The organism is Desulfovibrio sp. TomC (genome assembly GCF_000801335.2).
Classification (GTDB): Bacteria; Desulfobacterota; Desulfovibrionia; order Desulfovibrionales; family Desulfovibrionaceae; genus Solidesulfovibrio.
On sequence record NZ_JSEH01000007.1, the window covers coordinates 111,374 to 226,716 of the forward strand.

The following is a 115,343-nucleotide window of genomic DNA, read 5'->3' on the forward strand; positions in this document are numbered from 1 at the left end:
GGGCATACAGCCCAAGGCCCAGCAAGAGCACAGCCACGACCTGGTAATAGATGAGCGGATTCATTTGGCGCCTCGCTTTTCAAAGGCCAGCAGGACCGCGCCGGCCATGGCGGCCAGGAGCACCACGGAGATGAGCTCGAAGGCCAGGGTGTAGGGTCCAAGCAGCCCGGCCCCGAGCTCGGCCGGACTGACGTTTTTGGGTGTGGGCAGGCCCGCGACGCCGTAGACGCTCAGAAACGGCACGAGGATGCCGGCCGGCACCAGGACAATGGGGATGGCCCGCAGGGCGCCGGCGCCGGACAGGCCGTCAGCCTCGCCGCCGTCCGCCGAAGCGCGAGTGAGCATGATGGCGAAAAAGATGAGGACGGTGACGGCACCGACATAAATAAGGATCTGCATGAGGGCCACGAATTCGGCCAGGAGCAGCAGATAGAGTCCGGCAACGCCGAACAGGGACACAACCAGGCCCAGCATGGCCCTGACCAGACTTGCCGCCGAGACGGCGAGGACGCCGCCGGCAAGGACGATCAGGGTGTAGAATGCGAAGGCGAACTGCCCAAGATACACTTCGTTCATAAGCGCCCCGCTACTCTCCTCATCAGGCTAGAGACTGCTTCAAACTCTCCACACAACCAACGACCACCGCCAAAATATGCTGCAATCAGCAAATCCTGCAAAATAAAAATTGTAAAACTGACAGTTTAAAAAATCAAACACGAAATTTTTTAGCAATAAAAAAAATACTACAAAAAAATTTCTCAAAAAAATAGAATGCTAAAAAAACAACCGAACAAATCTGCTTTAAAAACTTATTTTAGTGAGCAGCAAACAGAATCAAACAACACGCAACCTACAGTGCCATTCATTTTTTTTGCTTTTTCAACCAACTCTAAACTATTTGTATTTCGCTATTGCAGTACAATGCATTGTGCAAATACAAATTATACGGCCAAATACTTGAGTACTTTCAATGCCGGCCTGTATCATTTTGTATCACACCAGTAGTGAGCCATAAAAGACCGAGCAGGTCGTGCTATTGTTTCAAAGATCAGTAACACGCAAGGCGGGTTGCTTATATCGCTTCGGCAGCCGACACGTCAAGGATGAAAAATTAACCTTATTGTATCAGATCCTTCCGACCTGCGCCAGAGCACTGCCCCAAAAAATGGGCGGTCCGTCCCCGAACAGCTCCCGAGCAAAGAATTAACACCCTTAATTTACTGAATAAATAATTAATTCAAACCAGACCGACTCGGACAACTCCCCGAGCGGCTTCAGGATTTGCTTCACAAATCGATGCAAAACACCGACAAAACAACCTGCCTTTCATGATAATTTCTTCACAATCAAACGCACTGTGATGCAAGAGAACACCCCCCGAAACACCCGCACCGGACATCCCGGCCTGGAAAATCCGGGCACAAGGGTCCTCCCGCCCCCCAAAAAACACCGCACTCCCCAGTCCCGACCGGAAAAGTCGCCCCCAAACGAAGGGGCGCCAATTGCCGGCCGCTCAAAACCAGCTGAAAATAAAAGAGAAAAATATGAATCATGACGCGATGTCTGAAAATACGTCAGATGAAAGCCCCGAAAGGTCAAATCCTGGCATTGCCAGAACGGCGTCCATGGCGGTATAGGGGCGTTTCGGCGGCTTTCCGGCCCGGCCGGCCAACCGGGTGATCCAGCAGGCCGTATCGGTATGGACAGGCGTTGTGCCTCGGCGCGGCGCGGGATGCACCACCGAAACGGGCCGTCTTTGTGCGCCCTGGTCGCGGGCAAACCGCTCTGGAGCTAGGAGACGGGCCAAGAGCCCGGCTGGCGCGTGCGGCGCTTGGCAAAACCGTTTTGATGCGATTTGAAAAGATATCGTCAGCCCCAGGCCCTTCCCCCCGGGAGGACAGGCAATTACGCCCCCATCTGCAACATTTCGGAGCCCCTTTGTCGTTTCCTTCCTTAACTATCGGCGACCTCACCATCCCCAAGGCCGTCATCCAGGGCGGCATGGGCGTGGGGATCTCGCTGTCCGGCCTGGCCTCGGCTGTTGCCGCTGCTGGCGGTTTTGGCGTCATCTCGGCTGCCGGCATCGGTATGAACGAACCGGATTTCGCCACCAACTATGTTGAAGCCAACAACCGGGTGCTGGCCCGGGAGATCCGAGCCGCCAAGGAAGCCGCTCCGGTCGGAGCCATTGGCGTCAACATCATGGTGGCCATGGCCAATTTTGCCGAATTGGTCAAAACAGCCATCCGCGAAAACGTGGATGCCATTTTTTCCGGCGCCGGACTGCCCCTCGACCTGCCCGGGCACCTGCCCGAAGGCGCACGTACCAAGCTCGTGCCCATCGTCTCCTCGGCCCGGGCCGCTGTGATCCTGTGCAAGAAATGGTTGTCGCGCTTTGGCCGCACCCCGGACGCCTTTGTGGTGGAAGGGCCGATGGCCGGCGGACACCTGGGCTTCAAGGCCGAGCAGATCGACGATCCGAATTTCGTCCTGGAGCGCCTCGTCACCGAGGTCGTGTCCGGAGTCGCTCCGTATACTGCGCCAAACGGCCGGCCCATCCCGGTCATAGCCGCCGGCGGCGTCTACACCGGGGCGGACATCCACCGTTTCATCCAGCTTGGCGCGGCCGGCGTTCAGATGGGGACCCGGTTTGTGGCCACCCACGAATGCGACGCCGATGACCGCTTCAAGCAAAGCTACATCGACGCCACGGAAAAAGACGTGGTCATCATCAAAAGCCCGGTGGGCATGCCGGGCCGCGCCCTGCACAACGAATTCCTGGATCTGGCCGCCGAAGGCCAAAAGACCCCGGCCCGTTGCCCCTACCGCTGCATCCACACCTGCGACTACACCAAGGCCCCCTACTGCATCACCCTGGCCCTGGCCAACGCCAAGAAGGGTCGGTTGCGCCACGGCTTCGCCTTTGCCGGACAAAATGCCTGGCGGGTGGATCGCATCACCTCGGTGGCGGAACTGTTTGCCGAGCTGGTGGCCGGCTATGAAGCAAGCGAGGCTGCGGCCCTGGCCTAGCCAAACGCACCCACGCGATTCTTTGACCGTTACGGCGCGGCAGCCCGGAGATTCCGGCCTGCCGCGCCTTGCTATTTATGGCCAAGAAAGCTGAACCGTCGCCACAGGCCGCCGTAAGCCGGCGTAATCTTCTGGCGCGCCGGGACAAAGCGATCGGCCAGCTGCGGCAGCAGATGGCCGTCCATGCGCACATGGTTGACCCCCATCCAGGACCGGAACCACGGGACCGACGTGTCGCAGAAGTCGACCACGGCCACCAGCCCCCCAGGGCGCAACTGGAGCCGGGCGGCGTCAAGGGCCGCCTCAAAGCCGGGATTGAACATGGACAGGGCGTAGGAAAAAACGATGAGATCCATGGAACCCCGGGCCAGGCTGTCCGGACCATAGGCGCAGCAGGCCAGTTCCACCCGGTCCGCTGTGCGGCCCACGGCCTTGGCCGCCCGCCGAAGCATCGGCGGACACAGATCGATGCCGGTTAGCCGGGCTGTCGGCAGTTCGCGGGCCAGCAAACGGAGATTGTGTCCGGTGCCGCAGCCCACCTCGGCCACTCGCGCCCCGGTTGCCTTGCCCATCTCGGCCAACGCCTGGGCGCACTGGGCGACAAGCTGGCTGCGCCCGAAAAGGAAACTCCAGCGCGTGGCGTCGTACACCCGGGCGTGAAGACGGTAATACCCGGCGAGCGGCTCGTGGCGGCTTTCCATCAGCCCACCACCGCCAGATGCTGGCTGCCGTAGGTGCCGACCCGGTCGTTGCCGTGCATGGGTTCGGTCAGCTCCGGAAAAAACCGCAGCCGCTGTTTCGCCGCCCCAGGCACAAAGGACACGTCGAGTCCGGCCGAGCGCATGAGGATTTTGGCCCCAGGCGCGGCCGCGGCGAAAATCCGGTCCCACTCCTCGGCCAAGGCCGCCGGGGCATGGTGGGCCAGCCAGTCCTGGTGGTCGAGCAGCACGAAATGGCTGTAGGGACCGGGATTGTCCTGCAAAAAGGCGCTCAGGGACGCGGTATGGCTGGTCAGCCTGGGCAGCCGCTCCCGAATCGTCGCGAAATTGGCTGGTTTCAAATATTCGGGACAGCACTCCCGGGTGTAGCGGCCGGTCATGTAGACGCGCCAGAAATAATTCTCGGCCATGGGCGACTCGGTAAACACCCGCCGCATCTTCTCCCGCACAAACCCCTCAAGCCCGCCCGGATGGCTGTCCTGGATCAGGCGGATCTGGGGACGCGGCACGCCAAGCAGGGCCATAAGCGCCGGCCGCCCCACCAGCCAGCGGCTGACGCGATCCCAGAACACCGGTTCGATAGCGGCATAGATGCGGCGCTGCTCGTCTGTGCTGCTTGCAGCCAGGAGCCGTGGGATGTCCCGACGCAGCCGGGGTTTGGCGAGGTTTAAAAGACGCGAGAAGGCAAAGGCCACCGCCCCGGACGCGCCGTGGTAGTAAAACGAACGCGACAGGCGGCCGGCCTTGAAATAGCTGCTGTTGGCGTCCCAAAATGCGGCGGCATAGGGCGGCAGATGACGACGCACCCGGGCATAGATCCCGGCGCACTCCGGCCCGCCGCCGTCGCCGAAAAAGCTGAAAAGCTCCTCGTGGCTGGCCTGGAGAAAAAGCGCCCGCTTGAGTTCCAGAAGCGCGTTTTGCCGGAAATTGAGATCCACGCAGGCCACGCCGGCCGGATCGTCCAGCAAATAATCCAGGGCGTTGTCGCCGGCCGAGGTGATGACCGCCACCCGGGACTGTGGCGACAGCCCAAGCAGCTGCCGATCCAGACGGGGATCTTCCCAGCAGGTGTTGTAGATAAGGCGGTTGCCGTGGACGAGACCGAAAAAGGCGTCCTGGAGACGCCGGGAGAGCGGATGTGCCTGCTTCATGGGGGCTGAATATAGTCATTCCGGGCGGGCGGACAAAGCGACGTTTCCGTGTCGCTTCGCCGCCCGTCCGTAACGACACGGGGGAAAGGGGAGGAAGGCAGGCCTCCGGCGGCCGGGGGCCTGAGGCCCCCGGACCCCCCAAATGGGTTAAGGGGAGTGGCGTTGCCAGCGACGGTGGGCGGGGAAAACGTGCTGGACGTGAACCACCGCTGCTCCGGCCTGAGGCAGGCGGGCCGCTAGCCGGCCAGTCCGCCCAGGCAGGTATATTTCATGACCGCGTATTCATCGAGGCCGTAGCGCGAACCCTCCCGGCCGACGCCGCTTTCCTTGACCCCGCCAAAGGGCGCTTCGGTGCAGGAAATAAGGCTCTCGTTGACGCCGACCATGCCGTATTCCAGCGCCCCGGACACCCGGAAGGCCCGGCCGATGTCGCGGGTGTAGAGGTAGGCGGCCAGGCCGTATTCGGTGTCGTTGGCCGCAGCAATGGCCTCGGCCTCGGTTTCGAAACGAAAGACCGGAGCCAGGGGGCCGAATATTTCCTCCCGGGCAAAGGCCATGTCCCGGGTGGCCTCGGCAATGACCGTCGGCTCGAAAAAGTTCCCGCCCAGGGCATGGGGCTTGCCGCCGCAAACGATGCGCCCGCCCTTGGCCGTGGCGTCGGCTACTTGCGCCACCATGCGGGCGGTGGCCTTGCCGTCGATCAGCGGTCCCTGGTTGACCCCGGGCGTCAGTCCCTCGCCAACCGACAGTTCGCCGACCGCCTGGGCCAGCCGGGCCACGAAGGCGTCGTAGATGCCGGCCTGGACGTGGAAACGGTTGGCGCAGATGCAGGTCTGGCCGGAGTTTCGGTACTTGCTGGCCATGGCTCCGGCAATGGCGGCGTCGAGATCGGCGTCGTCAAAGACCACAAACGGGGCATTGCCGCCCAGTTCCATGGAGACCTTTTTCACGGTGGCGGCGCACTGGGCCATGAGCGTCTTGCCCACTTCGGTCGAGCCGGTAAAGCTCACCTTGCGCACGATCGGGTTCTCGGTCAGCTCCGCGCCAATGGCCCGGGCGTTGCCGGTGACGATGTTGACCACGCCGGCCGGGATGCCGGCCCGAATGGCCAGTTCGCCCAGAGCCAGGGCGGAAAACGGAGTCTGGGAGGCCGGCTTGACCACTACCGGGCAGCCCATGGCCAGGGCCGGCCCCACCTTGCGCCCGATCATGGCCATGGGGAAATTCCAAGGGGTGACAATGCCGCAGACCCCGACCGGCTCGCGGGTGACCATGATGACGCGGCCCGAGGCATTGGCCGGCACCACGTCGCCGTAAGCCCGGCGGGCCTCCTCGGCAAACCAGCGGATGAAACTGGCCCCGTAGATGATCTCCCCGGCGGATTCGGCCAAGGGTTTGCCCTGTTCAAGCGTCATCAGCCGGGCCAGATCGTCCTTGGCGGCCAAAATCAGATCGTGCCAGCGCAGCAGCATGTCGGCTCGCTGCAAAGCGGTCATGGCCCGAAGGGCCGGCCAGGCTTCCCGGGCCGCCTCGATGGCCCGGCGCGTCTCTTCCCGGCCGCAACGCGGCACCTGGCCAAGAATTGCTCCAGTGGCCGGATTGTCCACCGCAATCGTCTCGCCGCTGTCAGCCCCAACCCATTGTCCGTCAATCAGACACGCCTGTCGAAACAGCGCCATATTGCTCAACATGATGTTCCTCCTCCAGGCCGCAGACCCTTGATCGGCGGCACTTTCCGGCCCTGTAGTCGGCCTGCGAAGCTATGTCAAAACGGGCAGAAGTAGATTTTTTCGGTTTTTGAGACCAGCCCAAGCCCAAAACAACCACTCCCCGGACAGCGAGGCGCAAAAAGGCTCTCCAGAACGAGGCAATCCGTTTTTTTACCCCAAGCCGCGACATTTCCCACCCGGTCCGGGGTCTACTCTACAATTCTGTCGCTGGTCGCCGTACAAATTTGTTGCTGTCCAGAGCACGAAACTATTAATACTAATAAATTCAATATGTTTTATTCTGGCACGCTCCTTGTAGAGTCACGATTGCCCTGACGTTTGGCGACAGGGAAAGGAGCGTTCATGGAACAGGCGATTTTCGAAGAACGGCGGGATCAGATCCACCGTACCGGCGAGGGGCCTTTCGAGCTGGCCTGCAACCGCGACAGCCTGGCTGGAGCCGTGTCCCAGCGGGCCTGCGTGTTCTGCGGCTCGCGCGTGGTGCTCTACCCCATTGCCGACGCCCTGCATCTGGTCCACGGTCCCATCGGCTGCGCCGTCTACACCTGGGACATCCGGGGCGCGTTGTCCTCGGGACCGGAACTGCACCGCCTGAGTTTTTCCACCGACCTCCAGGAAAAAGACGTTATTTTCGGCGGCGAAAAAAAGCTCAAGGCCGCCCTGCTTGAACTGATCGAACGCCACCAGCCCAAGGCCGCCTTTGTCTACGCCACCTGCATCGTCGGCATCATCGGCGACGACGTGGCTGCGGTGTGCCGCGACGTGGCCGCCAAGACCGGCATCCCGGTCATCCCGGTCCAGTCCGAAGGGTTTAAGGGCAACAAGCGTGAAGGCTACGCCGCCGCCTGCAAGGCCATGTTCACCCTGACCGGCACCGGCGACATAAGCGACATCAGCCCCATTTCCATCAATATCCTGGGCGACTTCAACCTGGCCGGGGAGATCTGGATCATCCGGGACTATTTCAAGCGCATGGGCGTCGAGACCGTGGCCAACATCACCGGCGACGGCCGGGTGGACGACATCCGCCGGGCCCACGGCGCAGCCCTCAACGTGGTGCAGTGTTCCGGGGCCACCATGGAACTGGCCAAGATGCTGCAGGAAAAATACGGTACCCCATTTATCCGCGCCTCCTACCTGGGCATCGAGGATATGGCCGATTCCCTCTACGCCGTGGCTGAACATTTCAAGGACCGCGACCCGGGCATTGTCGAGCGCACCCAGCAGGTGGTGCGTGAAGAGTTGGCGGTGCTCCTGCCCCAGCTCAAGCAGTACCGCAAGGACCTCGAAGGCAAGCGGGTGGCCATCTATGTCGGCGGCGCGTTCAAGGCCTTTTCGCTGATTAAGGCCTTCCGCCACCTGGGCATGAAGGTGGTCCTGGTCGGGTCCCAGACCGGCACCTCGGAAGATTACGAGGAGCTGGCCGCCATCTGCGATCCGGGAACGGTGGTCGTTGACGACTCCAATCCGCTGGAACTGTCCAAGTACGTCCGGGAACTCGATGTTGATCTGTTCGTCGGGGGCGTCAAGGAACGTCCCATCGCCCACAAGCTCGGGGTCGGCTTTTGCGACCACAACCATGAGCGCAAGGAAGCCCTGGAAGGCTTTGTCGGCATGCTCAACTTCGCGCGCGAAGTCCACGCCTCGGCCACAAGCCCCATCTGGCAGTTCGTCCCCCGCCGGGAAGCCATGGCCAAGGCTTCAAAGGGAGAAGGGATATGAGCGATTCACCCTACGTTTCCACCACCAACGCCTGCAAGCTGTGCACGCCGCTGGGCGCGGCCCTGGCCTTCCGGGGCGTCGAAGGCGCGATTCCGTTTCTGCACGGCTCCCAGGGCTGCGCCACCTACATGCGCCGCTACATCATAAGCCATTTCCGCGAGCCCATGGACATCGCCTCTTCGGCCCTGGGCGAAAAGCAGGCCGTCTTCGGCGGCGGCCCGAATCTGAAAAAGGGCATCTTAAACGTCATGTCCAAGTACGGTGCCTCGGTGGTCGGCGTGGCCACCACCTGCCTAACCGAGACCATCGGCGACGACGTACCGCGTCTATTGGCTGAATTTCGCAAGGAATTTGCCGACCTGCCCCTGCCCGAAATCGTCCACGTGTCAACACCCAGCTATTCCGGCACCCATATGGAAGGCTGGCACGCCGCCGTGGCCGCCCTGGCTTCCCAGCTCGTTACGGAAAAGGCCCCGGACCACCGGCGCGTGAACCTCATGCCCGGCCTGGTGTCGCCGTCCGATCTGCGCCATTTCAAAGAGATCCTGGCCGACTTCGGCGTGGCCGCCACGGTCCTGCCCGACATCTCCGATTCCATGGATCGTCCGGCTCTGCTCGACTACGAAAAGCTGCCGGCCGGCGGCACCACCCTGGCCGACATCCGGGCCATGTCCGGGGCGCTTGGCTCCATTGAGTGCGGCCGTGCCGTGCATGTGGTGGAAAGCGCCGGGGCCAATCTGGAAAACCGCTTCGGCGTGCCCAATGTGAGCCTTGGCATCCCCATCGGCATCCGCGAGACCGACGCCTTCTTCGCCGCCCTGGAAAAGCTGACCGGCGTGACCACGCCGGCCAAATACATAAACGAGCGCGGCCGGCTGGTGGACGCCTATGTGGACGGCCACAAGTACGTGGCCGGGAAAAGGGCCATTGTCTACGGCGAGGAAGACATGGTCATCGCCATGGTGGCCTTTTTGGCCGAGATCGGGGTCAAACCCATCCTGGCCGCCACCGGCTCGACCTGCAAGAATTTCAAGGCCGCCCTGGCCGAGGTGACGGCCGGGCTGTTGCCCGAACCGCCCGAAGCGCGCCTGGGCGTGGATTTCCACGACATCGCCGAGCAGGCCGCCGATCTGGCCCCGGATCTGCTCGTCGGGCACAGCAAGGGCTACACCTACGCCAAGGCCTGGGACGTGCCGCTTCTGCGGGTGGGCTTCCCCATCCATGACCGCTTCGGCGGCCAGCGCATGCGCCATGTGGCCTACGGCGGTGCCCAGGAACTTTTCGATCGTCTGGTCAACACCATCCTCGAACGCAAGCAGGAAGCCAGCGCCGTCGGCTACGGCTATCTCTAAAGGAGCACGACATGACCACCACCAAGGACCTCTCCAAGCACCCCTGCTTCAATAGGGAATCCGCCGGTTCCTGCGGCCGGGTGCACCTGCCCGTGGCCCCCAAGTGCAATATCATGTGCAACTTCTGCAATCGCAAATACGATTGCGTCAGCGAATCGCGTCCGGGCGTGACCAGCGCTATCCTGACCCCCGAACAGGCCCTGGTCTACATGGACAAGGTGCTGGAAAAAGAACCCCGCATTACGGTCTGCGGCATCGCCGGACCGGGCGACCCCCTGGCCAACCCGGAAACCCTGGAAGCCATCCGCCTGCTGCACGCCAAATATCCCCAGCTTCTTTTTTGTCTGTCCACCAATGGTCTGGCCCTGCCGACCTACGCCGCCGCCCTGGCCGAACTGGGGGTCACCCACGTGACCGTCACGGTCAATGCCGTGGACCCGAAAATCGGGGCGCGCATCTATTCCTGGGCCCGCGACGGCAAGGTCATCCACCGGGGCGAGGCCGCTGCCTCCCTGCTTTTGTCCCGGCAGATCGAAGGCATCAAGATCCTTAAGGAACACGATTTGATCGTCAAATCGAACACCATTGTCATCCCCGGCGTCAACGACCAGCACGTGGTGGAAGTCTCCAAGATGCTCTCGGGGCTTGGCGTGGACATCCAAAACATCATGCCCGTCTTCCCGGTGGCCGACACCCCCTTTGCCGACGTTCCCGCCCCCACCCACGAGTTGATTCACGGACTGCGCGAACAGGCCAAGGACCTTGTCCCCCAGATGACCCATTGCAAGCGTTGCCGGGCTGACGCAGTGGGCCTGCTTGGCAAGGACCTCTCCGGCGAAATGGCCGGCATTCTCGGCGATTGCTCCCGCAGCATTCCCGGCGTCGATCTGTCCAAGCGGCCGTACGTGGCCGTGGCCACCCGGGAAGGGATGCTCGTCAACATGCACCTGGGCGAGGCCCACAAGTTCCAAATCTGGAAGCAGGACGGCGATGCGTTTGCCCTGGTCGAGGAACGCTACGCCCCGGAACCCGGCAACGGCACCAAGCGGTGGATCGATCTGGCCAAGCTGCTCATCGATTGCCGGGCCGTGCTCGTTGCCGCCTGCGGCGAGACGCCGCGCAAGATCCTGGCCGATACCGGCGTCATGCCCTACGAGTGCTCGGGGCTGGTGGAAACGGTCCTGGCCGAAGTCTACGGCACCGGGGATCTCACCCTGCTCAAGAGCCGGCGCAAGGGCCTGGGCAAGGCCTGCTGCGGCGGCGGCGGCGAAGGCTGCTAGGCGACACTGTACGCCAGGGAACACGTTCTTAGGCGACCATCGGTGCACAACGGATGGTCGCCTTTATTTTTGACAAGACACCGGCGGAGGTGTATCAGGTTGATTGTTGAAGTGGGGCCTTGCGGCCCGACCAGGCTGTGGTGCGGCGACATCTCACCTGCACAGGCCTGGACATCACTGACATCGTTTCGAGTGACGCCCGTTTTCGTCAGTTGAAATCGATCTGAACCACTTGGATACCATCGTGGCCAGCATAAGCGCGGCGCAACAGGAAGAAAAAACGGAAGTCGAAGGGCATTCTCTGGGTCAATGCCGCATTCTCGGCGTCTATTCACTGGTCAAAGCAGCAGCCACAGGCCATGGGGCAACAGCCCGGACCTATGAGCAGAAAACCATGTGGTTTGTGCGGCGAAGCGATGACGACGAATATATGGTCCAGGCCCTCAACGCCAATTCCATCCCATCCGGTCCCCTGACCACCATCAGCAAGGGTGACTTCATCCGCAGCTACCAGCCGGAGCCGGGTTATTACGAGAAACGCTGCCTGCCCTTTATTGAATCCCTGAAAAAGAAACTCACCCAGGCCGACAAGCTTTTAGCCGACGAAGACCTGGACGGTGCGGAAAAAGAATTTTGCAAGGCCTTGCTTCTGGACGAAAAAAATCCCAAGGCCAATATTGAGCTGGGTAAAATTCACCTGCAAAAGGGCGACGGCAAAAAACTGGCTGCGGCCATGCGCCGCATATTAAGCACTGACGCCCTGTTCCAGGAACATGAGCGCCACCTGTTTAATGAATTCGGTATCAGCCTGCGCAAGGAAAAACACTTTGCCGAAGCTGTCAGCTTTTACGGCAAGGCCCTTGAGCACAACAATACCGACGAACATCTCCATTTCAACATTGCCCGGGCTCTGGCCGAATCCGGACACATTGACACGGCCCGCAGCCACCTTGAAACCGCCCTGGCCCTGCGCCCCGATTTTGAAACGGCCCGGCGTTTCCTCGACTATCTCGGGAAAAACGGGGGTGCTCCAGCCGATGCAGGCGACAGTGAGGGCCAGGCCCAATGAGCGCCCCGGATCTGGCCCATTTCCATTGCCCCCCCGGCACCCGGCTCATCCTGGAAGTCACGGGATTGGCGGACAAAGTCACGTCGGTCTGCGTGGGTCATGCCCGCAGCCGATTCGTTGTCGCCCAGATGCCGGTGTTGCCCGAGACCAGCCGGGAGTCGTTTTATCAACTCCTCTATCCCGACAATACCGTCATCGTGCGCTATCTGCACGAAGGTACCGTGGTCGGGTTCACAGCTCGGCTCATCAAAAGCATCCAGATTCCTTTTCCCCTTATTTTCCTCACTTTTCCGAAGAGGCTTGAATCCCACGATCTCCGTCGGCATCAACGGGTGTCCTGTTGTCTGCCCGGCCAAGCCGTCATCGGCGGGACGGGCGTCGCCGGCATGGTCCTTGACCTCAGCCATTCGGGCTGCCTCTTTTCCGCCTCTGTCCCGAAGACCCCGCCACCCGTGGCCATTGACGACGCAGTGCTGCTTCGCTGCGACATCTTCGGCCAGACTGAGCCGGCAGGACTGGCCGGGGTGGTCAAGCGCGTGGCCATATCCGGCCGCCGCCTCGAACTTGGCCTCAAGTTTAGCCAGATGCCGCCGCCCACCCAGGAGGCCATCAAGACCTACCTCGATCAGGCTCTGTCCATTCTCGGCTAGAGGGGCTCACTCAGGGGACGCCTTGCGGCTTCCTGATTTGCCCGGCGCCATCCCGCCCGTCTGCTGCGCACCGGACGTCTGGTCATGCCGGGCGGTTACGGCCAGCCGCCAACCGACGGAGCATCCGTCTGAAGCACCCGGCCGGCAGGCCGGTCCGGCCAGCCGGCCGACACCCCCTTCGAGTCGTCCGCGTCCCGGCCCGGTTGCGGCCAGCCGGCCCTGGCCGGTTGCGCCCGGCCGCCGCAGCGGCCGCCCCGCTCCCCTGGTTTCCGGCCGGTTGGACTCCCCGCCTGTCCGACAAATTTGTTCCTCCTCCCGCCATTTTTGGCATTGGTCCTTCACTTTGTCACAATCAATCTTAATTATTCTGTCATTGCAATCCGTTGCAATTGGCATCAGACTTGCTGTGTTCGCTGCGACCAAGGAGGCTGCCATGCTCGTCCCGCTTATTGAAGCCCTGCTGTCTCTGCTCACCCGCCCCCGTGCCGTCCCGGTGCCCTGCCCCGTGGCCACGGACGAGGAGAATAAAGGCCGCCGTCAATCACGGCGCCAAGACTGACACGGTCATTATTATAATCGTGTCAGTTCTGTAGTGCCCCACTCTGAAGCGGACTGGCTCCAGTAACGGAACAGAAGTGACACTCCTTCTCTATTTATCGTGACGCTCTATACAAAACGCGCACCTTTCATTTATGAAGCATTCCTTGTGGCCTGTCGCCAATGGACTTCCTTCATTTCGGTGGCGACACTTCGGCCCGTTGACACGAGAGACGCACCCCCATGTTTGATGCCAGCTCCCTGCCTCCCTTGCTCCTGACCTTCCGGGTCGCCACCCTGGCCACGGCCCTGGCTGCCGTGCCGGCGGTGTTTCTGGCCCGGCTGGCCCAGGTCCGCAGCTTTCCCGGCCGGGATCTGGCCGATGCCGTGCTGACGCTGCCCATGGTGCTGCCGCCGACCGTCTTAGGCTATTATATCATCGTGGTGCTGGGCCGGCGCGGGATCATCGGCAGCTACCTCTGGGACAACTTCGGCATCTCCATCATGTTCACTTGGCAGGGCGCGGTGGTGGCTGCCTCGGTGGTAGCCTTTCCCCTGGTCTACCGCTCGGCGCGGGCCGCCTTCGAGGGCGTGGACGAAAATCTGGAAAATGCGGCCAGGACACTTGGAGCCTCCGAGCTGGCCATCTTTTTCCGGGTGTCTTTCCCGCTGGCCCTTCGCGGCATCGTGGCCGGCGTCATGCTGGCCCTGGCCCGGGCCATGGGGGAATTCGGAGCCACGCTCATGGTCGCCGGCAACCTGCCCGGCAAGACCCAGACCTTGTCGCTGGCCGTGTACAGCGCCACTCAGGCCGGCAACGACACCCTGGCCAACGAACTGGTGCTGCTCATTTCCCTGGCGTGCGTGGTGCTTCTCGTGGTCGTGGCCAAGATCGTCAAACCCAAAGCCTGACGAAAAGGATGGTGCGCATGAAAAAGCTCCTGTTGACCCTTGCCCTGATAATTTCACTGGCCGCCCCGGCCATGGCCGGCGACATCACCATTTCCGCCGCCGCCAGCCTGACCGACGCCTTTGGCGCGATCAAAACCGCTTTTGCCAAGGACCACCCCGGCGTCAATCTGGTGTTTAATTTCGCCGCCTCGGGAGCCCTGCTCTCCCAGATGGCCCAGGGCGCGCCCGTGGACGTGTTCGCCTCGGCCGATCAGAAAACCATGGATCAGGCGGTGGAAAAACAACTCATCGACACCGCTACCCGGGTCAATTTCGTCCAGAACGCCCTGGTGCTGGCCACTCCAGCCGACAATCCGGCCAAAATCAAGGACTTGACCACGCTGACCACTCCGGCCGTCAAGCGCATTGCCATCGGCAACCCCGACTCCGTGCCGGTCGGCCGCTACACCAAGGCTGCCCTGACCAAGGCCGGCCTGTGGGATGCCCTGTCCCCCAAGTGCATCCTGGCTGAATCCGTGCGCCAAGTCCTCGACTACCTGAGTCGCGGCGAAGTGGATGCCGGCTTCGTGTACGGCACCGACGCCAAGCAGGGCGGGGACAAGGTCAAGATCATCGCCGAAGTGCCGGTGGAAACCCCGGTCTCCTACCCCATTGCCGTGTTGTCCGGGTCCAAGGAGAAAAAGGACGCCGCCGCCTTCGTGGCCTTCGTGACCGGTCCCAAGGGCCAGGAAATCCTGGCCAAGTTTGGTTTCAAAAAGCCCTAGGGCCTTGCCTGGGCCGTCCCCGGAGGCACAGCCCCGGGGACGGCCCAAAGACGCCATGCCGGAGTCAACCATGCGCATCTCCGTGGACATCAAAAAAAGCTACTGCTGCGGCGGCCGGGAATTCCATCTTGATGCCGCCTTTGCCGTGTCCGGCAACCGGGTGGTGCTGTTTGGTCCGTCCGGCTCGGGCAAAACACTCACCCTTCGCGCCCTGGCCGGCCTGCTGCGACCCGAGGCCGGCTCCATTGCCGTGGACGGCCGGGAATTTTTCAATGCGGCGACCGGTGTTTTCATACCGCCCAGGGAGCGGCACATCGGTTACGTGTTCCAAGATTACGCCCTGTTTCCCCATCTCACCGTGCGCCAGAACGTCGCCTTTGGCCTGTCCCCGCTGTGGGGCCGGCTTTCCAAGGAAGCGGCCGCCCGCGTCCAGGACATGCTGGTGCTTTTCGGCATCGAAACCCTGGCTGACCAGCGACCGGCCCGCATTTCCGGCGGCCAGCGCCAGCGCGTGGCCCTGGCCCGGGCTTTGGCCGGCGAACCGGCTGCCCTGCTCCTGGATGAACCGTTTTCCGCCCTGGACATTCCGCTTCGACAGAAGGTACGGGCCGAGCTGGCCGGCATCCTGTCGCGTCTGGACATCCCGCTTGTCATGGTCACCCATGACCCGGCCGACGTGGCCTTTTTCGGCGGCGAGGTGGTGCGTTACGGCGACGGTCGCGTCCTGGACATGCACTCGGCCGAGGTTATGCGCCGCTCCATGGTCAAGGTGGCCTGACGGTCCTGCGCTGCGGCGCAAGCGGACTGGGATGCCGACCTGCTCCCCGGCCTTTGCCACTCCCTTTTCCAGCGGCATTGACGCTCCACCCTGGCTGGCGTAGCATTTGGACACGTTTCCAAGTGAGTTGCCAATGTCCCTTGCCGCCGCTTCCGACTGGACCAGCCTGCCGCTGACGTCTGCCAACCTCGACACCACGCTGGCGGTGGTGGCCGAGGCCAGCTATCGCGACAACACCGCACTCATTTCGGGCCTGGAATCAGCCGGATTTGTCCAGCTCGATCTCGAAGGAGACGGCAACGGCACCTTTGTCGCCCAAAATGCCGCCTTCGACGCCTGGATCACCGTGGCCAACGGCGCCCCGGCAGCCATCATCGCCTTTCGCGGCACCGACGACATCAACTACGCCACCGATGGACTCTCCGCTTACCAGGGCAGCGCCGATGCCGCCTTCTGGCTCGACACCACTGGCTATTACAATCTCCTGGATGCCGGCGTCTCCGCCTTCGACGCTGCGGTCAACGCGCTGGGCATCACCCAGGTCTACGTCACCGGCCACAGCCTTGGCGGCGCAGCGGCCCAGGCCTACATGACCGAGCACGCCGACGACGCCGACTCCCGCTATGCCGCGGTGGTCTTCGGGTCCCTTGGCCTTTCCGGCCAGAGCACGGCCATCGCCACTGACGCGCGCGTCACGGCCTTTACCGACCCCTCGGATTTTTCCAACCAACTCGGCGTTCAGACCGCCGGTCTGACCATCAGCTTCAGCCAGGGCGAGACCAGCCTTGACACCGGCCTCGACCTGTCGGCGCTTATCAGCGACCCGGCTTCTTTTCTGACCAGCCATTCCATCAGCCTGTTTGCCGATGCGGCCAACCGCTACGATGCGGCCAAGGCCGGCATCCCGGCCACCGACGTGACGACGTTTTTCACGTCCACGCTGTCTGTCGGCGGCCTGACCCTGACCGTTTCCCCGGTTTGATCCGCTCCCTGCCCCTTCTTCCGACCAACACGTCAACGGCCATTCCAGCCGCAACAGCCCAAGGTACACAGTAGCGAGTGCGCGATCGGAGGGCAGAGGAAGCGGCGCATCCCCCTCCCTCCGTCGCGCAGCCGGACGACCCTCGCGCAGCGTCCCGCAGGGGTAGCGACGCCAGGGCCCGGGTTGTTTCCATGCTTCCTGCCATGCCCGTTGGGGCCAACCCTAAGCGACAACAATCACGAAAACGACGCTCATGCGCTTCGATGTCTCAAATTGCCTGAAACGATTTCTCATTTTGGTTGAGCGCTTAAAGCGAGGCCGCGTGACCAAGTGCCAATGCCGCTGCTAATCAGTGCCAAATCGCGCCCCGCCTTGCCAAACCGCAAAAGGGGCTGAACCTCATCAGTCCAACCCCTTGAAATTATGGTGCTCCCGGCGCGATTCGAACGCACGGCCTATCGCTTAGGAGGCGATTAACAGGGCCCTCACCAGACTTCACAGGAACACACAAAAGCGTTTACTATTCAGTATGTAAGCCCTATTTATCACTCATTGGCTCTCACTCAGATTCACCACGCTTCCTCGTTTTTTGGGGGACAGGTGGGGGACAAAAATTTGGGTCACAAGCCGGGGGACAACGATGGGCTACACCTGGAAGCAGACCAAGCACGAAGGCGTCCGGTATCGTGAACACCCTACCCGCAAGCATGGTGTGAAACCTGACCAGTATTTCGCCATCCGCTACCGCGTAAACGGCCAGCGCAAGGAAGAGGCGTTGGGATGGGCAAGCCAGGGCTGGACCGCCGCCAAGGCAGCACAGACCCTTGCCAAGCTGCAAGAAGCCGCCCGGACGGGCGAGGGGGCCACCAGCCTCGCCGAGAAGCGCAAGCAAGCCGAGGCCAAGCGCCAAGCCGAAGCCGAGGCCCGGGCCATCGAAGAACGCGAGAACATCACCCTCGCCCAAGCCTGGGAAAAGTATCTGCCCGTGGCCCAGGCCAACAAAGCCGCCCATACCGCCTATGCCGAGGAAGCCGCCTATCGTCTCTGGCTCTCTCCTACCCTGGCCGGCAAGCCCTTGCGCGACATCAAGCCGATCCATTTGGAGCGCATCAAGAAGACCATGGCCGAGGCCGGCCGATCCGCCCAAACGATTCGGCACGTCCTGGCCGCCCTGCGACAAGTCTTCAACTTCGCCAAGCGCCATGCCCTCTATGCCGGCGACAACCCGGTTTCCCTGGTCAAGAAACCCTCTGCCGATGCTCGCCGATTGCGCTTCCTGACCCATGACGAAGCCAACCGGCTGCTTGCCTCTCTGGCCGAACGGGAGTCCAACGTCCATGACATGGCCTTGCTCGCCCTGCATTGTGGCCTGCGCGCCGGCGAAATCTTTTCTTTGACCTGGGGCGACGTGGATATGGAGCGCGGCGTCCTCATCCTGCGGGACACCAAAAGCGGCAAGACCCGGGCGGCCTACATGACCGAGGCCGTGGCGGCGATGCTCGGGGCCATGGAACGCCGAGGGCACAACGATCTGGTCTTCCTGTCTGCCAATGGCGGGCGCATCGTCCAGATTACCGAGACGTTCAACCGCGTGGTCGCCGCTCTTGGCTTCAACAACGGCGTCACCGATCCGCGCCAGAAAGTCGTTTTCCACACCTTGAGGCACACCTTCGCATCCTGGTTGGTCGAGCAAAGCGTGGACTTGTATTCGGTCAAGGAACTCATGGGCCATGGCACGCTTGCGATGACCGAAAGATATTCGCACTTGTCCCCGGATAAGCTGCGCCGGGCGGTCAAGACCCTCGAAGCCGGCATGGACGCAGCCAAGGCTCGGGGCAAGGTCGTTAAGATCGGTGAGAAATAGGCAACATGATCCTGCCGGAACGGCGAAAGGAATAGCTCATGCCATTGACCATCGGGCATTTCTGCCCTACCTGTTTGCCATGAAGGGGCGCGAACTGTTGCGGCGGCTGGTCGCCCTCGGCGTGGTGGTCGAACCGGCCAGAGGTAAGGGCGGCCATTGCCTGCTTCGCCATGGCGGCAACAAGGCCCCGCTGCCTGTCCACGGTGACGCGGACATTAGCCCCGTCTTCATCAAGATGCTGTGCAAGCAGTTGGGCATTGACCCCAAGGAGCTTTAATATGCTGCGCTTCCCCGTGGTGCTGACCCCGGATGAGAACGGAACCATCATTGCCGAAGTGCCCGACATCCCCGGGACCATCACTTTCGGGCAGGACGAAGCCGAGGCCCTGGACATGGCGCTTGACGCAGCCCTGACCATGCTTTCCGCCATGATGGACGACGGCGAGGACATCCCCAGCCCGAGCGAACCCACGGCAGGACAAAGCTGGATCGAACTACCGCCCATGGCCGTGGTCAAGCTGGCCGTCTACCAGGGCATGAAAGATCAAGGCGTCTCACAACTCAAGATGGCCGCCCGGCTACACACCGACGCCAAGTCCGTGCGCCGTTTGCTGGACCTCTACCACCGCAGCAAGTGGGACCATCTGGAAATGGCGCTTGAAGCCCTCGGCTACCGCGTCCAGGTGCGCGTCGAGCCATCCCCGACCTACCCCGGCTTCTTTGGCGGCAGGGGCAAGGAACGTGTTTGGGGATGAATGTGGCCCCAAAGCCTTCAACGAGGGCCTTATGGACTCCAAGCTAAAACACGACCTCATGCGGGAAGCCTGTGAAACAGATAGCCCCGACACCCGCAAGGTTCGCCGTGATCGTCATGAAACGGCTTGCAAGGACAAACGGCGAGACAAGGGCTGCTGTGGCATCTGCGGCTCGGAGAATGTCATCCGCCAGAGCGTGGCCGTCTGCCACCAATGCGGCGCGGAAGAGCCGTACCTGATGCTCGAAGCTGAATGGTTCCAAGTTTGGCTTGATGCGGCACAACACAAAGAAAGCTGGCCTCATCCCCCCTGCGGACATGAACCGGATAAGCGACAACGGTTGACCATACCGCAAGATGCCTACGTCCTGAAGTGCCCGGACTGCGGGGCCGTGCATGGACCGCGCTGTCCAGCCTGCGGGAAACCTTCCTGGAAAGCTGGGGACAAGGCGTTTTGCACCCAGTGCGGGTTTCGACGAGAAGGACGATAACGACATTTCCCCGGCCTAGGCCGTGAGTGACCATCGTGCCGCCGGCTCTCAGGAAGACGGTATGCCCGCGTCACCTGCCCAGGGTCTTCAAGGTCGACCCCCAAACGGTTATTGGGAGTGTAGCCTCGCTGGATCAACATGGACCAATCCGACCTTCTGCGCGTCGTCTATGCCCATATCACCAGATGCAAAAACAACGTTAAATTCATTCAGGCGTAGCCGCATGGCCTGCTGCCGAGGCGAAATTATTGCGCAATGCGCTAGCCCCCAATTCAAGGCAGAACATTAATGTCATGCTACCCCTTTGCCACACCCCCCTTCGAACAGAACTTACAAACCAACAACACCATAGAAAGAGTTCATTCATGAATAATATATGGTGGGATGGATATGACTCTCGCACCAGAGCCTATTTTTTCTGGAAATGGGAGTATGATCGCAGAAATCAAAATTATTGCTGTGACTATTACAAGGCAATATTCACAGGCAAACCATCCCCTGAGTACTTTCATAAAACATATAAGCATGGACATCTTGACCCAGAAAAAGGACCAGACATATCGGATATATTAGAGTCAACACTCAAATCGAGCACACAGTTTCCGTTTAAGCCCTACCCCCCAGACAGTCTTTACCTAGACGAAACAGGAGGAGACGGACACCACGACGAGCAAGAGTGCATACACTTTATTACTTCAAGCGATACAATATTGTTTAATATAAACCCAAACATTGACCTAGCAACTCATATTAATATCCTCAAAAACAACTTTGAAGATGTTACAAAAGAATGGAGAGAGCACCCTCCAACAACGACACTACGCACATTCCCATTTGCTGGACTACGAGGACTCTACATACCCAAAGGCTACCGACAGCGAGACAATCACACGGGACGCGCCATTGGACTTGCACTGTATGACCTTGAAGTCAAAGGGATAAACTTACAAGAATCATTAAAACACCTTACAACCAGACATGCATCTTTTGCTATAACAGATAGAGATGAAAACACACTCCGTCGATACCTCCGGGCAACCCGTGACTGCGTAAACCGCCACGAGGTATTACCTTTAACCTAATTTTTGTCTGGTACAGTTTAGGATCATTCTTAACTGTCAAGCCTTTTTTGCTTGCTTGTGCTCCAGTGAGGCCAACACCCCACCGGAGGTCACCATGCAAGTCTCCATCGACTCTGTGGTCGCCGAAATGCAGGCGGCCCTCCCACCAATCTTCGCCGGCAAATCCCTCGACGTCCTAACAGGCGATGCTATCGTTTGGGCCTCGGTACAAAATGCCCGCAGTCGGCGCGAAATACCCTCTGATTGCTTCATCTACTCAGGGCGCAAGGTACTGATTCGACGTGATCCGTTCCTCACTTGGTGGCGAACCACCCTGCGTGAGCGCCCTGGCTACGACAAGCAACGGGCTGACCATGGAGCATAAGCAGATGTCTCCTGACTCCTTCATGCGCGTCAACGCCTCTGCCTTTGGACGGATAACTGAGCTACTCCCCATCTGGCTGCCTGGGGGACGCCAAGAAGGGCAAGAGTACGTCTGTGCCAGCCTTGACGGCGGACAAGGCCGATCATGCAAGGTCAACCTTGCCACCGGTAAGTGGGCCGATTTTGCCACCGACGAAAAGGGGGGCGATCTGGTATCCCTGTTCGCGGCCATCCACGGCCTGCGGCAAAGCGATGCGGCCCAACGAATCGCTGAAAACTTGGGAATCACCCCAAACCAGAGTCCCTACGCCCTTTCGGAGAAGGCGAGCGCGCGAAGGGGAACGTCTTCTAATTCTCCAGGGCAAATCATCATGCCTGTGCCATCGCATGCCCCTGCGCCGCCAGATATACTCAGACGCAAAGTTGCCGGCTCCTGGGTCAAAAGGATCGTCGCTGCTCGCTGGGCCTATCAAAATGAGCAAGGGCAGATATTGGGCTACGTCTGCCGTTTCAATCTACCCGACGGCGGCAAAGAAGTCGTCCCCCAGGTCTACGGCGAGGCAGACGGCAAAGCTTGCTGGCAGTGGAAAGGCTTTCCTGTCCCCCGCCCCCTATATGGCCTTGACCGCTTGGCCGCCTTGACCACGGATGACTTGGTTCTTGTCTGCGAAGGCGAGAAAACAGCGGACGCAGCCCGACGCCTTCTTAAAAATGCCGTAGCTGTCACTTGGCCAGGAGGCTCGAAAGCAGTGAACAAGGCCGACTTCGGGCCACTGGGGGGCAAGACCGTCATTATCTGGCCGGATGCAGACAGGTGCGGCTATGAGGCGGCGATAGACGCGGCAGAGGCCCTTGCATCAATGGGCACGCCCACCGATATTGTCTTGCCTCCAGCGAGTGTTAAATCCGGCTGGGATTTGGCTGATGCTGAGGCTGAGAGCTGGGACAGCACACAGGTCATGCAGCATATTAAACACAACGCCTTATCATTACCCGATTTTAAAGATGTTGTCAGAAATAAATACGGAATTATCAGCAACAATCTATACATAAATCCCACCAAGAAGCAAAATACATTGAACGTCATTCGAATTGAAAAAGGCGCATCCGGCGAGATTGTGGATGATTGTGAGGCAGTTCTAGCCAAACTGGATTTACCAAATGAGTTCAAAATATTTCAACGTGGCAGTCAACTGGTTCGCCTAGGAACGCTGCCGACATCTTCACAAAGTTGCGCTACTGATTGCCCTCAAGATAAAGTTGTTATTATGGAGGCCCAAAAGTCGTTCATTCTGGATGTGCTGGGGCGTTATGGCAGATTCGTAAAGTTGGATCACCGAAGTGGTGAGCTTCGTGCTGCCGATCCACCCAAAGATGTCGCCGAGACCATCACAGGGCGCGCTGGTCTGTGGCCCATGCCGCCTTTGCGAGGCATTTTGACCTGTCCAACTTTACGACCTGACGGCACCCTGCTGCTCACGCCTGGATATGACCCCAAAAGCCAATACTATTTCGCTCACCGCCTCAACGTCAAAATCTCTAGCCAGCCGACACACTCGGAAGCCACAAATAGAATTGAATTTGTCAAAGATTTACTTTCAGGATTCAGTTTTGTGGAACCCGTGGATCGCACTGTCGCCTTGGCTCTGATTCTCAGCACGATGGTACGACCTATCCTCGACCACATGCCTCTTTTCGCAATCACGGCCCCAGTGCGTGGCAGCGGGAAATCATATTTAATGGACATTGCAGCTATAATAGCAACAGGCAGAAGGACTGCAGTCCTTGCAGCGACTACCGACAGAGCAGAACTTGAAAAACGCTTAACAGGAAGCCTTCTGTCCGGAGATCCACTTGTAAGCCTGGACAACTGTAATGGCGCCTTACAATCTGACCTACTCTGTCAAGCCATCACTGCTAGCACAGTCAAAGTCCGCCCTCTTGGCGCGTCCGCCCAGGTTGAAATACCCAGCACGACCCTTTGGTCAGCCAATGGCAACAACCTGGTTCTGGCTGGCGACTTGCCGCGCCGTTCCTTGCTTTGCCGGCTGGACCCAGGTTGCGAACGGCCGGAAGAACGTAAATTCTCCTTTGATCCCCTTGAGCGTGTTCTCCACTGCCGCACCGAGTACGTCAGCGCCGTTTTGACCATCCTGCGCGCCTACATTGTCGCCGGCCGGCCGGATATGGGCGGCAAACCTTTCGGCGGCTTCGGCCAGTGGTCTGCTCTCGTGCGTGGCGCGCTTCGGTGGGTCGGCGAACCTGACCCCTGCGCCAGCCGCGACGCTATCATGGATGATGACCCGGAACTGGCGCAACTTCGCACGCTTCTTCCTCTTTGGTGGCAGGAGTTTGGGAAAAGCGCCATAAAGATCAAGCAGCTCATAGAACGCAGCCATTCAAATGATACTGGGCTTTATGAAGTCCTGGACGACATCGTCGGCGAGGGGAAAGGCCCTGGGATCAATGCTCGCAGCCTTGGCCACTGGCTCAAACTGAAAAAAGACAATGTTGTTTGCGGGTTAAAACTTCTCCAGGTCCCCGGCAAAAATATGGCCAGTTGGCAGGTCGTCCAAGTCAAAGCGGGCGAAGCATAGGTTTCTGAGGTTCTGAAGGTTCTTTTCTGGGGTACCGACAAAAAAATGAACAGGAAAGAAGAGGAGATAGTTTTGAGGGCTGGGACAAAACCTCAAGAACCTGTCAAACCTTCACCTCGGATTGACGGCGTCTCATGCTTAATCCCCGATTATTTACTCTACTGGCTCATATACTTCATTATTATCGGTAAATCTTAACTCATGCTTCACCATTAGATCATCTTATCGGGCAATTTCCATCTCAGTCCATCGGCCTGCGTCTTCGGCCGCAGGCGCTTTCCTGACTTTTCTTTCTGATATAAGCGTCATTTTGTTTTCATTGTTACAAGGACTATTTTCCGAATTTCGACAGAAATACACCAACATGAACTGCGAAGTACGGTCAAGTGGACACCAACTATGCCGCAACTTATACTCCATGACATTGTCAGACCGGGAATATCAGCCCACGTTGTGACCTCCAAGTGTACGGACGAATTGCCGCCACTTCGTCAGGATGAGTAGTTTCAACGCCTCAATTTAACATCTCGTAGCAGCACGTTGGCTGGCTGGATCCTCCGACTTGTAAGAGCCTACGAACCGCTTATCGGCCTGTTTGCCAAGAAACGCATCTCCGGCCCCGTAATAAATGACAAAACTACGGCCCAGGTGTTTGCCTAACCAGACCGGACTAACGCGAAATTCTTCATGTTGGTGGCTGGGGCAGTTCTACGCAGGTTCCGGCTGTGCTGTTTCGCTACCCTCCGGGCCGGCGACGTTGCCGAGGAAATCCTCGGGGACAACCAAGGCCATCTGCAAACCGACGGCTACCAGGGCTTCGAGGCTGTGGGCAAGCGCATGGGTCCCCGCCATCTTGGCTGCATGGCCTATGCCCGACGTAAATTCATGAAGGACGAAAAAGCCGGCGGGAACCAGGCCAAGGCGACGCGGGAGGACAACCAGAAATTGGAACCGAATAGGCTGGGCACTAATGGAGTGTTCATTTCTCTCTTGGCGGCAATCTACACATTTTGGAGTAGGACTGATTGACATGACGCTTATTTTTCGCGCTTCTTTGCCATTTCGTTGCCCGCGCAACACCCAATTCCTGACCGTCCTCGTGTGATAGCAACCAGCATATATCTGCTTTACTTTGAATACCCTTCTCGTTAGCAGTGTAATAAATATTGAACGATCCTGGGGATGCCTGAAAGCTTCTCCGCGGCCACGTCGCCCACTGGATACGCAACGACAAGGAAGGAATGGAATGCTGAAAAGACTGTGCTGCATACTGCTGACCGGGCTACTCATGGCCTGGAGCCACTCAGCCCTGGCTGGGATCGTTGGCGGAGAACTTTCAAAAACAGATGTTTTTCGTCAATACATAAGCACACAGACGAATCTCAACAAAGAGATATCTAGTCTTTATGCGGCTATTGAAGACAACAAATTGATATTATCAAAAAAAGAATCTGACGCATCTCTATACCTTGCTTCAATGTACATCAAGTTCAGTGGACTTTTTTATTTCATAGCTTTTTCCAGCACAATCACAATAGTTCTTTACATTATTTATCTGATAAAGTGGAATCCTCGAAAATGGAAACTTATGACCTCAGGCCGGACAATTCTCGTTTTGCGAGATAAGTTGCTACATCACAACGGGCTGTTAACGCTGTTAATTTTATTATCACTGTGTATTCCGTCTCCTGCAATGGCCAAGACCAATGTTTTGCAGGATCTCAAAATGTATTATACGGGCAATGATTTCGAAAAAGGCTACCTACTGTGCAAATATGCCAAAGGTCCAGTCGAACTGCGCTATGACGCCGTGGGCGGCGTTGCGGTGATCCAGCAACCCAAGCTTGGTTTTGAGCGGTCCTTTGATCTGGTGGCGCACCAGCAGGGCCTGGGTAAGCCTCTGGCTGCCGAAGAATTCGTTTCCCTGTATGAGGCTGCCGGAGACGAGCATCAGCGTCAGGCGGTCTTTGCCCTGCTGGCCCAGGTGGATAAGGATACGGCCCAATCCGCCGGCGAACAAATCCTGACCGCCATGGCCAGCCAGTCCGGTGTCAAACTGGATGCGGCTATCGGCCAAGCCAAGGCTCTGTTGACCTTTTTTGCCAGTAGCAACAACCGATTGTTAGTCGCTGCGCTGGTCAAGACGTTTCTTGAGAAAGCCGTGAGCCGGGTCAGGGATCTGGAAGGGCTTGATGCCCTGGTCGATCTGGCTGTGGCCAACGGGGCATTTGAAGTTATCCGGGAACCGACAACCAAGGCGCTCAAAAGTATTCCGAGCCGGCTTACGTTTTCCGACACGGTCTATGCCGCGCGCGTATATTTCAAAATCGACAAAGATGTTGCAAGAAACTACTTCAACGGTATTCGTTTTGATTTTCGAGAGTTCGTCAAATCGAAACTCCTGAAAGAAAAAATTGTCGGCCTGATGCGTGATCTATCCGGCGTTGCGGCTTTTCTTCCGTTGTACGAAAGCGATTCGCTGTACAAGTCGTTGCAACAGCAGCCAAATGAAATCCGTATTGCCGTGGCAAGCCTTTTTGACGAGATCGATCATGGCCTTGCAGCGGTAGCGTATAATAGCATAGGCACGGGTGACAGTGATCTCGTTTTCCAGAATCCTGAGACGATGGTGACATTTGCCGCCCTTACTGCCAAGTACAACAAAGAAAAAAGTGCTGAAATTCTCAACAGCATGACCAAAACCATTGTTGAGCGCCATGTGCCCTATTCAAAGAATCTGCTGTTTCAGGCCGTGGCGGCCATGGAACAGCAGCCTGCAACCCTTGTCGAGGGAGTCCTGACCCACGACATGAACACCAATTGCCGCTTTGGCCGCAATGCCCCCCTGCTTCTCACCCTCATTGATGAGCTCGCCCCAGGGCAGCTTCCGGCTTTTGAAGGGTATTTCGCCAAAAAAAATGATCTTGCCAAAGGGATTCTCGCCATCCTCTTTAGCAAGGATAAAACCGCATTCTACAAGCTTCTGGCGCATGTTTTTGCCGAAGCCCCCCAGAGCATCGCCGACCTGCGCCTGCCAAACGACATCTTTGACCTCACTGCTGTGGCCCCGGCTTTTTCACCCGACACACTAAAAAAATTCCAGACCGTACCTGCGCCCTTGGTTTTTGCCCAGCACGAACTAGCCAAGTCCAACCCCGACGTCAAACTGATTCGCCGGGCGCTTATCCCGGAACTCGACACCCTGTTCCGCACGTTTCTATCCCAGGACGCCAAGCACCTGTCCGAAGAGGAAGTCCTTGAGGCAATGATTCTGCTTTCCCTTGTGGAATCTCCGAATGCAACCGCTTTTGCGGACGAGGCTTTTGTCCTGAACAAGCTGGTATCGGACTACTTTGGCGCAGTGATCGGCAATGGGAACACTGTCCTTGCCGAGCAACTTGCCGCCCAAAAAAAGGCCCTCGCCGCTGTCGAGGCCGATATGGCCATCGTCAAAACAGCAGCTACTCTTTCCGGATTCCTCAAGGTCTATGCCTCTCTGATCACCCTCTATCTGGTCGGCACCGCCATTCTGTCTTTGATGTATGCGTGCAATATGATTTTGCCTGGAAAAAACTTCAGCTTGCTTAATGGGTTGCTACATTTCAGTGAAGCACAGGCAAAGTTTATTATGTCCACCTTCGTGCTGCTGCCTGTCGGAGTCTTACAGCTTGTGTCTGCCCAATTTTTGCGGGGATTGATTGCCCGGGAAACCGTTACTCCCGGCTTGCAGGAATGTGTCGCCGCACTGGATGCCGAGTACCGGAAGAAATGAGGAGGTATCCTGATGCCGCCGGTCGAACAGGAGCAAACGTCGCCACCGCTACCGGCCAAGGCTCCACTTGACGACTATTCCGAGAGTGCTCCCGGTCGACAGTTTGCATGACACGGAAATGTGCAGAATGTATTTTCGGCAGAGAGACCTTTTTCAATGCGCCATCGCGCTTGTGTGCATAGCGCAGTACACGCTTCGGACCGGGAGTCCGGCCAAGACCAGACTCCCGGTCAAACGACCGGCGAGGAACGCTTCCATGCAAAAAAACCTGTTTCCGACCACCCTGTTGCTGTTGGGACTCGTCCTGGCTCTCGGCCCTGACCGCGCCGTCGCGCAAACAGCCGCCGATGACGTGGGGTATTCAACGGATTCCGCTGGTTCAGCGCCAGTGGCAGCACCCAGACCTTCCCCGCCTCCCCCCGGCCAGACAGCAACCGAGGAGCCGGCAAAGCCGCCCGCCCTAACCATCAACCTTGATGCCTACGCCAGATCAATCCAAGATTCGGATGTGCCTCCCCGGCAGCCATCTGTTCCTTCCGCCAGTGTCCCCCCGGTCCCGCTCCTGGTGCGGCCTGCCCCCGTCACCCCGCCACCGGCAACCGTCAGCCAGCCTTCGTTGGTAATGGCCATGCTGGAGAGCACGTTGCATGGAAACTATGCCGAAACCCTGGCCCTCAAGGCTCGCATGTCAAAAAAGGCCTTCACCCAGCGTTTCGACCGTGCCACGGCAAATAAGTACAGCCAGATGGGCAATGCCCTGCTCAACAAGCAGGATGACCCGTCCGGGGCAGTGCGTGCCTATGAAACGGCCTATGCCAACGACCGGTCCAGTTCGGAGATCAACGGCAGCTATGGCTACGCCCTGTTTCGCACCGGCAGGTTTGCCGAGGCCAGGGACATGGAGATGGAAGCCCTGGAAATCAGTCCGGGCTACGGGGCGGCCTGGTTCGTGCTGGGCCAGATTCTCGGTTATCTCAAGCAGGAGGACCTAGCCTATGCGAGCTTTGTCAATACCTGCCTCTTTACGAAAAACATGACCACGACCCTGGGATTCTTGGATCGTGAAAAGGACAAATACGGCGAAATCTGTGTGCAAAACGCCGCTGCAAAAGCCTTGGCCACCTGCCAACGATTGACCAACGACGAGACGTCGCAGCGCGCGCAGACGCCTGCATCGCCGGTTCTCCCGGCAGCGGTCCCCTTCAGGGACAGGCGCATCGGCAAGATCGACATCAAAGCAATCGTTCTTGGCAGCAAGCAGTTTCAGGGAATGCTGAGCAGTCTGGCAGACCTGCGCGGTCTGTCCGAACAGCAGCGGGAGCAGCGGATACAAACCATGGTGACCCCGCTTATCTCCACGATTCGTGGCCTCACCCTCCGTTTCGCTACCACCAACAACTACCAGCTCATCATCCCGTCTGACGAAGAAGCGACAATGCGCCGAGGAAGCGACCTGCAGCCTAGCGCGTTGGTCTTTTCCAATGTCGACAGCGCGTTTTTGACCTTTCTTAACAGCTTCCCGGGAAAAGACTTTCGAAAAACTGTTCCTATTGACGATCTGACCCAACCGATTCTCAAACAGCTCAACGGTATCTGATTTATTGAACCGGGCTGGCCCATGGCGATAAGCCGCATGCGGCGCACACGCTGGGTCAAGAGTGGGAACGAGTGCTTCGCCCCGGTCAATGCCCTCCCCTGGATCTTCACCCAGCTGACGCTTGCAGGGCTTTTCGTCGCGGCGCTGTCGTCTGTTGCGGTGAGACGGAGTCTTCCCTGATGCGGATGGCCTCGGGGGAAAAACCCTTCTCGACCCGACCGGGCAGAGCAGGAGTGTTTCTGATCTGCCTATACGGCAGTGAACATGGAGGCTGCGCCCTGCCTGCGCTGCGAGCATTTTCTGAGCTGTCTACGCGGTAGTAAACCATCCACACTCAACAACGCCGGTCCCGCACTTTTCTGAGCTGCCTACGCGGCAGTGAACGCTGCCTAGCTGTCCGGGCGGCCTTTTATTTTTTTCTGAGCTGCCTACGCGGCAGTGAACCCGCTGACGAGCTTGGGCCTGACGTCGGGGTATTTCTGAGCTGCCTACGCGGCAGTGAACGCGGCGATGGCGGCTTGCTTGGTCGTCTCATATTTTCTGAGCTGCCTACGCGGCAGTGAACACACGCCGGCCTCTTGCCACTCGATGGTGTCCTTTCTGAGCTGCCTACGCGGCAGTGAACGCTCACCTCTTGCTGCGTCATGCGTTCACTGTTTTCTGAGCTGCCTACGCGGCAGTGAACGTGGTCTGGTGTGGTCTGGTGTGACCACGTCTTTTCTGAGCTGCCTACGCGGCAGTGAACACCAGCTCCACCCACACGGTCTACGTGCGCGATTTCTGAGCTGCCTACGCGGCAGTGAACCATCCAGGAGGATATGAGCCACCTCCGAGCATTTTCTGAGCTGCCTACGCGGCAGTGAACTCCTACACAGGCCCGGACGCTTAGCGTCGTCCTGATAGCCATACACAGACCTGCTCAGACCAAAAACACAGCAGGCTCTCCGAAGACTCAGTCCATGCACAATGTGGACGTATGTGATCAACTCTCGCTTGTCGTCTGGCCTTACAACTTTTTTGCGATCACATCCTTCAGGGCCTGATTCTCCAGGCTCAGCTCGGCAAACATCTGCTTGAGGCGGCTGTGCTCGCTTTCAAGATCCTTGAGACGTCGCACATCGGATGCTTCCATGCCGCCGTATTTGGTCTTCCACTTGTAGAACGTGGTCGCGCTGATGCCGTTTTCACGGCAAATATCCGCGACAGGACGTCCTGCCTCAGCTTCCTTGAGCATCTTGACGATCTGCGTCTCAGAAAATCGAGATTTCCGCATCGCTCCCTCCTGGGGCGGGTTTGCCAGAAATCTCAACTTTTCGCTGGCCCTATTTTAGGGGAGGGTTACAGAGGCACCACGGCAGTGGCCTGCATTGAGACCGAGCGACGGTTTGTTGGTGTGGAGCTATCGAGCGAATACGCCTCGCTGGCAGCCGAGCGGATCGCTGCCGTCGAGCTTGCCCATCTTAAATCGTAGTGGCATCCTTGAACAGTCGCCTATACTCAAAATATACCCAAGAAGGGCGGCTACCGGCGTGAGGTCGCTTCAACCAAAATGAGAAGTCAGAGAGAGACAGAAGTTCTCACTTTGATTGAAACGATTTCTCATTTTGGTTGAGTGCTTACAATTGTCTTCCACGGTAACCTTAAATTTAAAAGTGGGGAGAGAATGGGGAGAAAAACACCCCAAACGCAAAAAGGGTTGGACCTCTTCAGTCCAACCCATTGATTTTTTTGGTGCTCCCGGCGCGATTCGAACGCACGGCCTATCGCTTAGGAGGCGATCGCTCTATCCTACTGAGCTACGGGAGCAAACGGAACGCATGAAACGATGTTCATGCTTCCTTCAGTTAGCATCGATCAATCATCAGGCAAACAAACGTAATACACTCATTTTAAACAATTTTATTTAATAACCAAAACTGGTTTTTCCAGCTTTCTCCGCGAAAACAGGCAATTGACGCGCGCCAAACAAACTTTACTATTTCCCCCGCAGCTTCTTGTCAAGAAAAGGACAAGACCAGGCCGCTTGCCTCGGACATGCGCCGTATCCCGGGCATAGGCGCAAAACCCAGGTCACGGTTTACAACAGGTTCAACCGGCGTATAACGGGACCAAGAGCTCCGGATACACCGCTCCATCGACCCAAACGGATACAGCCCCAGGGACCCTCTGACCAATCGTGCGCAGGGTCCCCGAACACAGGAGTTCCTCATGGCCAAACGCTTCCTCGTCACCCTCGGCAGCGCCTTCCTGTTCCTGGCCTGGACGACCATGGCCCAGGCTCGAATCCCCCTGCCGGACATTACCGAACTCGTGGAGAAGGACGGTCCCGCCGTCGTCAACATCTCCACAACGAAAACCATCAAGGCCCAGGAAGGCGCGCGCGACCTCTTCGAGCAGTTCCGCAACAAGCGCGGCGGCCCCATGGACGACTTCTTCGACCAGTTCGAAAAGCACTTTGGTCCCCAGGGACGCGGCAACGGCAAAGGCCAGAAGCAGCGCTCCATGGGTTCCGGCTTCGTCATCTCTGCCGACGGCTACATCGTCACCAATAACCATGTTGTTGACGGCGCCGACGAGGTCAAGGTCCAGTTCCGGCACAACGAAAAGCCTTTGACTGCCAAGATCATCGGCCGTGACCAGGAAACCGATCTGGCCCTGCTCAAGATCGACGGCAAGTCCAACCTGCCCTACCTGGAGTTCGGCGACTCGGGCAAGATGAAGGTCGGCGAGTGGGTGCTGGCCATCGGCAACCCCTTTGGCCTGGAAAACACCGTGACCCTTGGCATCGTCAGCGCCAAAGGCCGCATCATCGGGGCCGGTCCCTTTGACAACTTCATTCAGACCGACGCCTCGATCAATCCGGGCAACTCCGGCGGACCGCTGATTGATCTTGACGGCAAGGTCGTGGGCATCAACACCGCCATCGTGGCCTCGGGCCAGGGCATCGGGTTTGCCATCCCCTCGAACATGGCCAAGGACGTCATCGCCCAGTTGCGCGACGGCAAGAAGGTCCAGCGCGGCTGGCTTGGTGTGACTATCCAGGATATTGACGAGAACACTGCCAAGGCGCTTGGCCTGGAAAACACCAAGGGTGCGCTGATCAGCTCGGTCATCGAAGGCCAGCCCGCAGCCAAGGGCGGAATCAAGACCGGCGACGTCATCACCGCCGTGGCCGGCCAGAAGATCGAGAATTCCAATGAGCTTCTGCGCCATATCGCTGCTATCCGCCCGGGCGAATCCGTGGAACTCTCGGTCACCCGCAAGGGTTCTCCGGTCACTGTCAGCGTCACCCTCGGCGAGCGCGACGCCAAGAAACTGGCCCAGAATACTCCGGACCAGGGCGACGACAACGGGGCTGAAGGCGATCAGACCGCTTCCGCTCTCGGGCTGTCCGTGCGCAGCCTGTCGGCCAAAGAAGCCAAGGCCCTGGGCATGGACAAGGTCCAGGGGCTGCTGATAACGGAAGTGGCCGACGGTTCCGAAGCCGAGCAGGCCGACGTGCGTCCGGGCGACGTGATCCTGGAAGTCAACCAGCGCCCGGTGGCCTCTCCCGAAGACTTCAAGAAGGTCATTGGCGAGGACGGCAAGAAAAAGGGTGTGGTCATGCTGCTGATCAAGCGCCAGAGCCAGACCGTTTTCCGCACGGTCCCCCTTACGGATTCGAAGTAACCAGTACGACAACACAGCGCACCCCGGTCCCTGAGGATCGGGGTGCGCACAGGCTCATACCCATGGCGTCTTCCCCCATTCCCGCAGAGGAAATCGTTTTCCCGGTCCCCTGCAAGGTCAACATCCGCCTTGCCGTCGGGGCCAGACGGCCAAGCGGCTACCACGACATCGATACGCTTTTTCTGCCCCTGCCCGAGCCGGCCGACACCATACGGGTGCGTCGGTACGACGAGATCGGGGACATTGATTTCACCTGTTCCGATCCGGAGCTGGAAACCGACGACAACCTGGTGGTGCGGGCCTACCGGACCTATGCTGCGGCCACGGGCTTTTCGCCGCGTCTGGAAGTCCACCTGACCAAGCATATCCCCCACGGAGCCGGCCTTGGCGGCGGGTCCTCGGATGCAGCGGCGCTTTTGCGCTACTTAAACGACCGGGCCGGGGAGCCCTCTCTGGCCGCAACCGATCTGGCCGCCTTGGCCTTGACCCTGGGTGCGGATGTGCCTTTTTTCCTGCTGGGCGGCCCGGCCACAGCCACCGGAGTGGGTGAAACCCTCCTCCCGGCCGACCCCGGACTGGCCGGCTGGTGCGCCGTGGTGGTGTGCCCGTCAAGCCGCGTCAAGACGCCCTGGGCCTATGCCGCCCTGGACGCTTCCCGGACTTTGCCGCAAAAACACGGGGCAGACCTCTTGACAACAGTATTTGACGCCTCTAAAAGGGCGTTTTGCGTGACCGGTGCGCCCATGCGAAACGACTTTGAAGCCGTCGTCTTCGCCGCCCATCCCGAACTGGGACGGGTCAAGGAGCGCCTGCTGGCCCTCGGGGCGGCGGGCGCGCTTCTTTCGGGAACGGGTTCGGCCGTTTTCGGGCTTTTCCGCCAACGCCAGACAGCCACTCTGGCTCTGGCTGTCTTGTCGGGAAGCGGGCCACGCGCCTATCTGGCGCCGCTGTAGGGGCACGGACCGGGCAGCTGTTTTTTTTGATGTTTTTGTTGGGGCGTCGCCAAGTTGGTAAGGCACGGGGTTTTGGTCCCCGCATTCGAGGGTTCGAGTCCTTCCGCCCCAGCCATTTTTTTCCGTCACAAACGGTTTGCCGCCACAGGCAGGCCACCATAATACCCGAGGGTTGGCATGGCGCAAGGCGATCTGAAAATCCTGACCGGCACGTCCAATCCCGGACTGGCCGAGGCCATCTGCGACCATCTCGGCTGCACCCTGCTGCCGGCCAAGGTCGGCACGTTTAGCGACGGGGAAATCCGCGTCGAGGTCGGGGCCAATGTGCGCGGATCGGACATCTTCGTGGTCCAGTCCACGTCCTATCCGGTCAATTACAACCTCATGGAACTGTGCCTGATGCTTGACGCGCTCAAACGCGCCAGCGCCCGGCGCGTCACGGCGGTGGTGCCCTACTACGGCTATGCCCGTCAGGACCGCAAGGTGGCTCCGCGGGCACCGATCAGCGCCAAGCTCGTGGCCGACTTCCTGACCGTGGCCGGCATGAACCGCCTGCTCACCATCGACCTGCACGCCGGCCAGATCCAGGGTTTTTTCAACCTGCCCGTGGACAACCTCTTTGCCGCGCCCATCATGGCTGAGTATTTCAAGGAATTTTCCGGTCCCGACCTGTGCGTGGTCTCGCCTGACGCCGGCGGCGTGGAACGGGCCAGGGCCTTTGCCAAACGCCTGGGCGCAAGCCTGGCCATCATCGACAAACGCCGCGACGCGCCCAATCAGGCCCAGGCCATGCACGTTATCGGCGACGTCAAGGGCAAGTTGTGCGTGGTCCTCGACGACATGATGGATACGGCCGGCACCATGTGCCAGGCCGGCGTGGTGCTCCTGGACAACGGAGCCCGCGAGGTCATGGCCACCGCCACCCACCCGGTCCTGTCCGGCCCGGCCATTGAGCGCCTGGAAAGTTCCCCGTTCACCCAGATCGTGACCACCAACACGATTCCGTTAAACGACAAGGCCAAGGCCTGCTCCAAGATCAAAGTCCTGTCCATCGCGGGACTGCTCGCCAAGGCCATCCACAATATCCACACCGAATCGTCGGTGAGCGTGCTGTTTACCTGACCACGGGCGACGCACGGCCAGTTTGAAAAACATGTTTCGCCCCAGGGCGCAAAGGAGATACCCGATATGAGTCAGACCCAGTCCCTCGCCGTCAAGACCCGCGCGGGCCTCGGCAAAGGTGCCTGCCGCAAACTGCGTGCCCAGGACATGGTCCCCGGCGTGTACTATGACACCAAGGGCGTCAACATTCCGGTCATGGTCGAGCACCTTCCCCTGCAAAAACTTTACTCCAAGACGGCTTCCGCCCACGTCTTCGATCTGCGGATCGATTCCGACGCCGGCCAGGAAACCAAGCCCTCCCTGGTCTGGAAGGTGGTGCATCATCCCACCAAGCCCCGGATCACCCACGTTGATTTCTACGGCGTTGACTTGACCAAGGAAATCGAAGTCTTCGTGCCCGTGGAAGTGGTGGGCAAGGCCAAGGGCCAGGTCAAGGGCGGATTGCTTGAGATCTACCGCGAGACCATCGAAATCGTCTGCCTGCCCCTGGCCATTCCCGATAAAGTCGTTATCGATATCACCAATATCGATATCAACGAAAACATCCAGATCGCCGATGTGGCCCTGCCCGAAGGCGTCAAGGCTGTGTACGACAGCAACTACGCCGTGCTCGGCGTCGTCACTGCGGTTGCCGAAGAGGCCCCGGCCGCAGGCGCCTAGCCGGTCCGACGAACCGTTTTCGCGTGTTGTGGGCGGGGTGCGTTTCCGGCGCGCTCCGCCCATTTTCTCCGCGTAAACGCCGCCGCCCCACTTCCATGGCTGTTACTGCTCTCATTGTCGGCCTGGGCAACCCGGGTCCGAGATACGCCGCCACCCGCCACAATTTCGGTTTCATGGCCCTGGACGCGCTGCTTGCGCGCGCCCGGGAGCTTGGAGGCGCGCCCAAGGCCGCCCTGACCGGACGCAAGGACCTGGAGGCCGTGGCCGTGTCCCTGCCGGTGCTGCCTGGCGGGGCTTTTGCCCAATTCGCCTGCCTGCGCCCCCTGACCTTCATGAATTTAAGCGGACGGGCCGTCCGCGCCGCCCTGGATTTTTACAAACTCGCCCCCGAGGACGTGCTGGTCGTCCATGACGAACTCGATTTGCCCCTTGGACGGATGCGGCTCAAACGCGGCGGCGGCAATGCCGGGCATAATGGGCTTAAATCCATCACCCAGGAACTCGGCAGCCCGGAGTTCGTCCGCCTTCGCCTGGGCATCGGGCGGCCCGACCCCGGGCGCGACGTGGCCGGCTATGTGCTGGAATCCTTTCGCAACGACGAAACCCCCACGGTGCGCCGCCTGTTGCCGGCGGCCGTTGACGGCATCCTGACTTTTTTCGAAGACGGCCTGGAAGCGGCAAAGCTCCGGATTGGCGGCTTCGACGCCGCCGCCGGCTAGTTTCCGGCCCTGTTTGACTCCCTCCCGGAGCCTGTCCCGATAGCGACTTGCCGGCCGTTGCCGGAATACATGGACACAATGGGACAAGTGCGCTATTTTGAATTCAAGACGGCAGGCGTGCCTAGATTTCCTGCACGCAGTATCCAGAAAGGAGTCGCCCGGTGTTTTCCGAGGATCAACTAGTCGTTTATCCCGCCCAGGGTGTGGGCAGGGTCGAACGCATCGAGACCCAGGTCATCGGTGGCGCCTCGGCTGACTTTTTCATCGTGCGTATCCTCAGCAATAACGTCACCCTCATGGTGCCGGTGAAAAATGCCGCCAACGTGGGCCTTCGGGCTCTGTGCTCTGCCGATGAAGGCCAAGCCATCATTGAATCCCTCAAGGACCGCTCCGATTTTACCGGATACACCGGCCAGAACTGGAACCGGCGCTATCGGGAGTATTCCGAAAAACTCAAAAGCGGCGATTTGGGCGATGTGGCCTACGTGCTCAAAGAGTTGTTGCTCATTGGCCAGAACAAGGAACTTTCCTTTGGCGAACGGCGGCTGCTCGAACAAGCCACCAGCCTGCTGACCCTGGAGTTGGCCCTGGCGCTTGACAAAGACCAGCAAGACGTCAAAGACATCATCAACGAAATCTTTGCCGACGTTCTCCAACCCAAACCCGAAGAATAGCGCCGCGATCCCGGGCGATTGCTCCAGGAACACGCACGGCGCGCTTGACAGTCCCACGAAAAAGTATATGGATCGTTCCAGGCCGTTGCCGGTCTATCCTCCACTACCCTGGTCCCCGTAATTAGCGAGTTACTCCCCACTCCTTAAGAGTACGGCTGTAACGAACTCACGCAATCGGGCTTTTACACACTTAATCAATATGCGCATTTCTGCGCCGGGCTATTCTTGTGAGCAACGCACCTAAACGCCGTGGGCGTACTCCGCAGCCGTCCCCTGCCCCAGTGCTTTCAGATCCCATCGAAAGCGACGACATCCTACAACCTTCGACCGTCAAGTCCAGCCTCATGGAGGGAAACTCCATGAACCTCTCCGAGCTCAAGCTGAAAAGCATGCCTGAGCTTATGGACCTGGCTGTCCAGTACAATGTCGAAAACCCCAACGGCATGCGTAAGCAGGAGCTTATTTTTGCCCTACTGCAAAGCTGCGCCTCCCAAAATGGGGCCATCTTTGGCGAAGGGGTGCTGGAAATCCTGCCTGACGGCTTTGGATTTTTGCGCTCGCCCATGTACAGTTACATGCCCGGCCCGGACGACATCTACATCTCCCCCTCCCAGATCCGCCGCTTTGGCCTGCGCAAAGGCGACGTGATCTCCGGCCAGATTCGGCCGCCCAAGGAAGGGGAACGCTATTTCGCCCTGCTGCGGGTCGGCGAAATCGGCTTTGCTCCACCCGAGGCTTCGCGCAATCTGGTCCTGTTCGACAACCTGACGCCGCTGTATCCCGACAAGCGTTTCGTCGTCGAAAACGGAGCCGAAAACTTCTCCTCCCGCGTCATCGACCTGCTTGCCCCCATCGGTCACGGCCAGCGCGGCATCATCGTCGCCCCGCCCCGTACCGGCAAGACCATGCTCCTTCAGACCATCGCCAACTCCATCAGCGCCAACCGCCCCGATGTCTTCCTCATCGTTTTGCTCATCGACGAACGCCCCGAGGAAGTCACGGACATGGAACGCACGGTCAATGCCGAGGTGGTTTCCTCCACCTTTGACGAACCGCCCCAGCGCCATGTCCAGGTGGCCGAGATGGTCATCGAAAAGGCCAAGCGGCTGGTCGAACGCAAGATCGACGTGGTCATCCTGCTCGACAGCATCACCCGCCTGGGACGCGCCTACAACGCCGTGACCCCGTCCTCCGGACGCGTGCTCTCCGGTGGTCTCGACGCCAACGCCCTGCAGCGGCCCAAACGCTTTTTCGGCGCGGCCCGCAACATCGAAGGCGGCGGTTCGCTGACCATCATTGCCACGGCGCTTATCGACACCGGCTCCCGCATGGACGAAGTCATCTTCGAAGAGTTCAAGGGAACCGGCAATATGGAAATCTATCTGGACCGCCATCTGGCCGAAAAGCGCGTTTTCCCTGCCATCGACATCAATCGGTCCGGCACCCGCAAGGAAGAGCTGCTGCTTGATACCGACGTGCTCAACCGTGTCTGGATCCTGCGCAAACTGCTCGCCCCCATGAACCCGATTGATTCCATGGAATTCATGCTCGACAAAATGCGCGGCACCAAGAGCAACCGCGAATTCCTCGACCTCATGAACAGGTAGCGCCGCTCGGGCCTGCTCTGTAGCCGTCCCGACAGAAAGCGGACCGCCCAGCCGGCGGTCCGCTTTTTTTTGCCCGCGCCACGCTCCGTTTGTCCAAAGAGGCCAACAAGGCGTTGCACCAACGGATCAGACGCCATGCCCGGCTGATGCCGGCATCCGGCGCGGGGGCGACACCGAGTGCCGTCATCCTTCTTGGGCCGATTGCTTACGACTTGTTCACCTGGCGCGCCGATGCTTTCCTTCCCGCCCGGATCGGCGTATGGGGCATCCATGGACGCTCCAAGCTTGCATGCCTGTCCGGGCACGACCCGACGGCTGGCGGCGACCCTGGTCGTTGTCTGGCTCATCGTCTCCCTGCTCGTCCCTCCCTTGGCCCAGGCCTCTTTTTTTTCCTTCGACCTCAAGGATGAACGGGAGCTTGGCGAAAAATTCAACATCCTGATCCGAGCCCGGATGCCGCTGATTGAGGACACCGAGATCAACGACTACGTCATGGGCGTGGTGGACCGCATCGTCAAAGCCATGCCGCCCCAACCCTTTCCCTTCACCGTCGGCATCGTCAACAACAACGCCGTCAATGCCTTTGCCGGACCGGCCGGCTATGTCTTTGTCTTCACCGGCCTGCTGCTCCAGATGGAGCACGAATCCGAAATGGCCGGCGTTCTGGCCCACGAACTGGCCCACGTCAGCCAGCGCCATATCGCCAAGCGCGTGGGTGAGATGAAACTGCTCTCCCTTGGCCAGCTTGTCGGCGTCCTGGCCGGCGTGGTGCTCGGCCAGACCACCGGCAAACAGGACCTGGGCACGGCTGTGGCCGTGGGTTCCCAAGCCCTCTCGGCCCATGCCTATCTCAAATATTCCCGCGACGACGAACGCGAAGCCGATCAGGTGGGCATGAACTACCTCGTAGCCGCCGGCTACCCGCCGCAAGGATTGGTCGAGGCCTTCGAGACCATGCGCAAACTCAAATGGATGCAGGGCGGCGGCGACATTCCGACCTATTTAAGCACCCACCCCGGCATTGACGAGCGCATGAATTACTTGAAGGACCGCATCAAGCTTCTGCCCCGCGACGTGCAGGACCGCAAAAATCATGACGCCGCCTTCAAGCGCGCCCAGGTGCTGGTGCGCGCCCGCTACACCGACGCCAAAAACGCGGTGGCCTACTTCCGTAAGATCGGCGACAAGATGACTTGCCTGGACAAGCTTGGACTGGCCATCGCCCTGTCCCGGTCCCTTGAGGACATGGGGCAGGCCCGTTCCGCCTTTGACAACGCCCTGGCCTGCGGCGGCAACGACGCCCTGATCCTGCGCGAAACCGGCCGCTACTATCTGCGTATCCGGGATTTCACCCGGGCCAAGAGCCTGCTGGAGGCGGCCCTGGCCCAAAATCCCACCGACATCGACGCCAATTTTGAATACGGTCGGATGCTTGCCCAGGAAGGCAACCCCAAGGCCGCCGTCAGCTATCTGGAGAAGGTCCGGCTGCGGGTACCGGAAAACGCCGAAATCCGGTCGATCTACGGGCAAATCCTCGGTCAGGCCGGCGACGTCTTCCACGCCTATCTCAATCTGACCTACGCCGCCGCCTTCGAAGGCAACCCCGAGCAGGTAAAATTTCAGCTTGAGAAGGCCAAGGGCGCAGCCAAGACCGATGCCGACCGGCGCGAACTGGCCAAACTGGAAGAAACCATCAAGAAACGCTCCGAATTCTGGAAAAAAAGGCTCATGGAATGAACAGCTCGCTGCTCGTGCGTCTGCCCAAAGGCGAAGACCTGCTGGGCGCCCTGGTCTCCTTCTGCCTGGAAAAAAACATCACCAAGGGACATGTGAGCCTCATTGGCTCCCTGAAAAAAGCCGTCCTCGGCTACTATCTCCAGGACACCCGCCAATACGCCAGTCGCAGCCTGGATGTTGACGCACAGATCCTCTCCGGCCTGGGCAACATTTCGCTGATGGAAGGCCAGCCCGTCGTCCACCTGCACCTGACCCTGCTTACAAGTGATTTCACCGTCACCGGCGGCCATGCCCTGCCCGGCTGCATCCTGTTTGCCGGCGAAGCCTGCATCACGCCCATCGAGGGACCATGCCTCCACCGGGGCCTGGACAGCGCCACCGGCCTGCCGCTGTGGGACCAGACCGGCATGTAGTCTCGATTTCCCAGACTCCGCTTCGGGCATCGGCCCTGGCCCGGCTCCAGGTAAGCCTCTCACCCGGTTCCCGGCCCTGCTGCCGCTTTCGCCAGGGCTTTTAAGGCAATGGTTTGCCCCCGTTCCCGGGACAAGACTGGCGCAGGCAGTTGGCCGCAACAGCAAGGGCGCTTGTCCCGTTTGCGGCCCCCGGTCTTCGGGCTGGCCTGCAAACGGGACAAGCGCCCCTGGTGTCGTCCGATCCCTGGCCCAGGGCCGGGCTGGCGCGACGCCCTACGGCCAGCAGGTTTCCTTGCCGGCCGCAGCCGATTTCCCCGTCTTTAATTCCAGGACCATGGGTCGCACGGCCGTCTTGCCCGCCGGGCAGGCCGATTTGCGGCCGGTGTCCGGCAGTTTTTCGCTATACAGGAGCTTCCCCTTCTCCACACGCCCCCCCGGGGTCACTGTGGCGTCAAGTGTCTGCTTCTGCCCGGCCAGATTGACGGCCATAAGCCCATGGATGGCGTCGGGCTGGCCGTTTTGCACAAAGAGCGTGTCCCCGGCCAGTCCGTCAAAAGCGAAGTCCCCGCCGTTTGGAATCTCGAAAAGCGGCGTTCCCTGGGCCATCTCGCACACCGCGTCCGGCGAATCCGCGGCGCTGTGGGCCAAAACACGCAGGGTGTGGCCGTCGGTATAATTCGCCAGCGTCTCCACCACGGCATAGCGGGGGAAGAAATAACACGTCTTATTGTAATAGGCATGGACCTCGGCCACGTCCGTGCCGGGCAGGCCCACCGCCTTGCCGTGCTCGATGGTGGTGGCCCCGTACTCGGCCGTCATGGGCGTGACGTCGTCCACGGCCAAGACCTTGTACGTCGTGCCCTGGCGCACCACGCTCTCGCGCACGACCCCGCGCACCCGCACCTTGATGTCCAGCATGCTTCCCATGATCGCCCCCCGGTCAAAGGGGACATAGACCACGCCGGGTTCCTGCGGGCTGGTCAGCTCGATGCCGCCCTGGGCGTTCTGGCGCAGTACGCCGTAGACGGTCGTTTTTCTGGTTTCGTCCTGGGCCTCAGCCAGTGCCGGAGCCGCCATCAGGCAGCCAAGCAACAGGACAAGGGTGACCAGGGGAGAGAAGACTCGATGCATAGGGCCTCCTTGGCGTAATGCCCCCGGGTATCAGAGCCGTGCGATTTTGCAAACGGGTCATTTCCCATCATCGCAGTTGAAAAAATATGGCACGAGGGTATGAATGGGAGAATTGGAGGCCGGCATGAACGACGTTCCCGAAAGCGGCTCGCGGCAGACTTGGAAAAACTGGCTCATCGCGGTTCTTGTGGTTATCGCAGCCGGTGAATTCTTCCTGTTAAACCGGACACCCGCGCCAATGCCTGCTGCCCCGGCCCCGGCGAAGCAAGCCCCATCGCCCGAGGCCCCCCTGGATGCCGTGCGCGTGGCCGGTCTGGCCATGGACCCCGAGCGCGGCCGCTATCTGCTGGCCGTCTTTGACCGACCCGTGACCGGAGCCAGGGAAGGCACGTCCCCGGCCGCCGATCCCGCCTCCATTGAACCGCCGGTCCCCGGCCGCTGGACCTGGGTCTCGCCCTATATGCTGCGCTTCGAGCCGACCGACGGCTTTGCCCAGGCCACCGTCTACACCGTGAAGTTCACCCCGGCCAGCCTGCTCGCCCCACCGCAAACCCTGGCCGGACAGGATGCGTGGCCGGCCAGTTACGGCAGCTTCGAGGTGGCCCGCCTGACGGCCCATCTCGAACCGGCTCCCGAAGGCGGCGCGCTGGTGGTGGTTCGCGGCGAGGCCGCCTTCAACCGTTCCGTCGATCCCAAGGCCCTGGCCAACCATATCCAACTGATCGACCCTCGTGATCCGTCAAAGCCCGTGGCCGTCTCCCTGACCACCACCTACGGTTCCAAAAAGCTCGGCTTTGTTTCCGATCCCATCGGAAAAACCCCGCAACAGCGCGACGTCAAAGTCGTGGTCACGCCGGGGCTGCGTCCGGAAAAGGGCAACATTGCGCTTGCCCGCGAGGCCGTGGCCGTCATTCCCGTGGCGCTCGATCCCCATCTGCGCCTGCGTGAGGCCAAAGCCGCGGCCGAGGAGGGCGCGGCCACCATCCGCCTCACCCTGTCCACCCCGGTGGAACCAAATGAGGAGACTGCCGGCCATATCAGCATCGAACCGGATATCGAAACCGAATTGGCGGCTGACGGCGCGGAGTTGCTCTTAAGCGGTCCTTTTGAGCCGGGCCGCGAATACACCGTCACCCTGGACAAAGGCCTGACCGCCGCCGATGGGGCCGTGCTCGACGCCGCCGTCAAGCACAGTCTGCGCATCCCGGACCTCGAACCGTCGGTCGATTTCCGCGATCAGGGCCTGTTCCTGTCCCGAAACGGCTACAAGAACCTGGCCATCAAAAGCGTCAATGCCACAGCGGCCGAGGTTTCCATCGACCGGGTCTATTTCAATAATATGTTCCCGCTGTTCACCATGGACTATTCCGCCTTTGACGACGACTACAGCGGCGGCGGGGTGAGTTCCAACCTGGGCGACCGGATTTTTAACGACCGCGTGCCCCTGCGCCACAAAAACAATGCCGCCGAGATCACGCCGGTCAATCTTGAAAAATACATTCAGGGCCACGAACCCGGCCTCTACCGCATGTCCCTGACCGTCCCCGGCAAGTTTCAAGGGTTTCAGCGTTTTATCTGTATCACCGACATCGGCGTCGTGGCCAAGACCGGTCCCGGCGACCTGCTGGTCTGGACGGCCTCGCTCACCAGTCTGGCCCCCATAACCGGCGCTTCGGTCAAGGTCCTGTCCCACCAGAACCAGGAGTTGGCCTCGGGCACGACCGATGCCCAGGGTCTTTTCCGGGCCAGGATCGATGCCAAAGCCGCCTCGGACAAGCGTCCCTATCTCATCGTCGTCCAAAAGGGTGCGGACACGAGCTTTCTGCTCTACGACCGCTTCCGGGTGGACGAAGGCGGCCTCAATGTCGGCGGCAACGTCATGCCGGCCGCCGGTTACACGGCCTTTATTTACGGCGAGCGCGACATCTACCGTCCGGGCGAGACCCTGGAAGGGCTGGCCGTGGTGCGCGACGTGCGCCTGGGCGTGCCGCCCTCCATGCCGGTGCTGATCCGGCTGTCCGACCCACAAGGCCGAAAGATCAGCGAACAGGCCGCCGTCACCGGGGCCGAGGGCGCAGTCAGCCTCAAACAGGCCCTGCCGGCCCAGTCTTTGACCGGGGCCTACAATCTGGAACTGGTGACCGGCGAGACGGTCATCGGCCAGTATCGCTTCCAGGTGGAAGAGTTTGTGCCGGATCGCATCAGTGTGGCCGTCGCCTCCGAGGCGGCCGCGGCAGCCCCGGGCGAACCCGTGCCCTTTGCCGTAGCCGGGCGCTATCTGTTTGGCGCGCCCGGAGCCGATCTGCCGGTGGAAGCCCGGGGCCGGCTGGTCAAGGCGGCCTTTGCCCCCAAGGGCTTTGAGCAGTACGTGTTCGGCGATCCGGAACGCAGCTTCGAAGATACGGAATTTTTCCAGGAAACAGGGACTCTGGACGCCGAGGGCAAACTTGCCTTCTCGGCGAATCTCCCAGGCGACCTGTCGCCGCCGGCCGCCCTGGAAGCGGTCCTGACCGCCCGGGTGCGCGAGGGCGGCGGCCGGGGCGTCACCGGCCTGGTCCGCTTGCCGGTCCATGTCTATGCCGCCTATCCGGGCCTCAAACGCTTGGCCAGCGAGGCTGTCAGCCCGGGCAAGCCCCTGTCGCTCGACTGCGTCTCCGTGGCTTCAAGCGGCAAATTGGCCGCCACGGCCTCGCTGACGGCCACGCTTTTCCGCGACGAGTGGCAAACGGTCCTGCGCAAAGGCCCGGACGGATCGCTTAAATACGAGTCCGTGCGTGATCCCAAGGTCATCGACACCAAGGACGTAACGCTCACCGGCGGCAAGGGCCGGGTGAGTTTTACGCCGCCGTCCTTTGGCAGCTACCGGGTGGCCCTGGCCGACCCGGAGTCCGGCGCATCCACCCAGCTGGAATTCTATGCCGGCGGCTTCGGCTATTCGCCCTGGGCCATGGAGAATCCGGCCCGCATCGAGCTTAAGCCCGACAAGGCCGACTATGCCTCCGGGGAAAGCGCCCGGTTGCAGGTGCGCGCGCCCTTTGCCGGCAAGTTGCTCGTGGCCGTGGAAGGTTCGGCCATCCACGACGTGCAGATCCTTGACCTGCGCGGCAACACCGGCGAGATCGTCGTCCCCATCAAGCCCGAGTACCTGCCCGGGGTGTACGTCACCGCCACGCTCGTGCGCAAAGTGGGCGACGTGACGCCCGGCAGCCCGTCGCGGGCCTACGGCGCGGTTCCCATCGGGGTGGACAAGGCCTCGGGCAAACTTCCGGTGACCATTGCCGCCCCGGCCGAAATACGGCCCGGGACGACGCTTTCCGCCGAAGTAAGCGCCCCCCCCGGCAGCATTGTCACTGTGGCCGCCGTGGACGAAGGCATCCTGCAGCTCATTGCCCAGAAAACGGCCGACCCCTTTGCCGCCTTTTACGCCAAGCGCCAGCTCCAAGTGGAGACCAGCGACACCTTTGCCCTGCTTTTGCCCGAAGTGGCCCCGCTCCTCGGCAAGGCTCTGGCCGGCGGCGGCGACGGCATGGAAGACCTGTCCGGCTTCGTGCGCTCCCAAAGCCCGGCCGCCAGGACCGTGGCCTTCTGGTCCGGTCTGGTGTCAGTCGGTCCCACAGGCAAGGCTGTCGTGCATTTTGACATCCCGGAATTCCAGGGACAGGTGCGGCTTATGGCCGTTGGTGTCTCGGGCCGCCGCTTTGCCTCGGCCGAAGCCAAAACCATTGTCAAAAGCCCGCTGGTCCTGTTGCCGTCCTTCCCCCGCTTCCTGTCCTTTGGCGACACGGCGCAAACGACCATGACCGTGAAAAACGACACCGGAAAAGATGGCACGTTCACGGTGTCGCTGACCGCTTCCGGCCCGGCCACGGTGGCCGACTCCCCGAAAACCGTGCCCATCGCCAAGGGGGCCACGGTGGCGGTGCCCTTCACCCTGACCGCCGGGCACAGCGAAGGCGTGGCCGCCCTGGCCGTCGCCGTTACCGGATCCGGGGAAACCAGCGCCGATTCGGCCACCATCCCGGTGCGCTCGCCGTTGCCGGCCCGGACTTCGGTGCGCTCCGGCAGTCTTGAGACCGCAAGTCTCACCATCCCGGAACTGGCCTCCGGGGAATTCCTGCCCGGCACGGCCCGACGCGACGTCACCGTGGGGGCCTTTCCGCTGATCCGCTTCACCGGCAATTTGAAGGCCCTGCTTGGCTATCCCTACGGCTGTCTGGAACAGACCACGTCCAAGGCCTTCCCGCTCCTCTACTTCTCCGATCTGGCCCGGGCCATGGACCCAGCCGCCTTTGAGAAAGAAAATCCGGCGGCCATGATCCTCTCGGCCATTCGCCGGGTGACCGGGATGCAGCTTTATAACGGCGGCTTTTCCATGTGGCCCGGCGGGGACGAGCCCCAGCCCTGGATGAGTCTGTATGCCGCTCATTTCCTGGTGGAAGCGGCCGGGGCCGGCTATCCTGTGGACAAGGACGTGCTGTCTCAGGCCCTGCGCTATGCCGGCGAAACCGGGCGCGAAGCCAAGCTCGACACCCCGGACGGCCAGAAGCTTGCGGCCTACGCCCTCTACATCCAGGCCAAGGCCGGCCGGGCTGATATCGGGGCCATGGACAATCTGCGCGACGCCCATGGCAAGGGGCTGCCGGCCGATGCCAAGGGCCTCTTGGGCGCAGCCTACGCCGCCGTCGGCAACACCCGGGCGGCCGATATCCTGGTGGCCGGCCCGGTCCCCTCAGGTGAGCCGCACAAGGAAAGCGGCGGCACGCTGGATTCCACCCTGCGCGACAAGGCGCTGTATCTGGCCGCCCTGATCGACGCCGCTCCGGCCGACCCGCGCCTGGGCAGTCTGGCCGTGGAGGTCGGACGGTTGCTCGAAGGCGAACCCTACCCCTCCACCCAGGAGAATGCCTTCGCCTTGCTGGCCCTTGGCAAGTTCTACGCCCGCCAGCAGGCCAAAAAACCCTTTACCGGCCAGCTCTATGCCGGCTCGGGCCTGCTGTCAGACTTCTCCAACCGCAAGGTCTTAAGCCTTCGCGGCATCGGCGACCCCGGTGATCTGCGCCTCGCGCTCGGCCAGGGCTACGAACCGGGCAGCTGCTACTACTCCGTGCGCACCCGCGGCATCCCGGCCCCGTCCGCCTATGCTCCCCAGGCCGCCGGCCTGGAGGTGGCCCGGACCTACCTCAGCCGAAACGGTGAACCGCTGTCCGGCAACATCGTGCCCCAGGGCGCGCTGGTGGTGGTCAAGTTCGCCGTGCGGGCCACGAATGGAGCCGTGTCCAACGTGGTGCTGGAAAACCTGCTGCCGGCCGGACTCGAAGTGGAAAATCCGCGTCTGGAGACCACGGAGCGCCTGCCCTGGATGGGCGAGGCCGACGAGACCAAGGCGGCCTATCTTGATCTGCGCGACGACCGCATCCTCATGTTCACCGACCTGGCCAAAGGCAGTTGGCAGATCCACTACGCCCTGCTGCGGGCCGTGACCCCGGGCGTGTTCAGCCTGCCCCCGGCCCAGGCCGAGGCCATGTACGCTCCGGAACTGCGGGCCAGCGGCGAGGCCGCCACCTTCACCGTAACTAAGAGCGACAAATAACCATCATTTATATATGGAAAAGTTCAACAGGCTCGTCACTTCCTGCATTCGCAACAACGTCTCGGATCTGCACCTGCGGCCCGGGCAGCCTGTCGCTGCCCGGAAAAACGGGCAACTCCACTTCCAGCGCGACATTGTCTTCGCCGCCGAGGAACTCGACGCCCTGTTGCGCCGCCTGACCACGGATCGCCAGCGGCGCATCCTGGCCGAACGCTGGTCGGTTGACTTCTCGGCCCACCTCCCCGACACCCAGATGCGGCTTAATGCCTTCCACACGGCCGACGGCCTGAGTCTGGCCATCCGGTTTCTGCCCTCGGCCATCCCTGACTTCGAGGCCTTAAACCTCCACCCCTCCCTGCGGGAGCTGTGCGCCCAGCCTTTTGGCCTGATCCTCATCTGCGGCCCCACCGGCAACGGCAAATCCACCACCATCGCGGCCATGATCCGGGAAATAAATGAAACCCGGGCCGCCCATATCGTCACCCTGGAAGACCCCATCGAGTACCGGTTCGCCTCCAAGCTCGCCCTGGTTGACCAGCGCGAACTGGGGGCGCATTTCCCGAGTTTCGAGCAGGGGTTGCAGGACGTCCTGCGCGAGGACGCCGACGTCATCGTGGTGGGGGAGTTGCGCGAGCCGGAAACCATGCGCCTGACCATTAACGCGGCCGAGTCCGGCCATCTGGTCATTGCCACGCTCCACGCGGCCACGGCCGAAGAGGCGATGCTGCGCCTGTGCAATGCCTTTACCGCCGATGCCCAGGATTTTGTGCGCTCCCAGCTGGCCTCGTGCTTAAGCGCCGTAGTGGTGCAACATCTGGAATTATCGGTGAAGGCGGGATTTCGCGTCCCGGTGCTGTCCATCGCCCGAAGCGCCCCGGCCCTGCGCAACATCATCCGGGAAAACCGCTTCAATCAGATCGAGAACATCCAGCAGGCCGGCCGGGCCGAGAGCATGTTCACCTTTGCGCGCTACCGCGAGGAGTTCCTCGACGCCAAGGTCCGGCTGACCCCGCCAGCCCTGGTCTTTCGGGCCACCACCAGCCAGGCGCTGCCTCTGGTGCGCCCGACCCAGGCGCCGCCCTCCCCGGCCGCCGCCATCCAGCGGCCCGCGCCCGACCCGACGCCAGGGTCGCCCGAATCGCCGGCCGACGACCTCGACGTCGGAACCACCTATGAGCCGTATCGCATTGATGACGAGGTGTCCCTGGAGGAACTCGTGGCCCAGATGCAGGGGAAGACGCCCACGTAGACGATGCCTGCGACAAGGCAGCGACGCCAAACGCTTCGTGTGGCCGCAACGACGAAATCCGCGCTGCAGGGACTATTCTCCGGCAACGGCCGGGATGTCCAACGCCTCGCTTCCTGACAACAAAAAAATGCGCAGCGGACAGGAACAGTTGCGGTTTCAGGCCGCCCCGTCCCGCTCCTTGTCCCCGATTGGGGGCTGCGCGACCCGGGCCAGAAGCGACGCGACCAGGGCAATGACCCCCCGGTGGTAGAGCATGGCCACATGGGCGACCGGCGGCGTGACCACCACCTGCCAGCCCGGCCGGGCTGGATCAAGGCCGCAGTCGGGCACGACCAGATTGTCCACCGGCGAGACCACGGCCACAAGCGTCGCCCCGGGCGGGTCGGCCAGGGCGGCAATGCGGGCCAGAAGCGGACTGCCCGGGACCAGCGACCGCCCCAGCCGGCCCACGGCCAGACAGGCCAGGGCACTTCCCTGGTGCGGCGTACCCAGGGTAATGACGGCCAGGGTGCGCCGGGCGTAGCCTGGCTCGGCCGCCAGCCGTCTGGCCACAAGCCCGCCCAGGCTGTGGCCGAGAAAACATAGCCGGGCGTCGGCAGGCACGGTCTGGTCCAGTATCGCGGCCACGCGCCGGACCTCGGCCTCGAAATCCGTGCCGTGGCTCCGGTACCCCGGCAACACGACCCGGGAAAATCCAGCCCGCACAAGCGCCGGCCGGATGGCCAGAAAAGCGGATGGGTTGTGATACAGCCCGTGCAGGCACACGACGACCGTCTCGCCCGCAGCGCAGCGTCCGCCCCGGGACCGGACGGACAGCCGCCCGCCCAGAGGATAGGCCGCCATCATGACGCACAGGCCGGCCACGGCCGAACCCAGGCCCTGTGCCAGCTCCGACAGTCCCCGACCGGCCCAAGGCCGAGGGAAAAGCGTCTGCCGTCCCGTTGCCAAGGCCAAAACGAAGGCGGCATAGCTGAGGCCGGTCACGACCAGGACCGCGACAATCGGGAGCAGGAGTAAAAAATACAGGGCTGTCATGCGGGTCAACCTTCCTTGAAAACGACTGCTCTCTCCCGTCCAGCTTGTCCAAATTGCGGGAGAAAGGGAACTGCTTCCAGTTCCCGCAAAATAGGTGTTGACGAGCCAGGCCGACTTGCGTAGATACCGTGTCTCGCCGGGCGGGCGGGTAGCTCAGATGGGAGAGCATCGGCCTTACAAGCCGAGGGTCACAGGTTCGAGCCCTGTTCCGCCTACCACGAATTGTCGAGCGATCTGGGGTCGTAGTTAAGTTGGTTATAACGCCGGCCTGTCACGTCGGAGGGCGAGGGTTCGAGTCCCTTCGGCCCCGCCAGATCAGACCAAGCCCTGTGCTTGGAGGAGCCTTGAAGCCCAATCCCCTTCGAGGTTTCTTGATTTCGAGTTAACGGATTGTCGATCTGGGGTCGTAGTTAAGTTGGTTATAACGCCGGCCTGTCACGTCGGAGGGCGAGGGTTCGAGTCCCTTCGGCCCCGCCAGATCAGAACAAGCCTCCGCGCTTGTCGAGGCCTCGAAGGAAATCCCTTCGAGGCCTCTTGCTTTTTGAGATCAGCCAGTTGCCGACGCGCGCTATGCGCCTGTACCAAAATCATTCGTGGTAGCAGTTTCTTTCCTGTGGTAAGAAAGTCGAATCATGCGAAACGTCCTTCTGGTCAACCCACCGCTGCCCTTGTCGTTTTGGAGCTTCAACCAGACCCTGGCCATGACCGGGAAAAAGGCCCTGCTGCCGCCCTTGGGACTGCTCACCGTGGCCGCCCTGCTGCCGCCGGCCTGGAACTTGAAGCTTGTTGATTTGAACGTGCGCTCCCTGGTCGAAGAAGACTGGCGCGGCATCGATCTGGTCATGGTCACCGGGATGCTCGTGCAGCGCGAGAGCCTGCTCGACCTCATTGCCCAGGCCAAGGCCCGCAAAATTCCCATCGCCGCCGGCGGAGCCTACCCCACAACCGCCTCCCAGGAAGTCCTGGACGCCGGCTGCGACTTTCTCGTCAAAGGCGAAGGGGAAACCACCATTCCCCAGTTGCTCGAAGCCCTCGAAGCCGGCCAGACCCATGGCGTCTTCGAATGCGCCGAGAAACCGGTGCTGGCCGATTCGCCGCTGCCGCGCTTCGATCTGGCCCCTCTGGCCGATTACGAATCCATGTCCCTGCAAACCTCCCGGGGCTGCCCGTTTGCCTGCGAATTTTGCGACATCGTCAGCCTTTTTGGCCGGGCCCAGCGCCACAAGACCCCGGATCAGGTCATTGGCGAACTGGAGGCCATCCGCCGTCTGGGCTTTCGCGGCACGGTCTTCGTGGCCGACGACAACTTCATCGGCAACCGTCCCCGGGCCGTCGCCCTGTTGACCCGGATCATCGAATGGCAGGCGAAGTACGGCGAACCGTTTACCTTCATCACCCAGGCCTCGGTGAACCTCGGCCAGGACGTGCCCCTTATCGATCTGCTGACTGCGGCCAATTTCTCCTACGTCTTCGTCGGCATCGAATCCCCGGATGAGGACGTGCTGACCTCGGCCCACAAACACCAAAACGTGCGCAATCCCCTGCTCCAATCCCTGCAGGCCATCAATGCCAACGGCTTAAGCGTCATCGGCAGCTTCATCCTCGGCATGGACGGCGAAACCCCGGGAGCCGGCAAGCGGATGCAGGCCTTTGCCGAAGCGGCCGCTGTCCCCTGGGTCATGATCAATGTCCTGCGCGCCCTGCCCCAGACGGCCCTGTGGGACCGGCTCAAACAGGAGGGCCGGCTGCACGAGTCCATCGAGGAGAGCGGCTGGGATGCCCTGACCAATTTTACCCCGCTTCGCCCCATTGAAACGATTTTTGCCGAACAGCTCACCGCCCTGGACGGTCTCTACGATCCCGGGGCCTACCTGGCCCGGGTGCTGCGGGCCACCCTGGCCATGCGCCCCACCCGCCGGGCCGCAAACCCGGCCCAAACCACGCCCAAAGCCGATCCGGCCCTGGCCGTGGCCCGTCAAAGCCCTGGTTCGGAAATCATGCCGCTCCTCTACCTCATCTGGCGTCAGGGCCTTGTGCGCAAGACGCGCTGGCAGTTCTGGCGGCAGTTGGTCACGGTGTTCCGCAAAAACCCCAGCCGCCTGCGCCGCTATCTTGTCCTTTGCGGCCTGGGCGAAAACCTCTTTTCGTTTGTGCGGCATATCCGCACCCAGGGCAATGCCGAGCATCTGCTCCAGGCTGCGGCCGTCTCTGCCCAGGCGAACCTTGACGCCAGGCCCTGCGTTCCGTAAAGCCGCCCGGAAAAGCCTTGCAGGAACGCCCGATATGACGCCACGCCAAACAAGCCGCTCCACTCCTGTCTATTCCACAGACCAGGGCCGGCTGTGCCCGGGCTGCGGCCAGGCCCGGGACCATTGCGCCTGCTCCAGGACCGCCCTGGCCAAAACCGGCGACGGCGTCGTGCGCATTGCCCGCCAGACCAAAGGCCGCAAAGGCAAAGGCGTCTGCCTCGTCACCGGCCTCCCCCTGGCCCCGGAGGCCCTGGAAGCTTTGGCCCGGGCACTCAAGCAGCGCTGCGGCTGCGGCGGCACGGTCAAGGACGGGGTCATTGAAATCCAGGGCGATAATCGTGAAGTGCTGGCCGACGAACTCAAAAAACGCGGCTATGCCGTCAAACTGGCCGGCGGTTAGCCGGGGTGCGTGCGTCTCCAAACAATGCAGCAACAGACCAAGCAGGCAGGTGGATGCGATGAAACGGTACACGCTGGCGTCTGACACCGAAAGCACTGGGGACAAGGGGATGCGTGAGGACCAGGAGGGCGCGTGGGTGCGCTATGAGGAGGCCATGGCCGAGATTTCCCGTCTCCGCAAGGCCCTCAATCCAATCCTGCGCCACGCCGGCGGCGACGACAAGCAGCCGCCGCTTCGCCTCAATATCGAGGAAACCCGGTTGATCAGAAAAGAGGTCAACCACTCGCCGCACTAACCGCACCGCCGAACCGCCCGGGCCATCGGGGCGGCTGCGGCGAGGCAACCGCAGGGTGGACAGGGGCGCGCCCCTGCCGCCCACCCTGCGTCGGGTTGGGGTGCGCCTGGACCGCCTGGGGCTTCGACTCGCCGCCTTACAGACTCTTTGGGCCGGCCGCTGCACTTCCCGGCCCTGCCAGCCAGGAAGGCGCCGGAGCGACAGGGTCTGCCCGCCGGAATTCCCGGTAATCCAGCCGATATTTCTTCATGCGAAGGCCCATGGTCCGCCGGGTCAGGCCCAGTTCCCGGGCCGCCTCGGTGGTGTTGCCCTGGTGCAGGCGCAAGGCCTCCACCAGCATCTCGTATTCCACGGCCGCCAGTCTCGCCTCCAGCCCGTCCAGGGCGTCTGGGCCGGAAAAAACCGGCGTTTGCAGCGACAAGGGCAGGTTATAGCCATGAATGGCCTCGTCCTCGGTCAGAATGACCGCCCGGTGGATGACGTTCTCCAGTTCCCGGACATTGCCCGGCCAGTGGTAGTGCATGAGCATATTGATGGCCGGGGTGGTGATCCGCTTGATCACCTTGCCCGTTTCCTCGGCATAGCGGGCGGCAAAGTGCTCGGCCAGGGTGACGATGTCGCTGCCCCGGTCGCGCAGCGGCGGCACCTGGAGCGGGAAGACATTGAGCCGGAAATAGAGGTCCTGGCGAAATTCGCCCCGTTCGGCCATCTCGGCCAGATTCTTGTTGGTGGCGGCGATGATGCGGATGTCCACGGTCACGGTCTTGTTGCCGCCCACCCGCTCAAAGGCCCGTTCCTGGAGCACGCGCAGGAGCTTGGCCTGGACCCCAAGCGACAGTTCGCCCACTTCGTCGAGAAAAATGGTGCCGCCGTCGGCTTCTTCAAAACGGCCCTTGCGCAGCTGGGTGGCCCCGGTAAACGAGCCCTTCTCATGGCCGAACAGCTCGCTCTCCAGGATGCTTTCCGGCAACGCGGCGCAGTTGAACTTGACCATGGGGCCGTCCGGACGCTGACCGTCGGCATGGATGGCGTTGGCGATCATTTCCTTGCCCACGCCGCTCTCCCCCAGGAGCAGCACCGTGGTCCGGGTCTTGGCCACCTTGTGCAGCACGGCGAACACCTCCATCATGGCCTTGGAGGAGCCGATAAAGGCCGAGGGTTTGAAACGCGCCTGGAGCGCGCCGAGCAGTTCCCGGTGGCGCTCTTCCCACTGCACCTTGTCGACGGTTTCCACCAGATAGAGTTCCACGGCCTGGGCCAGCATGTAGGAGACGACCACCAGGGCGTTGACGTGTTTGTCGAGCAGCTCGTCGCTGTCGTAGAGCCGCACGGCGCTGATGCTGCCGAGCACCTTTTTGCCGCGCAGGATCGGCACGCAGACAAAGGCGTTGTCGCTGTCTTCGGGCCGCGACAGACTGCCGGTGCGGTTCAAGATAGCCGGCTCCTGGCCGATGCGCCGCACCACGATGGGCCGGGCCTCTTCCACCACCTGGCCGGTGATCCCCTCCCCCGGGAAATAGACGCCCCGGGCCTGCTCTTCCTCGGTCAGGCCCAGGCTCTTGTGGATGAAGATGTGGCCGGATTGGCGGTGGTGCAGGTTGACCATGGCCCGGGTGACGCCCATGTCCCGGCGCATGTAGTCAAGCAGAGTATCCAGGGCCAGGGCCAGATCGTTGTGCTCGGAAAGCGCCTTCCCCATCTCGTAGAGCAGCGGCACGATTTTGCCCCGGCACACCCCGGCGTGACATTCCTTCACCCGGGGATCGCTGTGTTTGCAAGCCCCGGCGTGACATTCCTTGACCGAGGCGCTTTCCCCATACTTCTCGTCCATGCGGCCTCGCTTGCGCGCTGCTTTTCAGGGTGGTGTGACAGGTCTTGGCGACGTGCGCCCGACGGGCCCGGGTCCCTGTCCCAGGTCCGAAGCCGGGTCAGCAAGCCACATGCCATTCCCGCCATTTGGGCCACGGCAGCGGCGTAAAACGTATGCTATTTTAGACATATCAAAAAGACAAGCTATTCCAAGGCTATTTTCTTTCCCTCCGACACTTGACCCTGCCGATGGCCTCCCCCTCGGCCTGGGGAACCCAGTCCTTTCGTACCGATGGGTACGTTTTCCACCCATTTTGTAGGCTCGGGCGACAGCACCGTTGCGCAGTCCGGGGCGATGGCGCTCTCAGTCGATCGCCGGCGACATCCCCAGGCGCTCCCGATCGGTCGCGCCGGTCACTGTCCCGCCTTGGGGACGTGATTGTGTACACCACTGTACAACCGGCCTGACAAGGTACATTTGGGTACGTCACAAAAGATTTATCGCTTGGAGCAGACATCAATATGAAGATACAATTCTGTACAACACCACAACGAATAGTTCTCTTTCGTACATCTGGCCTGCTGCCGACACTCATGACCTTGACAATAAAAACATATAATATCAGCATATTAATGACAGATTTTAGGCTGAAACCCTGGATTTTCCCTCCGAGTCATATCCCGAGATTCCGGCTGGCACAGTTATGGCTATACGGCCATACAACAGCGCGACGAACCTTTTCTTCGCGCACTACAGCAAAAGGAGTCCTCCCATGACCCGAAAGATCGCAATTTATGGAAAGGGCGGCATCGGCAAGTCCACCACCACCCAGAATACCGCTGCCGCCATGGCCCACTTCCACGACAAAAAGATCTTTATCCACGGTTGCGATCCCAAGGCTGACTCCACCCGACTGATCCTGGGCGGCAAGCCCCAGGAAACGCTCATGGACGTCTTGCGCGACCAGGGCGCGGAAAAGGTCACCAATGACAAGGTCATCAAGCAGGGGTTTATGGGCATCCATTGCGTGGAGTCCGGCGGTCCCGAACCCGGCGTCGGCTGCGCCGGACGCGGCGTCATCACCGCCATCGATCTCATGGAGGCCAACGGGGCCTACACCGAGGACCTCGACTTCGTCTTCTTCGACGTCCTTGGCGACGTTGTCTGCGGCGGCTTTGCCATGCCGATCCGCGACGGCAAGGCCCAGGAAGTCTACATCGTGGCCTCGGGCGAAATGATGGCCATCTACGCCGCCAACAACATCTGCAAGGGCCTGGTCAAGTACGCCAAGCAGTCCGGCGTGCGCCTGGGCGGGGTCATCTGCAACAGTCGCAAGGTCGACGGAGAGCGGGAATTCCTGGAAGAATTCACCGCCGCCATCGGCACCCAGATGATCCACTTCGTGCCCCGCGACAACATCGTGCAGAAGGCTGAATTCAACAAGAAGACCGTGACCGAATACGACGCCACGGAAAACCAGGCCCTGGAATACAGCGAGCTTGGCCGCAAGATCATCGAAAACAAGAACTTCGTCATCCCCAAGCCCATGACCATGGACGAACTGGAAGCCATGGTCGTCAAGTACGGCATCGCCGACTAACCATTGCCCCCAAAGGAGCAGGCGCATGAAAATGATCAAGGCGATTGTGCGGCCGGAAGCGGCCGAGACCGTGACCGAAGGGCTGGCCAAGGCGGGCTTTTTCACCATGACCAAAATAAACGCCTACGGCCGGGGCAAGCAAAAAGGCATCACCATGGGCGATGTCCACTACGACGAGCTGCCCAAGACCATGATCATGATGGTGGTCGAGGACAAAAACGTCGCGGAAGTACTCAAGATCATCAAATACAAGGCCTACACCGGCAATTTCGGCGACGGCAAAGTGTTTGTCATGCCCGTGGACTCGGTCTTTACCGTCCGAACCGGCGTCAGCGGACTGTAGCGGGAGCCGCCATGAAGGAAATCATCGCCATCATCCGCCCCAAAAAGGTGGGCCAGACCAAGGATGCCCTGGAAACACTCGGGTTCCCCAGCTTCATGGCCGTGCGGGTGCTCGGGCGCGGCCACCAGCGCGGCATCGCCGCCGAACTCAACTGCGATCTGCCCCCCGAACTGCAAGGTCAGGGCAAATCCGGCGGCATGAAATACATCCCCAAACGGATGCTCTCCGTCGTCGTGCCCAGCGCTGACGCCGAGGCCGTGGTCGCAGCCATCATCAAGGCCAACCAGACCGCCCAGATCGGCGACGGCAAGATCTTTGTCCTGCCCGTGGACGACGCCCTGCGCCTGCGCACCGACGAAACCGGCGACATGGCTGTGTTGTAGGGAGGAGGAAGAGGAGAAGATGAAGAGGCCTCCGGCGGCCAAAGGGCTGAGCCCTTTGGAATCCCACCTGGGGGAAGTTTGGAGGGGGCGTGGCGTGGGCTGGAAATTCGGCCGGCTGCGGACCGGGACAGCCCATTGGGATTCCATAACGATGACAGGCTTTAGGCCGGGGCGCAGCCCCATATGGCCTGAGGCCGCGAGGAAAGTATGCCGTACCATTTATTTAAATGCAGCGAGTGCATCCCGGAGCGGGAAAAGCACGCCGTCATCAAAGGCCCGGGCGAGACCCTGGCCGATGCCCTGCCCCTAGGCTACTTGAACACCATTCCCGGGTCGATATCCGAACGCGGCTGCGCTTACTGCGGGGCCAAGCACGTCATTGGCACGCCCATGAAGGACGTCATCCACTTAAGCCACGGTCCCGTGGGCTGCACCTACGACACCTGGCAGACCAAGCGCTACATCAGCGACAACGACAACTTCCAGATCAAATACACCTTTGCCTCGGACATGAAGGAGAAGCACATCGTCTTCGGGGCCGAGAAGCTGCTCAAGCAAAATATCGTCGAAGCTTTCAAGGCCTTCCCCGACATCAAGGCCATGACCATCTACCAGACCTGCGCTTCGGCCCTTATTGGCGACGACATCAACGCCATTGCCGCCGAGATCATGGAAGACATGCCCGAGGTCGACATCTTCGTGTGCAACTCCCCCGGTTTTGGCGGTCCCAGCCAGTCCGGCGGCCACCACAAGATCAATATCGCCTGGATCAACCAGAAAGTCGGCACCTTTGAGCCGACGCTGACCAGCGACTACGTCATCAACTACGTCGGCGAGTACAACATCCAGGGCGACCAGGAGGTCATGGACGACTACTTCAAGCGTATGGGCATCCAGGTGCTGGCCACCTTCACCGGCAACGGCTCGTACAACGACCTGCGCGGCATGCACCGGGCCCACTTAAACGTCCTCGAATGCGCCCGCTCGGCTGAATACATCTGCAACGAGTTGCGAAAACGCTATGGCACGCCGCGCCTGGACATCGACGGCTTCGGCTTTGGCGCGCTGGCCGCATCGCTGCGCAAGGTGGCGCTTTTCTTCGGCATCGAGGACCGGGCCAAGGCTGTCATCGACGAAGAGGTGGCCCGCTGGAAGCCGGAACTGGACTGGTACGCAGCCCGTCTTGAAGGCAAGCGCGTCTGCCTGTGGCCCGGCGGCTCGAAGTTGTGGCACTGGGCCCATGTCATCCACGACGAAATGAAAGTGGACGTGGTCTCGGTCTACACCAAGTTCGGCCACCAGGGCGACATGGAAAAGGGCATTTCCCGCTGTGAGTCAGGCACCCTGGCCATTGACGACCCCAACGAACTCGAGGGCCTGGAAGCCATGAAAATGCTCAAGCCCGACATTATCTTCACTGGCAAACGGCCGGGCGAAGTGGCGAAAAAGCTCCGGGTTCCCTACTTAAACGCCCACGCCTACCACAACGGTCCCTGGAAGGGCTTCGAGGGCTGGGTGCGCTTTGCCCGGGACATCTACAACGCCGTCTATTCGCCCGTCCATGAGCTGGCCAAGCTCGACATCAGCGCCGACGAAATCCCTACCGACAAGGGCTTTGTCACCCGCCGGATGCTGTCCGACGCCAACCTGCCCGACGAGGTCAAAAACTCCACCGCAATGCGGCAGTACACCGGCGGCTACGACTGCCTGGCCGGCTACAAGGACAGAACCTATCCGCTTATGGAACAGCCGGCAGCCATGGCCGGATAAGGGGGGTACGCCATGGATGACTTGCGAAACGAACGCGTCGAACTGCTCATCGACTACATCATGAAAAAGTGCCTGTGGCAGTTTCACTCCCGGGCCTGGGACCGAAAAGATCAGAACGAAGGCATTCTGTCCCGGACGCGCCAGATTCTGTGCGGCGAGCACGTTTCTCTGGAAACGCCGGCCGACCGCTGCTTTTGGGTTGACGCCGTGGTGTTGGCCGAAGCCTACCGGGAGCGCTTTGCCTGGCTTGGCGACATGTCCAAGGAGCAAATCACAGACCTGTTGCAGGCGGTCCACGAGCGCCTGGACTTTCTGACCATCACCGGCTCGCTTAACCTTGAACTGACTGACCAGCACTACTAGCGTTGCGTTCGATCCTTCCCTGTACGGGCAATCAGGCCGCAACACATTGAAAGTGGCATGCATACTCACACATACACAGCAATGGCGTTTGTCAACGCGACACGCGAGGGGCGTATCATGTCTTGCGAATTACAGGAAAAAACGCGGGCCGGCGTCATCAATCCGATCATGACCTGTCAGCCGGCCGGGGCCCAGTTCGTCAGCATCGGCGTGACAGACTGCATTGGCATCGTCCACGGCGGTCAGGGCTGCGTCATGTTCGTGCGCCTTTTATTCTCCCAGCACTTCAAGGAGAGCTTTGAACTGGCCTCGTCGTCGGTGCACGAAGACGGCGCGGTGTTCGGGGCCTGCGGCCGGGTGGAGCAGGCTGTCGACGTCCTTCTCATGCGCTACCCCCACGTCAAGGTGGTGCCGATCATTTCCACCTGTTCAACCGAAGTCATCGGCGATGACATCGACGGTGTGGTCACCAAGTTAAACGCCGGTCTGCTCAAGGAAAAATACCCCGACCGCGAGGTCCATCTCATCCCCATCCACACCCCGAGCTTTGTCGGCAGCATGGTCACGGGCTACGATCTGGCCCTGCGCGACTTTGTCATGCACTTTGCAAAAAAGACCGAACCAAACGGCAAGCTCAATCTCATCACCGGCTGGGTCAACCCGGGCGACGTCACGGCGCTCAAACACCTGCTGGCGGCCATGGACATCGAAGCCACGGTCCTTTTTGAGATCGAAAATTTCGATGCCCCGCTCATGCCCCACGGCAACCACGTGGCCCACGGCACCACCACCATCGCCGATTTGGCCGGCACGGCCAATGCCCTGGGCACCCTGGCGCTCAATCGCTACGAAGGCGGCAAGGCCGCAGCCTATCTGGAAAAAGAGTTCGACCTCCCGACCCTTGTCGGCCCAACGCCCATTGGCATCCGAAACACCGACACGTTTCTGGCCAACCTTAAAAAGCTCACCGGCAAACCCATTCCCGAGTCGCTGGTGCGCGAGCGCGGCATCGCCATCGATGCCCTGACCGATCTCACTCACATGTTTTTCGCCGAGAAGCGCGTGGCCATCTACGGCAACCCCGATCTGGTCATCGGGCTGGCGGAATTTTGCATCGATCTCGAAATGAAGCCCATGCTGCTCCTGTTAGGCGACGACAACCCGGCTTACGTCCGGGACCCCAGGATCAAGGCGCTCCAGGAAAACGTCGATTGGAACATGGAGATCATAACCAACGCCGATTTCTGGGAAATGGAAAACCGCATCAAAAACGAGGGACTGGAGCTTGATCTGATCCTTGGCCATTCCAAGGGCCGGTTCATTGCCATCGACCACAACATCCCCATGCTGCGGGTGGGCTTTCCCACCTACGACCGGGCCGGCATGTACCGCCATCCCGTGGTCGGGTACGCCGGGGCCATCTGGCTGGCCGAGCAGATGGCCAATGTCCTTTTCACGGACATGGAGCACAAGCACAACAAGGAATGGATTCTCAACATGTGGTAGGCCGGCGACGCCTGCCTGCGGTCTGGGCCATGGCCGGCCGCGTCTGCCAGGGACCTTGCCCGTCCCGGCAGGCGCGCCGGGCCATGCCCAAACGCGTCACGGAAATGGCCGAACGCAACACGAGCGTTACGCCGCCGGGGACAGGGAGACGATTATGCAGCGATCAGTCGAAACTATGTCGGGAAATACGGCGCCCGCCAAACCGAAGATCACCGGCCGGGGGCGCAAGCTCCTGTATTTCTCGTACGGGGCCGAGATGCTTTCCAGCCGTATCCAGTCGCGCTGCAACTCGCCCAAGGCGATAGCCACGGCCAGACTGGCCGACCATCGTCTGGTCTTTCACGGCTACAGCCCGGTCTGGGACGGGGGCCTGGAGACCGTGGACCCGGCCCCTGGGTGCGAAGTTTGGGGCGTGGTCTACGAGCTCAGTTTCTCCGATGCCGACAGTCTCGATACCTGGCAGGGCGTGCGCTTAAACGGCACCGGCGCCTATTTCCACTCTCCGGCCGAAGTGACGGACGGGCAGGGCACGGTGTATGCCGTCCTGGTGTATAAAAAGGATGTGTTGGGCGAACCGACGGCCCCAAGCCAGCCCTATCTTGATGCCATTGTCGCCGGAGCCCGGCAGCAGGCCTTGCCGCCCCAGGCGATTGAAACCCTGCAAGCCATACCCGCCAAGCCGGCCGCCTACCCCGTGCCCAAGTTCGGCCTGACCCGCCAGCCCGGGGTCCTGCCCGGCGAGTCCTGCGCCGATTGCGGCTCGCTGGTCCCGTCCCGAATTGCTTCGCCCAAGCACGCCTGAGGGCGGCCAACAAAAGAAAGGAGACGTACATGTCCGAAACGACCCACCCGGGCCATCCCCATGGGGCTATGCGGCGCAAGGACCGGGAGATCACCGACCGCACCGAGATCGACGCCGTCATCGACGCCGGCCGGGTCCTCTATCTGGCCTTGGCCGACGACAACATCCCCTTCGTGGTGCCGGTCTTTTACGCCTATGACCACACGGGCCTTTACTTCCACTGCGCCCGGGCCGGGACCAAGGTCCGCATCATGCAGCGCAATCCGGTGGTGAGCTTTGTCATTTCGTTGGATCACGGCGTGATCGAAAGCGATGCGGCCTGCGACTTCGAGGCGCGCCACCGCACGGTCATCGGCTTTGGCCGCACCGTTTTTATCATGGATGAAGCCGCCAAGATCGCAGCCCTGGACCGGATCGTGGCCCGGTTTACGCCGCAGCGCTTCGACTACCCCAAGACCAATCTGGCCGCCACGACCGTGGTGCGCATTGAAATTGACTCGGTCAAAGGCAAAAAGCACGGCCTGTAACACCCTGACCGACCATCCTGCCCTGCCCTACTCCCCTGCCCTGCCATGTCCTGCCGGCGGCCAGGCCCGGCCTGGCCGAGCCAGACAAGACACGAAGGGCGGCGACCAGCCCCCCAGCCACGTCCCCATACATACAAACGGCCGGGACCACCTGTGGTCCCGGCCGTATACGCTTGGGGTCTGCGGCGTCAGGCGGTTAGAACTTGTACGACAGGCCGAAGGAGACCTTCCAGGTGTCGCCGTTTCGGGACTGGTTGACCAGGGAATGGCCCCAGACGCTTTGCTGGAACTCGCCATGCGCCCAGCCGGTTTCAACCACGGCGGCGAGATTGTCGTAGATCATGTACTTGCTGTCCAGGTTGACGCCAAAGACATGCTCGTTGATGGTCAGATCGCGCCCCATCTGGAAATAGGGGTTGCTGCCCATGAGCGTGTTGAGGTTGCGGATGGCCCGGGCGGAGTTGGTGCCGTTGACGTAGAGGGCCGTCAGACGCTGGGTGAGTTTGGCCATAAACGAGATGTCGTCCAGGGTGACGCCGAGCCCCCAGGAGCCGACCGGACTCATGCCCATGTTGGAGTTTTTGACCAGTTCCTGGCTGTCGTCGAACAGGAAACTGTTGCCGGGTCCCCAGTTGGGACGGATCATGGGCATCCGCTCGGAACCGTTGCGCGTCGAACCGTCTTCGCCGGTGGACCACCAGCCATAGGCTTTGGGCGTCAGGACGTCCCAGCCGGTGTATTCCACGCCGGCATCGATGAACCAGCCGCTGCGATGGCTCTTTTTACGGTCGCTCTCGGCTCCTGCGCCGTAGATCACGTCGGCGTAGAACTTCACGGGATCAAGGGCGGTAATTTCAAACGCGCCGCCGGCCCACCAAAAGGCATTCTGGTCGTTTTTCCACAGCTTGGGCGAGGCGTATGTCCCGGCAGACGTCAGGTTGTCGGCGTAAAACGACGAATTCTGCTGGGAGCTTTTGAGCGTGAAAAGGTTGGCGTCCTTGCCGGCCACAGCAATGGTGCCCCACGGAGTGGCCTTGAACCCCTCAAGGGTAATGGGCAGGGCCAGGAAGTAGGCGTCGAGCTCGTCGGCCACCTGGGTGGTCGTCGTGTCATAGGTCCGGTTGGTGTCGATCAACCGGCCAAAGCCGGCCATCACGGAAAGCGTCTTGTCGATCAGCGGGGCATTGACGATAAGGGCGGCCATGCGGTCGCCAAACACCGGCGAACCGTAGAAGAGCTTGCTCTGCGGCAGGGCGACGTTTTGCAGACCGGCCGTCACGTCCGCATCGGTGCCCGGCAGCTTGAACTGCAGATACGCACCATAAATCATAATGGAAGCTTCCGGATTGGCGGCAGTGAACGTGCCATGCCCCCAGGTGTCTTCCACCTTCATTTCCAGGCGGAACTTCACGGCCTCGTTGGTCACAAAGTCCGTGCGCAACCGGAACCGCTCCCAGATTTCAAAGGCTTCCTCAGTCTTTTTCCCGGCTTTGCTCCAAGTCGGTGTCGTTGAGGTCCAGGCAGGGGCGTTCCAGCCGGTGAAATTGCGGTTGGTAAAAAAGGTCCCATAGACCAGGGCGTCGCCCACCATGCGTACTTCCGTAGCCGCAAAGGACACCGTGGTCAGAGCCAGGCCGAAAAGAATCGCCAGAGCCGAGAGACGTGTGTGTTTCATACTCCCTTCCTCAAAGCTGTAATAAAACCAGCGAAACCCAATGTCGCGCCACAGTTCACGGCGAATGAACTTGCAGGCGAATGTTACAAAGATGATAAGTGACAGCAATTCAAACGATTAGAAAATAGTTGTACAAATTCATCGTGTTACATTTTTTCTGCCTGAAGGATACTGACACGTATACCGTAATTCGCAGAATTCAAGACCATTCAGGTCTGTTACTCGCCAATAAAAAACGATCACGGATAAAAATAGAAGCGTGATTTCTCCGCTAGAAACAGGAGAAGATGACAGTTCCGTTGCTGCATACAACAACTAAACTATAAATTTCTATTTTATCATCTTAAAATACGAATAAATTTAACATTACTATTCAACAAACCTCAACTCAATTGACAACACCTTTACAACTCTGAGCAATATCAGCGGGCATTCAGGATCAACCCGGATCAGAACACTATATAATTCTTGGCAATACGCCACATTATCCTGGAATATATTCCAAAAATGAACGTACGCCTGCCACTATTCCGGCGCAAAGACTTCACAGACTCGGAAAGTCTATTGAAAATGCGGGATAAAAAGAGGAGAAACGAGGAGTGATTAAATCTGGCCCGCCATCATAACCGACAAGCGAAGGCACAAAATAGAGGAAAAGGGGTCAGGATGTTCCATTCCCAACCCCTTTGCTGTTTGCATCCGGCCAGACTCCGGCTGCGCCCCGCGAGATCAACTTTGGACCGTCATTTCTTTGCGGTGCAGCCCACGGATGGCAGCCGAGCCTCCGACCGCTGTTTTAAAAGGCGAAACAGGTGCAGCCGATGCCCCAGCTTCCCTTCTCGCCGACCACCCGGTGCGTGTGCCGATGCAGCGGATCACCGCAGGAACCATCATGGCAATGGGCCAGACCGCCCTGACTGGCGTTCGCCAAGCTGCCCCAGGCGGCCGTGCGAATGCCGGCCGGCGACCAGTCCGGCGAAACCGGCGGCAGCGGCGGCGCCAGGGAGGCGTACTCCCCGGAGGCATGGACGATCTTCCCATCCATGATGGTCAGGACGGATTCGATCCCCTTGATGGCTTCCTGGGGCACGCTGAAGTAATCAGACGACAGCACGGCCAGATCGGCCAACCGGCCAGGAGCGATGGCGCCCTTTTGGGCCTCGTCCCCGGAAAACCAGGCGCTGCCTTGGGTATAGAGTCGCAGGGCGGCTGTCCGGTCGAGACGGTTGTCCGCATCGTAGAGGGAAAGCCCGCCGACCGTTTTGCCGCTGGTCAGCCAGTACAGGGAAACCCACGGGTTGTAGCTCGATACCCGGGTGGCGTCGGTGCCGGCCCCGACCGGGATGCCGTAGTTGAGCATTGTGGTGATGGGCGGGGTCCGCTTGCCGGCCTCTTTCCCGTAGCGGGCCACGAAGTATTCTCCCTGGAAGGCCATGCGGTCCTGAATGGCAATGCCGCCTTCCAACGCCCGCACCCGCTCCATATTGCGTTCGGAGATGGTCTCGGCGTGGTCAAAAAACCAGCGCAGCCCGTCAAAGGGGATGTCCCGGTTGACGGCCTCGAACACGTCCAGGAAGCGCCCTATGGACTCGTCGTAGGTGGCGTGCAGGCGAAACGGCCAGCGCTTCTGGGTCAGCAGGGCGACCACCTTGCCCAGTTCCTTTTCCATCACCGGAGCCAGATCCGGCCGTGGCTCCAGGAAGTCTTCGAAATCCGCGGCAGAAAAGACCAGCATCTCGCCGGCCCCGTTCATCTTGTACAAATCATTGCCCTGGCCTGGCGTAACGAGCTGCGACCAGCCAGAGAAATCCTCGTATTCCGCCTTGGGATGCTGGGTGAAAAGGTTATAGGCCAGCCGCAGGGTCAGTTCTCCGCGTCCGGCCAGATGCTCGATAACCCGGTAATCCTCGGGATAATTCTGAAACCCGCCGCCGGCGTCGATGCAGCTGGTCAGCCCCAGCCGGTTGAGTTCGCGCATGAAGTGGCGGGTGGAATTCACCTGGTCGTCAAAGCCGAGCCTGGGGCCCAGGGCCAGACTGGCGTACAGGATCAAGGCATTGGGTTGGGCCAGCAGCAGGCCGGTGGGGTTGCCGGTCTTGTCCCGTTCGATGCGCCCACCCGGCGGGTCAGGTGTGTCCTTGGTGTAGCCGAGCACATGCAACGCCGCCCGGTTAAGAAGAGCCCGATCGTACAGGTGGAGCACGAAAACCGGGGTTTCGGCCGAAACAGCATTGATCTCGTCCAGGGTCGGCATGCGCCGCTCGGCGAACTGGAACTCCGACCAGCCCCCGACCACCCGCACCCATTGGGGCGGCGGCGTGCGACGGGCCTGTTCCCGCAGCAGACGCAGGGCATCGGCCAGGGAGGGCACGCCGTCCCAGCGCAGTTCCATGTTGTAGTTGAGTCCGCCCCGGATGACATGGATATGGGAATCGTTGAGCCCGGGAATGACGGTGCGGCCCTTGAGGTCGATGCGGCGGGTGTCCGGGCCGATGTGTCCGGCGAGTTCGCCCTCGTCGCCAACCGCCAGGATGCGGTTTCCCAGCAGGGCGACGGCTGTTGCCTGGGGCTTGTCCCGGTCCAGGGTGGCGATGCGGCCATTGGTCAGTATGCTCTCGGCAAAGGTGGTATTCATGATGGGGTGTCCTTTGCAACGGGAAACAGCCATCGGGCCAACAGCCGGGTCAGTCCGGGCATGACCAGATAGGTCATGAGCCCCACGACGATCGCCGTTTCCACGAAGCCGACCATCCAGGGAGCCAGACCGCCGAGAAGCGGCGCGAAGACGATCCCCACAAGATTGACGAGGATGTAGATGGCGACGACCGTCACGGTTGCCATTTTCCAGCGCGGCGGCGAGCCGGCCGCGCGGGAAGAGGCAAACCAGAAGTCCAGGCCATAGCCTTTCCGGTAACGAATGGGTGAGAGGCGAAAGGACTCGGACCGGCGCAACCATTCGCCGCGTTCTGGGGACGTTTCCCAGGCGACAAGATGCTCAAGGGAATCAAACCGGAAAATGGCCAAGTACTCGCCGGCTGCTTCCCCGGGGCGCATGACGATATTGCCCATGTGCCCGGGGAAGCGTGCTGCCTGCGCTGCAATGCCCTGGTGCCATTGCTCGAACGCAGCTTCCATTCCCGGCTTGATGCGCCAGGCCGCGACCACAGTGAGTGGTCCGGAACCATCCGTCAGTGTGGTCGTTTCGTCCATGACGCCATCCCTACCTTCCAGCGGCCCGGCTCGGGGGTGCGCCGTGCACCATGGTGTAGGCGTATTCCACACCCTGGCCGTACGCGCCGCCATGCTCCTTCACGACGGCAATCACGTCGTCGTAGGTGCCCTTGCGCGCCCAATCCCGCTGGAATTCCAGGAGCACCTGCAAGGCAGTGACCGGGACCGCGCCGGCCTGCTCGATACGACGCATGGCGGCGTTGTGTGCGGCCAGACTGGTGCCGCCGGAGGCGTCCTCGACCGCGTAGACTTCGTAGCCGGCGCCGAGAGCTTCCAGGGCCGGAAACACCAGACAGACCTCGGTCCAAAGCGCCGCCATGACGAGCTTCTTGCGGCCTGTGGCCGCGACGGCCTTGACGAATTCCGGACTGTCCCAGGAATTCATGCTGGTGCGCTCAATGGGTTCCTGACCCGGGAAGATATCGAGGAGCTGCGGCCACATGTTGCCGGAAAAACTCTTCGTCTCAACCGTGGTCAGGATGGTTGGAACCTTGAAGATGCTGGCGGCCTTGGCCAGCAACAGAACGTTGTTGACAAGGGTCTGACGATCAATATTGGCCACGCCAAAGGTCATCTGCGGCTGATGGTCTATAAAGATAACCGCGCTATTGGCGGGCGTTAACAATTCAGTCTTCATAACACGCTCCTGTATAGAGGTTTGAGCGTTTTCACTAGTATTTTTAATAACCACTCACCTTGATTTGTCCATCCAGACGTCTCCGATTGGAAAGATGATTCACAACGCCCACCAAAGGAGTTCCGCTGGAGTTCCGATTCCTTGTCGTAAGACAGCCCGTGATTCAGGAAAAGGCTTGTTCATTTTTTGAAAACGCGAAACAATTCACTAATACTTTCACCATAGTCATGTCGTAAGCTGTCCTTGGGCACGAGAGGGCGATCATGGCCGACGTTGGCGAATATTTAAGCATTCTTTGCGCCTGGGCCGTCCTGCACAGCTTGAGCATGTCCCGGCACGGCAAGTTGATGCTGTCCAGATTTCTAGGACCGCGTTTCGCGTTCTATCGACTTGGGTTCACGGTTGTGAGTCTGGCAAGTTTTGGCCTGACCCTTGCGTTGCTGCCGCACCTGCCGCAAACGCTCTATCACGCGCATGGCTTAGCAGCCTGGACTCTTTGGACAATCCGGCTGGCCGCAATTCTTTTCTTTCTTTCGACCTTCAAGGCCTTCGATCTTTGGGAGTTCACCGGCATTCGCCAGGCAGCATTGTACCCCGCTGGGATTATCGGACCTGACGGCGAAACAGCGCCATCCGCAGAACTGATCGTGACCGGGCCGTACCGGATTGTGCGCCATCCGATGTACTTGGCTGCGGTAGCCTATCTCTTCGCCGATCCGGTCATGACACTGGAGAGAGTGTTGTTCGCGACCTTCGCCTTGGCTTACTTTCTGGTCGGATCGATATTCGAAGAACGCCGCCTGCTCGCAGCCTTTGGTCTCCCCTACCGGGCCTATCAAGAAACAACACCGCGCCTCGTGCCTTGGCCGCTTCCATTTCGCATGCCAGCGAACGGCAAGCGATGAACCATCACTCCCCCACTCTCCTTCTTCGACTCGTCCGTTCCGGCCTGAACCGGCCCGGAATGTCCCTCACGTTCGATTTGAGCGTATCAGGCAACAATCGAGGAGAATCAGGCTCCCCTTGCGGCTGGAAATCACGTAAACAAATTTATTAGTGACTCGCGGGCCAGCCCGGCTCGCACCCACGATCCCGCCCAGCGTCTTCTCAGACCACCTGGGCAGCCCCTCAAACTCCCGGCATCCCGGGACCACTAGGCGGAGTCGCGATGTGCGATTGTGCTGACGAAAAAGGCAGGCCCGGGGGCATGACCCGGCGCCAGTTCATCAGAAGCGTCATAGCCGCCGGCGTCGTCTCCTTTTCCGGGCCGCTTTTTCCCGGGCCGGCCGGAGCCGGTCCCAAGGCCACGCCCGGGGCTGTCGAGCGGCTCATCACCCTCACGGTCAACGGCCAGCAGCGCCGGGTGGACGTCATGCCCCAGGAAACCCTGGCCCAGACCCTGCGCGGCAAGCTGGGGCTGGCCGGACTCAAGATCGGCTGCGACCGGGCCGAATGCGGGGCCTGCACCGTACTGATCGACGACGTGCCGCAGTATTCCTGTTCCATCCTCACCCACTCGGTCCGGGATAAAAAAATTCTGACCATCGAGGGGCTGGCCCGTCCCGACGGCGGCCTGCACCCCCTGCAGCAAGGCGTCCTCGACGAGCAGGGTTTCCAGTGCGGCTACTGCGCCCCGGGCTTTCTCATGGCCGCCCTTGGCTCCCTCAAGACCAATCCCGAGCCGACACGCCAGGAACTGGCCCAGGGCGTTTCGGGAAACCTCTGCCGTTGCCAGGATTACGACAAGATCCTCACCGCCCTCCTGCGCGGGGCCGAATATATGAGGAGGGCGTAAGCCATGCCGCCAAACGACGCGCTTTTCACGCCGAAACTGACCGGGCGCGACTACACCACGCCCGATTTGCGGGCCAAGCTCACTGGCGCGGCCCGCTACGCCGAGGACTTCCGGACCGAGGGCATGCTCGTATGCAAGCTTCTGTCCAGTCCCATGCCCCACGCCAGGGTGACGCGCCTGGACACGCGCGCCGCCCTGGCCATGCCCGGGGTGCGGGCCATCCTCACGGCCGACGATCTGCCGCCCCCGGCCGACTCCGTGTCCGACAGCGGCGCGGTCATCAAAGCCAGCCCCTGGGCCGAACGCGGCCTGACCATGGAGCCGCTCTACCGGGGCGACCCCATCCTGGCCGTGGCCGCCGTTGACGAGGCTTCCGCCGTTGCCGCCCTTGAGGCCGTCGACATCGCCTTTGAACCGCTGCCGTTTGTCATCGACCCCCTGGACAGCCTGCGTCCGGGCGGCCCCAACGCCCGCACTGACGGCAATGTCTGGCTGCCGCCGGCCAAGGCCGGCGACCAGGCGACCGTAGGCGAACTCAAGTGGACGGCCGCTGATTTTGCTGCCGCCGGCCCGGACCGGCTTCCCCTGGGCAAGGCGACCGGCGAGTGGGCCTACGGCGACCTTGAGGCCGGGTTCAAACAGGCCGAACTGGTCCTGGACGAGACCTTTGTCACCCCCAACGTCAGCCACCAAGCCCTGGAGACCCGCTCCGCCCTGGCATGGTGGGAAAACGGCAAGCTCTTTCTCACCGCCGGCACCCAGAGCACCATCCAGACCGTGCCGGCCATCGCCCGCTGGCTGGGCATGGACGCAGGCGACATCGTCTTTATCAGCGAATACACCGGCGGCGGTTTCGGCGGCAAAATCACGGCCTCGGTGGCCGTGGTCATCCCGGCCCTCCTGGCCAAGAAAGCCAAGGCCCCGGTCATGCTGCGGATCAGCCGCGAAGACGAGCAGGCCATCGGCCGGGCCAGGCCGAGCTGCATCGGCCGGATGCGGGCAGGCTTTTCCAAGGAAGGACGCCTGCTGGCGCTGGACGTTTTTGTGGTCCAGGACAACGGCCCTTATGAGCAGCAACACGACTATGCCCTGGTCGGACGCATGGCCTCCCTGCTCTATCAGCCCCAGGCCATGCGCTGGCGCGGGGCGCCCGTCCTGACCAATACGCCGACCCGCTCGGCCCAGACCTCCCCGGGCGGCCTGCAAGCCCAGGCCTTCATGGGACCGGTGCTGGCCAAGGCTGCCCGCCTCCTGAACCTCGATCCCCTGGCCGTGTGCCGCCTCAATTCGCCCGAGGGCGCGGCCCCGGTCGGACCGCCCAAACCCGACGGCAGCCTGAATGCCGCCACCAGCGCCTTTGTCAAACAGGCCCTGGACCAGGGCGCGCGGACGTTTGGCTGGGAAGCGCGCCGGGCCAGGCCGGCCTTGGCCACGGGACCGATCCGGCGGGGCATCGGCGTGGCCACGGGCTGTTTCGTGGCCGGCACCATTGGTTTCGACGGCCTCTTTATCATAACCCTGGAAGGGAAGCTTCGCATCCACTGCGGCGTGGGCAACCTGGGCACGGAGTCGTTTAGCGACGTGCAGCGGGTGCTGGCCGACGCCATGGGCGTGCCCTGGGAGTCGTGCGAAATCGTCTGGGGCAATACGGGCCAACAGCTCGCCTGGAGCTGCGTGTCCGGCGGCAGTCAGACCATCCACGCCATGTCCCGGGCCGCCCTGGCGGCCAGTATCGACGCCAAACGAAAACTTCGGGAGATCGCCGCTGTCACCCTGGGCGGCCAGGCGGACGACTACCAAGTGGGAGGACTGCGGGTCTTTCGGGCCGATACAGGCCAGGGTCTCAGTTTCGCCGAGGCGGCCAAACAGGCCATCGCCCTGGGCGGGGTCTACGACGGCCACACCTGCCCGGACGACGTCCACAAGCTGACCAAGGCCTCGGTGGCCGCCCTGGCCGGCCAAGGGCTGGTGGCCGTGGCCCGCGACGCCTTCGGGCGCGACGGCCAGACCTACTCCTATGTGGCCGCCTTTGCCGAGGTGGAGGTCGACGTCGAAACCGGCATGTACCGGATCACGAATTTCCACGCCGAGGCCGACGCCGGTCTGGTGGTTCATCCCCGGGCCTTTGCCGGTCAGCTGGTCGGCCGGTCCATGCTCGGCATCGGCCATGCCACCACCCAGAAATGGTTCTACGACAAGCACTACGGCCTGCCGGTGGCCACACGCTTCTACCAGACCCGGCCGCCGACCATCTTAAGCCTCCCGGACAAATTCACCTGGGGGTCCGTCGGCCTGCCCGATCCGCAAACCCCGATCGGAGCGCGCGGCATTGGCGAACCGCCGACCGGTGCGGCCTGCGCGGCAGTCTTGTGCGCCCTGGCCGACGCCCTGGGCGACGACCTGTTTTCCCGCGCCCCGGTCATGGCCGATGCCGTCCTAACCGCCCTCGAACCGGGAGCACGGCTCCGCCCGGGCGGCCTTTCGGCCAATGTCTGACCTTTGCGCCGCCGTTAAAACGGCGGCAGGAGAACGCTATGGCGATCATACGCGACGGCATGCCGCCCTTTGACCTCTACCAACCGACAAGCGTTGAGGACGCCCTGGCCCTGGCCGAGCGCCTCGGGGGCGACGCCTGGATGCTGGCCGGGGGACTCGACAGTCTGGAGCGGTTCAAGGACCGCCTCAAACGGCCCAAGGCGGTCATCGACCTCGGCCGCATCGCGGCCCTTCGGGGAGTCAGCCAGGACAACGGCGAGCTGGTTATCGGCCCCATGGCCACGCTGACGGCCATCGCCGGGCATCCGCTCATCCGGGCGCGCTTTGGCCTGCTGGCCGCTGCGGCCGGAGAAGTGGCCTCGCCGCAAATCCGCAACCAGGGAACCCTTGGCGGCAACATCTCCCAGGACACCCGCTGCTGGTATTATCGCGGCGGCTGGGACTGCTACCGGGCCGGCGGCAACATCTGCTACGCCGACACCCCGGAGGGCATGAACCGGGAACACGCCATCTTCGGGGCCAGCCGCTGCGCCGCCGTGTCGCCGTCGGACACCGCGCCGGCCCTCGTGGCCCTGGAGGCGAGACTGGTCGTCCAAAACGCCTCGGGCCGGCGCGAGATGGCGGCCGAGGACTATTTCGTCGGCCCGGATGACGATATTACCCGACTCAATGTACTTGGCCCCGGCGACCTGCTGACCGAAATTCGCATTCCGCAAACCTGGGCCGGGGCGCCCTTCTATTTCGAGAAAGTCCGCGACCGGCCGGTCTGGGATTTCCCGCTGGTCAACATCGCGGCGGTCCTGAGCCTTCGCGGAGACCGCATCGCCAGGGCTCGCTTTGTCCTGGGCGCGGTGGCGGCCCGTCCCTGGCGTCTGCCCCGGGTGGAGGCGGCCGTGGCCGGCCAGTCCCGAAGCGCTGCCGCGGCCGCCGCAACTCTTGCCGCCGAAGGAGCGGTCAGCCTGACCCACAACGGCTATAAGACGACCTTGGTCCGCACTCTGGTCAAACGCGCCATTAACGGCAAGGAGGCGTCATGAACCTTGTCGCCTGGGGAGCCTCGCCCTGGGGCCAGCCCGTCATCCTGCACGCTGCCTGGTACTTGCTTTGGGTTTCACTGGCTGCCGGCGCAGCCTTTGCCCTGGTCCACGCCCTATGGGTCCGCCTGCGCCGGCACGACGATGCCGGCCCGGCCATATCGCCCGAAGCGGCAGGGCGGTTCCCGGCCCGCATCGTGCGCCATTCCCTGCCGGCCCGGCTCTTTCACTGGACCATGGCCGCAGCCATGCTGACGCTTTTGGGTACGGCTTTCTTGCCCAAGCTCGGTATCCGGTTCGATTGGGTGGGTATACACACGCTGGCAGGGACGGTCCTTCTCGCGGCCATCCTCTTTCACATCGTGCACGCCGTGTGCTGCATGGATTTTCGCTCCATCTGGCCCGAGCCGTCGGATTTGGCCGAAATCAAGGGATTGGGCGGCACGGCCGGGCAGGACCGGTCGCCGGTCCGAACGGGCAAATATCCGCTCGGCAACAAACTCTACCATCTGGCCCTGGTGGTCCTGGGGCTGACCATGGCCGCCACCGGCCTTGTCCTGTTGTGGCGGGTGCGTACGCCTTTTCTCACCCGTGATCCGTACCGCTTTTTGAGCGACGGCGGCTGGGGCGTGGTCTACGCCCTGCACGGGCTGGCCGGCCTGTCCCTGGCGGCCCTGGTCATCATCCACATCTATTTCGCCCTGCGCCCCGAAAAGCGCCCGATCACCCGGTCCATGCTCACCGGGACCATGGACCGCGATTACTTCCTCGGCCACCACGACCCTGCCCGCTGGAGCGGCAGGCAGGATTCAACCCGATAACGCCTGCCGGAGACATGAAACCATGACGGAATTTGCCGATATTGCCAGGCGCTGCGACGCCATCGAGGAATGCTACGAGTTCATGCTGGCCTATGCGGCCCAGGGCCTCGCCGACGACCGGGACAGCCGCAGCGGGACACAGCTGCGGGAACTGCTGACCCGGGCCGTTAACGCGGCTTGCGGCCTGCCCGCAGCCTACGGTGCCGCGACGCAGGCCCTGGAACTCGCGCCCAGACAACGCTACCAGGACTTTCTCGATGTCCTTCGCGCGGATACGGCCAAGGCGCTGGCAGCCATGGAACTCGTGCTGGCCCAGCCGCGCATTTCCTCCCAGCTCATCGACAATCTCAACGCCTCTCTGCACGTGCGCACGCTCCTGACCGATGTCTTTCTGCTCGATGAGATCCTGGGCATACAGCAAGCCCTGCGGGGACCGGCGGCCAGCATTCCGGACCATCAGCCAGCCTAAACTGTTCAGGTGCGCCCGATAACAAAAATGCCCTTGCCGCTACCGGAATTATCGACCTGCCGGGTGTCGGCATCGAGGTGCAGTCCAGTCATTTCCGGCATTCCAGCATCCTGAGCTCACCCAGGAATCCATTCGTTCCGACATCTGATTTCCTGCATCCCTCCTGGAGATATTGACACACATGAATCAAGAGCGTACAGGAATCAACTCGCACGCGCCAGCATAGCTCAGTTGGTAGAGCAGCTGATTCGTAATCAGCAGGTCAAGAGTTCGAGTCTCTTTGCTGGCTCCATTATTTCAAGGGGTTAGGACCGATGGTCCTGGCCCCTTTTTCGTTTATCAGATGCCCCTGCCTGTTGGCTCCGTTGGCGGACCCGATTTGTCCGCTATCCCCCCTGTCCCCATTTTTTCACGAGTTTTGGCACTGCCGGAATATTATCCTACTATTTCAGTATTTTGAAATATTTTGAACGATTTTGAACGCCGATTTTTTGCGTTTCCCTGGTAATTTTAGTGTGTTGCGTCTAATCTGTGGGAAATTTGAAATTTTGAACGCTGTGGGGTTTCGGGCGGCCGGGGAGAAATGAACCGAGATACGCGGCGATGAGCCGGGTTGCATAAGGCGCAGACGTCTGCGCGTGTAGTCGAGGGGGCGTGGAAATGCGCATCTTTTTGGAAACATATATTCCATCTCTGCCTTAGGGATGGGTCCGCAAATTATGCCCGCTAAAATATTTTGTCAGAAACGCCGTAAAAAGAAATCTAAACCGCTTATTCACAATAGATCCACCCCATCTTCCAACTGACGACTGAATTTATTGACTAGTGTTGCGTTCGTGAAATAATATTGATATCGTATGTATGCACTTGACTCCGGTAGACTATCAACTTAAATGCCCAATGGAATGTTATTCACAAGTTAGGTCTCTACGCCACTGACCATGCGTGAAATCTATTAAACCATATCATTCGCCCCTTGACTGTTTTCCATAACAACAAAACAACTGAACAACATAGGAGATAAATCTAAATGAAAAGCAGACTGAAGAACCTTTACAAATATTTGATTGAAAACAGGAAGCACGAAGTAAAAGGCTGGCATGACGCCTATCGCGAGTTTTATGGTCAGGTCGAACAAATCCGTGAACGAATCAAATCAGGAGAAGGTTTGTCTCAAAGGGATGAGGCTTTCCTGAAGCAGCTCCTCTATGAAAAAAGTAACGGGATTGCTTCTCGCGGCCAGTCTGTTTTAAGCTACGAAAACTTCCAGTCATTCATCAAAGACAAGGATTTCTTATCCGCGCTGCAACAATTCATCCTGACTCCCAACAAAGCGTGCTTCAGAAAATTTGACGCCGCGTGGTCTGACCAAGGCAAGTCCAACAATCCAGTCCTTGTCAATCGTGTGGCGGCGGCCTGCACGCTCGAAGTTTCCACAACGGTCGATTCCGGTAAGTTCAATCAGGTCTTTAGCTGGCTTATACGTGAAGGAATTATCCGTGCATATCCTGCAGAAGAGGATCAAGACTGGTATTCAAAAAACACTTTTCTGCTGAAGATCATCAAAGATGAGTTCAACGATGAGCTTCTGGACGATAAAATGGATGTTTTTTATCTGAGTCAGTTTGTCTGGGTGCTCTATGAGAATCTTTCCAATCCATTCAGCCTAACAAAGCAAATCGTTAAATACGGTGCCCCTGGAACTGGAAAAACATACCAAGCTCGCCAGCAGACCTCTCTGCTGTTTGATATCTGGAAAGAGGAGTTTGCTCCGAACAGTAAACTCACACATTCAAGCCAGATTGAGCTGGTACAATTCCATCCTTCTTTCAGTTATGAAGACTTCATGGAAGGCTTACGCCCTGTTCTGGATGGTAATGGAACCGCGCAACTGACGTTACAGAATGGTGTTTTCAAGAAATTTTGCAGAAACGCCGGAAAGTGGGAAATTGATGTTTGCAGCCTTGGTCTCAATCGGGACTGGGAATCAATCACGCTCGATGAGCTTCGGCCCTATAGAGAAAAGTTATCAGGTGCTCATTGGAAATACATCTTCGAAATATCAGACTCGTCGAAGCTAGTATCCGAGGCTGTGCCACCATTCTTCTTTATAATCGATGAAGTAAACAGAGCCGAGTTGTCCCGGGTCTTTGGTGAACTGATGTATTGCCTGGAATATCGTGGCATCAAGGGCAGCGTCAAAACCCAGTATGCCAATTTGAATAATGATATTACCGGCATGCTTAAGACCGATCAGGGGTATCTATTCTTCATTCCAACAAACATTTATCTGATCGGAACGATGAACACCATTGACCGAAGCGTGGAAAGCTTTGATTTCGCTCTTCGACGCAGATTCCGCTGGGAAGAAGTGACGCCGGATACAGGGCTATTGAGATATCACCTAAACCAGTTCTGCAAAACCTGGTTACCTCTGGCAGACAATCTTGAACAACTGAACACCCAGATAGCCAAGGAACCATTGCTGGGCCATGATTATCAAATCGGTCATGCCTATTTGATGAACTTGAAGTATGCCACTAGCCTTACAGTCGCTGAGGCTAGAGAGCGTGTCTGGGATGATTGCCTCCGGCCTTTGCTGCAGGAATACCTACGCGGTACCGGCAAGGAGGCTGAACTCATCGGTTCTTTTGGAAAGGCATTCGGAGTTTAAATCGTGTGGTTGTTCGATATCATAAAGAACGGAAATCTGGTCGATAACCAGTCCTATTTGGTCAGTCAAGGAATCTTGACCAATAGGCGTTTGGGGGAACCGATTGCCCTCAGCACCAAATCAAAAGGCCAGTGGACCTATCCTCATAACGACGAGTCTGCTATTTGGCATTTTTTGAATTCGGTTTCTCGTAATGTCGAAAAAACGCTGAATGACAACATTGCCAATACCCTAATCCTCTTCAATGATGAAGAGTACGAACACAATACCGACGGTTGCTTTATTGGTGTAACCGGCACCGACGCCAAAAACTTCACTCTCAACACTGGCAATCTGGTTGGGTTTGTTAAGCGTGGCGATTATTCCCTGAAGATCAGCTCCCGGTTTGGTGATGCTTTCCTCCGGTACATAATTTCCGATGCAGACGGGTTTCTTGAGCTGGAAAATATTGGTGGTGAAAGTCGCGCCGATGGATATGAGTGGCTCCTTGCATATCTTTGGAATATCAAACTCAAGAGAGCTTACCGGCTGGGGTTGCCCAAAACCTACATGACAAAGAATGATCGGATTTCCCGTATGCGTGGAACAATCGATGTAATTGACTACTTCCGGAACAACACCTCTGGAAAATATTTGTGTTCCTACCGTGAACACAGCTACGACAGCCCCGCGACCTCACTTTTCATCAAAGCCTATGAGGCGGTTGAGCATTACTCCTTCTGTCAGCGTACAAGGAATGTCTACAATGCGTTTCTTGCCGCCAATCAGGGCGTGAAAAGATCCCGCCAGGAAATCTTGAGGACGCCGTATTTCACCAATCCCTTCTACAACGACTATAACGTGCTGATAGATTTGTCGAAGCAAGTTATCAGCCAACAAAGTTCTGATTTCGACTCCCAGCATGATTCGAGCGCCTTCTTTTTCGATATATCGATGCTTTTCGAATTTTTCATACGGAAACTCATCAAACGAGATGGGGCCCGGCTGCTTAGCAAGTTCGAGCAACGCTATGAAATACCGGTAGGTGCTCTCGGCAGTTACATGCGCAAACTTGAACCGGACCTTGTTTTTGAGAGTGATGGCGGCCTTTACGTCTTTGATGTGAAGTATAAAGCCTTTGATCCACAATTCGGGGTCAAGCGTGAAGATATTTTCCAACTGCACACATACATAGGTCAGTATGGGAATGAAGCCACTATAAACGGGTGTGGTTTTATTTACCCAATATCGGAAAAAAGATGGATAGCACTTAATCTGGATAGATCACAAGGGCTAATTTCAGATGCAATCCGGCAACAGGGCAAAGATATTCCATTTCATGTCCTTTTTTTAAAAGTTCCAGACAATACATCTTTTGATTTTAACAGGTTTATGAGCGAACAGTGTCGTATTTTTTTGGAGAATATACTTTTAATTACTCGGAGAAAAATGAAAGCTATGGCATAATTAGAGTAGGTTACATCTCTGCCCAGAAACAGAACATGGCTGCATAACCTATACTTGCCAGGGGTGAGTCAGGCCCAGCCCCAGGGCGAAGATGTCTTCTGTACGTATTCTAGCCCTCTGTGAGGGTCGCTACCCCTCGCCGGATGATAAGGTCAATTCCATTTCAAGCGTCGAAGAACCGCTAATTTACAGCAAATTTAGGATTTGACCGCGTGATAAGTAATCTTGTAAGATTTTAAAAAAGAGGTTATGCGTCCCCCTCAACAGCAGCAATTGATCGAATCTATTCTTGAAATTGTTATCCATAATTCTGGCGTCCTAGGGGACAGACAAGTTACTGGATTTTTATCAATGACTGGAAATGGTTGCTGCTCAGGGTCGATCCTGAAGCCCCACTGGAGCTGATCACGGATATCAGGGGGCGGCCCCTTCTCGTCGCACCATTGTAACAGAAGACTTTTCAGTCGGTGCTTTTCAAATTCGCCGATCAGCGCGTGGTTGAAGCGAGATTAAGGGGTTCCCTGTTAGGTGAATTGGAGATAAGTAGAGAGGAGGTTTTGACGATTCTGAATTTCCGAGTCTATCCCGTTAGAGCTCTGCGCTGTGCAATACACGAGGGTCCGAATAAAGACTTTAGGAATGATATGATTGATAATTTCTATAAGCTTTTGATGAAATTCGGCGCGGCACGGTGGAAAAGCAATGATCTAACAATTTTTGATGTTTCTGGTTACCCTCACTATGAAAATGTATGCAGCAATATACTTTCTCATTATTTAAATCCTTACAATGACCATGGACTTGACGACCTTGTCTTGTCATCACTACTAAGACTTGCGTGGAGTGGTTATATCAAGCCTCGAAGCATAGACATATCAAGGGAGTATTCAACTAGCACAAACAAACGGATAGACATTTTAATTCAGGCAGATAATTTTGTTGCGTGCATAGAAAACAAAATTTTTCATGAGTTGAATAACGATTTTGACGACTATCGCAGCACAACAGAGGCACTGTCACTCCCAGGCAACAAAACTCCCATAACCATTATCCTGACTTTAAAACCATTAAGTAATGCCAGTATTTTTGGTTTTGTTAATATAACATATACAAGTCTCTGGAAAGAGGTCCGCGCAAAAATTGGATCTTACTCAACTGCTCGTCATACAAAGTGGAATATATATTTGTATGATTTTATGTCTGCAACAGAATCCTTAGCAGGAGGTTCTATGGATTTAACGGAAGAAGATCGATTTTTTATAGAAAATGATGAAATTGCGGAACAGTTCGCTGAGGCAAGGAAGACTTTTTTGAACAAGCTCACAAAGCAGCTATCACTGTTTAGAGATATTATTAATAGCTCGAACAACCAACCTCTTGCAGCTTTTAAGCAATGGATATATCAGTCAAACTGTTTAGTTCACGACTGTATTGTACATGGAATGAATATTTCTCTTGATTTGTATGTGTCGCCCAAGGGGTGGGAGTTGCAATTGTTCGGAAGGGACAATCCTGCCGTTAGTTATCTGGCTGGTCTTGTCAACAACTTAGATCCCATAATGCATATGACAACTGACAATAGATTTGTTTTGAAAAAATGGGAACTCGGAACCGATCATGACACTATTAAAGCCGAATTATTGGAATGGATGACATGGCTTATTGATTCTGACAGTGCTTCGTCTAATCAAGCGGCTATTTCTGTTAAATAAAAAAAGAGACTGACATGTCAATTACGAATACGATACTAGCTGAGATCAAAGTAGAGATTGACAAACTTGAAACTTCAGATTTAGGCATTGTCTATTTGCAGAAGCTTTCGGACGGCGGAAAATTTGCAGAACTACTCCACCAACCTGTAGACGTAACTGAAGAACCTGTCCTTGCAAGCGATATTTTTCTCGGCTCGTATACGAATATGCACAGTCCTGGCATAATTTCATTGTACAAGACGAATATTAAAGATTTTTTTTGGGAACTAGTTCGCAGATGCCTGACTCTTGGAGTGTCCTATATAACAAAGGAAGATTTGCAACGGATTTCAAACTTTGTTGTTTTTAAAACATATTACCATGAGATTTTCCATTTCAATTGTGACGTCCAGTGCCATCTATGGGGATACCGCCGTGATCACTTGAGAGAGGAAGCTTTGGCTGTCGCTTACTCAAGGCTGCGAATTTATGACTTAAGAAACAACGCCAACTCTACTATTGGCAGAACAAATGGCGTCCTGTTTAATACCGCCTTCAAAGAAGCGTATCGGTACACCTCCCCAGGATATAGAGATTGGGTTTCTTTTCCAGACTGGATTACTTTGCGTCAAGAAATATTAGAATATTTTTGCCCTGCTGGTGCCAGCATGTTGCGGTCAAATGGCATTGATGTTGAAGGCATGCTTCTTGGTATGTTTATTGACGACCATGGATTTTTAGAACGATTATGTCCATAAGGTCTTCTAGTCAAAAAGGATGCTCGCCAACAAATGACTCTGCGCAGGTAATGGCATGCCAACAATTGAAGAACATTGCAAAGAATCACTCCTTTTGTTTGGCAAAAATTTTGCGCGTGTCCACAGTTGGCTAGACGAATTCGCGGGAAAACATCCTTACGGCATGCGGCATAGAAAACTTAGACACCACGAAGCTGGAATCCAAGAAGTAATCGTATTGTTTGGCATTGAAGCTGGACCAGTCGCAAGACAACATATCGAAAGTGATTTACGTGAAGAAGGCTGGAAGCCAAATGATCCTTTCCCCAAGAATGAAAAAGATTATATTCGAATTGGCTTCTTCTGAAATAATATATTTCGCTCGCCAAAGTCTACGTCTACAAGAAATCGTGGGACATGTCTTCGACCTTTCAATTTAAGCGGTTGTAAAAAATATAATTTCAACGTTTATCCAAAGAAACAATGAAACTCATCTTCTTTGACAACTTTCAAAAAATCTTCAATCGTCTTCACATTCGGGCATGGGTCATACTTGGTCCAATTGCCTGTCCCGCGCATCCAGTAGACTTTCCAGGTCTTGGAAGTCTTCACATAGGCTGCTTTGGCAAGCTTGCTTTCAATTTTCCGGCTGGCGTCCATAAAATAGGGGCGGATTTCGAATAGCTCCACGGTTTGCTGTTCGGGGTCGATTCTGAAGCCCCACTGAAGCTGATCACGGATATTGGCCGGCGGCCCCTTCTCGTCGCAGAATTTCTTCAGGATGCTTTTCAGTCGGTGTTCTTCAAATTCGCTGATGGCCATTGGGTCCTCGAGGGTGATTAACTGCCCGCCTGAGATGATTTCTTTTGCCGGCAAAGAGCTTGATCTGCAAGATATCTTCTAAGCATGAACCCCATTTTCGTTATTCAGATGACCCTACTCCTTGGCATCGTTGGCGGACCCGATTTATCCGCAATCCCAAATCCCCCTGTCATCCGGTCCACCCCACCCGTTTTGTCCCCCAAGTTTTTTCTGGCCGAGCGAGTAGCTATGTTTTTATCTGTATTTTCAGTGTGTTGAAAATTTTGAACGAATTTGAACGCGGGATTCGCGTGGATCTTCTGCGATTTAGGGTGGATGCGTCGAATGCGTCGAAATTTGAAATTTGGGGATGCCGGGGCGGGTTGGGCCGAGCGGGCGAAATGAGCCGGGAAATGAGGGCGGGGCGAGGCTCTGCACAGTGCGCAGGCGTCTGCGCGTGTGGTAGAGGACGATATTTTAGGGGTTTATAGGTGGTTGATCCATATTATGTACTTGAAATTGACTTGCGGAAAGTGATATTGAAAACTTATGTGCAGTAAACTGAATCAGGATTAGGTTAATTTTGTAAATGGTCGTGCGCATGTAAGCTAGATGCCAGGATTTTTTTGGGAGCCACTCAGTAACGGAATTGAGCACTAGATTCGTCCCCTTGGCGACGGCGATACCGTTTTTTGGGGGGCTACTAGATAGCATTACAAGTATTTTTAGTTTCGGATACATGGCAGGAGCCACCCAATCTTCGGAAGATGTCTTCAGATTAAATAAGGTCTAATATCACAGCTGGCTAAGGGTATGATCTCTTTGTAGACCGGTGAAATAATAAATGCAAAAACATGCTGTTCTATTCCCCATAGCATTTATTTAATTGTCATTTAACTCCAACAAGGCGCACAACATGAACAGAGTGAATGACAACAACGACAAAATAATTTTTCTTCACAGAATTCGAAAAGATATTTGCGCAATCTACGGAACCAAAATCCGGAATATTTTGGTTGTCGGATCTTATTGCATTAACAATGACGTTGAAGATCTTGACATAGCAATAATAGTGAACGACGATGTCGATTTTTATTCGTTTGTAAATGACATTTCTCCAATTATGGCAAAATACACTACTGATAACAATGTTCTTATAAATTTCTTTCCGATTCGGCATATCGATTTTGTCGAAACTCCTTCTCAATTCATAAGGAATATCCATAAGCATGGACACCAATATTGATTTTAACAATAAATTAATAAAATCTCAATCGATGTGGGAGGCAGGTATTTGCCTTCTAGATTCTTCTTACTATCGTCAGGCGGCTATGCTATTCTGGTTTTCAATTAGGGATTGTATTTTTGAATATCTTGAAATGAAAAATACAGAATACGACAGCACGAGAAAAGCTTTGCTGGCTGTCATATCTGAGCCTGGCCTGTCAACAATCAGCTCTGAAATAATGTTTGTCTACTCGATAGGAACAATGACAGAGTGGGATGAAAATTTTTTTATTACCAAAGCCCAGCTTCTCGACTACATGAACAGATGTAGCCGCATAGCTATCACGCTCAAGCATTAGATTGACAAATAAATTACTGTCAGGAAGCAATAGCACGCAAAAAAACTCCAGAAATAAATATCAACAGCTTAGTAAGCTGATTGAATTTTTGCAAGTTATGTTGCACATCCCGAGATATTGGTCATGGCTTTAAGTGGCGAGAAAACACTGATAAACTGAAGCTTTTATCCCTCGACAAAAGCAGCGCGACAAGACGTGAAAACGTGGCTATCGCTGGAGAAATCTATGGTTTATGACAACAATCATTTCCAACACGTCTGTAAAGAAGTTAAGAGGCACTTAGAAGACAGTGAAATATCGAAATTGGCGCATTGGTATGCTGCCACAGTGTACGATAGAAGGTATAAAATATGTATCGGATTGCCTGCTACTTTTTTTTCTATCATTATAACTTGGATGCTATCTGCGAATGTCCAAGATTACTTTAAATCAAACCCTGGTCAAAATACCTATATAATACAACTGCCATTATTATTAAGTCTTATTGTATCGATATTAAGTGGTCTAGGAACATTTTTAGACTTTCGTGAACTCGCTACAAAACATCGGACAGCTGCGGAAAATCTCCATAGCTTGTGGCGAGACTGCAAAAATTGGGAAACAGATTTTCCAGATGCAGAAATGTGTGAAAAGGCTGTGCAAACAATCCAATTATATAGAAAAAGACTAAATGAAATTAATCGTGACGCCCCACAAATCCCTAAATGGGCATGGAAAAGTGTTAACTCACAAAGGAAAGAAGGCTCAATAAACTATGCAAATGAATAAATAGTTGCAGCCAAAAGACAAAACTACAATACATTCCTGTATACCTATTTTGCGCCACGAATATTGTTGCAACTTAAAATTTAAGTTATGCCCACAAACACTCAACGCATACAAAGTGCCTGACTTGAGCGTTCGAAGTGATGTTTAGGATATTGCTTACACAGGAGATAGTTACAAATTGAAAATTTTATCAATCGACGGTGGAGGGATTAAAGGTCTTTTTAGCGCATCTTTTTTAGCGGGTGTTGAGAATAGGTGCGAGAGGCCAATAGCTGATTATTTTGACATAATCAGTGGCACTTCGACAGGAGGCATTTTAGCATTAGCTTTGGCTGCAAAAATTCCTGCGATACAAATTGTCAATTTTTATAAACACTGGGGTCCAAAGATCTTTCGGAAATGGATTGAATTGCCATATATTTTAAAGCAGTTATTTGTTTCTCGTTATACTAACAAAGTATTGATAAATGCCCTGAAAGATATTTTTGGAGAATTAACTCTTGGTTCAATTTACAACAACAGCTCTGGTACTGCACTATGCATTCCTTCAATTAATGTTATTTCAGGAAAAGCAATAGTATTCAAAACACAGCACGAACAGCGGCTGACAAGAGATCTGGATACTCCTCTTTGGGAGGTTGCACTGGCTACATCTGCGGCACCAACTTATTTTCCTTTGGCACAAGTTAGCGTTTCTAATTCTGATTCTTATATACTATGTACAGATGGAGGCTTATGGGCAAACAACCCGACTTTGGTCGCTTTTGTTGAAGCTTTATCTTATTTAAACGCAAAAATTGAAGATATTTCTATTCTTTCTCTTGGAAACATCAAAGGCAACACATGCTTTAGGTCCAATACATATAGAGGTAAAGGATTGTTTTGGTGGAATACAAATCTAGTGAGTATGTTTATGGATACCCAGTCAGAAGCCGTTCACAACCAAATCGAAATTATTTTTCGATCTCAAGGGATTTGTGATAATTATATTAGGATTGACCATGATCCCACTAAAGCGCAGACTTCGTTGGCAAGTTTAGACTGTGCAAGCAAAACAAATTTAAATGATCTTGAAGTGATAGGTAGAGGTAGAGCTGATATTTTTGGGCTTGGCTCTGGTTTTTACAAATTTTTCAATGATGGAGAAAAAAATGGCTAACTGCACTAGTAATTTTAAAAATGGTGATAACTCTTTTTTAAATAAGATATCATTGTCTAAAGGAAAAATCGACCAACTAATTGTCTCAAGAAACAATCTGCGAGAGCGCATTAGGACTTTTCTTGAAAATAAAAATGTTAATTCTCCTAAGTTTTATAGGCAGGGTTCTTATGCACATGGAACGTTGACTAAACCGCTAGATGGCGACTACGATATTGATGACGGAATTTATATTGATTTGAGTGGATTTGAATCAGAACCGTCGACCAGGACAGTCCACAATTGGATAGCTGAAGCCGTTGAGGGGTATACCAATACATCACCAATTGATAAAGAACCGTGCGTTCGAGCTATATTCAAAGCTGGCTATCATGTTGACCTCCCGGTGTATAAGATTGTTTCATCCAATGGATCGAATTCTTATAATTTGGCAAAAAAGTCTGCCGGATGGGTGCAGAGCGACCCTCGTGCAATGAATGATTGGTTTCAAAAAAAAGTTAACGAAAGTTCTTATCAATTACGAAGACTTACAAAATATTTTAAAGCTTGGAAAGACTATCAACAATCAAAGTCTGGGATTAAGATGCCTTCAGGTCTTACTTTGTCGATTTTAGTTGGGGAGGAGTTTTGCAGTGACCCACGAGAAGATGTTTCTTTTTTGGAAACAAGTAGAGCCATTTATGCTAGGTTATCTGAAAGCGATGCCATTTGGAAACCCTACGAGCCTACAGAGAACATGAGGGAGTACTTAACTGATAATCAGTTTGATAACTTCAAGACATCTTTATTAAAGATTGTCGATATTGAAAGTAAAACAATCCTAGAAGATTCTTCAGAAAAAGCTGCTGAAGAATGGAGAAAAATTTTAGGTGATAGGTTTCCTGTCTACAGAGACGACGATGAAAATGGTTCAAAGGCACACCAATATGAAAAACAGGCAATTATAGGAACAACTGTTAAAAGTGCTTCTTGAATGAAAAGCTTTATATCTAGCGCCCTGGAGGAAGCAGAAAGATTTTTCTGTGAACTAGGCTTTAAGATATTAACTGCCGATGCATGGCCTGCTGCTGACCTTATTGTTGCCTATCGAGGCACAATATTTGTTTCTGGAAAAAAAATAGACATTGTAGCCGCTCTTCCAAAAGGATTTCCTGATATTCTTCCAAAAATATATCTAACAGAAAATTTCGAAGAAGTAATACCGCATCTAGATAGCAAAAAATATCTTTGCACTTTTTCTAGAGATCACGTTGATTTTTTTTCTGAAAAAATTATTGGTTTGTTGTCGGAGTCAATTGAAAAAGCACGAGTTATTATTAGAGATGGCCTTAGCGGTGTTAACCATACTGATTTTTACAAAGAATTTTTGGCGTATTGGGCTCACGGAGCACGGGATAATATTGCCTCTATTTTTCAGCCACAGAATAGCATCTTACACCTTAAAGTAGCAATGTTGGAGCCTGATTTTAATGGTATATGGAAAATTGCAGGAGAAACTGATGGCGCTATTAACTCAATATTGAAAAACATGGGTTATAATCATAAAGTCAAAACATTTGCTCCTGCAATATACTTGCCTTTTGCGCTTCCAGTTTTTCCGCCCTTTCCTGTACTAAATGGGAAGCTTATTCTGTCCCTTTTTAAATCGAATACAGAGAACGCATCTGCTATAGCTTCAGAAATTAAAAAGCATGGGACGAGTTCTTATTATTTTTTTTCGGTTAATACCGACTCTAATTTAGTTCTGGCTGCGTGGTCGATTGGCGTTGTCACAAAACATCTTGAAAAAGGATTCAGAAAAGGGCGTGTTGATACAAACACCGTTTTAAGTAGAACTGCTACTTCAAAAGTTCATCGGCATAATGTCGAACGTCTTGATGCAACTAGACTATTTAAGAGAGTTGGATATGATTGTGAATTGCCAATCAGGAAAAATGTTTGCATTGTTGGGTGTGGTTCCTTGGGTAGCAAGATTGCTGCTGAGTTAGCTCAGGCAGGCGTCGGTTCTATTGCTCTCGTTGACGATGATCATTTGAAATCAGATAACGTGACTAGGCATGTATGCGGGCTCGATAAAATTAATAATCCAAAAGTAAAAGCACTAAAACAAGAATTATTGAGGAAGTACCCTTGGATTGTTGTAACTTCATATTTTATGTCATTCCATGAACTAATTGATGCCGGGACAATTGATTTCACCAGTTTTGATTTGTTAATTATGGCGACGGGAAATACTGTTTTGGAAAGGAGGCTTAATTACATTCAAATGAGAATTCAAGATTTTCCTCCTGTTGTTTACTCCTGGATTGAGCCCTATGGTGTTGCAAGTCATGCGTTGCTGATTAATAGATGTGCTCCAGGATGTTATAACTGTTCACTTGATAATGATTTAAAATATTCTTTTAGGGTTGTTGAAGACTTTGCATGTGATATTTTAATGCAAGAGGCTGGATGCCAGACATTTTTTAGCCCTTATTCTGGAGTTGAGGCTGGTATGGCTGCCTCTATCGCTGTCAGGCTAGCGATGTCATGTATGATTAATAATGTTCCAAATCGGCGGTTGGTATGGATTGGAGATCTCTCTATGGCGATCAAAAACAATTGGAAGATTAATAAATTTTACAAACCAAACGACTCTTATCGATTAAAAGAATCTGTGTTAGAAAAATCTTTAAATTGCAAGATGTGCTATTGAATGTCTCTATATTATTATATCCATGGCTCCGGTCTTCTCGAAATTAAAGAGGTGGCACTTGAAACTTTTTTTAATTATAAGCAGAGAAGCTTTTTTCATACAGAATCAGGTGGAATTTTGTTTGGATATGAATACGAGGGCAGGATATGCATAGATAGTGTCACAGTACCGTCGCCTAAAGATAAAAGAGGTGTTTTCCATTTCTTTAGAGATAAAAGGCGGGCTCAAGAGCTTGTCGATCATGAATTTATTCGCAGCCAAGGTAAACATATTTACATCGGCGAGTGGCATACTCATTGTCAATCTCGTCCAGCGCCATCATCCAAAGATATTTATGAATGGAGGAATGCTTTCGATAAATCGTTGTTAAACCTAGACTTTATGGTGTGCATCGTTGTTGGCAATACAATGTCACTAGGTAATTTATGGGTTGGGTGTGTTGACGGGTTTGGGGTGCGTCAAATTGATTCTTTGAGTCATTGTGAAGGGATCAGTCAAGGTAGAGTAGATGACTAGTTTTAAAAATGTACATGTTATTGTCTTTGTTGCTTGCATATTTGTTTTTCATGTTTTGCCAATCAAATCTTTGGCGGCAGACTCCTGGCAGGGGAAGGTCGTCAACGTCCTCGACGGCACAACCTTGGACATCGCCAAGCCAGATGGGCAAATCGAGCGGATCAGGCTCTACGCAGTCATAGCACCTGTTTCTGGGAATCCCCTTGGATATGATGCGCGGCGGCGAACAACCTCATGGTGCTATCAGTGGGGAGACGTAGCCGAGGTCTTGCCCATCTACCAAGAACCAACCGGCCAAGTCGTCGCACGAGTGATTGTCGGGCAGGAGGATTTAGCCGGTGTCCTGGCGAAAGCCTGCCTCGCTTCAATCAATATGAGAACCTGCAAAAAACGGCAGACGGTGGAATGCGTGTCTTGGCATGCCTGGGAGCTTCAATGCCGGGATGAGCAAAAAGGATTATGGGCAAATAAAGATCAATGAGCTCGGGGTGATATCATGAAGAGACTTTTTCTGACGCTTGCCTTGGTTCTGGTCCCTGCATTATCCTTCGCCGTCACGGATCAAGAGGTCCGGGACATGATGGTCAAGGAGTCGATTAGTTCCTACCCTGGCAATTGCCCATGTCCCTACAACACCATGCGGAACGGTAGGAGTTGTGGCGGGAGAAGTGCCTACAGCCGACCGGGTGGCCGTGCTCCACTCTGTTACCCCAAGGACGTCACCGACCCAATGGTCAAGGCGTACCGTGCGCAGCATAATTTGAAATAGCCCGCACTCAACATCGTGTAGCCTGAAGTTGTTTTGGACAGGAGGCGGTATGAAACTTTTCTTGTTATTACTCACATGCCTTATTATGTCTGCGAATAATTCTTTTGCTGAAGATGCGCCTAAGGATGCTCAAGCGAATGACAAAGGTGTTCAGTTAAAGAATAAATCTGAATTCAAATCATCCCCCAAGCTTGGCTATCATAGCAATAACCCCGGCGATGAGGACAAAGGCCTTGGGAATCTTAAACCGCTTCTAGATCAGACTTTGGGGAACAATAAAGATAGCTCGCCAGGAGGGGTTGTAATGCCAAATGCTGGCACGTATAAGTTTTAAGGTGTAAAATGAAAAAAATATTCATCGCAATTTGTTTCTTGTCCATTTGTGCGACGTCTTATGCATACGACCTGACCCTCAAAGACACTCCTGTCAGCATTTATTTCAGCCCTAAGGGTGGCGCACAGCAAGCTCTTGTTGACGCCATTGGGACTGCCAAGGAGTCGATTTACGTCCAGGCGTATTCATTTACTTCAGCCCCTATCGCAAAAGCACTTATCGATGCAGCCCAACGTGGGGTAAAAGTCGAGGCGATCTTAGACAAGAGCCAACGAAAGGCGACCTATACCGGGGCTACGTTTCTCAAGAATGAAGGCATCCCCATCTGGATTGACGCCAAGCATGCCATCGCGCACAATAAGGTGATGATCATTGACGGCGCGACTGTGATCACTGGGTCGTTTAATTTTACCAAGGCCGCCGAAGAGAAGAATGCTGAGAACCTACTGATCATTCGAGACTCCGGCCTAGCCAAGCTCTATCTGGAGAATTGGGAACGGCATCGGGCGCATTCTGAGATGTATTAAAAAGCCAACCATAAATTGATATCTGGTGAAGCTTGAGTGTGGAAAGTATGCGTTCCCTGGGTTTTATCGACTCAACCAAACAACCTGCAAGAGGTAACTAATGGGCAAAGTTTATATTAAAGACGGCGTTGTTTACATTAAATTTAACGATAGCTTAGCACCCTACGAAATCGACGTAGATCGCTGCGATAGCTATCCCAAGATCGTCCATTGGATTGCCCACTTGTCGGAAAAATCATGGTGCACATCTGATATAATTAGTAGCTTCATAGATACGGTGTGTGGACATCACGGATTAAATCACCACAACGACGGCGCATCATAGCATTCGCGGGACTACTGTATTTCCAAGCATCCTGTAAAAAAAGCCCACGCCGACCACTTGAACATGGAAGACGTGGGCTTCTTGTTTTGAGCCTCAGCTATTTCTTGTTGCCCTTGGCCTCTTGGGCTTCGTCAACAGCCTTCAGCAACTCAAGAATGCCAACATTCTTTTCTTTCGCGGTCGCAGCAAGCGACTTCATGTTGTCAAAACCATTGTCCAAAACAAACTGAGTGACATCTCCGCGCTTAATTCCAAATTCCTTCATGATCATCTGCATCTGCTTGAGGGGATTGTCTTCGCCAGTCAGCGTTTTTCTGGCAATCTTGATAGACATATCTTTCTTCGCAACGCCAAACTTCTTCATGTACTCTTCACGAGTCAGGTCATGGGACGAAAGATGCTTCGAGCCTAGAACCTTAAACTCTTCACCGCACACAGCGCACTTGACCCCTTTCTTGGTCTTCACATGCTGAGAAGCTTCAATCTGCTTTATCGGCTCAGGCTCAATATCAATCACAGGGCCGCAGCTCAGAGAAATCAATTTTTCGTAAATGCTCTTTGTGACTCCTTCGAGTTCGCTGAAATGGACTTTTCCATGTCGAAGCTGGTCTTTTGCCAAGTTCAAAGCCTCTGCCCAAATTTCTTTATCGACCATGATTAGCTCCTTAGTGTCTGGATGAATAAATTGGCAGATAGCTTTCTGATATTGTCTTGTCAAATGAAAAGAGATTTATGTTAATCAGCTTTGGCTGTTAATTAATCACCTACTTCTACCTCCGTCGGGGTGGCTCGTTGCCCCTTGCCCCTCGTGTCCCCGGACACCCCCTGGATTCGCGCCCTACGGCCCCATCCTGGGGCTTCTCTAGCCCAACCCTCCCCTTGGTCCCCGCCATAGGCAAAACCCAGGAGAATCCCACTCCGGCCCAATGTCCGATTCAGCCGGCGGCACTGCCAATTGCCCCGGCCTCCCCCGTCAGCTGCCCAGCCCCGTGACCGGCTCCATGGCCCAGGCTATCCTTCCCTGGTCCCCGATCTCCTGGGCCACGAGGTGAGCATGCCGAACGAAGCAGAATCAAACGACAAGACGCACGAACTGATTGAAGAGATCATTCAGCGCTTTCAGCCCATTGAACACCTTTTTGACGTGATGGGCGCGGCAGACTCGGGAGTACAGGGAGTGTTTGTGCGGAGGTGGGCAGAAATAGGAATACAGCTTGCCTCAAGTTTTCGGGAACGCCTCGATCAAATGGTTGTTACATCCAATAGGAACATCTGAAATCACGATTCATTAAACCGCTTCATGGAGGTTAATCACATGTGGCTTTTCAAATTTTTAGCTGGAGTTGCCTTTGGTACTGTAGTTGGTGGAGTCCTCAAGATGATCACCAGTGGGGGTGGTGTGATCGTTGGTCGGGAAAATGTTCGAAACGCAATTGAAAAAGAAGAACGAAACCTTCGTGGACGGTTTGATAATTTGAAGGTCACCAAGGATGACCCGAAGTTTTACGAGTAACCACGAACTTGCCATGCAGGGAGGATACCCAAATGGACCAGGACTGGAATGTCATCTTCAGCTACACGCGGGGTAGCTCCAAGACCCTTCCTGCTTCCCAGCACCCCTGACCGCCTCCATGGCTCGGGCTATCCTCCCTCCTTGGACCAATTATTTCCGGATCATGAGGTGAGCATGACAACAGGAGCAGAAGCCAACGACAAGACGCTTGAACTGATCGAAGAGATCATTCAGCGGTTTCAGCCTATCGAACACCTTTTTGATGTCATGGGCGCGGCAGACTCGGGAGTACAGGGAGTCTTTGTGCGGCGGTGGGCAGAAATAGGAGTGAGCTTGGCAACGACTTACAGGGAATATCTTGGTCGGATCGCTGCCGCTTCAAAAGATCGTAACTGAATGTGTTTCGCAAGACGAGCAACAATACTATTCGGATAGTGCAACAAGTATTTTAAGTATTTTCGATTTGTCACTTGGGGACGCGGACTGAATAATACCTATCGCGAGTTCTTCTGTTGCTTCGGTCGTAAGCACATCAATTTCCAGGTCGAACAACTTCATCAAGGATACATCCAGGGCCATTGACAAGTTGTGGAGGCTTTCCAGGGTGGGGTTGCCCCTTCCCCTCTCGATTTCCCCGAGGTGCTTCAAGGATAAGTTCGCCATTTCAGCTAATTGGAGTTGGGTCAACCCGCCCTTCTTCCTAAGAATCTGAATTCTTTTCCCTAATATTTCATGTATGTTAGGCATCGCTCCCCCCGAATACCAATACGTAACAGGCGGCAGGGGGCGAACCAGACGACACGCCTTTTTTTCTTGAAAACAGGTACTATATAACCTATTTTGAAAGTGGGCCATTGATCCCGGCGGCGGCCCCTTCGGAAGTTAGGGAGCCCAAGGTCCACTGGCGGGGTGGCTGGGCTAATAGCTACTGCTTAGACTTCTATGGGTATTAACAACTAACCACCATGAAAGTTTGTGGTGTTGAAAGGGAGTTTTCCATGAATAAGTTTACTCTTGCTTTAAAAAATGAATTTAACAAGCTGCTTTCAGTCTGCAAAAGTAATGTCCCAGCAAAAGATAAAATTCTACCTATCCTCATGAACAAAATTTCGATGGTCGTCATTGCATTTATGATAATTGTGCTATTTTCGTCTGGGAGTTCAGACAACAATTCCGTTTCAAATAATAATGTCACAACAAACACCAAAAAAACAATTTCAGGAACTGGCCCTTTGATATCAATGGTTAAAAAGGGGACGCTTGTCTTTGACAGCACGACGACTGTCGGCAACGCACTTGATAATTATCAATTTTTTAAAACAATCAAGTGGAGTGAGTTTGAAGACCAGCAAAAGCGTAAGGTTGTAGAGTTTGTTGGTATTGTCGACATGCCAAAATCGATTGATTATGTTCTGAACGAAAAGTATGATGCCTCAACCGTAAGTCAATTGCCAATCCATAAAGAAATATTACTAGACACTCAAGTAAAAATTCAATTTTTAATCAATACAGACAACGAAAGCTTCAAGCTGGCTAATGCAGCCATCGAGACGGAAGGAGATAGATTTTTAAAAGTTGATGAACTTCTTACGCAGCTATACAAGAATAAACCTTTGTACAGGATATACGACAAAGTAAACTCAGCGTACTCCAGCGATGTGTCGCAAATCTTCACAAAAATTAATTCTGAAAAATTAGAAGCCGCGAAGAAACAATTCTTTGCGCAATACCGAAAACAATTTATCGGCAAGTACATCGACTTGGTGCGCGGCGAAGATGGAAAATGTCAACTTGCTGTTGAGGACATAAACGAGTCCTCTGTGAAGATTATGTTGACGATGAAGGACTCAAATGAACAGGCTACCACTTACAATTTAAACATTCCGATAAATTTGCGTGTTGATTCTCCTCAACCGTTGCTGAATAATCAATACGACATTAGGGGAGACATCATAAGCGACGCCATCCCGAACTCTGCGAATTCCTACATTTCAATATTTAAAGAAGGTGGCGGACCAATAATATATATACATGGTTTATGCTCTGCTCGTTTCTCCAAGGATTGATTTAATATTAAGGCACTGGCTAGGTTACCGGCACGTATTCCTGGAAGTAAGTAGACATAGACTTAGAATCACGGGAGGCGACCAAGTTTGCCTGGAGTCTCCCGTGACCTCCCCTCCGGCCCCAGGGTATCCTCCCGGGAATTCTTAAAAATTCCCAAAGGGAGGATACCCAAATGGACCAGGACTGGAATGTCATCTTCAGCTACACGCGTAAGCAAGCCATTGAGGACGGGGTGTTGATCGACGTCACCGAGCAAGCAAATCAACTTGGCTTCAAAGTGAATACCGTCGTCACTGACCATCTCTATGGTGATTACCTGACACCGCCGGCTGGCCTGGAAGGTGAGGGTCAATCCGTCGAGGGACGGCTTCATGATCTTCTCTTCAGAACACTTATCGCCGCTAAGACCTTTGGTGCCAGGGATCGTGTCAATTTTGACGTGCTGTTCCTGATGTCGCCGGGCAAGTGGGCCACTGTGAAGATCCTGGCCGTGATGGGTCCAGGTGATCACGGCGAGCCAGTCTTGACCATCATGCTGCCAGAAGACGACTGATCGGAAGAAGTTGCTGACACCCCCTGGATTCGCGTCCTACGGCCCATTCCGGGGGCTTCCCTCGCCCATCCCTCCCTTAGTCCCCGCCGTGGGCAAAACCCAGGAGAATCCCACTACGGCCCAATGTCCGATTGGTACCGGGGTAGCTCCGTGCCAAATTTATTTATGGCATCCCGTAACAGCCCAGGGGTAATAGACGCTGAGCACAGGTGGATTCAGACAATCTCGAAACCAGCAGGGAGAAGGCCATTCGGATACTATCGCCAGAAGTAAAACCATGCTAATCCATTATGGGTAGGGAAAATAAAATCTCCCTAAATCCTGGAGCGCCCGTTTTGACGGAGATTGATATGGCAGATACATTGCGCCAGCGAGCAGAAAAACAGTTCTTAACGAATGCAACTAAGACTATTTCTAACGCTATCCCCCTTGAAGAAATGCAAAAGACTCTCCACGAATTAGAGGTACACCAAATAGAACTGGAGATGCAGAATGAAGAGTTGCGTCAAAAGCAAGTTGATCTTGACATCTTACGGGCACGTTATTTTGATCTATATGATTTAGCACCGATAGCGTATTGCACCTTAAGCGAACAGGGGTTTATTCTCGAAGCCAATCTCGCCGCCGCGTCCATGTTTGGAGTAGCCAGGCAGGAACTAGTAGAGCAGCCATTTACCCGTTTCGTCTTCAAAGAAGATCAAGACATTTACTACTTATATCGCAAGCAATTGCTTACAACAAACACGTCTTCTGTTTGTGAAATTCGTATCGACAAAAAAGGCAAAGGCTTTTTGTGGGTGAGTTTAACTACCACAACTGCACCTAGTCGCGACGGTTCTTCCGTGTGTCATATGATGATTAATGTCATCACAGAGTATAAGCGCACGGAAGAAATGCTAACAAATCGCGATGAACTAATAAGGGTGATCCTCGATTCCAGCTTGAATTTTATTGTTGTTAAAGATCTCGAAGGCAGATTCATTCTGACAAACAAGGCATTTGCACAATCATTCGGCTTTAGACAAGAAGACCTTATTGGAAAGACTGATTATGATATTTTAGACCTTGAAATTGCCGCACGCCTCAGAGAAAGGGACCTTTATGTTATTAAAACTGGAGAAAATCTTGTCTCAGAAGATACTATAGCAACAAGTGGAGGGAGACGAAGTTTTCGGGGTACTAGGACTCCGGTAATAAACAAAAAAGGTTCAATAGAAGGCATCTGCAATATTGCTTTTGACATAACTGACAAAAACGATATAGAACAACAACTTGTAGTCGCACGGGATGAGGCCTTGCAATCTACACGTGCAAAAAGTGAATTTCTGGCAAACATGAGTCATGAGATTCGTACGCCAATGAATGGAATTATTGGTTTATCACAACTTATGCTCGAGACACCACTTAACGAAGAGCAGCAAGATTATACAAATTTGATAGTTGAGTCGAGCAACAATCTCGTCACATTAATTAACGACATACTCGATTTTTCGAAAATAGAAGCCGGGAAGCTTGAAATTATCGAAAATGAATTTTGTATACATGACATCTGTCGTTCTGTTGCGAGTATTTTTAAAGAACAGATATACAGAAAAAAAATCAAACTTACTATCGATGTGTCGCCTAAAGTTCCAAATTTAATCATTTCTGATGCAGGGCGCATCAGACAGGTTCTATTCAATTTAGTTGGAAATGCCATGAAGTTTACTGAAAGCGGCGAGGTAAAAATCCACATCGATTTCGCCAATGATATTATTCCAAACAAGAAGAGGCTTAGGTTTGCAGTCTCAGATACCGGCATCGGCATTCCCAAAGATCTTATTGCAGACCTCTTCAAGCCATTTACTCAAATTGATGGATCATTGACCCGTAAATACAAGGGAACAGGGCTTGGCCTTTCAATTGTAAAACGCCTTGTATCTCTCATGAACGGTGATGTTGCAATTGAAAGTAAGGTCGGCAAAGGCACGACTGTAAATTTCAACATCTTAATAGGCGTCCCAGACATGGTTGGTTTGTCGCCAGACTATCCGCATCGAAAAAATGAATTAATTCCATCAGGTGATTTACCCTATCAGATGCATCTAAAAATTCTTCTCGTCGAAGATGACGAAATTAATCAGCGCATTGGCCGACGTTTACTTGAAAAGTATGGAGCTATAGTTGTGTCCGCTGTCAATGGAGAAGAAGCTCTTCGGTGCCTATCTAATGAAAAGTTCGACATTGTACTGATGGACATTCAGATGCCTGTCATGGACGGTCTCGCAGCGACCAGAGCGATTCGAGCTTCCATTGGTAAATTTTATAAGAACATCCCGATTGTAGCCATGACAGCCCTTGCTATGGCTGGAGACAAAGAAATATGCCTTGCAGCCGGGATGGACGATTATATTTCGAAGCCTGTGGACATAACAGTACTCAAGAAAACTATAGAAAAAATGATGCATAAGACTACCGCAGATGGCAGCTAATACACTCGAAACATTAATATTTCATTACACTTATACAGTCATGCTAACTACTTAAGTCAAGGAGAAATAAGGGATGAACTCATCAACAAAGAAAAAGATTTCTAAAGCATCAACAATCCTTCAAGAGGTTGCCGACTATTTAGAAGATAAGTCAGCCGAAGATTTTGAACTATACGGACAACGTCTTTTCGACTTAGCAGATGAGATTGAAACGCTCCTAGGTGAAGTTGATGACAACGAGTCTAATACTGACGATGAAGATGACCATCAAAAAGATGATATCTAATTGTTCGTACGCATACTTCTGAAGAGTTTCTCTTAAAATAAACAAACGAATTGCCGATACACAGATCACTTACAAGTTTAATGCCATAGCCCCAGTGACCTCCCCTCCGGCCCCAGGATATCCTCCAAGGAATTCTTAAAGATTCCCAAAGGGAGGATACCCAAATGACCGAAGAGTGGAATGTCATCTTCAGCTACACGCGTAAGCAGGCCATCGAGGACGGGGTGTTGATCGACGTCACCGAGCAAGCAAATCAACTTGGCTTCAAAGTGAATACCGTCGTCACTGACCATCTCTATGGTGATTACCTGACACCGCCGGCTGGCCTGGAAGGTGAGGGTCAATCCGTCGAGGGACGGCTTCATGATCTTCTCTTCAAAACACTTATTGCCGCTAAGACCTTTGGTGCCAGGGATCGTGTCAATTTTGACGTGCTGTTCCTGATGTCGCCGGGCAAGTGGGCCACTGTGAATATCCTGGCCGTGATGGGTCCAGGTGATCACGGCGAGCCAGTCTTGACCATCATGCTGCCCGAAGACGACTAATCGAAAGAAGTTAATGCCTTGCTGGGTTTGGAGCGACACGCACTTATTCTATACGAAATCACGATGAAATAGCTGCGTGGCTATTCAAGACCATAATGCGCATTTAGCAAGGTGTTTTGCGCAGTAACCAGCAAAATGGAGCCAGCCTGTGATTTAGACCGCGAAATATCGGGGCTGGTGGTAAATCGAAAAGTCAAACCTCGGATTTTCGAGCACTCTCTTCTGAAAACAGGGGGTTGAGTGGGAAATAAAGGTATTTTCAACAGGCAAATTGAAAGCGATTCCAGCTTGGAGAATGCCTTAATAACAACTTTCTAACAAATTCGACACAAAAGCATAATGACGTTTTAGTTAGAGCTATTTCTGTTCCTTTTTTAATTTTCTGACTTCATCCTCAATTCGTCTTTTGCCAAGTCTGTACTCTTTAAACTCTGCTGATTTTCTGATGCCATCTGCAAGTTCACTTAACGATTTGTTGTTGTCTGGACTGTTTAGTTTTTCAAAAATAATCTGTGCTGCACGAAGAAAGTGTTGTTTTTTCTTTTCTTTGGAATTTTCGCGCATTGTATGGCTTGTTCCATGTGTGGACATCGCGCGAAGGGAACGTTCTGAGTAAAATTGACATTCACGGAAAATCATCCCTTCATTAAATACAGTCCGTAACATTATTTGCATCAATGATTCCGTGCTTAAAGTCTCGATCGAAGCAGGAAGGTCTGTTACATGTGTTATATACAAGGCAAATATTTCTCCAAATATCCTGAAATCAAAATGTCTTTCTCGCTCAATATCTGACTCGAACTGTGTAATGAGGTAATTTATAATTAAAAACCTCATCCCGAAAATGCCTATCGAAGAAAAACAAGTTTTTAATTTGTCGTTGTTCGGGAGGCTGTTTATTTTTTGGAAATAAATTTTTATTGTTTTAGGGTCAAGTCCATAAAATTTTAACAAGGCAATATGGGCTGTATAAGTTGTGTCTGTTTGCAGCAGATCTCCTAGCGCGTCGACAACACCATCTTTTGGCCTCTCGTCGTTCAAAAGAGTTTCTTTCAAATATGCAAATGTCGTTTTTAAGCTAATTCCCTGAATGCTCGTTGTGTCAGAAGCTGTATTAAGGCCACCAAGAATATACTCTGTCATCGGTGCCAAAGCCTTTGACCCTAACATTCGTTCAATGTCCTTGGTGTATTCGCTTACAATTTTGCACACAAGACTTCTTTCGTTATCATGGTCAGAATCGTTGTTTTCTGATTGATTCTCTGTATTGTCTGGAAAAAGTTTTGTTAAAATCCCATCTATAAAACACATATTACCTGTTCTTTCATTGGCATAGAACGGGAAAATGATATTTTGATTTATTTCATCGCCCATAATGTTGTGATCCTATCTTTGCATGGTGGTTGTCTTGTTGTGAGGCAAGATTAATCGTCCATGATTCAAGACCAATACGGCATAATAAGTCACATCGCGTCTTCTCTGGCAGATTCCGTTTCATCCTCTCTTGCCGTCGAAGGCGGTATCCCTAAGCCCCGCAGCTTACCCGCGATGTTTTCCGGCACCCCAAATTTTGATCGATTTTCTGCAAAAAGCCTTTTTGCAAATTGTCGCATATGCCGGGATGGCCTAGAAGTACCCATATGAGCCCACGGGGAGTAACTTCCTCCATTGATAAAGGCGGTTATACTACAGGGGCTTAATCGGCAAGGGAAAATCCCACCCCCTAAACGGAAAGCTCGCCATGGCAGAAATTGTGACAGAGCGCCGGGCAAGGACAGGTCGAGAAAAGCTGACCGGCACGGCATCGAGCAGCTTGTTCGCTTTGATGGGCTGGCGGTCTCCCTGGAACGAATGCCGATCCTGTGGGCAGACTGAAAACATCACTCCAAACAGGAGATGGCGACGAAGAGCGAGTAAAGAATTCAGTCGACTCAATATCTGGCTGGGCAAAGACGAGTAAACTTTTTACAGCTGGAGTCACAAAAATGGATAACGACGTTTCTATCATTCGGGCGATTATGGAATTGCATCCTGCTCTTGCCATCGATGATCAAATTCATCTTGCCACGAAAGTGATGAAAGGCTTGGCAAAGGCGAAGGCTGATATCGCTATGGGCAACACCGTAGTTCGTGATGACGACGGTGGCCCTGCCGACAACAAGAACTCTGGGCACGGTTACACTAAGGCAGACTTCAAGGTGAACCCGATGTCCGCTCTTAAAGGTGAAAAGGCTACGTGCTGCCTTTGTGGAAAAGATTTCGGCGTCATTACGAAGACGCATCTCTCGGTTAGTCACAATATCACCCCGGATCAGTACCGTGAGTTGTGTGGGTATGCCCCCGGCACGAAGCTCATGACGGATGCGCAGCTTCAGAAAAAGAAGGACATCCTCAACAAAGCCAAGCCTTGGGAAAAAACTGATCGCTGGCAGGGCAAGCAAGCCAAGCAAGCTGAGCAGGACGCAGCTACTAAGGCTGCCGATGGAAGCGGTACCGATCAGAACACTGCCCCCACGGAAAGCCCTAAGGCTGTGAAATCGGACACCAAGCCTCAAAACAAAGCATCGGCGAAGCCCGAGAAGGACGATAAGGGTGAAAGCGCGTCGGCGGCATAACCGCACCGACCCTGCGTAAACGAGGGATTTGGGCCTGGGATGGTTTTGCCGTCCCAGGCCTTTTGGGTTTTCAGTATCATGCCGATTACGAAGTGAGTCGCGAACAGAGGTGGAGCCAGAGAAGGCTTCCAAAGCTGTACCAGAACCCTTGCGGCAGGACAGGCTGTGCGGTAATTCTGCGGTAAAGCTGGTGACATGATCAAGCCGGCGGGGGCGCATGCTCATTTGTTCCTCATGGAGGGGGGGGCATCGGCGTCGAAACCGACCAGCACGGCGGGACACGACGCAGAGAAGGCCGAGAAAGGCCCAGACCGGCTCGGTAATCGCCGTTTCGGGCTGTGCCAACCCCGTGCTCCCTCTGAGGCACAAGCGGCGAAAATGGGGGGGGCTGAAGCCGTTTTCGACAAATTTAAATAAAATCAGCATGTTGAATAAATTTGAAAGAATTTGAACACGGAAATTTACGACAACATATTGAATTATTGAGATTAAATCGCAATGCGTCTCAAATTTGAAAATTTGAAGCCATCGTCCTCTCCTGCGGCGGCGGCCCTGGCGAAAATTAGCCCAATAACGAGGCTCGGTGAGGCTCGGCACAACGCGCAGACGTCTGCGCATCAAGTATCCGGGTTCATTTTGGGTGTGGCAAGGGGTGTGTAGCCCGTCTCCAGGCCGGCAGGCTGAATGGTGAACGACGCCGATGTTGCATGTGGCGACAGAAAATTGGGATGTTAATGTGGGCCTTACTGGGGAGTTCAGCCCGGTTGCCGGGGGTGCTGCCAGGATCGGAGCGAATGACCCGAAAAATGAGGGCCGATGAGGCGTGACACAACGCGTAGACGTCTGCGCATCGAGTATCCGGGTTCATTTGGTGCTGGTGGCAGCGGGAACTCCACCGGAGTGGTTGCGAGGACCGGCGAGAATGAGCGAGACATGAGGGCTGGTGAGGCGCTACCCCATGCGCAGACATCGACGCATCAAGTATCCAGGGTAATTGGGGGGGGGTAAAGCAAAACGTCATAACGAGGTTCGCCAGCACGCGGGATAAGCCGTCGACGTTGGCAAGGTCCGCGGTCCCGTTTTGACCAATGCCACCAGGGCGGCGAGAATGAGCCAGAAATGAGGGTTGGTGAGGCGCTACCCCATGCGCAGACATCGACGCATTGAGTATCCCGGGTGATTGGGGGGTAAAGCAAAGCGTCCCAGCGAGGCTCGCCAGCGCGCGCGACTATCTGCCGAGGTTGCATAGGGCACGGGAGTCGGCGTCACCTCGGAGGCTTTGGTTTCGTTGCCCTCGCCCCCCGGTAGCGACAATACGCCGGTTCGTGAGGGCTGGTGAGGGTTGGTGAGGCGCGACATAACGCGCAGGCGTCTACGCATCGAGTATCCAGGGGCATTCCGGGGGAGGACGGGAGGGGGTTGTGAGGGCTTTAGGTTCGGAACTTAAGAAGTTAATGATCTTATCACCTCAAGTCCATCTTCGAGTTAAAAAGACAGACATCCGGACAAATCACGAGTTATTTTGTCGCTACGAATATGCCATCGTGATTCAATTTGTAGAAGCTAGAGAAAATTGAGAGGACAATATGGCAAAGAACAAAAACGCTAAGAAGACTGCCGACCAGGAAGAAGACAAAGATGAGGTGTTGAAGCAAAAGGTAGCGACCGTAGAAGACCAACTAGACAATACTGGTGTTACAATTGACACGAGAGGATTCCCAAGTCTCATTAAAGATTATATTGAATGTGTTCAAGCCCAAACAGGTTGCGATGAAATATCTGCCACTGTCAATGTATTAAGCCTAATTTCGTCAGTAGTTCAAAAGTCTGTCTGTATTCCTAAAAATGACTTGTCGACAAACAAAGAAGGCTATTTTCAGAAACTTTATCCGAACCTGTGGATGATTGAAGTTAATAAATCCGGCGGGTTTAAGACAACGGCACAGCGCATTGCTCATGCTCCGGCTTATGTGATCCAAGAAATTATAACAAGTCATAATAAATCTAAGACTGCGGCAGATGCAGTTGATAATCTTGAAGGGACGCAAAGACAAGAAGATGGGCTGTATGAAAAAAACATATTTTTGCCAACAAGAACAACTTTCCCAGCTCTTCTTGATGTCTTGTCTAAAAAGAAAGGTGGTTTAATATTAAGCTCTGAATTCGGAACATGGTTGCAGCAACTTACAGGCGGCATCTCGAGTACGTCAATGCGTTCAACTATGGCGGATCTATATGATGCCCCTCGACTCTTCGAAACAGCCACGAAGACAGGCGGTGTAATAACTCTCGAGGAGCCATTTATATCTATTTGTGGCGCAACAACGCACAGTCAAATTGCAAAATTATTGAATGAAGAAGATGTCCTTTCTGGATTCTTGCCGAGGTTTCTTTTGTTTCTGCCGCCGGTCAAAGATGACATCCCAAATGCATTGCCAAGCGTCAATGTCAACAGTAAGTACAGCCGCATTGAGTCAGATATGCTTAAATTTTTAACAAGTATCCACGACAGAAAAGAATTTTTGTTGTCGAATGACGCAAAGATCGCATTTAACGATGTCCACAAAATGATGTATGATCAAGTTCGGGGTGAAACGAAACAGATAAAAGACTATATAGAACCATTTTTAAGAAGATGGTCGCCATACATATTGAAAATAGCAATGCTACTTCATCTTGCGGAAGATCAAAAGTCGACCATTTTAGATCGCAAGGATATTGAAGGCGGTGGTTACGTTGTTGAGTGTGCTTATACGTCAACAAAGTGGCTTTTAACTAATTTTATTTTAGAGTCAGAAGTTGCTAAGCGATCTAAAGTAATCTTGAGATATATAGCAAAAGAAAATGGTTCCTGTCTTCGCCCCAAACTGTTGCAAGGCAACAAAAATTTCAATGCCGATGAAATTGATAAGATTATTAAATACTTGGAAGAGACAGGTCAGATTATAATCGTTGCCGATACGTTAAAGACCAAAACAGTTTACCAAATAGCGTAAGGAATAAACATGACTATTGACCTCGGTTATATCAATCAGTTCGGAATTGACGTTGCTGGAAATGTTCAAAATATTGAAACCCTAGCTTCTTCGATAATTAGCTCCATGACAATACCTGCCGAAGCCAAGTGTATTGATAGTATATACTTGGACTTTGAAATAATTGGGAAAAAAGCGATTGAGACTCGAACGTACAATTGGGCGCGGCTCGGCGAGCTACTTTTCAATTTACAGGATCGATACAATAAAGATCCAAGCATTGATCGAGTGAAAGTCAGTTGGACAAAGTTCGCAGCTGAAAATTTCACGAATTTTGGGAAAAAGAGACGAGAGCAGGCAGTAAAATTATATAACTACGGAAAAGAACTTGAAAAATATTATTTCCTCGGAATAGATGAGCTGCTTTATGTATTTAATTTGCTTATAGGCAAGCACAGGAAAGACAAGGAAGGTCTCAAGAAGACAGGAGAGATGTTTGAATTTTCATTTAACAGCCCAGTTGATACAGATGAAGATCGAAGAATTTTCAGAGAAAAGGTCGACAAAATATGTGCCTATGAAAAAGATTTTGCTGAAGTTAAAAAGACTGGCGTTGACAATGAATTGTACTACAGGTGTGTGTCGGTTGGCTGCGTCGTAAATAAAAAAGTAATCAGCCACATTGGAAGCCTAGCAAGCCAAGCTGAAAAAGATGCTTACATGAAAGAATCAATAGCGAATCGAGATTTTAAAATTTCAAATAATGAGAACACAACTGAACACGCACAAGCGTCGCCTGGATTGCTCTGTAAGCTTATAGACAATACGTCAGGATACAGGACTAAAGGACTAGATGAGGTCAAGCATCTTGGGTTGGATATTGTCACACAGGCAATTCGTGAACTGGTTTGGCTGAGAAAAGAATTGAGGAATATGTAATATGCAAATCAAAATTTACCTCTCTTCGTTTAGCTTCGACATTCTTGCCGAATACAGAAATATGTTTAAGGATGCAGAAATAAATATTTTGCTTTCGTATGGGACGACAAGCAGCGACTATTATAGTATGATTGAGAAGAATAGGGGCATGATTAACAGCCTCATCCTCGATAGCGGGGCTTTTAGCTTAAACAACATCGAAGGAAGCAACGGCAAGCCCATCAGCATCGATGGATTCATTGCATATTGCAAAACATTCCAAGAGCGGTTCGATTTTATTTTCAACTTCGATGAAGACTTTCACTTAGATGGATTTGAAAAGAACTATAAGAATCAGAAAAAAATTGAAGCGGCCGGGATAAAAGTTGTTCCCGTTGTACATGATTACATAGGGGAAGAAGTGGCTGAGCTTGATGAATACTTGAAAAGTTACGATTTGATATCTCTTGGGTTTTCAAAACACAAAAATGATAAACAAAAGTTGGCCGCTGCTGTGCTGAAAATAAAGCAAGCGAATAAAAAAGTTCACTTACTCGGCGTTAGCGCATACAACAGATTGAAAAATTTGCCAGTTGATTACAGCGATAGCAGCAACTGGGCTCAAGGCCAAATCTTTGGATTTATGTATTACTGGAACGCCAAGAATACTCCGAATGACCCTGAATTGACGCTTAGATTTAAAGATTTTGAGCCAAATAAAGCTACTGGAATTAAACACTTGGATGGTTCGCCATACTTTGACGAGATCATTGAGTACTTGAAAAATGAACTCGGCATATCATATCAAAATCTTTACGGACAAAACGCTACATTTTATCGACAACTAGTGAACACTCACTACTTTGTCAAGCTGCAAGATCGTGTGCGTGAAGCCCACATTGCCAATGGATTTGACACACTTTACCCGTAGAAAGTGCAAACAACTACTGAGCTAGCTCAATAGATCATAGCGGCTGTTGGTATTTACACACGGGCGTTGAATTGAAAGAGTTACATGCTGATTTTTTGTAGAATATATACGGCAGAAAACCTCGTTGTGACTGTCAAAATTTGAAAATTATATTTTGTTTTTGAAAAAACAAGTCATTTTAAAATGGCTTAAAGTATGTCTCTCAGTTGTAGGCAGGAGAGGTGATGGCATGTCTTTTCAGGATGAAGAAAATTTGGCGATTCCAATTCGGCAGCTTCCGGGTGAGCTTGTCGAAAAAATAAACAGTCTGACTGAATTTAATGAACTAGATAGAATTGATGTTTTTGAAGAACTGTCGAAGATATTCTCATTGATACCCGTTAGGGCTTTGCCAGAACAAAAAAAGAAAGAAAAATCCCCTATTAAAATGGGCTGGACGAAGGCCTGTATTGAAAAGGATGAATTCAACGCCTTAGATTACATCAGAAACAATGCGGGTGTCGCTTGTGGGCCTGCCAGTGGCGTCATTGTCCTTGACATTGATCATGTTGAATATTTTGAAGAATATCTTTCTGAAAACAACATTTCAGATGATTTCAAGAATACTTTGACCATTGAGACTGGTAGCGGCAAGAATCACTATTATTATCAATATCCGACAGATGGATTTGTTTATCGGAAGGGTCAAGAGAAAAAAGAAGTTGAAATCATCCCGGGTCAATCCATGAGTGTCGTTGTCTTTGATGTACAAGGCTTAGGATTTCAGGTCGTAGCTCCAGGCTCAATACATCCTGTGACATTTAAATTCTATACGATAAAAAACAATTTTCCGATCAGTCCTGCCCCAGAATGGGTTCTGAATTTATGCCGGAAAGAGCCAATTCAAGACAATACACCCCTGCCACTCGAAGAAGATTTAGCAGGCACAGAAATTAAGTATTGTTATTCCGCGCAAGATATTCCAGAGTTTGAAGCAGATGAAGATGAGTATTCTGATACATCGCCGCAAAAAAGATTTAAAATGCACTTCGATAACAGTATTTTATGGGGTTACGACAAACAGTGTGACAAATTGTCGTATCCAGCTATGGCCTTCAGGGAAGGCGTCTACCTTGCTTTGCCAAGGTCGCGGCGATCTTATCTTTGCTTCGATCTAGACTATGAGGATTCCGCGAACGCATGGAGTGCGGTTGGTCTTTCAGAGCCAACGATAGTGATCGTCAACCCCCAGAATGGACACTCCCATATTTTATATGAATTGAAAGACCCTGTATACTGGCCTTGTGGTAGCAACGACAATAAAATTCGCAGGAAACCTGTCGAATACTTTAATGCGCTCAGGTACGCATACACTGAGAAGTTAAAAGCAGATAAGGATTTCACGCATGTCGTCATCAAGAATCCTTTCTCTGGAGTCTGGGACACTTCGTGGCATGATAACTCCTATGCGCTGAAAGATTTAGCCAGCTTCGTAGAATTGCCCAGTAAACAACAGTATTTTGAAAATATGAGGAACAGTGTATATTCCGGAAGGAACCCAGAGCTATTTCATGTTGCCAGAATGTGGTCAAATGCCAACATCAGGAAGCAGATTGATGGACCAAGTCTTTTTAATTTGCTATTGCTCTATTTGAACAATTATAATTCTACGAAGATTGTGGAGCACTGGCCTGACAGAGGTCCTCTTGATAATGATGAAGTAGAAACGATTGCCAAACATGTTGCTAAATGGTTTTGGAAAAATAAAGACAATCCTCGTTATAATAGAAATATGAAAAACTATGGTGTTATGGGATTGGACCCAATAGATCCTTCGCTAAAGGGAGAAGATAGAAATAAAAAAGTTAAAGAGAACAAATCAATAGGAGCTGGCCATACGCACACTGAAAAAGTAAGTAATAATGATGATATCTTGCGAAGGACAATAGATAACTTGATGGCTTCTGGCAAAAGATTGAGCGATAGAAATATTTCAAGGAGTAGTGGGAAATGCTTAAATACTATTAGGTTGAGACGAGATTTTATTAATAATTATATCGAAAGTAAAAAATCTCAGTCGTAGTCTGGCAACATACGAATTGTGTTATGAATGTATGTTTTGATTTATCAAATATAATTATATTCTTTGAGTACTAGAATTAGATAATATTTTTAAAATTATTCTAATTGTTTTATAATAGGTAAATATAATATATATTTTAAAAATAATAAATTTTTTTGGAGAAAAACTGATATACCAAACTGCTACCGGTTCATTAAAATTTGATTTTACAACGAATAAGGATGGCGTCTTTTTGGACTGCCTCCAAGTTTCAAAACATGAAAAGTGATAGCCCCTTATCTTGAGTGCTTCGTATAAAAGTTATACATATTTATTGCTTGATTCACAGCCATAGGGTATCATTCCAAGACAAGTTCGGCAACATTCTCTTTCTACAGACAGAAATAAAAGACTATATTATTGAATATAATAGACGATCTGGACGATTTTAAGAAATAACCAGCAACCAAGTCTTGATAAAACATTATGCGCAAGCTGAATTGATTTTTACCGTATTCAAATAATTTAAACAAATATTAAGCGTAGTTAAAGTGTCGTGGGTGCCTTGCATTAAGTTGTCGGTCAAGTGTTGCTGAAAGTGCAAACGAGAGATTCAACCTAAGAATATTTCGCGGTCAAGAAATAAAAATGACTCAAGGTCAAAATTACCTGTCGGCTCCATCGAACAGGAATTCTTGAGAGTTATCTAAGCAATATGAAGCGATTCAGTTGTGAAAGGGATTGAGACCGAAAGACTGGCCCGTATTCATGATTTTCATGAAGAAACCACGGTGGCGCATATGATGAACGAAGTTCATGACAAACTGAAGTTTACTGATTACATTCAGTTCTGAAGATATAGATAGGTATAATGCCTTCTGGTCATATGTGTGATTAGGTTCGGGACGGTTTTGAAAGACCTGACTTGAGACCAAGGGAAGTCCTCTTTAAATGCCTTATGGCAAAAGCGTTGGAGTCGCTAGTTTTTAAGGAGGATGGCTGCGTATCTGTAAGGGATACGGCAAGAGATGTAGTATTTGTAAATTATTTGATGGTTAAAAGGAAATTTACGCGACCGCGATTGTTCAAGGCATGACTGTTAGTGAAAACTTAAAATCATGGTCGACGAAGTAATTCAATAAGAGCAAAAACATCTCTTGCTATAGCCGAATACGGGCAAACCGTATGTTCGGTTGTGAAGGGAGCTTGATCCGGCGACGAATCATTCGATCCTGAAACTGCTGTCTACCCTGGTGCATCATGAACACCAGGGCGGCGGCAGGACTACGTAAATCTATTCAGAGGACCTCGCCTTCGGGCCGGGTCCTTTTTTTGTTTCAGAAGATGATCGGGGACAGCTCTCCACCCACGCATGGGAAATTACCCGCCCGGCAGACCCCAAAACCGACCCTCTATACTCCCCGTCCTGGGTCGTTTGGGGATTGACCCATGACTTACCCTCCCCCGTGACCGAAAACCCCGGAAAATTGATCCTGGGGCCAATTCACGTTTTGGCCCCGGGGAGATCAAGCTCATCTTGCGCAAGATAATGCAAAAAGCATTATTCAGCATAAATTCTTGAACTATCTTCCAGCCAATACAGAAATTATCAATCAACCAAACAAAGGAGCTTGTATGAGCAAGAAGAACGATAACGTGTCTGTGGATGAACAGGAAGTTCCTGAAAAGAAGAAGATCGAATCGAAGTACAATCCTTCGATGCTTCGCGAGTGCATTTTCAATGGCATGGACGCTTCAGCAATTCTGGCAAGAATGGAAATCAAACACCGCCAGACTCTGAAGCAATACGTCCTTAAGTTGATGAGCGATGACAAGACCTACTATGAGGTCAAGGGGCTTTACCTCAAGAACTCGCGGCGGCCGAAGGTGAACAACAAATTGGAGCTCAAGATTTATCTGAAGAATCTTGACCTTCAAGGACTTATCGTCAGTGACGGTGATGAGTTCTCGGTTCTCGCCGAAGATGGAAAGATCATTTTGACGAAGGTCTAATCCGTTTGGTCTTTAACATAGTCATATCGAAAGATGTGGCTATTTTTTAATTATTCGGCGCAAGGTTATGTTTATTTGTCTAAAGTTATACAGAAATAATCAATGAGGGGAAAGTACGTTTTGTACCAAGAACGTACATTGGGATTTTTGGAATGGTTTTCTGGAAGAATTTTACAGGGTTATTGTCGAGTCTCCCAAGGGCTTCCTTTGAGGAGCTGATTTGTAAGTACGATTTTCAACTCCCTGGAAGAAAACTGGGAATTGGAGGGGGAAATGAAGGTTGAACCGATCATTGATCTGAAAAGTGTGAAGAGCATCAAAAAGATTCTCAGTGACTCTCCCCGCGACAAATTGCTTTTTGTCATGGGTGTCAACTCAGGTCTGCGAGTCCAAGACTTGCTGGCATTAAAAGTCAGTGATGTCAAAGACGTAAAGATCGGAGAGAGGATAACCTTGCGCGAAAAGAAAACGGGCAAGGAGAATGTGTTCATTTTAAATAAGGAGATTAAATCTGCACTAGATGCTCATCTGGCGACAGTAAAGGATGATGACGACCATTTCCTGTTTAAAAGCAGAAAAGGTCGAAATTATCCCCTTACAACCTATGCCGTGACAAAATATGTCAAGAAATGGACTGAGGCCATTAACCTGAAAGGGAATTATGGTGCTCACTCACTTCGAAAGACATGGACTTACCATCAGCGAAAGACATTCGGTGTTTCCTGGGAAGTCTTGGCGAAACGGTTAAACCATTCCAGTCCTTCAATTACTCGAAGGTATCTTGGAGTGCAAGAGGAGGAAGTCGAAGAAATATTGATGAATACCATTTAGCTTTATCTTTCAAGGGGCCTAAAAGCCCTTTGATTTGTTTTTGCTAATTTCAATGAGCCTTACTATTTCGATTCACTGCCGGTTTATAATTATTACCAACTTAAAATCAATAGGATACACTTCGGAGGTATTTTATGGGCGTCTATCAACGAGATGGACGATGGATGGTCTTTTATCACGATGAGTCGGGTAAAAGACGGGATAAGTCGTTCGGCCGCGGCGACAATGCCTATGCTCAAGCTGATGCCTTTAATTCGGCTGTCATTGAAGCAAAAGACCAGGGGCAGGCAATTCCAGTCCTTCAGACTAAGGTGATCACCTTGCCGGAGCCCGCGCCAGTGAAGGTGATTGAAGAGATCACTACCCCGGTGAAAGATGATCACTTTCCTCAAGGCATGACATTTCGGGAACTCGCGGCAAAATACCTGTCCCATCTCAAGGTGTCGGGCAGAACCGAGAACAATACCCGTAAGTTGGCCAAGATGGTTGAAAACCAGTTCAATCCGCTGATCGGCGACCGGGCAGTGAATTCGATGACCTACATCGATGACATGGTCCCGTTCATCCAGTTCTTCCAGGAAACCGACGGTAAACAGGGCCGGCCCCGTTCCCAGCTGACCGTGAATCGTTATGGCGATTACGTCAACGCCATCTTCAATTTTGGCGTCACCACTGGGCTGACTAAGGTAAACCCCATGAAGGGCAGGAAGAAATCAAGAGAGAAGCCGCGTGATGTCCAGTTGACCGTCAATGACGTCAAAAGGATCATGGACCATGCCGAGCCACATGTCAGGTGGGCCATGGAGGTTTGTTTCAGCCTGGGGACACGGCCCGGTGAATCTGAACTTCTTGCCTTGAAATGGGATCACATCGACTTGGAGAAAGGCATTGCTAAAATTTATGCAAGCAAGACAAAGACCTACCGGTCTGTACCAATTGCCCCGGCCCTGCTTGAAAAGATGAAGGGAAAGAAGCCTTCATCAATGTCAGGTTATGTGATCGAGTGGCGCGGCCAGCCAATTGGCATGATCCGCAAAGGTTTCAGAAGAGCCTGCGAACGGGCAGGCATTAAATACCCTGTTAGAATGTATGACTTACGACATCTCTTTGCCACTACCATGTTGAGCAAAGGAGCAGATTTGGCAGCAGTGTCCAAACTGTTAGGGCACTCAATGATTTCAACGACAACAAGCCATTATTATCACTGCCTGGAAGGTGAAAAAGAAAGAGCGGTTAGTTTATTGCCTGAATTAGTTTGAAGTTAAAAACGGCTGGACATCTTTGCCAGGAGATGTCCAGCTAATGTAGTAGAATGATTTAAACACTTGCAGCTTTTTGCAATAAATAAACTTAATTAAGTAGTAGTGTTGAGAACTCAAATTCAAAGCCGAAAAATTCAAAGAAAAAAAGGACTGAACAATGGATATCAACAACTTGCCCTCACACTCTTCAGAGGACAGTGCCGAAACATATCAGAGCGAAATTGCTATTTCAACAGGAATAACTCCTGTCAGAAAATTGAAACTTGTACCAATTGCCAGGAAGCAAAATTTCAAACAATCAATAAATGATGCAACTAATGAAATTATTTCTTCCGACGACATTTGAGTTGCACTGAAAAGACCTGAATTTTGTTGTTAATGCGTGCTTAAAATAAAACAACGGGGATATCTTTTCCAGAAGATGTGCCCGTCAATACAAAGGAGAATAGTTGTGGCTAAAAAAGGAACAGTCAAAAAAGTCTGTGCGTGTATGGGTGAAAAATTCTACGTCGAACCAGATGAACAGTGGAAAACAATTTGTCCGAAATGCTATAAAAAGTACTACCTTCCAATTAAACATTTGTACTCTCAAAAAGCCATTTGCAATATGTGGGGATGGGTTCTCGAAAAACATTATAGATTTTCGCGAGATGGCCGTTATGTTCAACAAAGTTTACTGCCGGTGAATGATCCATACGACAATGGTGTTGAAGTATATTGGACAGGGACAGACTACGATTACCGTTAATTAATATGCCAATTTAAGTACAATCAGGTGAATGCAAAATGTTTTGTATTCACCTGATTTGGTGCAAATTAAATACATTTTTTCTTGCTGATAAATTCATTGTGGCAACAACGCAGAAAGAGCCAGTCATTTATTAATCGGACTGGACTATTTTAACGGCCGCTACGTAGGCTCAATGCAGTATCAGAATATAAAAATAGCGTTTTTTAAACGCCTACTCAATAAACATTTCGTCTACGTGTTTTTTGATAAAATCATACTCTGACATCAATAGGATATAAGCGCCGGAGCAATAATGCCCCCCTGGAGCGACCGAATTCCTCGGTTGCGCCGGTCCGAAAGTGTACCGGCTAAAGCCTTCCACTCGATCTGCTGGTAAAGAGCCGGTCGCAAGGAAGGGAGGGGGGATGTACCACGTGGAGATTTATCAGCGAGTCCGGCGAGCCTGCCACGTTGAAGGGATGAGTATCCGCCAAGCAGCCAAATTCTTTGGGCTACACCGGAAAACCATTTCAAAATTCCTCAGTTTTTCCATCCCTCCGGGCTACCAACGATTGAAGCCGATTTATTCTCCCAAGTTAGGAGAATTTACAGGCATCATCGATGCGATCCTTGCCGACGACAAGCTTCGCCCCAAGAAACAGCATCACACGTCCAAGCGCATTCTGCAGCGCCTTCGAGATGAGCATGGGTTTACCGGTGGCTATACCATCGTAAAGGACTACGTGCGTGAGCAAACCTTGCGATCTCAGGAGATGTTCATCCCTTTGGTGCATCCCCCGGGTCATGCCCAGGCAGACTTTGGTGAAGCCGTAGTAGTGATAGGTGGCATAGAGCAAAAAGCTCACTTCTTTGCTTTTGATCTCCCTCACAGCGACGCCTGCTTCGTCAAAGCTTACCCCGCAGAGACAACTGAAGCTTTCTGTGATGGACACAATTCAGCTTTTGCGTTCTTTGGAAGCGTGCCTCAGTCCATCCTTTACGACAACACCAAGATCGCAGTTGCTCGAATTCTTGGCGATGGAAAGCGTGTACGCTCACGCATATTTAGTGAGCTACAGTCTCACTATTTGTTTGATGATCGCTTCGGTCGCCCTGGGAAGGGCAATGACAAGGGCAAGGTTGAAGGGTTGGTGGGTTTTTCTCGCCGCAACTTTATGGTCCCAATCCCGCATTTCCCAAGCTATGAGGCTTTCAATGAATATCTTGAAGCCTGCTGCCGAATGCGACTAGCAGAAAAGCTTCGTGGCCACAGTGAAACCATTGGGCAAAGACTTCAACGTGACTTGTCGGCATTTTTACCTTTACCGACAACACCTTATGACGCGTGTATCAAGTTCCCAACAAAAGTAAGTTCTTTTTCGTTGGTTCGTTACAAGACAAACGACTACTCCGTACCTACAATATACGGACACCGAGACGTGCTGATCAAGGCGTATGTTGACGAGATCATGGTCTGTTGTGGCAGTGAGTGTATCGCTAAACATTCGCGTTCGTACGATAAAGAAGATTTTATATTTGATCCGCTGCACTATCTAGCACTGCTAGAGAGGAAGATTAACGCGCTGGACCAGGCGGCTCCGCTTGCCGGCTGGCAACTCCCTGAATGCTTTTCCACTCTCCGCCGATTGCTTGAAAGCCGCATGGGCACTGCCGGCAAGCGAGAATATGTTCAGGTACTGCGCTTGATGGAGATGTTTTCTCCCGAACAAGTCGAAACAGCGATCAAGCAGGCCCTGAAACTGGGGGCAATCGGCTTTGATGCCGTTAAACATCTACTGCTGTGCATCATTGAACGTAAGCCGCCTCGGCTCGATCTTGATGTCTATCCTTATCTTCCTAATGCCAAAGTCCTGACGACAAAAGCCAGCGCCTATTCGTCGCTACTGAAGAAGGTGGCGGCATGAGCGAACAACCACAGCTACTCTTGGCGCATCACTTAAAATCCTTAAAGTTGCCGACATTCTCCAGGGAATACGACAAGGTTGCCCAACAGTGCGCTGCCGAAGGAATGGATTATCCCCGCTACCTGCTACGTTTGGCAGAGTTGGAGTTAATCGAACGTGAACGGCGGATGGTAGAACGACGAATTCGTGAAGCGAAGTTCCCAGCCGTAAAAAGTCTGGACAGTTTTGATTTCCGAGCTTTGCCCAGTATCAACAAGCCTCTGGTCAACGAACTTGCCCGATGCGAATACATTTTACGCCGAGAAAATATCATTGCCCTCGGCAATAGTGGCACGGGTAAAACACACTTGGTCCTTGGACTTGGACTTGCTGCATGTCAGAAGGGCCTTTCAGTGGGCTTTGTCACGGCGGCGTCACTAGTCCATGAGTTGATGGAGGCAAGAGATGAGAAGCGATTGCTACGTATGCAGAAACAGCTTGCAGGGTACAAGTTGCTTATCATTGATGAGCTTGGATTTGTGCCGTTGTCAAAAGTAGGGGCCGAGCTTCTGTTTGAGGTTTTCAGCCAACGATATGAACGTGGATCAATCGCTGTTACAAGCAATTTGCCATTTGATGAATGGACAGAGGTTTTTGGTTCAGAGCGCTTGACTGGAGCATTGCTAGACCGTCTCACGCATCATGTGCATATCCTGGAAATTAACGGTGACAGTTACAGGCTTAACCAAAGCAAAATGAAGCTTCGTCCGGCTCAAAGACCATCTCTTGAGGATAACGGACAAAATCCAGAGCCTTCCCCAAGGTAAAGAACCGAGATATCAAATCGACAGAAAGGGCCCCTCGGGGCCCTTTCTCTGACAACGGGTGGTACACTTTTACTCCGGCCAGCCGGTACACTTTCTCTCCGCCCTTGACATCCACAAACGATAGGTATACCCTATCAAAAAAATGGCTAACTATCGAAATAATCTATCGCAGGTGTCGGCATGCAAACTCTCGGGATTACGGAAATCGAACAAATTCGGACGACTATCCTCGATAAGTATGAAAAGGTGGCAAAGTCGCCGACTGGTCAATTTCGTTATCCCACTGGAATGAAAGGCCTCACAGCGCAAGGCTATGACTCTGCACTCGTGGCGCTGTTGCCCCTGACGGTGCGAGAGTTCTTCGTTGGCGTTGGCAACCCCTTGTCGCTGCGTCGCATCGAACCAGGGCAAACAGTCTTGGATGTAGGGTGCGGCGCTGGGGTGGACACGCTTTTTGCCTCTCTTCTGGTCGGCGAGCAGGGAAAGGCGGTGGGAGTGGAATTTTCCCCCGCCATGGCAGCCCGAGCGCAGGCAAACAAAAAGCAAAGTGCAATAAACAATGCGGTCTTTCTTAACGGCTCGGCTGAAAAGCTTCCTTTGAGAAGCGAATCTTTCGATGTGGTTATCTCAAGCGGCGTTTTCAACCTTGTCGTGGATAAAGAACGGGCTTTGCATGAGGTCTTTCGTGTATTGAAGAAGGGTGGAAGCTTTCAAGTTGCCGATCAAATTCTGAATATGCCATTCGGAGCAGATAGGCGAGATATGGTGTCATCTTGGTTCACTTGACAGGGCGGCGCAATACCGGAAACGGCGTTTCTGGACATGCTACGAGACTCAGGGTTCACTGAAGTCAAACCTCTTGGGACAACAGG

Annotated in this window: 98 protein-coding genes, 7 tRNA genes, 1 pseudogene and 1 CRISPR repeat array (2 of these 107 running past the window's edge); of the genes and pseudogenes, 87 read left to right on the plus strand and 19 right to left on the minus strand. The window is 54.8% G+C overall.

Annotated elements, in window-relative coordinates; all coding sequences use genetic code 11:
* Positions 1 to 64, minus strand: the start of a protein-coding gene (gene nuoK, locus NY78_RS08525; RefSeq protein ID WP_043634365.1) for an NADH-quinone oxidoreductase subunit NuoK. The gene continues 245 nt to the left of window position 1, outside the view; 64 of the gene's 309 nt are visible here — the first part of the coding sequence; the start codon lies at positions 62 to 64; the stop codon falls past the left edge of the window.
* Positions 61 to 576 (minus strand): NADH-quinone oxidoreductase subunit J, encoded by a 516-nt coding sequence (locus NY78_RS08530; RefSeq protein ID WP_043634368.1) that lies wholly within the window; start codon positions 574 to 576, stop codon positions 61 to 63. The genes nuoK and NY78_RS08530 overlap by 4 nt, the downstream gene beginning before the upstream one ends.
* 1,362 nt (positions 577 to 1,938) lie before the next feature.
* Between NY78_RS08530 and NY78_RS08535 the strand changes: the two genes are divergently transcribed.
* On the plus strand, positions 1,939 to 3,030 hold the full coding sequence (locus tag NY78_RS08535; RefSeq protein ID WP_043634371.1) for an NAD(P)H-dependent flavin oxidoreductase: 1,092 nt from the start codon (positions 1,939 to 1,941) through the stop codon (positions 3,028 to 3,030).
* Positions 3,031 to 3,101: 71 nt separating this feature from the next.
* Here the strand turns inward: NY78_RS08535 and NY78_RS08540 are convergent, their stop codons facing one another.
* The 3 genes from NY78_RS08540 to NY78_RS08550 all read right to left on the minus strand — a co-directional run bounded on the left by NY78_RS08540 (position 3,102) and on the right by NY78_RS08550 (position 6,591).
* On the minus strand, positions 3,102 to 3,731 hold the full coding sequence (locus NY78_RS08540) for a class I SAM-dependent methyltransferase (protein ID WP_043634374.1): 630 nt from the start codon (positions 3,729 to 3,731) through the stop codon (positions 3,102 to 3,104).
* Complete coding sequence (locus tag NY78_RS08545; protein ID WP_043634377.1) at positions 3,731 to 4,900, minus strand: DUF3419 family protein; 1,170 nt, start codon at positions 4,898 to 4,900, stop codon at positions 3,731 to 3,733. The genes NY78_RS08540 and NY78_RS08545 overlap by 1 nt, the downstream gene beginning before the upstream one ends.
* 236 nt (positions 4,901 to 5,136) lie before the next feature.
* The gene (locus tag NY78_RS08550) at positions 5,137 to 6,591 is read right to left on the minus strand and encodes an NAD-dependent succinate-semialdehyde dehydrogenase (protein WP_043634378.1); all 1,455 of its coding nucleotides are present in this window, start codon (positions 6,589 to 6,591) and stop codon (positions 5,137 to 5,139) included.
* Positions 6,592 to 6,972: 381 nt separating this feature from the next.
* Between NY78_RS08550 and nifE the strand changes: the two genes are divergently transcribed.
* From nifE to NY78_RS08595, 9 genes are all read left to right on the plus strand, one after another.
* Complete coding sequence (gene nifE, locus NY78_RS08555; protein WP_043634381.1) at positions 6,973 to 8,352, plus strand: nitrogenase iron-molybdenum cofactor biosynthesis protein NifE; 1,380 nt, start codon at positions 6,973 to 6,975, stop codon at positions 8,350 to 8,352.
* The gene (locus NY78_RS08560; RefSeq protein WP_043634383.1) at positions 8,349 to 9,704 is read left to right on the plus strand and encodes a nitrogenase component 1; all 1,356 of its coding nucleotides are present in this window, start codon (positions 8,349 to 8,351) and stop codon (positions 9,702 to 9,704) included. The genes nifE and NY78_RS08560 overlap by 4 nt, the downstream gene beginning before the upstream one ends.
* Positions 9,705 to 9,715: 11 nt before the next feature.
* Positions 9,716 to 10,984, plus strand: coding sequence for a radical SAM protein (locus tag NY78_RS08565; RefSeq protein WP_043634386.1), 1,269 nt, complete (start codon positions 9,716 to 9,718; stop codon positions 10,982 to 10,984).
* Between the two features lie 244 nt (positions 10,985 to 11,228).
* Positions 11,229 to 12,053, plus strand: a complete 825-nt coding sequence (locus NY78_RS08570) for a tetratricopeptide repeat protein (protein WP_231583859.1) — start codon at positions 11,229 to 11,231, stop codon at positions 12,051 to 12,053.
* The gene (locus NY78_RS08575; protein ID WP_043634391.1) at positions 12,050 to 12,703 is read left to right on the plus strand and encodes a PilZ domain-containing protein; all 654 of its coding nucleotides are present in this window, start codon (positions 12,050 to 12,052) and stop codon (positions 12,701 to 12,703) included. Before NY78_RS08570 ends, NY78_RS08575 begins: the two co-directional genes overlap by 4 nt.
* Positions 12,704 to 13,483: 780 nt before the next feature.
* Complete coding sequence (gene modB, locus NY78_RS08580; protein WP_043634394.1) at positions 13,484 to 14,152, plus strand: molybdate ABC transporter permease subunit; 669 nt, start codon at positions 13,484 to 13,486, stop codon at positions 14,150 to 14,152.
* 17 nt (positions 14,153 to 14,169) lie between these two features.
* Complete coding sequence (gene modA, locus NY78_RS08585; protein ID WP_043634396.1) at positions 14,170 to 14,916, plus strand: molybdate ABC transporter substrate-binding protein; 747 nt, start codon at positions 14,170 to 14,172, stop codon at positions 14,914 to 14,916.
* A 70-nt stretch (positions 14,917 to 14,986) separates the two neighbouring features.
* Positions 14,987 to 15,694, plus strand: coding sequence for an ABC transporter ATP-binding protein (locus NY78_RS08590; protein ID WP_043634399.1), 708 nt, complete (start codon positions 14,987 to 14,989; stop codon positions 15,692 to 15,694).
* Positions 15,695 to 15,827: 133 nt separating this feature from the next.
* The gene (locus NY78_RS08595; RefSeq protein WP_043634400.1) at positions 15,828 to 16,676 is read left to right on the plus strand and encodes a hydrolase or acyltransferase of alpha/beta superfamily; all 849 of its coding nucleotides are present in this window, start codon (positions 15,828 to 15,830) and stop codon (positions 16,674 to 16,676) included.
* Between the two features lie 424 nt (positions 16,677 to 17,100).
* Here the strand turns inward: NY78_RS08595 and NY78_RS08600 are convergent.
* Positions 17,101 to 17,181 (minus strand) — tRNA-Arg (locus tag NY78_RS08600).
* A gap of 135 nt (positions 17,182 to 17,316) precedes the next feature.
* Between NY78_RS08600 and NY78_RS08605 the strand changes: the two genes are divergently transcribed.
* The 9 genes from NY78_RS08605 (at position 17,317) to NY78_RS08645 (ending at position 29,196) form a co-directional block, all read left to right on the plus strand.
* A complete protein-coding gene (locus tag NY78_RS08605) occupies positions 17,317 to 18,540 on the plus strand; it encodes a tyrosine-type recombinase/integrase (RefSeq protein ID WP_043634403.1) in 1,224 nt (407 codons plus the stop codon).
* 79 nt (positions 18,541 to 18,619) lie between these two features.
* Positions 18,620 to 18,817, plus strand: a complete 198-nt coding sequence (locus tag NY78_RS08610; protein WP_043634405.1) for a type II toxin-antitoxin system HicA family toxin — start codon at positions 18,620 to 18,622, stop codon at positions 18,815 to 18,817.
* Position 18,818: 1 nt separating this feature from the next.
* Positions 18,819 to 19,295 (plus strand): type II toxin-antitoxin system HicB family antitoxin, encoded by a 477-nt coding sequence (locus NY78_RS08615; RefSeq protein ID WP_047960092.1) that lies wholly within the window; start codon positions 18,819 to 18,821, stop codon positions 19,293 to 19,295.
* An 855-nt stretch (positions 19,296 to 20,150) separates the two neighbouring features.
* A complete protein-coding gene (locus NY78_RS24605) occupies positions 20,151 to 20,867 on the plus strand; it encodes a hypothetical protein (RefSeq protein WP_156180892.1) in 717 nt (238 codons plus the stop codon).
* A gap of 94 nt (positions 20,868 to 20,961) precedes the next feature.
* The gene (locus tag NY78_RS08625) at positions 20,962 to 21,231 is read left to right on the plus strand and encodes a hypothetical protein (RefSeq protein ID WP_043634409.1); all 270 of its coding nucleotides are present in this window, start codon (positions 20,962 to 20,964) and stop codon (positions 21,229 to 21,231) included.
* Positions 21,221 to 23,827, plus strand: coding sequence for a hypothetical protein (locus tag NY78_RS08630; protein WP_156180893.1), 2,607 nt, complete (start codon positions 21,221 to 21,223; stop codon positions 23,825 to 23,827). The genes NY78_RS08625 and NY78_RS08630 overlap by 11 nt, the downstream gene beginning before the upstream one ends.
* Before the next feature lie 687 nt (positions 23,828 to 24,514).
* The gene (locus tag NY78_RS25865) at positions 24,515 to 24,856 is read left to right on the plus strand and encodes an IS66 family transposase (RefSeq protein ID WP_053062166.1); all 342 of its coding nucleotides are present in this window, start codon (positions 24,515 to 24,517) and stop codon (positions 24,854 to 24,856) included.
* Between the two features lie 217 nt (positions 24,857 to 25,073).
* A complete protein-coding gene (locus NY78_RS08640; protein WP_156180894.1) occupies positions 25,074 to 27,599 on the plus strand; it encodes a hypothetical protein in 2,526 nt (841 codons plus the stop codon).
* Positions 27,600 to 27,855: 256 nt separating this feature from the next.
* The gene (locus NY78_RS08645) at positions 27,856 to 29,196 is read left to right on the plus strand and encodes a tetratricopeptide repeat protein (protein WP_156180895.1); all 1,341 of its coding nucleotides are present in this window, start codon (positions 27,856 to 27,858) and stop codon (positions 29,194 to 29,196) included.
* Positions 29,197 to 29,432: 236 nt separating this feature from the next.
* Positions 29,433 to 30,061: a CRISPR direct-repeat array (repeat unit 28 nt; unit sequence TTTCTGAGCTGCCTACGCGGCAGTGAAC).
* 31 nt (positions 30,062 to 30,092) lie between these two features.
* Here NY78_RS08645 and NY78_RS08650 read toward each other — a convergent pair.
* Together NY78_RS08650 and NY78_RS08655 are read right to left on the minus strand one after the other, a co-directional pair.
* Positions 30,093 to 30,469: pseudogene (locus NY78_RS08650) on the minus strand (transposase); the annotation flags it as partial.
* 456 nt (positions 30,470 to 30,925) lie between these two features.
* Positions 30,926 to 31,002 (minus strand) — tRNA-Arg (locus NY78_RS08655).
* A gap of 402 nt (positions 31,003 to 31,404) precedes the next feature.
* On the opposite strand from NY78_RS08655, the gene NY78_RS08660 reads away from it, so the two are divergent.
* From NY78_RS08660 to NY78_RS08705, 10 genes are all read left to right on the plus strand, one after another.
* Positions 31,405 to 32,865, plus strand: coding sequence for a DegQ family serine endoprotease (locus tag NY78_RS08660; protein WP_043634425.1), 1,461 nt, complete (start codon positions 31,405 to 31,407; stop codon positions 32,863 to 32,865).
* Between the two features lie 62 nt (positions 32,866 to 32,927).
* Positions 32,928 to 33,818, plus strand: a complete 891-nt coding sequence (ispE, locus tag NY78_RS08665; protein ID WP_043634427.1) for a 4-(cytidine 5'-diphospho)-2-C-methyl-D-erythritol kinase — start codon at positions 32,928 to 32,930, stop codon at positions 33,816 to 33,818.
* Positions 33,819 to 33,857: 39 nt separating this feature from the next.
* Positions 33,858 to 33,933 (plus strand) — tRNA-Gln (locus NY78_RS08670).
* 62 nt (positions 33,934 to 33,995) lie between these two features.
* Entirely contained in the window at positions 33,996 to 34,940 is a 945-nt protein-coding gene (locus NY78_RS08675) for a ribose-phosphate diphosphokinase (protein ID WP_043634429.1), read from the plus strand.
* A gap of 66 nt (positions 34,941 to 35,006) precedes the next feature.
* Positions 35,007 to 35,600 carry a 50S ribosomal protein L25/general stress protein Ctc gene (locus NY78_RS08680; protein ID WP_043634434.1) on the plus strand — a complete coding sequence of 198 codons (594 nt, stop codon included), beginning with the start codon at positions 35,007 to 35,009 and terminating at the stop codon, positions 35,598 to 35,600.
* 95 nt (positions 35,601 to 35,695) lie between these two features.
* Entirely contained in the window at positions 35,696 to 36,319 is a 624-nt protein-coding gene (pth, locus tag NY78_RS08685; protein WP_043634436.1) for an aminoacyl-tRNA hydrolase, read from the plus strand.
* Between the two features lie 161 nt (positions 36,320 to 36,480).
* Positions 36,481 to 36,993, plus strand: a complete 513-nt coding sequence (locus NY78_RS08690) for a CarD family transcriptional regulator (protein ID WP_043634439.1) — start codon at positions 36,481 to 36,483, stop codon at positions 36,991 to 36,993.
* Between the two features lie 359 nt (positions 36,994 to 37,352).
* Positions 37,353 to 38,600 carry a transcription termination factor Rho gene (gene rho, locus NY78_RS08695; protein WP_043634441.1) on the plus strand — a complete coding sequence of 416 codons (1,248 nt, stop codon included), beginning with the start codon at positions 37,353 to 37,355 and terminating at the stop codon, positions 38,598 to 38,600.
* Between the two features lie 270 nt (positions 38,601 to 38,870).
* Positions 38,871 to 40,337: a M48 family metallopeptidase gene (locus NY78_RS08700; protein ID WP_047960093.1), complete on the plus strand. Its 1,467-nt coding sequence runs from the start codon at positions 38,871 to 38,873 to the stop codon at positions 40,335 to 40,337.
* Positions 40,334 to 40,750, plus strand: a complete 417-nt coding sequence (locus tag NY78_RS08705; RefSeq protein WP_043634443.1) for a PPC domain-containing DNA-binding protein — start codon at positions 40,334 to 40,336, stop codon at positions 40,748 to 40,750. Before NY78_RS08700 ends, NY78_RS08705 begins: the two co-directional genes overlap by 4 nt.
* 273 nt (positions 40,751 to 41,023) lie before the next feature.
* Here NY78_RS08705 and NY78_RS08710 read toward each other — a convergent pair whose 3' ends face one another.
* On the minus strand, positions 41,024 to 41,881 hold the full coding sequence (locus tag NY78_RS08710; RefSeq protein ID WP_043634448.1) for a hypothetical protein: 858 nt from the start codon (positions 41,879 to 41,881) through the stop codon (positions 41,024 to 41,026).
* 124 nt (positions 41,882 to 42,005) lie between these two features.
* Here NY78_RS08710 and NY78_RS08715 point away from each other — a divergent pair, with 124 nt between their 5' ends.
* Positions 42,006 to 47,471 (plus strand): alpha-2-macroglobulin family protein, encoded by a 5,466-nt coding sequence (locus NY78_RS08715; protein ID WP_043634599.1) that lies wholly within the window; start codon positions 42,006 to 42,008, stop codon positions 47,469 to 47,471.
* 13 nt (positions 47,472 to 47,484) lie between these two features.
* Positions 47,485 to 48,720 (plus strand): type IV pilus twitching motility protein PilT, encoded by a 1,236-nt coding sequence (locus tag NY78_RS08720; protein WP_043634450.1) that lies wholly within the window; start codon positions 47,485 to 47,487, stop codon positions 48,718 to 48,720.
* A gap of 156 nt (positions 48,721 to 48,876) precedes the next feature.
* Here NY78_RS08720 and NY78_RS08725 read toward each other — a convergent pair whose 3' ends face one another.
* Complete coding sequence (locus tag NY78_RS08725; RefSeq protein WP_047960094.1) at positions 48,877 to 49,755, minus strand: esterase/lipase family protein; 879 nt, start codon at positions 49,753 to 49,755, stop codon at positions 48,877 to 48,879.
* Between the two features lie 142 nt (positions 49,756 to 49,897).
* Here NY78_RS08725 and NY78_RS08730 point away from each other — a divergent pair.
* The 6 genes from NY78_RS08730 to NY78_RS08755 all read left to right on the plus strand — a co-directional run bounded on the left by NY78_RS08730 (position 49,898) and on the right by NY78_RS08755 (position 52,699).
* Positions 49,898 to 49,973: transfer RNA gene (locus NY78_RS08730), tRNA-Val, on the plus strand.
* 18 nt (positions 49,974 to 49,991) lie between these two features.
* Positions 49,992 to 50,068 (plus strand) — tRNA-Asp (locus NY78_RS08735).
* 87 nt (positions 50,069 to 50,155) lie between these two features.
* Positions 50,156 to 50,232 (plus strand) — tRNA-Asp (locus NY78_RS08740).
* 155 nt (positions 50,233 to 50,387) lie between these two features.
* Positions 50,388 to 52,004, plus strand: coding sequence for a B12-binding domain-containing radical SAM protein (locus NY78_RS08745; RefSeq protein WP_043634453.1), 1,617 nt, complete (start codon positions 50,388 to 50,390; stop codon positions 52,002 to 52,004).
* A gap of 34 nt (positions 52,005 to 52,038) precedes the next feature.
* Positions 52,039 to 52,404, plus strand: a complete 366-nt coding sequence (locus NY78_RS08750; protein WP_043634455.1) for a translation initiation factor Sui1 — start codon at positions 52,039 to 52,041, stop codon at positions 52,402 to 52,404.
* A gap of 58 nt (positions 52,405 to 52,462) precedes the next feature.
* The gene (locus tag NY78_RS08755; RefSeq protein ID WP_043634456.1) at positions 52,463 to 52,699 is read left to right on the plus strand and encodes a hypothetical protein; all 237 of its coding nucleotides are present in this window, start codon (positions 52,463 to 52,465) and stop codon (positions 52,697 to 52,699) included.
* A 136-nt stretch (positions 52,700 to 52,835) separates the two neighbouring features.
* On the opposite strand, the gene NY78_RS08760 is transcribed toward NY78_RS08755, so the two are convergent.
* Complete coding sequence (locus tag NY78_RS08760) at positions 52,836 to 54,530, minus strand: sigma-54-dependent Fis family transcriptional regulator (RefSeq protein ID WP_047960095.1); 1,695 nt, start codon at positions 54,528 to 54,530, stop codon at positions 52,836 to 52,838.
* A 751-nt stretch (positions 54,531 to 55,281) separates the two neighbouring features.
* Here NY78_RS08760 and nifH point away from each other — a divergent pair.
* The 8 genes from nifH (at position 55,282) to NY78_RS08800 (ending at position 61,803) form a co-directional block, all read left to right on the plus strand.
* A complete protein-coding gene (gene nifH, locus NY78_RS08765; RefSeq protein ID WP_043634459.1) occupies positions 55,282 to 56,109 on the plus strand; it encodes a nitrogenase iron protein in 828 nt (275 codons plus the stop codon).
* Positions 56,110 to 56,134: 25 nt separating this feature from the next.
* On the plus strand, positions 56,135 to 56,452 hold the full coding sequence (locus NY78_RS08770; protein ID WP_043634462.1) for a P-II family nitrogen regulator: 318 nt from the start codon (positions 56,135 to 56,137) through the stop codon (positions 56,450 to 56,452).
* A gap of 11 nt (positions 56,453 to 56,463) precedes the next feature.
* A complete protein-coding gene (locus NY78_RS08775; RefSeq protein ID WP_043634465.1) occupies positions 56,464 to 56,835 on the plus strand; it encodes a P-II family nitrogen regulator in 372 nt (123 codons plus the stop codon).
* A gap of 207 nt (positions 56,836 to 57,042) precedes the next feature.
* Entirely contained in the window at positions 57,043 to 58,605 is a 1,563-nt protein-coding gene (gene anfD, locus NY78_RS08780; RefSeq protein WP_043634467.1) for a nitrogenase iron-iron protein, alpha chain, read from the plus strand.
* Positions 58,606 to 58,617: 12 nt separating this feature from the next.
* Positions 58,618 to 58,968, plus strand: coding sequence for a Fe-only nitrogenase subunit delta (anfG, locus tag NY78_RS08785; protein ID WP_043634469.1), 351 nt, complete (start codon positions 58,618 to 58,620; stop codon positions 58,966 to 58,968).
* Positions 58,969 to 59,085: 117 nt separating this feature from the next.
* Positions 59,086 to 60,474, plus strand: coding sequence for a Fe-only nitrogenase subunit beta (anfK, locus tag NY78_RS08790; protein WP_043634470.1), 1,389 nt, complete (start codon positions 59,086 to 59,088; stop codon positions 60,472 to 60,474).
* Positions 60,475 to 60,628: 154 nt separating this feature from the next.
* Positions 60,629 to 61,276 (plus strand): gamma-glutamylcyclotransferase family protein, encoded by a 648-nt coding sequence (locus tag NY78_RS08795; RefSeq protein ID WP_043634472.1) that lies wholly within the window; start codon positions 60,629 to 60,631, stop codon positions 61,274 to 61,276.
* Between the two features lie 29 nt (positions 61,277 to 61,305).
* A complete protein-coding gene (locus NY78_RS08800; protein WP_043634474.1) occupies positions 61,306 to 61,803 on the plus strand; it encodes a pyridoxamine 5'-phosphate oxidase family protein in 498 nt (165 codons plus the stop codon).
* Between the two features lie 196 nt (positions 61,804 to 61,999).
* Here the strand turns inward: NY78_RS08800 and NY78_RS08805 are convergent, their stop codons facing one another.
* The 4 genes from NY78_RS08805 to NY78_RS08820 all read right to left on the minus strand — a co-directional run bounded on the left by NY78_RS08805 (position 62,000) and on the right by NY78_RS08820 (position 67,346).
* Positions 62,000 to 63,478 (minus strand): outer membrane homotrimeric porin, encoded by a 1,479-nt coding sequence (locus tag NY78_RS08805; RefSeq protein ID WP_043634476.1) that lies wholly within the window; start codon positions 63,476 to 63,478, stop codon positions 62,000 to 62,002.
* Positions 63,479 to 64,274: 796 nt separating this feature from the next.
* Positions 64,275 to 66,113, minus strand: coding sequence for an amidohydrolase (locus NY78_RS08810; RefSeq protein WP_043634478.1), 1,839 nt, complete (start codon positions 66,111 to 66,113; stop codon positions 64,275 to 64,277).
* Entirely contained in the window at positions 66,110 to 66,688 is a 579-nt protein-coding gene (locus NY78_RS08815; RefSeq protein WP_047960097.1) for an antibiotic biosynthesis monooxygenase, read from the minus strand. The genes NY78_RS08810 and NY78_RS08815 overlap by 4 nt, the downstream gene beginning before the upstream one ends.
* A 10-nt stretch (positions 66,689 to 66,698) precedes the next feature.
* Complete coding sequence (locus tag NY78_RS08820; protein ID WP_043634480.1) at positions 66,699 to 67,346, minus strand: hydrolase; 648 nt, start codon at positions 67,344 to 67,346, stop codon at positions 66,699 to 66,701.
* A gap of 263 nt (positions 67,347 to 67,609) precedes the next feature.
* Between NY78_RS08820 and NY78_RS23065 the strand changes: the two genes are divergently transcribed.
* The 12 genes from NY78_RS23065 (at position 67,610) to NY78_RS23615 (ending at position 80,876) form a co-directional block, all read left to right on the plus strand.
* Positions 67,610 to 68,251 carry a methyltransferase family protein gene (locus tag NY78_RS23065; RefSeq protein ID WP_053062167.1) on the plus strand — a complete coding sequence of 214 codons (642 nt, stop codon included), beginning with the start codon at positions 67,610 to 67,612 and terminating at the stop codon, positions 68,249 to 68,251.
* 302 nt (positions 68,252 to 68,553) lie between these two features.
* Positions 68,554 to 69,141: a (2Fe-2S)-binding protein gene (locus NY78_RS08830; RefSeq protein WP_043634613.1), complete on the plus strand. Its 588-nt coding sequence runs from the start codon at positions 68,554 to 68,556 to the stop codon at positions 69,139 to 69,141.
* A 3-nt stretch (positions 69,142 to 69,144) separates the two neighbouring features.
* On the plus strand, positions 69,145 to 71,637 hold the full coding sequence (locus NY78_RS08835; protein ID WP_043634483.1) for a xanthine dehydrogenase family protein molybdopterin-binding subunit: 2,493 nt from the start codon (positions 69,145 to 69,147) through the stop codon (positions 71,635 to 71,637).
* Between the two features lie 38 nt (positions 71,638 to 71,675).
* Positions 71,676 to 72,674, plus strand: a complete 999-nt coding sequence (locus NY78_RS08840; RefSeq protein ID WP_043634486.1) for an FAD binding domain-containing protein — start codon at positions 71,676 to 71,678, stop codon at positions 72,672 to 72,674.
* A complete protein-coding gene (locus tag NY78_RS08845; RefSeq protein WP_043634489.1) occupies positions 72,671 to 73,492 on the plus strand; it encodes a cytochrome b/b6 domain-containing protein in 822 nt (273 codons plus the stop codon). Before NY78_RS08840 ends, NY78_RS08845 begins: the two co-directional genes overlap by 4 nt.
* Before the next feature lie 22 nt (positions 73,493 to 73,514).
* Positions 73,515 to 73,961: a hypothetical protein gene (locus tag NY78_RS08850; protein ID WP_047960098.1), complete on the plus strand. Its 447-nt coding sequence runs from the start codon at positions 73,515 to 73,517 to the stop codon at positions 73,959 to 73,961.
* 216 nt (positions 73,962 to 74,177) lie between these two features.
* A tRNA-Thr gene (locus NY78_RS08855) sits at positions 74,178 to 74,253 on the plus strand.
* Between the two features lie 738 nt (positions 74,254 to 74,991).
* Entirely contained in the window at positions 74,992 to 76,635 is a 1,644-nt protein-coding gene (locus tag NY78_RS08860) for an McrB family protein (RefSeq protein WP_043634492.1), read from the plus strand.
* A 3-nt stretch (positions 76,636 to 76,638) separates the two neighbouring features.
* Entirely contained in the window at positions 76,639 to 78,081 is a 1,443-nt protein-coding gene (locus NY78_RS08865) for a 5-methylcytosine restriction system specificity protein McrC (protein WP_043634494.1), read from the plus strand.
* Between the two features lie 644 nt (positions 78,082 to 78,725).
* Complete coding sequence (locus NY78_RS23610) at positions 78,726 to 79,793, plus strand: PD-(D/E)XK nuclease family protein (protein ID WP_043634496.1); 1,068 nt, start codon at positions 78,726 to 78,728, stop codon at positions 79,791 to 79,793.
* A gap of 14 nt (positions 79,794 to 79,807) precedes the next feature.
* Positions 79,808 to 80,530 (plus strand): hypothetical protein, encoded by a 723-nt coding sequence (locus NY78_RS24610; RefSeq protein WP_156180896.1) that lies wholly within the window; start codon positions 79,808 to 79,810, stop codon positions 80,528 to 80,530.
* 55 nt (positions 80,531 to 80,585) lie between these two features.
* Positions 80,586 to 80,876, plus strand: a complete 291-nt coding sequence (locus tag NY78_RS23615) for a DUF6915 family protein (RefSeq protein ID WP_082139929.1) — start codon at positions 80,586 to 80,588, stop codon at positions 80,874 to 80,876.
* A gap of 101 nt (positions 80,877 to 80,977) precedes the next feature.
* Here the strand turns inward: NY78_RS23615 and NY78_RS08875 are convergent, their stop codons facing one another.
* Entirely contained in the window at positions 80,978 to 81,331 is a 354-nt protein-coding gene (locus NY78_RS08875; RefSeq protein ID WP_043634497.1) for a DUF3024 domain-containing protein, read from the minus strand.
* Positions 81,332 to 82,539: 1,208 nt separating this feature from the next.
* Here NY78_RS08875 and NY78_RS08880 point away from each other — a divergent pair.
* From NY78_RS08880 to NY78_RS08900, 9 genes are all read left to right on the plus strand, one after another.
* Positions 82,540 to 82,896, plus strand: a complete 357-nt coding sequence (locus tag NY78_RS08880) for a hypothetical protein (protein ID WP_043634499.1) — start codon at positions 82,540 to 82,542, stop codon at positions 82,894 to 82,896.
* A 225-nt stretch (positions 82,897 to 83,121) separates the two neighbouring features.
* A complete protein-coding gene (locus NY78_RS24615) occupies positions 83,122 to 83,664 on the plus strand; it encodes an SLATT domain-containing protein (protein ID WP_156180897.1) in 543 nt (180 codons plus the stop codon).
* 178 nt (positions 83,665 to 83,842) lie between these two features.
* Positions 83,843 to 84,823, plus strand: a complete 981-nt coding sequence (locus NY78_RS23620) for a CBASS cGAMP-activated phospholipase (protein WP_197084220.1) — start codon at positions 83,843 to 83,845, stop codon at positions 84,821 to 84,823.
* The gene (locus NY78_RS24620) at positions 84,816 to 85,796 is read left to right on the plus strand and encodes a CBASS cGAMP synthase (protein WP_156180898.1); all 981 of its coding nucleotides are present in this window, start codon (positions 84,816 to 84,818) and stop codon (positions 85,794 to 85,796) included. Before NY78_RS23620 ends, NY78_RS24620 begins: the two co-directional genes overlap by 8 nt.
* A complete protein-coding gene (locus NY78_RS23625; protein WP_082139931.1) occupies positions 85,797 to 87,518 on the plus strand; it encodes a ThiF family adenylyltransferase in 1,722 nt (573 codons plus the stop codon).
* Positions 87,519 to 88,034, plus strand: a complete 516-nt coding sequence (locus NY78_RS23630) for a Mov34/MPN/PAD-1 family protein (protein WP_082139932.1) — start codon at positions 87,519 to 87,521, stop codon at positions 88,032 to 88,034.
* Positions 88,027 to 88,515, plus strand: a complete 489-nt coding sequence (locus NY78_RS08890; RefSeq protein WP_043634503.1) for a thermonuclease family protein — start codon at positions 88,027 to 88,029, stop codon at positions 88,513 to 88,515. The genes NY78_RS23630 and NY78_RS08890 overlap by 8 nt, the downstream gene beginning before the upstream one ends.
* 337 nt (positions 88,516 to 88,852) lie before the next feature.
* On the plus strand, positions 88,853 to 89,137 hold the full coding sequence (locus NY78_RS08895; protein WP_043634504.1) for a hypothetical protein: 285 nt from the start codon (positions 88,853 to 88,855) through the stop codon (positions 89,135 to 89,137).
* A gap of 8 nt (positions 89,138 to 89,145) precedes the next feature.
* Positions 89,146 to 89,664, plus strand: a complete 519-nt coding sequence (locus tag NY78_RS08900; protein WP_043634505.1) for a phospholipase D family nuclease — start codon at positions 89,146 to 89,148, stop codon at positions 89,662 to 89,664.
* Positions 89,665 to 90,086: 422 nt separating this feature from the next.
* Here NY78_RS08900 and NY78_RS08905 read toward each other — a convergent pair whose 3' ends face one another.
* Entirely contained in the window at positions 90,087 to 90,644 is a 558-nt protein-coding gene (locus NY78_RS08905) for a MucR family transcriptional regulator (protein ID WP_043634506.1), read from the minus strand.
* Positions 90,645 to 91,043: 399 nt separating this feature from the next.
* Between NY78_RS08905 and NY78_RS08910 the strand changes: the two genes are divergently transcribed.
* The 3 genes from NY78_RS08910 to NY78_RS08920 all read left to right on the plus strand — a co-directional run bounded on the left by NY78_RS08910 (position 91,044) and on the right by NY78_RS08920 (position 91,898).
* Positions 91,044 to 91,265: a hypothetical protein gene (locus tag NY78_RS08910; RefSeq protein ID WP_043634507.1), complete on the plus strand. Its 222-nt coding sequence runs from the start codon at positions 91,044 to 91,046 to the stop codon at positions 91,263 to 91,265.
* Positions 91,266 to 91,304: 39 nt separating this feature from the next.
* A complete protein-coding gene (locus tag NY78_RS08915) occupies positions 91,305 to 91,502 on the plus strand; it encodes a hypothetical protein (RefSeq protein ID WP_043634508.1) in 198 nt (65 codons plus the stop codon).
* A 174-nt stretch (positions 91,503 to 91,676) separates the two neighbouring features.
* Positions 91,677 to 91,898 carry a hypothetical protein gene (locus NY78_RS08920; RefSeq protein ID WP_082139940.1) on the plus strand — a complete coding sequence of 74 codons (222 nt, stop codon included), beginning with the start codon at positions 91,677 to 91,679 and terminating at the stop codon, positions 91,896 to 91,898.
* A 27-nt stretch (positions 91,899 to 91,925) separates the two neighbouring features.
* Here the strand turns inward: NY78_RS08920 and NY78_RS08925 are convergent, their stop codons facing one another.
* Positions 91,926 to 92,249, minus strand: a complete 324-nt coding sequence (locus NY78_RS08925) for a helix-turn-helix domain-containing protein (protein WP_043634512.1) — start codon at positions 92,247 to 92,249, stop codon at positions 91,926 to 91,928.
* 251 nt (positions 92,250 to 92,500) lie between these two features.
* On the opposite strand from NY78_RS08925, the gene NY78_RS08930 reads away from it, so the two are divergent.
* From NY78_RS08930 to NY78_RS08950, 5 genes are all read left to right on the plus strand, one after another.
* Positions 92,501 to 93,568 carry a hypothetical protein gene (locus NY78_RS08930; protein WP_156180899.1) on the plus strand — a complete coding sequence of 356 codons (1,068 nt, stop codon included), beginning with the start codon at positions 92,501 to 92,503 and terminating at the stop codon, positions 93,566 to 93,568.
* A gap of 173 nt (positions 93,569 to 93,741) precedes the next feature.
* Positions 93,742 to 94,122, plus strand: a complete 381-nt coding sequence (locus tag NY78_RS08935) for a DUF6573 family protein (RefSeq protein WP_043634518.1) — start codon at positions 93,742 to 93,744, stop codon at positions 94,120 to 94,122.
* Positions 94,123 to 94,472: 350 nt separating this feature from the next.
* The gene (locus NY78_RS23075) at positions 94,473 to 96,593 is read left to right on the plus strand and encodes a PAS domain-containing hybrid sensor histidine kinase/response regulator (RefSeq protein WP_053062169.1); all 2,121 of its coding nucleotides are present in this window, start codon (positions 94,473 to 94,475) and stop codon (positions 96,591 to 96,593) included.
* Between the two features lie 73 nt (positions 96,594 to 96,666).
* Positions 96,667 to 96,879, plus strand: coding sequence for a hypothetical protein (locus NY78_RS08945; protein WP_043634521.1), 213 nt, complete (start codon positions 96,667 to 96,669; stop codon positions 96,877 to 96,879).
* Between the two features lie 164 nt (positions 96,880 to 97,043).
* Positions 97,044 to 97,424 (plus strand): DUF6573 family protein, encoded by a 381-nt coding sequence (locus NY78_RS08950; protein ID WP_043634524.1) that lies wholly within the window; start codon positions 97,044 to 97,046, stop codon positions 97,422 to 97,424.
* A 357-nt stretch (positions 97,425 to 97,781) separates the two neighbouring features.
* Here NY78_RS08950 and NY78_RS24625 read toward each other — a convergent pair whose 3' ends face one another.
* On the minus strand, positions 97,782 to 98,798 hold the full coding sequence (locus tag NY78_RS24625; RefSeq protein ID WP_156180900.1) for a hypothetical protein: 1,017 nt from the start codon (positions 98,796 to 98,798) through the stop codon (positions 97,782 to 97,784).
* Positions 98,799 to 99,409: 611 nt separating this feature from the next.
* Between NY78_RS24625 and NY78_RS23080 the strand changes: the two genes are divergently transcribed.
* The 13 genes from NY78_RS23080 to NY78_RS09005 all read left to right on the plus strand — a co-directional run.
* On the plus strand, positions 99,410 to 100,039 hold the full coding sequence (locus NY78_RS23080; protein WP_053062170.1) for a MucR family transcriptional regulator: 630 nt from the start codon (positions 99,410 to 99,412) through the stop codon (positions 100,037 to 100,039).
* A gap of 1,586 nt (positions 100,040 to 101,625) precedes the next feature.
* On the plus strand, positions 101,626 to 103,035 hold the full coding sequence (locus tag NY78_RS23640) for a DUF3987 domain-containing protein (RefSeq protein ID WP_082139935.1): 1,410 nt from the start codon (positions 101,626 to 101,628) through the stop codon (positions 103,033 to 103,035).
* A gap of 9 nt (positions 103,036 to 103,044) precedes the next feature.
* The gene (locus NY78_RS08970; RefSeq protein ID WP_043634531.1) at positions 103,045 to 103,953 is read left to right on the plus strand and encodes a hypothetical protein; all 909 of its coding nucleotides are present in this window, start codon (positions 103,045 to 103,047) and stop codon (positions 103,951 to 103,953) included.
* Between the two features lies 1 nt (position 103,954).
* Positions 103,955 to 104,863 carry a hypothetical protein gene (locus tag NY78_RS08975; RefSeq protein ID WP_043634533.1) on the plus strand — a complete coding sequence of 303 codons (909 nt, stop codon included), beginning with the start codon at positions 103,955 to 103,957 and terminating at the stop codon, positions 104,861 to 104,863.
* Positions 104,864 to 105,092: 229 nt separating this feature from the next.
* Positions 105,093 to 106,925, plus strand: coding sequence for a replication initiation protein (locus NY78_RS23645; RefSeq protein ID WP_082139936.1), 1,833 nt, complete (start codon positions 105,093 to 105,095; stop codon positions 106,923 to 106,925).
* Between the two features lie 1,614 nt (positions 106,926 to 108,539).
* The gene (locus NY78_RS08980) at positions 108,540 to 108,917 is read left to right on the plus strand and encodes a hypothetical protein (RefSeq protein ID WP_043634535.1); all 378 of its coding nucleotides are present in this window, start codon (positions 108,540 to 108,542) and stop codon (positions 108,915 to 108,917) included.
* Positions 108,918 to 109,190: 273 nt separating this feature from the next.
* Complete coding sequence (locus tag NY78_RS08985; RefSeq protein ID WP_043634538.1) at positions 109,191 to 109,748, plus strand: tyrosine-type recombinase/integrase; 558 nt, start codon at positions 109,191 to 109,193, stop codon at positions 109,746 to 109,748.
* Between the two features lie 134 nt (positions 109,749 to 109,882).
* Positions 109,883 to 111,007 carry a tyrosine-type recombinase/integrase gene (locus NY78_RS08990; protein ID WP_043634542.1) on the plus strand — a complete coding sequence of 375 codons (1,125 nt, stop codon included), beginning with the start codon at positions 109,883 to 109,885 and terminating at the stop codon, positions 111,005 to 111,007.
* A gap of 160 nt (positions 111,008 to 111,167) precedes the next feature.
* A complete protein-coding gene (locus NY78_RS24630; RefSeq protein ID WP_156180901.1) occupies positions 111,168 to 111,356 on the plus strand; it encodes a hypothetical protein in 189 nt (62 codons plus the stop codon).
* Between the two features lie 105 nt (positions 111,357 to 111,461).
* Positions 111,462 to 111,758, plus strand: coding sequence for a hypothetical protein (locus tag NY78_RS24635; RefSeq protein WP_156180902.1), 297 nt, complete (start codon positions 111,462 to 111,464; stop codon positions 111,756 to 111,758).
* 407 nt (positions 111,759 to 112,165) lie between these two features.
* Positions 112,166 to 113,665, plus strand: a complete 1,500-nt coding sequence (gene istA / locus NY78_RS08995) for an IS21 family transposase (RefSeq protein ID WP_082139937.1) — start codon at positions 112,166 to 112,168, stop codon at positions 113,663 to 113,665.
* Positions 113,662 to 114,471: an IS21-like element helper ATPase IstB gene (gene istB / locus NY78_RS09000; RefSeq protein WP_043634545.1), complete on the plus strand. Its 810-nt coding sequence runs from the start codon at positions 113,662 to 113,664 to the stop codon at positions 114,469 to 114,471. Before istA ends, istB begins: the two co-directional genes overlap by 4 nt.
* Before the next feature lie 180 nt (positions 114,472 to 114,651).
* On the plus strand, positions 114,652 to 115,343 hold the 5' portion of the coding sequence (locus NY78_RS09005) for a methyltransferase domain-containing protein (RefSeq protein WP_272483554.1). Its footprint extends 55 nt past the window's final position; only the first 692 of its 747 coding nucleotides appear in the window; it begins with the start codon at positions 114,652 to 114,654; its stop codon lies off the right edge, out of view.

What these genes read in the sequence shown, in the direction of transcription:
- NY78_RS08610 (WP_043634405.1), top strand. Translation starts at nt 18,620, where the DNA reads ATGAAGGGGCGCGAACTGTTGCGGCGGCTGGTCGCCCTCGGCGTGGTG.
- NY78_RS08930 (WP_156180899.1), top strand. Translation starts at nt 92,501, where the DNA reads ATGAATAAGTTTACTCTTGCTTTAAAAAATGAATTTAACAAGCTGCTT.
- NY78_RS08725 (WP_047960094.1), bottom strand. Translation starts at nt 49,755, where the DNA reads ATGACAGCCCTGTATTTTTTACTCCTGCTCCCGATTGTCGCGGTCCTG.
- NY78_RS08980 (WP_043634535.1), top strand. Translation starts at nt 108,540, where the DNA reads ATGAGCAAGAAGAACGATAACGTGTCTGTGGATGAACAGGAAGTTCCT.
- NY78_RS08905 (WP_043634506.1), bottom strand. Translation starts at nt 90,644, where the DNA reads ATGGTCGATAAAGAAATTTGGGCAGAGGCTTTGAACTTGGCAAAAGAC.
- NY78_RS08900 (WP_043634505.1), top strand. Translation starts at nt 89,146, where the DNA reads ATGAAAAAAATATTCATCGCAATTTGTTTCTTGTCCATTTGTGCGACG.
- NY78_RS08775 (WP_043634465.1), top strand. Translation starts at nt 56,464, where the DNA reads ATGAAGGAAATCATCGCCATCATCCGCCCCAAAAAGGTGGGCCAGACC.
- NY78_RS24605 (WP_156180892.1), top strand. Translation starts at nt 20,151, where the DNA reads ATGAATAATATATGGTGGGATGGATATGACTCTCGCACCAGAGCCTAT.
- NY78_RS23645 (WP_082139936.1), top strand. Translation starts at nt 105,093, where the DNA reads ATGTCTTTTCAGGATGAAGAAAATTTGGCGATTCCAATTCGGCAGCTT.
- anfG (WP_043634469.1), top strand. Translation starts at nt 58,618, where the DNA reads ATGGATGACTTGCGAAACGAACGCGTCGAACTGCTCATCGACTACATC.
- rho (WP_043634441.1), top strand. Translation starts at nt 37,353, where the DNA reads ATGAACCTCTCCGAGCTCAAGCTGAAAAGCATGCCTGAGCTTATGGAC.
- NY78_RS08745 (WP_043634453.1), top strand. Translation starts at nt 50,388, where the DNA reads ATGCGAAACGTCCTTCTGGTCAACCCACCGCTGCCCTTGTCGTTTTGG.
- NY78_RS08595 (WP_043634400.1), top strand. Translation starts at nt 15,828, where the DNA reads ATGTCCCTTGCCGCCGCTTCCGACTGGACCAGCCTGCCGCTGACGTCT.
- NY78_RS23630 (WP_082139932.1), top strand. Translation starts at nt 87,519, where the DNA reads ATGTCTCTATATTATTATATCCATGGCTCCGGTCTTCTCGAAATTAAA.
- istB (WP_043634545.1), top strand. Translation starts at nt 113,662, where the DNA reads ATGAGCGAACAACCACAGCTACTCTTGGCGCATCACTTAAAATCCTTA.
- NY78_RS08830 (WP_043634613.1), top strand. Translation starts at nt 68,554, where the DNA reads ATGACCCGGCGCCAGTTCATCAGAAGCGTCATAGCCGCCGGCGTCGTC.
- NY78_RS08795 (WP_043634472.1), top strand. Translation starts at nt 60,629, where the DNA reads ATGCAGCGATCAGTCGAAACTATGTCGGGAAATACGGCGCCCGCCAAA.
- NY78_RS08590 (WP_043634399.1), top strand. Translation starts at nt 14,987, where the DNA reads ATGCGCATCTCCGTGGACATCAAAAAAAGCTACTGCTGCGGCGGCCGG.
- NY78_RS08890 (WP_043634503.1), top strand. Translation starts at nt 88,027, where the DNA reads ATGACTAGTTTTAAAAATGTACATGTTATTGTCTTTGTTGCTTGCATA.
- NY78_RS08750 (WP_043634455.1), top strand. Translation starts at nt 52,039, where the DNA reads ATGACGCCACGCCAAACAAGCCGCTCCACTCCTGTCTATTCCACAGAC.
- NY78_RS08645 (WP_156180895.1), top strand. Translation starts at nt 27,856, where the DNA reads ATGCAAAAAAACCTGTTTCCGACCACCCTGTTGCTGTTGGGACTCGTC.
- NY78_RS08675 (WP_043634429.1), top strand. Translation starts at nt 33,996, where the DNA reads ATGGCGCAAGGCGATCTGAAAATCCTGACCGGCACGTCCAATCCCGGA.
- NY78_RS08845 (WP_043634489.1), top strand. Translation starts at nt 72,671, where the DNA reads ATGAACCTTGTCGCCTGGGGAGCCTCGCCCTGGGGCCAGCCCGTCATC.
- NY78_RS08935 (WP_043634518.1), top strand. Translation starts at nt 93,742, where the DNA reads ATGGACCAGGACTGGAATGTCATCTTCAGCTACACGCGTAAGCAAGCC.
- NY78_RS08985 (WP_043634538.1), top strand. Translation starts at nt 109,191, where the DNA reads ATGAAGGTTGAACCGATCATTGATCTGAAAAGTGTGAAGAGCATCAAA.
- NY78_RS08815 (WP_047960097.1), bottom strand. Translation starts at nt 66,688, where the DNA reads ATGGACGAAACGACCACACTGACGGATGGTTCCGGACCACTCACTGTG.
- NY78_RS08945 (WP_043634521.1), top strand. Translation starts at nt 96,667, where the DNA reads ATGAACTCATCAACAAAGAAAAAGATTTCTAAAGCATCAACAATCCTT.
- NY78_RS08910 (WP_043634507.1), top strand. Translation starts at nt 91,044, where the DNA reads ATGCCGAACGAAGCAGAATCAAACGACAAGACGCACGAACTGATTGAA.
- NY78_RS08715 (WP_043634599.1), top strand. Translation starts at nt 42,006, where the DNA reads ATGAACGACGTTCCCGAAAGCGGCTCGCGGCAGACTTGGAAAAACTGG.
- modA (WP_043634396.1), top strand. Translation starts at nt 14,170, where the DNA reads ATGAAAAAGCTCCTGTTGACCCTTGCCCTGATAATTTCACTGGCCGCC.
- NY78_RS08950 (WP_043634524.1), top strand. Translation starts at nt 97,044, where the DNA reads ATGACCGAAGAGTGGAATGTCATCTTCAGCTACACGCGTAAGCAGGCC.
- NY78_RS08530 (WP_043634368.1), bottom strand. Translation starts at nt 576, where the DNA reads ATGAACGAAGTGTATCTTGGGCAGTTCGCCTTCGCATTCTACACCCTG.
- NY78_RS08850 (WP_047960098.1), top strand. Translation starts at nt 73,515, where the DNA reads ATGACGGAATTTGCCGATATTGCCAGGCGCTGCGACGCCATCGAGGAA.
- NY78_RS08540 (WP_043634374.1), bottom strand. Translation starts at nt 3,731, where the DNA reads ATGGAAAGCCGCCACGAGCCGCTCGCCGGGTATTACCGTCTTCACGCC.
- NY78_RS08605 (WP_043634403.1), top strand. Translation starts at nt 17,317, where the DNA reads ATGGGCTACACCTGGAAGCAGACCAAGCACGAAGGCGTCCGGTATCGT.
- NY78_RS08835 (WP_043634483.1), top strand. Translation starts at nt 69,145, where the DNA reads ATGCCGCCAAACGACGCGCTTTTCACGCCGAAACTGACCGGGCGCGAC.
- NY78_RS08975 (WP_043634533.1), top strand. Translation starts at nt 103,955, where the DNA reads ATGCAAATCAAAATTTACCTCTCTTCGTTTAGCTTCGACATTCTTGCC.
- NY78_RS23640 (WP_082139935.1), top strand. Translation starts at nt 101,626, where the DNA reads ATGGCAAAGAACAAAAACGCTAAGAAGACTGCCGACCAGGAAGAAGAC.
- NY78_RS23615 (WP_082139929.1), top strand. Translation starts at nt 80,586, where the DNA reads ATGCCAACAATTGAAGAACATTGCAAAGAATCACTCCTTTTGTTTGGC.
- NY78_RS08705 (WP_043634443.1), top strand. Translation starts at nt 40,334, where the DNA reads ATGAACAGCTCGCTGCTCGTGCGTCTGCCCAAAGGCGAAGACCTGCTG.
- NY78_RS08710 (WP_043634448.1), bottom strand. Translation starts at nt 41,881, where the DNA reads ATGCATCGAGTCTTCTCTCCCCTGGTCACCCTTGTCCTGTTGCTTGGC.
- NY78_RS23080 (WP_053062170.1), top strand. Translation starts at nt 99,410, where the DNA reads ATGGATAACGACGTTTCTATCATTCGGGCGATTATGGAATTGCATCCT.
- NY78_RS24630 (WP_156180901.1), top strand. Translation starts at nt 111,168, where the DNA reads ATGGATATCAACAACTTGCCCTCACACTCTTCAGAGGACAGTGCCGAA.
- NY78_RS08915 (WP_043634508.1), top strand. Translation starts at nt 91,305, where the DNA reads ATGTGGCTTTTCAAATTTTTAGCTGGAGTTGCCTTTGGTACTGTAGTT.
- istA (WP_082139937.1), top strand. Translation starts at nt 112,166, where the DNA reads ATGTACCACGTGGAGATTTATCAGCGAGTCCGGCGAGCCTGCCACGTT.
- anfD (WP_043634467.1), top strand. Translation starts at nt 57,043, where the DNA reads ATGCCGTACCATTTATTTAAATGCAGCGAGTGCATCCCGGAGCGGGAA.
- NY78_RS08565 (WP_043634386.1), top strand. Translation starts at nt 9,716, where the DNA reads ATGACCACCACCAAGGACCTCTCCAAGCACCCCTGCTTCAATAGGGAA.
- NY78_RS08990 (WP_043634542.1), top strand. Translation starts at nt 109,883, where the DNA reads ATGGGCGTCTATCAACGAGATGGACGATGGATGGTCTTTTATCACGAT.
- anfK (WP_043634470.1), top strand. Translation starts at nt 59,086, where the DNA reads ATGTCTTGCGAATTACAGGAAAAAACGCGGGCCGGCGTCATCAATCCG.
- NY78_RS08760 (WP_047960095.1), bottom strand. Translation starts at nt 54,530, where the DNA reads ATGGACGAGAAGTATGGGGAAAGCGCCTCGGTCAAGGAATGTCACGCC.
- NY78_RS08575 (WP_043634391.1), top strand. Translation starts at nt 12,050, where the DNA reads ATGAGCGCCCCGGATCTGGCCCATTTCCATTGCCCCCCCGGCACCCGG.
- NY78_RS08920 (WP_082139940.1), top strand. Translation starts at nt 91,677, where the DNA reads ATGACAACAGGAGCAGAAGCCAACGACAAGACGCTTGAACTGATCGAA.
- NY78_RS24610 (WP_156180896.1), top strand. Translation starts at nt 79,808, where the DNA reads ATGTCAATTACGAATACGATACTAGCTGAGATCAAAGTAGAGATTGAC.
- nifH (WP_043634459.1), top strand. Translation starts at nt 55,282, where the DNA reads ATGACCCGAAAGATCGCAATTTATGGAAAGGGCGGCATCGGCAAGTCC.
- NY78_RS24615 (WP_156180897.1), top strand. Translation starts at nt 83,122, where the DNA reads ATGGTTTATGACAACAATCATTTCCAACACGTCTGTAAAGAAGTTAAG.
- NY78_RS08660 (WP_043634425.1), top strand. Translation starts at nt 31,405, where the DNA reads ATGGCCAAACGCTTCCTCGTCACCCTCGGCAGCGCCTTCCTGTTCCTG.
- NY78_RS08770 (WP_043634462.1), top strand. Translation starts at nt 56,135, where the DNA reads ATGAAAATGATCAAGGCGATTGTGCGGCCGGAAGCGGCCGAGACCGTG.
- NY78_RS08925 (WP_043634512.1), bottom strand. Translation starts at nt 92,249, where the DNA reads ATGCCTAACATACATGAAATATTAGGGAAAAGAATTCAGATTCTTAGG.
- NY78_RS24625 (WP_156180900.1), bottom strand. Translation starts at nt 98,798, where the DNA reads ATGGGCGATGAAATAAATCAAAATATCATTTTCCCGTTCTATGCCAAT.
- NY78_RS08680 (WP_043634434.1), top strand. Translation starts at nt 35,007, where the DNA reads ATGAGTCAGACCCAGTCCCTCGCCGTCAAGACCCGCGCGGGCCTCGGC.
- pth (WP_043634436.1), top strand. Translation starts at nt 35,696, where the DNA reads ATGGCTGTTACTGCTCTCATTGTCGGCCTGGGCAACCCGGGTCCGAGA.
- modB (WP_043634394.1), top strand. Translation starts at nt 13,484, where the DNA reads ATGTTTGATGCCAGCTCCCTGCCTCCCTTGCTCCTGACCTTCCGGGTC.
- NY78_RS08700 (WP_047960093.1), top strand. Translation starts at nt 38,871, where the DNA reads ATGGACGCTCCAAGCTTGCATGCCTGTCCGGGCACGACCCGACGGCTG.
- NY78_RS08720 (WP_043634450.1), top strand. Translation starts at nt 47,485, where the DNA reads ATGGAAAAGTTCAACAGGCTCGTCACTTCCTGCATTCGCAACAACGTC.
- NY78_RS08880 (WP_043634499.1), top strand. Translation starts at nt 82,540, where the DNA reads ATGGACACCAATATTGATTTTAACAATAAATTAATAAAATCTCAATCG.
- NY78_RS08800 (WP_043634474.1), top strand. Translation starts at nt 61,306, where the DNA reads ATGTCCGAAACGACCCACCCGGGCCATCCCCATGGGGCTATGCGGCGC.
- NY78_RS08615 (WP_047960092.1), top strand. Translation starts at nt 18,819, where the DNA reads ATGCTGCGCTTCCCCGTGGTGCTGACCCCGGATGAGAACGGAACCATC.
- nifE (WP_043634381.1), top strand. Translation starts at nt 6,973, where the DNA reads ATGGAACAGGCGATTTTCGAAGAACGGCGGGATCAGATCCACCGTACC.
- NY78_RS08550 (WP_043634378.1), bottom strand. Translation starts at nt 6,591, where the DNA reads ATGTTGAGCAATATGGCGCTGTTTCGACAGGCGTGTCTGATTGACGGA.
- NY78_RS08560 (WP_043634383.1), top strand. Translation starts at nt 8,349, where the DNA reads ATGAGCGATTCACCCTACGTTTCCACCACCAACGCCTGCAAGCTGTGC.
- NY78_RS08545 (WP_043634377.1), bottom strand. Translation starts at nt 4,900, where the DNA reads ATGAAGCAGGCACATCCGCTCTCCCGGCGTCTCCAGGACGCCTTTTTC.
- NY78_RS08840 (WP_043634486.1), top strand. Translation starts at nt 71,676, where the DNA reads ATGGCGATCATACGCGACGGCATGCCGCCCTTTGACCTCTACCAACCG.
- NY78_RS08895 (WP_043634504.1), top strand. Translation starts at nt 88,853, where the DNA reads ATGAAACTTTTCTTGTTATTACTCACATGCCTTATTATGTCTGCGAAT.
- NY78_RS08875 (WP_043634497.1), bottom strand. Translation starts at nt 81,331, where the DNA reads ATGGCCATCAGCGAATTTGAAGAACACCGACTGAAAAGCATCCTGAAG.
- NY78_RS08625 (WP_043634409.1), top strand. Translation starts at nt 20,962, where the DNA reads ATGCAAGTCTCCATCGACTCTGTGGTCGCCGAAATGCAGGCGGCCCTC.
- NY78_RS23065 (WP_053062167.1), top strand. Translation starts at nt 67,610, where the DNA reads ATGGCCGACGTTGGCGAATATTTAAGCATTCTTTGCGCCTGGGCCGTC.
- NY78_RS23610 (WP_043634496.1), top strand. Translation starts at nt 78,726, where the DNA reads ATGATTGATAATTTCTATAAGCTTTTGATGAAATTCGGCGCGGCACGG.
- ispE (WP_043634427.1), top strand. Translation starts at nt 32,928, where the DNA reads ATGGCGTCTTCCCCCATTCCCGCAGAGGAAATCGTTTTCCCGGTCCCC.
- NY78_RS08640 (WP_156180894.1), top strand. Translation starts at nt 25,074, where the DNA reads ATGCTGAAAAGACTGTGCTGCATACTGCTGACCGGGCTACTCATGGCC.
- NY78_RS23625 (WP_082139931.1), top strand. Translation starts at nt 85,797, where the DNA reads ATGAAAAGCTTTATATCTAGCGCCCTGGAGGAAGCAGAAAGATTTTTC.
- NY78_RS08755 (WP_043634456.1), top strand. Translation starts at nt 52,463, where the DNA reads ATGAAACGGTACACGCTGGCGTCTGACACCGAAAGCACTGGGGACAAG.
- NY78_RS08630 (WP_156180893.1), top strand. Translation starts at nt 21,221, where the DNA reads ATGGAGCATAAGCAGATGTCTCCTGACTCCTTCATGCGCGTCAACGCC.
- NY78_RS24620 (WP_156180898.1), top strand. Translation starts at nt 84,816, where the DNA reads ATGGCTAACTGCACTAGTAATTTTAAAAATGGTGATAACTCTTTTTTA.
- NY78_RS08810 (WP_043634478.1), bottom strand. Translation starts at nt 66,113, where the DNA reads ATGAATACCACCTTTGCCGAGAGCATACTGACCAATGGCCGCATCGCC.
- NY78_RS08970 (WP_043634531.1), top strand. Translation starts at nt 103,045, where the DNA reads ATGACTATTGACCTCGGTTATATCAATCAGTTCGGAATTGACGTTGCT.
- NY78_RS08805 (WP_043634476.1), bottom strand. Translation starts at nt 63,478, where the DNA reads ATGAAACACACACGTCTCTCGGCTCTGGCGATTCTTTTCGGCCTGGCT.
- NY78_RS23075 (WP_053062169.1), top strand. Translation starts at nt 94,473, where the DNA reads ATGGCAGATACATTGCGCCAGCGAGCAGAAAAACAGTTCTTAACGAAT.
- NY78_RS25865 (WP_053062166.1), top strand. Translation starts at nt 24,515, where the DNA reads ATGTTGGTGGCTGGGGCAGTTCTACGCAGGTTCCGGCTGTGCTGTTTC.
- NY78_RS08860 (WP_043634492.1), top strand. Translation starts at nt 74,992, where the DNA reads ATGAAAAGCAGACTGAAGAACCTTTACAAATATTTGATTGAAAACAGG.
- NY78_RS08820 (WP_043634480.1), bottom strand. Translation starts at nt 67,346, where the DNA reads ATGAAGACTGAATTGTTAACGCCCGCCAATAGCGCGGTTATCTTTATA.